115 protein-coding genes and 2 pseudogenes are annotated in these 112359 nt (G+C 68.9%); 44 read left to right on the top strand and 73 right to left on the bottom strand.

What is annotated here, in order from left to right; genetic code table 11:
* Nucleotides 1–150 precede the first annotated feature (150 nt).
* Nucleotides 151–1050 (bottom strand): dCTP deaminase domain-containing protein, encoded by a 900-nt coding sequence (locus tag HB662_RS27705; RefSeq protein WP_168055101.1) that lies wholly within the window; start codon nt 1048–1050, stop codon nt 151–153.
* 131 nt (nt 1051–1181) lie between these two features.
* Here HB662_RS27705 and HB662_RS27700 point away from each other — a divergent pair, with 131 nt between their 5' ends.
* From HB662_RS27700 to HB662_RS27675, 6 genes are read left to right on the top strand one after another with little or no spacing between them, the layout of a single operon-like run.
* On the top strand, nt 1182–1484 hold the full coding sequence (locus HB662_RS27700) for a hypothetical protein (RefSeq protein ID WP_168055099.1): 303 nt from the start codon (nt 1182–1184) through the stop codon (nt 1482–1484).
* Between the two features lies 1 nt (nt 1485).
* A complete protein-coding gene (locus tag HB662_RS27695; protein WP_168055097.1) occupies nt 1486–1836 on the top strand; it encodes a helix-turn-helix domain-containing protein in 351 nt (116 codons plus the stop codon).
* A 4-nt stretch (nt 1837–1840) separates the two neighbouring features.
* The gene (locus tag HB662_RS27690) at nt 1841–2692 is read left to right on the top strand and encodes an ImmA/IrrE family metallo-endopeptidase (protein ID WP_168055095.1); all 852 of its coding nucleotides are present in this window, start codon (nt 1841–1843) and stop codon (nt 2690–2692) included.
* Complete coding sequence (locus HB662_RS27685; protein ID WP_168055093.1) at nt 2679–3488, top strand: thymidylate synthase family protein; 810 nt, start codon at nt 2679–2681, stop codon at nt 3486–3488. Before HB662_RS27690 ends, HB662_RS27685 begins: the two co-directional genes overlap by 14 nt.
* A 59-nt stretch (nt 3489–3547) precedes the next feature.
* Entirely contained in the window at nt 3548–4531 is a 984-nt protein-coding gene (locus HB662_RS27680) for a nucleotide kinase domain-containing protein (RefSeq protein WP_209443501.1), read from the top strand.
* Entirely contained in the window at nt 4528–5448 is a 921-nt protein-coding gene (locus tag HB662_RS27675) for a nucleoside triphosphate pyrophosphohydrolase family protein (RefSeq protein ID WP_168055091.1), read from the top strand. Before HB662_RS27680 ends, HB662_RS27675 begins: the two co-directional genes overlap by 4 nt.
* Here HB662_RS27675 and HB662_RS27670 read toward each other — a convergent pair.
* The 8 genes from HB662_RS27670 to HB662_RS27635 form a co-directional block, all read right to left on the bottom strand.
* Nucleotides 5391–5780, bottom strand: coding sequence for a holo-ACP synthase (locus HB662_RS27670; protein ID WP_168055089.1), 390 nt, complete (start codon nt 5778–5780; stop codon nt 5391–5393). The genes HB662_RS27675 and HB662_RS27670 overlap by 58 nt on opposite strands.
* A gap of 18 nt (nt 5781–5798) precedes the next feature.
* Complete coding sequence (locus HB662_RS27665; protein ID WP_168055087.1) at nt 5799–5996, bottom strand: hypothetical protein; 198 nt, start codon at nt 5994–5996, stop codon at nt 5799–5801.
* Nucleotides 5986–7587 (bottom strand): patatin-like phospholipase family protein, encoded by a 1602-nt coding sequence (locus tag HB662_RS27660; RefSeq protein ID WP_168055085.1) that lies wholly within the window; start codon nt 7585–7587, stop codon nt 5986–5988. The genes HB662_RS27665 and HB662_RS27660 overlap by 11 nt, the downstream gene beginning before the upstream one ends.
* Nucleotides 7588–7891: 304 nt before the next feature.
* Nucleotides 7892–8692 carry a segregation and condensation protein A gene (locus HB662_RS27655; protein ID WP_168055083.1) on the bottom strand — a complete coding sequence of 267 codons (801 nt, stop codon included), beginning with the start codon at nt 8690–8692 and terminating at the stop codon, nt 7892–7894.
* Complete coding sequence (locus tag HB662_RS27650; RefSeq protein ID WP_168055081.1) at nt 8682–9257, bottom strand: hypothetical protein; 576 nt, start codon at nt 9255–9257, stop codon at nt 8682–8684. Before HB662_RS27650 ends, HB662_RS27655 begins: the two co-directional genes overlap by 11 nt.
* A 53-nt stretch (nt 9258–9310) precedes the next feature.
* Entirely contained in the window at nt 9311–10306 is a 996-nt protein-coding gene (locus HB662_RS27645) for a tyrosine-type recombinase/integrase (protein WP_245185961.1), read from the bottom strand.
* Complete coding sequence (locus tag HB662_RS27640; RefSeq protein WP_168055079.1) at nt 10303–10695, bottom strand: PIN domain-containing protein; 393 nt, start codon at nt 10693–10695, stop codon at nt 10303–10305. The genes HB662_RS27645 and HB662_RS27640 overlap by 4 nt, the downstream gene beginning before the upstream one ends.
* Nucleotides 10692–10934, bottom strand: coding sequence for a type II toxin-antitoxin system Phd/YefM family antitoxin (locus HB662_RS27635; RefSeq protein WP_168055077.1), 243 nt, complete (start codon nt 10932–10934; stop codon nt 10692–10694). Before HB662_RS27635 ends, HB662_RS27640 begins: the two co-directional genes overlap by 4 nt.
* 594 nt (nt 10935–11528) lie before the next feature.
* On the opposite strand from HB662_RS27635, the gene HB662_RS27630 reads away from it, so the two are divergent.
* Nucleotides 11529–12485, top strand: a complete 957-nt coding sequence (locus HB662_RS27630) for a replication protein RepA (RefSeq protein ID WP_168055075.1) — start codon at nt 11529–11531, stop codon at nt 12483–12485.
* Nucleotides 12486–12667: 182 nt separating this feature from the next.
* Here HB662_RS27630 and HB662_RS27625 read toward each other — a convergent pair whose 3' ends face one another.
* The 21 genes from HB662_RS27625 to HB662_RS27525 form a co-directional block, all read right to left on the bottom strand.
* A complete protein-coding gene (locus tag HB662_RS27625; protein WP_168055073.1) occupies nt 12668–13414 on the bottom strand; it encodes a hypothetical protein in 747 nt (248 codons plus the stop codon).
* Nucleotides 13411–14103 (bottom strand): ParA family protein, encoded by a 693-nt coding sequence (locus tag HB662_RS27620; RefSeq protein WP_168055071.1) that lies wholly within the window; start codon nt 14101–14103, stop codon nt 13411–13413. The genes HB662_RS27625 and HB662_RS27620 overlap by 4 nt, the downstream gene beginning before the upstream one ends.
* Before the next feature lie 947 nt (nt 14104–15050).
* Nucleotides 15051–15803: an ATP-binding protein gene (locus HB662_RS27615; RefSeq protein WP_168055069.1), complete on the bottom strand. Its 753-nt coding sequence runs from the start codon at nt 15801–15803 to the stop codon at nt 15051–15053.
* Between the two features lie 865 nt (nt 15804–16668).
* Nucleotides 16669–16875: a hypothetical protein gene (locus tag HB662_RS27610; RefSeq protein ID WP_168055067.1), complete on the bottom strand. Its 207-nt coding sequence runs from the start codon at nt 16873–16875 to the stop codon at nt 16669–16671.
* A gap of 2 nt (nt 16876–16877) precedes the next feature.
* The gene (mobF, locus tag HB662_RS27605) at nt 16878–21059 is read right to left on the bottom strand and encodes a MobF family relaxase (RefSeq protein ID WP_168055065.1); all 4182 of its coding nucleotides are present in this window, start codon (nt 21057–21059) and stop codon (nt 16878–16880) included.
* Nucleotides 21060–21078: 19 nt separating this feature from the next.
* Nucleotides 21079–21444, bottom strand: a complete 366-nt coding sequence (locus HB662_RS27600; protein ID WP_168055063.1) for a hypothetical protein — start codon at nt 21442–21444, stop codon at nt 21079–21081.
* A complete protein-coding gene (locus HB662_RS27595; protein WP_168055061.1) occupies nt 21441–23210 on the bottom strand; it encodes a type IV secretory system conjugative DNA transfer family protein in 1770 nt (589 codons plus the stop codon). Before HB662_RS27595 ends, HB662_RS27600 begins: the two co-directional genes overlap by 4 nt.
* 5 nt (nt 23211–23215) lie before the next feature.
* Nucleotides 23216–24268, bottom strand: a complete 1053-nt coding sequence (locus tag HB662_RS27590; protein WP_168055059.1) for an ATPase, T2SS/T4P/T4SS family — start codon at nt 24266–24268, stop codon at nt 23216–23218.
* A complete protein-coding gene (locus HB662_RS27585) occupies nt 24265–25347 on the bottom strand; it encodes a TrbI/VirB10 family protein (RefSeq protein ID WP_168055057.1) in 1083 nt (360 codons plus the stop codon). The genes HB662_RS27590 and HB662_RS27585 overlap by 4 nt, the downstream gene beginning before the upstream one ends.
* Nucleotides 25344–26309, bottom strand: a complete 966-nt coding sequence (locus tag HB662_RS27580) for a TrbG/VirB9 family P-type conjugative transfer protein (protein WP_168055055.1) — start codon at nt 26307–26309, stop codon at nt 25344–25346. The genes HB662_RS27585 and HB662_RS27580 overlap by 4 nt, the downstream gene beginning before the upstream one ends.
* On the bottom strand, nt 26306–27055 hold the full coding sequence (locus HB662_RS27575; RefSeq protein ID WP_168055053.1) for a VirB8/TrbF family protein: 750 nt from the start codon (nt 27053–27055) through the stop codon (nt 26306–26308). The genes HB662_RS27580 and HB662_RS27575 overlap by 4 nt, the downstream gene beginning before the upstream one ends.
* 187 nt (nt 27056–27242) lie before the next feature.
* Complete coding sequence (locus HB662_RS27570) at nt 27243–28148, bottom strand: type IV secretion system protein (RefSeq protein WP_168055051.1); 906 nt, start codon at nt 28146–28148, stop codon at nt 27243–27245.
* A 6-nt stretch (nt 28149–28154) separates the two neighbouring features.
* Nucleotides 28155–28511, bottom strand: a complete 357-nt coding sequence (locus HB662_RS27565) for a hypothetical protein (RefSeq protein WP_168055049.1) — start codon at nt 28509–28511, stop codon at nt 28155–28157.
* On the bottom strand, nt 28508–29203 hold the full coding sequence (locus HB662_RS27560) for a type IV secretion system protein (RefSeq protein ID WP_168055047.1): 696 nt from the start codon (nt 29201–29203) through the stop codon (nt 28508–28510). Before HB662_RS27560 ends, HB662_RS27565 begins: the two co-directional genes overlap by 4 nt.
* A gap of 13 nt (nt 29204–29216) precedes the next feature.
* Nucleotides 29217–31655, bottom strand: a complete 2439-nt coding sequence (locus HB662_RS27555; protein ID WP_168055045.1) for a VirB4 family type IV secretion/conjugal transfer ATPase — start codon at nt 31653–31655, stop codon at nt 29217–29219.
* The gene (locus tag HB662_RS27550) at nt 31652–32023 is read right to left on the bottom strand and encodes a VirB3 family type IV secretion system protein (RefSeq protein WP_168055043.1); all 372 of its coding nucleotides are present in this window, start codon (nt 32021–32023) and stop codon (nt 31652–31654) included. Before HB662_RS27550 ends, HB662_RS27555 begins: the two co-directional genes overlap by 4 nt.
* A gap of 2 nt (nt 32024–32025) precedes the next feature.
* On the bottom strand, nt 32026–32310 hold the full coding sequence (locus HB662_RS27545) for a TrbC/VirB2 family protein (protein WP_168055041.1): 285 nt from the start codon (nt 32308–32310) through the stop codon (nt 32026–32028).
* Entirely contained in the window at nt 32307–32927 is a 621-nt protein-coding gene (locus tag HB662_RS27540; RefSeq protein WP_168055039.1) for a transglycosylase SLT domain-containing protein, read from the bottom strand. Before HB662_RS27540 ends, HB662_RS27545 begins: the two co-directional genes overlap by 4 nt.
* Nucleotides 32928–32957: 30 nt before the next feature.
* Nucleotides 32958–33344 carry a hypothetical protein gene (locus HB662_RS27535; RefSeq protein WP_168055037.1) on the bottom strand — a complete coding sequence of 129 codons (387 nt, stop codon included), beginning with the start codon at nt 33342–33344 and terminating at the stop codon, nt 32958–32960.
* 287 nt (nt 33345–33631) lie between these two features.
* Nucleotides 33632–34240 carry a hypothetical protein gene (locus HB662_RS27530; RefSeq protein WP_168055035.1) on the bottom strand — a complete coding sequence of 203 codons (609 nt, stop codon included), beginning with the start codon at nt 34238–34240 and terminating at the stop codon, nt 33632–33634.
* Nucleotides 34241–34737: 497 nt separating this feature from the next.
* Nucleotides 34738–35127, bottom strand: a complete 390-nt coding sequence (locus HB662_RS27525; RefSeq protein WP_168055033.1) for a hypothetical protein — start codon at nt 35125–35127, stop codon at nt 34738–34740.
* Nucleotides 35128–35857: 730 nt separating this feature from the next.
* Between HB662_RS27525 and HB662_RS27520 the strand changes: the two genes are divergently transcribed.
* From HB662_RS27520 to HB662_RS27500, 5 genes are all read left to right on the top strand, one after another.
* Nucleotides 35858–36826, top strand: coding sequence for an ArdC family protein (locus tag HB662_RS27520; protein WP_168055031.1), 969 nt, complete (start codon nt 35858–35860; stop codon nt 36824–36826).
* A 177-nt stretch (nt 36827–37003) separates the two neighbouring features.
* Entirely contained in the window at nt 37004–37918 is a 915-nt protein-coding gene (locus HB662_RS27515; RefSeq protein ID WP_168055029.1) for a cation diffusion facilitator family transporter, read from the top strand.
* 28 nt (nt 37919–37946) lie between these two features.
* Nucleotides 37947–38693 carry a ZIP family metal transporter gene (locus HB662_RS27510; RefSeq protein WP_168055027.1) on the top strand — a complete coding sequence of 249 codons (747 nt, stop codon included), beginning with the start codon at nt 37947–37949 and terminating at the stop codon, nt 38691–38693.
* 181 nt (nt 38694–38874) lie between these two features.
* Complete coding sequence (locus HB662_RS27505) at nt 38875–39327, top strand: disulfide bond formation protein B (RefSeq protein ID WP_168055025.1); 453 nt, start codon at nt 38875–38877, stop codon at nt 39325–39327.
* On the top strand, nt 39324–39962 hold the full coding sequence (locus HB662_RS27500; protein ID WP_168055023.1) for a DsbA family protein: 639 nt from the start codon (nt 39324–39326) through the stop codon (nt 39960–39962). The genes HB662_RS27505 and HB662_RS27500 overlap by 4 nt, the downstream gene beginning before the upstream one ends.
* A gap of 94 nt (nt 39963–40056) precedes the next feature.
* Here HB662_RS27500 and HB662_RS27495 read toward each other — a convergent pair whose 3' ends face one another.
* The 12 genes from HB662_RS27495 to HB662_RS27440 form a co-directional block, all read right to left on the bottom strand.
* Nucleotides 40057–40677, bottom strand: a complete 621-nt coding sequence (locus HB662_RS27495) for an SCO family protein (RefSeq protein WP_168055021.1) — start codon at nt 40675–40677, stop codon at nt 40057–40059.
* 2 nt (nt 40678–40679) lie between these two features.
* Nucleotides 40680–41171, bottom strand: coding sequence for a copper chaperone PCu(A)C (locus HB662_RS27490; protein ID WP_168055019.1), 492 nt, complete (start codon nt 41169–41171; stop codon nt 40680–40682).
* A gap of 531 nt (nt 41172–41702) precedes the next feature.
* Nucleotides 41703–42194 (bottom strand): M23 family metallopeptidase, encoded by a 492-nt coding sequence (locus tag HB662_RS27485; RefSeq protein ID WP_168055017.1) that lies wholly within the window; start codon nt 42192–42194, stop codon nt 41703–41705.
* A 47-nt stretch (nt 42195–42241) separates the two neighbouring features.
* Nucleotides 42242–42937: a thioredoxin domain-containing protein gene (locus HB662_RS27480; RefSeq protein ID WP_168055015.1), complete on the bottom strand. Its 696-nt coding sequence runs from the start codon at nt 42935–42937 to the stop codon at nt 42242–42244.
* Complete coding sequence (gene lspA, locus HB662_RS27475; protein WP_168055013.1) at nt 42934–43440, bottom strand: signal peptidase II; 507 nt, start codon at nt 43438–43440, stop codon at nt 42934–42936. Before lspA (HB662_RS27475) ends, HB662_RS27480 begins: the two co-directional genes overlap by 4 nt.
* Nucleotides 43440–44162, bottom strand: coding sequence for a cytochrome c biogenesis CcdA family protein (locus HB662_RS27470; RefSeq protein ID WP_168055011.1), 723 nt, complete (start codon nt 44160–44162; stop codon nt 43440–43442). The genes lspA (HB662_RS27475) and HB662_RS27470 overlap by 1 nt, the downstream gene beginning before the upstream one ends.
* Nucleotides 44152–45705, bottom strand: coding sequence for an apolipoprotein N-acyltransferase (gene lnt, locus HB662_RS27465; protein WP_342449601.1), 1554 nt, complete (start codon nt 45703–45705; stop codon nt 44152–44154). The genes HB662_RS27470 and lnt overlap by 11 nt, the downstream gene beginning before the upstream one ends.
* A gap of 205 nt (nt 45706–45910) precedes the next feature.
* Complete coding sequence (locus HB662_RS27460) at nt 45911–46378, bottom strand: copper chaperone PCu(A)C (RefSeq protein ID WP_168055007.1); 468 nt, start codon at nt 46376–46378, stop codon at nt 45911–45913.
* A gap of 88 nt (nt 46379–46466) precedes the next feature.
* Complete coding sequence (locus HB662_RS27455; RefSeq protein ID WP_245185959.1) at nt 46467–48677, bottom strand: heavy metal translocating P-type ATPase; 2211 nt, start codon at nt 48675–48677, stop codon at nt 46467–46469.
* Between the two features lie 53 nt (nt 48678–48730).
* Nucleotides 48731–49549 (bottom strand): sterol desaturase family protein, encoded by an 819-nt coding sequence (locus tag HB662_RS27450; RefSeq protein WP_168055003.1) that lies wholly within the window; start codon nt 49547–49549, stop codon nt 48731–48733.
* Nucleotides 49550–49569: 20 nt separating this feature from the next.
* Nucleotides 49570–50034, bottom strand: a complete 465-nt coding sequence (locus HB662_RS27445; protein WP_245185958.1) for a DUF411 domain-containing protein — start codon at nt 50032–50034, stop codon at nt 49570–49572.
* A gap of 248 nt (nt 50035–50282) precedes the next feature.
* Entirely contained in the window at nt 50283–51119 is an 837-nt protein-coding gene (locus HB662_RS27440) for a divalent metal cation transporter (RefSeq protein WP_342449600.1), read from the bottom strand.
* 84 nt (nt 51120–51203) lie between these two features.
* On the opposite strand from HB662_RS27440, the gene HB662_RS27435 reads away from it, so the two are divergent.
* The 8 genes from HB662_RS27435 to HB662_RS27400 all read left to right on the top strand — a co-directional run bounded on the left by HB662_RS27435 (nt 51204) and on the right by HB662_RS27400 (nt 57074).
* Nucleotides 51204–52381, top strand: a protein-coding gene (locus HB662_RS27435) for an IS3 family transposase (RefSeq protein ID WP_245185957.1) whose coding sequence is annotated in 2 segments (ribosomal slippage) — nt 51204–51468 and nt 51468–52381 — 1179 coding nt in all. Because the reading frame shifts where the segments join, the coding sequence is not laid out codon by codon here.
* Nucleotides 52382–52711: 330 nt separating this feature from the next.
* A complete protein-coding gene (locus HB662_RS27430) occupies nt 52712–53224 on the top strand; it encodes a hypothetical protein (protein ID WP_168055001.1) in 513 nt (170 codons plus the stop codon).
* 101 nt (nt 53225–53325) lie between these two features.
* Nucleotides 53326–54798, top strand: coding sequence for a multicopper oxidase family protein (locus HB662_RS27425; RefSeq protein ID WP_168054999.1), 1473 nt, complete (start codon nt 53326–53328; stop codon nt 54796–54798).
* A 27-nt stretch (nt 54799–54825) separates the two neighbouring features.
* On the top strand, nt 54826–55311 hold the full coding sequence (locus tag HB662_RS27420; protein WP_245185956.1) for a DUF411 domain-containing protein: 486 nt from the start codon (nt 54826–54828) through the stop codon (nt 55309–55311).
* A 45-nt stretch (nt 55312–55356) separates the two neighbouring features.
* Entirely contained in the window at nt 55357–55500 is a 144-nt protein-coding gene (locus HB662_RS27415; protein ID WP_168054914.1) for a hypothetical protein, read from the top strand.
* The gene (locus HB662_RS27410) at nt 55497–55964 is read left to right on the top strand and encodes a c-type cytochrome (protein ID WP_168054996.1); all 468 of its coding nucleotides are present in this window, start codon (nt 55497–55499) and stop codon (nt 55962–55964) included. Before HB662_RS27415 ends, HB662_RS27410 begins: the two co-directional genes overlap by 4 nt.
* A 43-nt stretch (nt 55965–56007) precedes the next feature.
* Nucleotides 56008–56346, top strand: coding sequence for a hypothetical protein (locus HB662_RS27405; RefSeq protein WP_168054912.1), 339 nt, complete (start codon nt 56008–56010; stop codon nt 56344–56346).
* Between the two features lie 92 nt (nt 56347–56438).
* A complete protein-coding gene (locus HB662_RS27400) occupies nt 56439–57074 on the top strand; it encodes an SCO family protein (RefSeq protein WP_168054994.1) in 636 nt (211 codons plus the stop codon).
* A gap of 77 nt (nt 57075–57151) precedes the next feature.
* Here HB662_RS27400 and HB662_RS27395 read toward each other — a convergent pair whose 3' ends face one another.
* Entirely contained in the window at nt 57152–57451 is a 300-nt protein-coding gene (locus HB662_RS27395) for a heavy-metal-associated domain-containing protein (protein WP_168054992.1), read from the bottom strand.
* 131 nt (nt 57452–57582) lie between these two features.
* On the opposite strand from HB662_RS27395, the gene HB662_RS27390 reads away from it, so the two are divergent.
* The 5 genes from HB662_RS27390 (at nt 57583) to HB662_RS27370 (ending at nt 62967) form a co-directional block, all read left to right on the top strand.
* Nucleotides 57583–58317 (top strand): cytochrome c biogenesis CcdA family protein, encoded by a 735-nt coding sequence (locus HB662_RS27390; protein ID WP_171970294.1) that lies wholly within the window; start codon nt 57583–57585, stop codon nt 58315–58317.
* A 24-nt stretch (nt 58318–58341) separates the two neighbouring features.
* On the top strand, nt 58342–58998 hold the full coding sequence (locus HB662_RS27385) for a DsbE family thiol:disulfide interchange protein (RefSeq protein ID WP_245185955.1): 657 nt from the start codon (nt 58342–58344) through the stop codon (nt 58996–58998).
* Nucleotides 58995–59660 carry a TlpA family protein disulfide reductase gene (locus HB662_RS27380; protein WP_342449599.1) on the top strand — a complete coding sequence of 222 codons (666 nt, stop codon included), beginning with the start codon at nt 58995–58997 and terminating at the stop codon, nt 59658–59660. Before HB662_RS27385 ends, HB662_RS27380 begins: the two co-directional genes overlap by 4 nt.
* A gap of 213 nt (nt 59661–59873) precedes the next feature.
* Nucleotides 59874–62453, top strand: a complete 2580-nt coding sequence (locus HB662_RS27375) for a heavy metal translocating P-type ATPase (protein WP_168054990.1) — start codon at nt 59874–59876, stop codon at nt 62451–62453.
* A gap of 25 nt (nt 62454–62478) precedes the next feature.
* The gene (locus tag HB662_RS27370) at nt 62479–62967 is read left to right on the top strand and encodes a MerR family DNA-binding protein (protein ID WP_168054988.1); all 489 of its coding nucleotides are present in this window, start codon (nt 62479–62481) and stop codon (nt 62965–62967) included.
* A gap of 453 nt (nt 62968–63420) precedes the next feature.
* Here HB662_RS27370 and HB662_RS27360 read toward each other — a convergent pair whose 3' ends face one another.
* The 10 genes from HB662_RS27360 to HB662_RS27315 all read right to left on the bottom strand — a co-directional run bounded on the left by HB662_RS27360 (nt 63421) and on the right by HB662_RS27315 (nt 73522).
* Nucleotides 63421–64326, bottom strand: coding sequence for an MBL fold metallo-hydrolase (locus HB662_RS27360; protein ID WP_408871685.1), 906 nt, complete (start codon nt 64324–64326; stop codon nt 63421–63423).
* 356 nt (nt 64327–64682) lie between these two features.
* The gene (locus HB662_RS27355) at nt 64683–65471 is read right to left on the bottom strand and encodes a Bax inhibitor-1/YccA family protein (RefSeq protein ID WP_168054986.1); all 789 of its coding nucleotides are present in this window, start codon (nt 65469–65471) and stop codon (nt 64683–64685) included.
* A gap of 301 nt (nt 65472–65772) precedes the next feature.
* A complete protein-coding gene (locus tag HB662_RS30100; RefSeq protein ID WP_168054984.1) occupies nt 65773–65928 on the bottom strand; it encodes a hypothetical protein in 156 nt (51 codons plus the stop codon).
* A 63-nt stretch (nt 65929–65991) separates the two neighbouring features.
* Complete coding sequence (locus tag HB662_RS27345; RefSeq protein ID WP_168054983.1) at nt 65992–67791, bottom strand: glycoside hydrolase family 15 protein; 1800 nt, start codon at nt 67789–67791, stop codon at nt 65992–65994.
* Between the two features lie 17 nt (nt 67792–67808).
* A complete protein-coding gene (locus HB662_RS27340; protein ID WP_168054981.1) occupies nt 67809–68624 on the bottom strand; it encodes a glucose 1-dehydrogenase in 816 nt (271 codons plus the stop codon).
* A gap of 20 nt (nt 68625–68644) precedes the next feature.
* Nucleotides 68645–71386 carry an NAD-dependent epimerase/dehydratase family protein gene (locus tag HB662_RS27335; protein ID WP_209443500.1) on the bottom strand — a complete coding sequence of 914 codons (2742 nt, stop codon included), beginning with the start codon at nt 71384–71386 and terminating at the stop codon, nt 68645–68647.
* A complete protein-coding gene (locus HB662_RS27330) occupies nt 71383–72288 on the bottom strand; it encodes an NAD(P)/FAD-dependent oxidoreductase (RefSeq protein WP_168054978.1) in 906 nt (301 codons plus the stop codon). Before HB662_RS27330 ends, HB662_RS27335 begins: the two co-directional genes overlap by 4 nt.
* 86 nt (nt 72289–72374) lie before the next feature.
* A complete protein-coding gene (locus tag HB662_RS27325; RefSeq protein WP_168054976.1) occupies nt 72375–72740 on the bottom strand; it encodes a four-helix bundle copper-binding protein in 366 nt (121 codons plus the stop codon).
* 93 nt (nt 72741–72833) lie between these two features.
* Nucleotides 72834–73148, bottom strand: a complete 315-nt coding sequence (locus HB662_RS27320; RefSeq protein ID WP_168054974.1) for a hypothetical protein — start codon at nt 73146–73148, stop codon at nt 72834–72836.
* A 56-nt stretch (nt 73149–73204) separates the two neighbouring features.
* Complete coding sequence (locus tag HB662_RS27315) at nt 73205–73522, bottom strand: hypothetical protein (RefSeq protein ID WP_209443499.1); 318 nt, start codon at nt 73520–73522, stop codon at nt 73205–73207.
* A 739-nt stretch (nt 73523–74261) separates the two neighbouring features.
* Between HB662_RS27315 and HB662_RS27310 the strand changes: the two genes are divergently transcribed.
* The 5 genes from HB662_RS27310 to HB662_RS27290 all read left to right on the top strand — a co-directional run bounded on the left by HB662_RS27310 (nt 74262) and on the right by HB662_RS27290 (nt 80611).
* Complete coding sequence (locus HB662_RS27310; protein WP_168054972.1) at nt 74262–74816, top strand: hypothetical protein; 555 nt, start codon at nt 74262–74264, stop codon at nt 74814–74816.
* A gap of 183 nt (nt 74817–74999) precedes the next feature.
* Complete coding sequence (locus tag HB662_RS27305) at nt 75000–75395, top strand: FixH family protein (RefSeq protein WP_168054970.1); 396 nt, start codon at nt 75000–75002, stop codon at nt 75393–75395.
* Nucleotides 75396–75407: 12 nt separating this feature from the next.
* Complete coding sequence (locus HB662_RS27300) at nt 75408–76850, top strand: efflux RND transporter periplasmic adaptor subunit (RefSeq protein WP_168054968.1); 1443 nt, start codon at nt 75408–75410, stop codon at nt 76848–76850.
* A complete protein-coding gene (locus HB662_RS27295; protein ID WP_168054966.1) occupies nt 76847–80053 on the top strand; it encodes a CusA/CzcA family heavy metal efflux RND transporter in 3207 nt (1068 codons plus the stop codon). Before HB662_RS27300 ends, HB662_RS27295 begins: the two co-directional genes overlap by 4 nt.
* Before the next feature lie 234 nt (nt 80054–80287).
* Nucleotides 80288–80611: a copper-binding protein gene (locus HB662_RS27290; protein ID WP_209443498.1), complete on the top strand. Its 324-nt coding sequence runs from the start codon at nt 80288–80290 to the stop codon at nt 80609–80611.
* A 74-nt stretch (nt 80612–80685) separates the two neighbouring features.
* On the opposite strand, the gene HB662_RS27285 is transcribed toward HB662_RS27290, so the two are convergent.
* Complete coding sequence (locus tag HB662_RS27285; protein ID WP_168054964.1) at nt 80686–81108, bottom strand: hypothetical protein; 423 nt, start codon at nt 81106–81108, stop codon at nt 80686–80688.
* A gap of 409 nt (nt 81109–81517) precedes the next feature.
* Between HB662_RS27285 and HB662_RS27280 the strand changes: the two genes are divergently transcribed.
* The 5 genes from HB662_RS27280 (at nt 81518) to HB662_RS27260 (ending at nt 85769) form a co-directional block, all read left to right on the top strand.
* A complete protein-coding gene (locus HB662_RS27280) occupies nt 81518–82147 on the top strand; it encodes a TlpA family protein disulfide reductase (RefSeq protein ID WP_168054962.1) in 630 nt (209 codons plus the stop codon).
* Nucleotides 82148–82181: 34 nt separating this feature from the next.
* Nucleotides 82182–83048, top strand: a complete 867-nt coding sequence (gene lgt / locus HB662_RS27275) for a prolipoprotein diacylglyceryl transferase (protein ID WP_168054960.1) — start codon at nt 82182–82184, stop codon at nt 83046–83048.
* A gap of 306 nt (nt 83049–83354) precedes the next feature.
* Complete coding sequence (locus HB662_RS27270) at nt 83355–83981, top strand: peroxiredoxin (protein ID WP_168054958.1); 627 nt, start codon at nt 83355–83357, stop codon at nt 83979–83981.
* A 599-nt stretch (nt 83982–84580) separates the two neighbouring features.
* A complete protein-coding gene (locus HB662_RS27265; protein WP_168054956.1) occupies nt 84581–85207 on the top strand; it encodes a class I SAM-dependent methyltransferase in 627 nt (208 codons plus the stop codon).
* Between the two features lie 157 nt (nt 85208–85364).
* Complete coding sequence (locus HB662_RS27260) at nt 85365–85769, top strand: hypothetical protein (RefSeq protein WP_168054954.1); 405 nt, start codon at nt 85365–85367, stop codon at nt 85767–85769.
* Nucleotides 85770–85793: 24 nt separating this feature from the next.
* Here HB662_RS27260 and HB662_RS27255 read toward each other — a convergent pair whose 3' ends face one another.
* On the bottom strand, nt 85794–88280 hold the full coding sequence (locus HB662_RS27255) for a heavy metal translocating P-type ATPase (protein ID WP_168054952.1): 2487 nt from the start codon (nt 88278–88280) through the stop codon (nt 85794–85796).
* A gap of 287 nt (nt 88281–88567) precedes the next feature.
* On the opposite strand from HB662_RS27255, the gene trhA reads away from it, so the two are divergent.
* Nucleotides 88568–89230, top strand: a complete 663-nt coding sequence (gene trhA, locus HB662_RS27250) for a PAQR family membrane homeostasis protein TrhA (RefSeq protein WP_168054951.1) — start codon at nt 88568–88570, stop codon at nt 89228–89230.
* Between the two features lie 286 nt (nt 89231–89516).
* Here trhA and HB662_RS27245 read toward each other — a convergent pair whose 3' ends face one another.
* Nucleotides 89517–90863 carry a dihydrolipoyl dehydrogenase family protein gene (locus HB662_RS27245; protein ID WP_168054950.1) on the bottom strand — a complete coding sequence of 449 codons (1347 nt, stop codon included), beginning with the start codon at nt 90861–90863 and terminating at the stop codon, nt 89517–89519.
* A 108-nt stretch (nt 90864–90971) separates the two neighbouring features.
* On the bottom strand, nt 90972–91400 hold the full coding sequence (locus HB662_RS27240) for a MerR family transcriptional regulator (protein WP_168054949.1): 429 nt from the start codon (nt 91398–91400) through the stop codon (nt 90972–90974).
* Nucleotides 91401–91467: 67 nt separating this feature from the next.
* Here HB662_RS27240 and HB662_RS27235 point away from each other — a divergent pair, with 67 nt between their 5' ends.
* From HB662_RS27235 to merA, 6 genes are read left to right on the top strand one after another with little or no spacing between them, the layout of a single operon-like run.
* Complete coding sequence (locus HB662_RS27235) at nt 91468–91908, top strand: mercuric transporter MerT family protein (protein WP_245185964.1); 441 nt, start codon at nt 91468–91470, stop codon at nt 91906–91908.
* A 23-nt stretch (nt 91909–91931) separates the two neighbouring features.
* On the top strand, nt 91932–92225 hold the full coding sequence (locus HB662_RS27230) for a cation transporter (protein ID WP_168054948.1): 294 nt from the start codon (nt 91932–91934) through the stop codon (nt 92223–92225).
* Between the two features lie 28 nt (nt 92226–92253).
* Nucleotides 92254–93036, top strand: coding sequence for an alkylmercury lyase family protein (locus tag HB662_RS27225; protein WP_168054946.1), 783 nt, complete (start codon nt 92254–92256; stop codon nt 93034–93036).
* Nucleotides 93033–93218: a hypothetical protein gene (locus tag HB662_RS27220; RefSeq protein ID WP_168054944.1), complete on the top strand. Its 186-nt coding sequence runs from the start codon at nt 93033–93035 to the stop codon at nt 93216–93218. The genes HB662_RS27225 and HB662_RS27220 overlap by 4 nt, the downstream gene beginning before the upstream one ends.
* A 1-nt stretch (nt 93219) precedes the next feature.
* Entirely contained in the window at nt 93220–93426 is a 207-nt protein-coding gene (gene merF, locus HB662_RS27215; protein ID WP_168054942.1) for a mercury resistance system transport protein MerF, read from the top strand.
* A 34-nt stretch (nt 93427–93460) separates the two neighbouring features.
* Nucleotides 93461–94933 carry a mercury(II) reductase gene (gene merA / locus HB662_RS27210; protein ID WP_342449597.1) on the top strand — a complete coding sequence of 491 codons (1473 nt, stop codon included), beginning with the start codon at nt 93461–93463 and terminating at the stop codon, nt 94931–94933.
* A gap of 60 nt (nt 94934–94993) precedes the next feature.
* On the opposite strand, the gene HB662_RS27205 is transcribed toward merA, so the two are convergent.
* Nucleotides 94994–95524: a hypothetical protein gene (locus HB662_RS27205; protein WP_168054938.1), complete on the bottom strand. Its 531-nt coding sequence runs from the start codon at nt 95522–95524 to the stop codon at nt 94994–94996.
* A 689-nt stretch (nt 95525–96213) separates the two neighbouring features.
* Between HB662_RS27205 and HB662_RS27200 the strand changes: the two genes are divergently transcribed.
* Nucleotides 96214–97182 carry an ArdC family protein gene (locus HB662_RS27200; protein WP_168054936.1) on the top strand — a complete coding sequence of 323 codons (969 nt, stop codon included), beginning with the start codon at nt 96214–96216 and terminating at the stop codon, nt 97180–97182.
* Nucleotides 97183–97318: 136 nt separating this feature from the next.
* Here the strand turns inward: HB662_RS27200 and nhaA are convergent, their stop codons facing one another.
* From nhaA to HB662_RS27135, 15 genes and pseudogenes are all read right to left on the bottom strand, one after another.
* Nucleotides 97319–98290, bottom strand: coding sequence for a Na+/H+ antiporter NhaA (gene nhaA / locus HB662_RS27195; RefSeq protein ID WP_456305492.1), 972 nt, complete (start codon nt 98288–98290; stop codon nt 97319–97321).
* Between the two features lie 212 nt (nt 98291–98502).
* Complete coding sequence (locus HB662_RS27190) at nt 98503–99804, bottom strand: DUF2254 domain-containing protein (RefSeq protein WP_245185954.1); 1302 nt, start codon at nt 99802–99804, stop codon at nt 98503–98505.
* The gene (locus tag HB662_RS27185; RefSeq protein WP_168054931.1) at nt 99795–100646 is read right to left on the bottom strand and encodes a mechanosensitive ion channel domain-containing protein; all 852 of its coding nucleotides are present in this window, start codon (nt 100644–100646) and stop codon (nt 99795–99797) included. Before HB662_RS27185 ends, HB662_RS27190 begins: the two co-directional genes overlap by 10 nt.
* Before the next feature lie 223 nt (nt 100647–100869).
* Nucleotides 100870–101232, bottom strand: a complete 363-nt coding sequence (locus tag HB662_RS27180) for a DUF421 domain-containing protein (RefSeq protein WP_342449596.1) — start codon at nt 101230–101232, stop codon at nt 100870–100872.
* A gap of 17 nt (nt 101233–101249) precedes the next feature.
* Nucleotides 101250–101471, bottom strand: coding sequence for a DUF421 domain-containing protein (locus tag HB662_RS29510; RefSeq protein WP_245185951.1), 222 nt, complete (start codon nt 101469–101471; stop codon nt 101250–101252).
* 102 nt (nt 101472–101573) lie between these two features.
* Nucleotides 101574–101807 (bottom strand): hypothetical protein, encoded by a 234-nt coding sequence (locus HB662_RS29505; RefSeq protein WP_245185972.1) that lies wholly within the window; start codon nt 101805–101807, stop codon nt 101574–101576.
* Nucleotides 101808–101829: 22 nt separating this feature from the next.
* Nucleotides 101830–102132 (bottom strand): annotated as a pseudogene (locus HB662_RS29500) (signal peptidase II); the annotation flags it as partial.
* 17 nt (nt 102133–102149) lie between these two features.
* A complete protein-coding gene (locus HB662_RS27170) occupies nt 102150–102872 on the bottom strand; it encodes a cytochrome c biogenesis CcdA family protein (RefSeq protein WP_168054929.1) in 723 nt (240 codons plus the stop codon).
* Between the two features lie 213 nt (nt 102873–103085).
* Nucleotides 103086–104339 carry a cytochrome P450 gene (locus HB662_RS27165; protein ID WP_168054927.1) on the bottom strand — a complete coding sequence of 418 codons (1254 nt, stop codon included), beginning with the start codon at nt 104337–104339 and terminating at the stop codon, nt 103086–103088.
* A 265-nt stretch (nt 104340–104604) separates the two neighbouring features.
* Entirely contained in the window at nt 104605–105510 is a 906-nt protein-coding gene (locus tag HB662_RS27160) for an MBL fold metallo-hydrolase (protein WP_168054925.1), read from the bottom strand.
* A gap of 20 nt (nt 105511–105530) precedes the next feature.
* A complete protein-coding gene (locus HB662_RS27155) occupies nt 105531–106346 on the bottom strand; it encodes an undecaprenyl-diphosphate phosphatase (protein WP_168054923.1) in 816 nt (271 codons plus the stop codon).
* 9 nt (nt 106347–106355) lie between these two features.
* Nucleotides 106356–109910 carry a heavy metal translocating P-type ATPase gene (locus tag HB662_RS27150; protein ID WP_209443497.1) on the bottom strand — a complete coding sequence of 1185 codons (3555 nt, stop codon included), beginning with the start codon at nt 109908–109910 and terminating at the stop codon, nt 106356–106358.
* Entirely contained in the window at nt 109900–110256 is a 357-nt protein-coding gene (locus HB662_RS27145; RefSeq protein WP_168054921.1) for an ArsR/SmtB family transcription factor, read from the bottom strand. Before HB662_RS27145 ends, HB662_RS27150 begins: the two co-directional genes overlap by 11 nt.
* 54 nt (nt 110257–110310) lie before the next feature.
* A complete protein-coding gene (lspA, locus tag HB662_RS27140; protein ID WP_168054919.1) occupies nt 110311–110829 on the bottom strand; it encodes a signal peptidase II in 519 nt (172 codons plus the stop codon).
* A 122-nt stretch (nt 110830–110951) separates the two neighbouring features.
* A pseudogene (locus HB662_RS27135) lies at nt 110952–111343 on the bottom strand (transposase); the annotation flags it as partial.
* 293 nt (nt 111344–111636) lie between these two features.
* Here HB662_RS27135 and HB662_RS27130 point away from each other — a divergent pair.
* Complete coding sequence (locus tag HB662_RS27130; RefSeq protein WP_168054917.1) at nt 111637–112260, top strand: cation transporter; 624 nt, start codon at nt 111637–111639, stop codon at nt 112258–112260.
* Nucleotides 112261–112359 lie beyond the last annotated feature (99 nt).

The raw sequence follows: 112359 nt of genomic DNA, 5'->3' as shown, positions 1-112359 counted from the left end.
ACCATGCGCCTTCGCATCGCCCGCGAACTCGCCCGCAGTATGCCGCGATGTCCTTGCTGCCACCGCCTCACCCAGCGCCACTATTATATGACACAGTAGTAATAGTCCGCTCCACGAAACCATGCCCGCCGATCAATCCTGGCCAGACAATTAGTTGTCAGTTTTATCTCGCGAGTCGGCGGCGTTCCGTTCGGGTGGCCGCGGCACCACCGGTGCCACGCCATTTCTTGCCGCCGGGGTTGCCTGCTCATCGTCCGTCCTCCCAGTCGCAGGAGGCGGTGCGGTGATGGCGACAGGTGCAGCAGGAAACAGACGGTCACCGAGCATCTTGACGCCGGCTCCGACAATGGCGCCGGCCACGACCGCCGCAATGCCGAAGCCCAGCAGGATCTTGTTCTGTCGCTCCTTGAGCTCTACGACCTCGTCCCGAAAGTCATCCTGCTTGTTCGCGATCTTCTTGATCTCAGCGTCCTGCTTCACAGAAACGTCGGCGATGTTCTTCTCGACACGCTTTTCGAGTGCATAGATAGAGTCGACCACGCCCGTGATGGTACTAATAATCGCAGGAGGAATGCCCTCGTGACCTGGGGCGCGCTTACGCTTCTCCGAGGGCGCATCAAGGTCGGCGATCCACAACAGGAAGACAGGGAGCCTCCGCTCCAAGTGTATCGTGCTCGGGCCCGCGTTGAAGACCGTGAAGATCAGCCGACCGCTCCAGCCCGGATCAACGTGGAAGCCCGATACGTTGACGAGGCCCTTCAGCTTGTAAGTCGCCTTGACGGAGATGAACCCCATCACCTCCGGCGGAATCGTGATCTTCTCTTCGGTCAGGAGAAAAGCGAACTGTCCTGGCGGGATCGTCATCCCTTGACCGATGTCGAGCGGCTGCTTGGTGTGCGTTCGCGGCGACGGATGCTCCAGGCCAGGGGTCACATAATATTCGGGCCCGACCCGTAGCGTCAGCGCGTTGCAGTCGACCATCCCGGGGTCCGGGTTATCAGTCAACCGCGCAAGGTGCGCTTCCAGCTTTTGACTGCTCCAGAACGCCATTCCGCTCTCCTCGCAGACCATTCCTGTAGCGTCCGCCGGGCGCGCAATCCAGCCGCCCCCACTTTTCCGCAGCTCCCCCTTGAACTCCGTGATCCGTAAGAATATCTTACCGACCGTAAGGAGAGGGTGGCATGACGCTCGATGACGCCAGGAAAGCCCTGATCGAGGTTCTTAAAGACATCCAGGCCCGTAGCGGACTCGGCTGCCCGCAGCTCGACGGCTCGGTCGTGCCGCCGAAGGCGCTCGAAAAGTTCGACAGCACCGTCTGGCCGGCGGCCACAACTTTGGTTGCCCGCAAGCTCGGCGTGAAGATACCGCCCGACGTCCACATCTTCGGCGGCGAAAAGGGAGGACCGCTTTTGACGATCGACCAATCGGCCAAGCTCATCTGCGACAAGTCGCGGGCCAAAAACGCCGTTAAGGCGGCCGCCTGAGATGGACGATGTCGAACGCCGCCGCGCCATCGCTGCTCGGCTCCGCGAGGCGCGCCGCCTGTCTGGTCTCAGCCAAGGCCAGGCGGCTCAGCGTATGAACATGCACCGACCCACGGTCAGCGAGATCGAGGCCGGGAACCGGCGCGTCAGCGCCGAAGAGCTCAGCCGCTTCGCCACCCTCTACGAGGTTTCGACGAGCTATCTCACGGGCGAGTCGCCCAAGGCGATGGCCCTTGACGATCCCCGCCTTCAGCTTGCCGCCCGCGAGCTCCAGAAGCTGCCGAAGGAGTCGCTGGATAAGCTGCTCCAGGCACTCGCCGCAATGCGGTCGGACGACGAGGAAGGGGGCTGACGGCATGGACCGGAAGGACCTTCTCCGACAAGGGATGCAGGCTGCGACCGACCTGCGCGACCGGCTCGACCTTGATCAGTTCGGGCCGGCAGACCCCTATGCGGCGGCCGAGCGTCTCGGCGTGACGGTCCGCTTCCTCGATACCAGCATGGAAGGCTTCTACTTCAAGCAGGGTCCTGGCCGCATCCTCCTGTCGTCGCTCCGACCGGTTCCCCGGCGCGCCTTCACCTGCGCGCACGAACTCGGCCACCACTGCTTCGGTCACGGCTCGACCATCGACCAGCTGCAAGAGGACGAGAGGCCGGACTCAGGCAAACCGGAAGAGGTTCTGGCCAACGCCTTCGCCGCATTTTTCCTGATGCCCTCGGTGGGACTGCGCGGCGCGTTCGCCCGGCGCGGCTGGAGCCCTGCGACAGCCTCGCCGCTTCAGATCTTCATCGTGGCCTGCCAGTTCGGCGTCGGCTACGTCACTTTAATCAACCATCTGAGCTACACGCTGCAGGGAATCAGCGCCGCTCGCCGGACGGAGCTTGGGCGCTGGACCCCGCAACGCATCCGCCGTGAAATTCTCGACCACGACTACGACTCCTTCATGGTGGTCGATGATCAGAACGAAGCGGCCACCGTCGATGTCGAAAAGGGTGCGGCTGTTCTGCTTCCCTTAGGAGTCGACGCCGAAGGTACCGCGATCGAACATGTGCGCTCGTTAGACGAGTTCGACCTCTACCGCGCCGTGAGGCGCGGCATCGCCACTGTGACAGGCTCGAGCGAGCCGTTCGAGGTTCGTGTCATGCCCAAAGATTATGTCGGCCCCGCCGCCAACCGCTTCCTGGAGGATCCCGATGAGCAAGACTGACGGAAAATCCGTAAGGATCGTCGCCGACAATCTCTCGCTCGGTTGGGCGGAGGTGATGCTGGAACTGACCCGGCCCGGCATCACGCGCATCACGCCTTTGACGCTAGTGATCCGCGGCTTCGACGCGGCCGGCGTTGCCGCCGAAGTCCCGCAGATCCGCACCGCGGTCGACGCGTTCCTTAAGGCGCAGGAAAAGCGGGACACCGAGAACGTCGCCTGGACGATCTTTCCTCAACGCTACTGGGATATCTCAGGCGGCGACCGCGAAGCGTTTTTCGAACTCTTCATCGAAAGCTTCGAGCGCGTGCAAGAGTTTAACCCGCGCAACAACAGGCGGGGGTCCTACTTCCAGCGGCTCGTCGATCTGAACGGCAACGGCAAGGGCCCGAACCAATTGAAGTGGATGCTTGACGACTACGAGGCGCACCCCAGGGCGCGCCGTACGTCGAAATTTCAAGCGACCACCTTCGACCCCGCGCGGGACCACAGCTCTGCAAGCCTATTGGAGTTCCCCTGTCTCCAGCAGGTGAGCTTCACCTTCGACGGCAGTGCGCTCCACCTGAACGCCTTCTACGCGACCCAACAGATCGCCCGGAAGGCGTACGGCAACTACCTTGGCCTTGCGCGCCTGGGCGCCTTCATGGCGAACCAGATGAAGCTTCGCTTCGAGCAGCTGAACGTCTTCGTCGGCATGGCGCAGATGGACGTGACGAAATCGCATCCGGACGTGCTGGAACTGATGACGGTGGTGAAGCAGCACGTCGATGGAGCTCGAACGGTGCCGGTCGACGCGTGAGGACCAGACGTCTATTTCTTTCCGGGCCGTCCCGCATCCGCGGCCTTCAGCGGACGCCCGTGTTCGATCTCTACTGGCGCTTTGCTTGCGAACGCCAGGCGATCTATTTTCGCCGTCTTGAAGGCAAAGGACCGCCCTGGACTGAGGACCCGATCCTCCAGAGCTTCAAGTTTACCAATGCTTATCGCGCCGCCGACCGGGTCAGCCAATATCTGATCCGGCGCGTCATCTACGATGAGCGCTACCCCGATGCACCGGCGGAGGTCGTTTTCCGCACGCTCCTATTCAAGTTCTTCAACAAGATCTCGACATGGGAGCTGCTCGAGCACCGCTTTGGGCTCCTGACCTGGCAGTCCTTCGATCCCTACGCTTATGATCAGGTGCTGGCCGAGGCGTTGACGTCCGGCCGGCGGCTCTACTCGGCCGCCTACATCATTCCGCCCGTGTCACTCGATCAAACCCGCACGAAACATCGGGGGCACCTGAAACTGCTCGGCCTCATGCTCGAAAGCAGCTTTGTGCCGCGTCTGCAGCAGAGCCGCGACCTCCAAGAAGTCTTTGAACTCCTAAAGAGCTTTCCCTCGCTCGGAGACTTCCTCGCCTTTCAGCTCGCGATCGACCTCAACTACACGAGCGTGATCGACCATGACGAGGCCAGCTTCGTTGTTGCGGGTCCCGGCGCGCGCGACGGGCTCGCCAAGACGTTCTTAAATGCGGAGGCCGTTCCCGCCGACGCGCTGATCGCGCACATGATGGAGGAGCAAGGGAGCGAACTCGCCCGGCTTGGGCTCTCGTTCCGCTCACTCTGGGGTCGGCCTTTGCAGCTGATCGATTGCCAGAACCTGTTCTGCGAGATCAGCAAATACACGCGCGTCTCGCATCCCGAAATTGCGGGTCTTTCGGGCCGGACGCGGATCAAGCAAATGTTCCGGCCGCAGGGCGCGCCGACGCAACCCTGGTTTCCGCCCAAATGGGGCCTGAACGGCAAGATTCCGACCTACGCCTCGACTCCTTCCTCCGACCTTTTTGGCGATGCGCTATGAAGCTTTCCGATTTTCAGAAGCAGGCTCTGCTTACTGATCGCACGCCCGCCTCAACCAACATGTCGGCCGATGCCGCCCGGCTGATCCCGCTTCTCGGGCTCGCCGGGGAAGCTGGACAGCTGCTCGCCGAGTACAAGAAGCGCCTGCGTGACGGACCCGGCCATGTCCTGTTTGTCGATCGCGTCAGCGAGGAACTCGGCGATATCCTTTGGTATGTTGCCAATCTCGCTAGCAAGTACGACCTCGATCTCGAAGACATTGCCCGGCAGAATCTCCTCAAGGTCGCCTCGCTCTATCTTGACCACGACGCCCCCCACCGCTTCGATGCCGATTACAGCGAGAGCGAACGTTTTCCACGCCGCTTCATTGCGACCTTCCGCGAGATCCGTGAAGGCGCGCGCGTGGAGGTGTGGACAGAAATCGACGGCCGCCTCGTCGGGTCGGCGCTCACCGATAACGCCTATGAAGACGACGGCTATCGTTTCCACGACATCTTCCACATGGCCTATGCCGCGATTCTCGGCTGGTCACCGGTTCTTCGCAGCCTGATGCGGCTCAAGCGCCGCAGCCGGCCGTTGATCGATGAAGTCGAGGATGGGGGACGCGCAGCGGTGATCGAAGAAGGCATCGCCGCCGTGGCGTTCGACTATGCGCGCAAGCACCAGTTCCTGGATGGCGTTCCCGATGTCGACGAGGCGCTCCTCACTACGCTTCGTGGCATGGGCGCCCATCTGGAAGTCGCCTCGCAGCCTCCTTCCGCCTGGCGGCAAGCCGTGCTCGACGGCTTCGCCACGTGGCGCGCGTTGATGAAGAATGGTGGGGGCAAGGTCGAAGCCGATCTCGACCGCCGCACGATCCGTTACCTCGGGCCGCCCGACAGCGCGATCACGACGGCTGCGGCCGACGTCGCCGAGTGAGTCAGGCTCACGAGGAAGCTGGTGACGCCACGTGCGTGAGCAAGTTCTTTGGCCGATCCATGGAGAACAACGACCGGCACCCCGTCCTCACCCGCGACCGTCTCGATCTCCGGAAGCCCCACGCCCTCGCCCCCGCCGAGCGCCTTAAACGTTGCTTCCTTAACGGCGAAACGCGCCGCTAGGCGGGCCAACCGATCGGCGCCTGTACCAGCAGTTTCAATCTCACGTTCAGTGAAACAGCGCGCTAGGAGCTCGGGATCCTCATCCCCATAGTGGACGCGGAAATGCGTAAGATCGATAAGGTCAAGGCCGAGCCCGATCAGAACGCTCATCCCTAGCCCTGGCAAGACTTAGCGGGCGGCGCTTTCGCGCAATTGCAGGTCGCTGATCTGGCTTAGCTTGCGCTTCCGGTCATCAGAGAACGATTTGGCGTCCGCCACAACCTTCTCGACCGACTTACCATGCCGCGCAAGCAACGCCTTTTTCTTGGCGTCAGCCTTGACGCTGCTGCCGGCCTGGATGGCGAACGTGCTGCTTTTAAGGGCCATGATCGTCTTCCAGCTCCTTCAGCTCATGTAATACCAAATCGAAGAAGTCCTTGACAGCCTCTTCTACGGCCTCAAGCGCGCTCGCCGTCTCAGCGCTCTGGGGCAGCGCGATGTTCCCATCGAGCTGAACCAGCAGGCGCGGCTCACTCGACGCCTCGTCCAAGATGGGGATGCACATCACCCATTTCACGTCCGCCCAGCGCGCCTTCCGGCGCAGGCGGTTCGCGTCGCCCGGAAGGTCGCGCTCGGGCGCGAGCGGATAGGTCTCTACTCGGCTTTCTCGCTCCCCCCAGGCCGCGCCTGCTACCGATCCCTCCAGCGGTACGAGCATGGACTCGTCAGGGTCATCCTCGAACCCGACGCTGTGCGAAAGTCTGAGCGAGTGCATATAGCCGCGCTCAAGGCGGCCTACTGCGACCCGGACGCGAGGCCCGCCCGGACGGCCGCCTGCTGGAAGGCCGAGCCCGTCGACAGCGAGCGCCTGCGCCACTTGGCACGCGTTCCGATAGATTTCGGGAAGTCGAAATAGACGCTTGTCGAGCCGCACGCCCGCTGCCTCCGCGACCTGGCGAACTTCGGCCGCGGCTTGGATGCCCGACTTGTCGAAGTCGAGCAAATCGAAGCTTGTCGGCAGCGCTAGCTGCTCGGCGGGCCCCGCAACCCGCAGGTTAAGCTCTCCCGACCCAAACAACGCCGTTCGGACCGCGGCCGGCAGCCAGCTGTAACGGCCGAGCGTCCGACCCGGCGTGCGATCTTCGATCTCCACGGCGATCGTCAGCGCTTCGGGGTCCAGCTCCCGTTCCTCATCGAAGGGCCAAGCCGGAAGGTTCGAGACGATCCCGCCATCGACATGGAGTTCGCCATCGATCGTCCAGGGCCGGAAGATCACCGGCAGGCAGATTGAAGCGGCAACCGCATCAGCGACCGGGGTGTCCGGCGTTCGATCGGCCGAGAATAAGTGCAGAGCGCGCAAAGAGAGATTTGCACTGACGATCTTCAGCTCCGGTCGGCCGTCTCGCCCGAAGTCGCCCATGCGAACCACGCGGTCCGGTTCGTGCGGGAAGAGTTGACGCCTCAGCAATTCGGCCAACGCATCACGAAAACGGCGCACGTCCGCCAGCCCGCCCATCACCTGTCGATAGGAAAGCCATAGGGCAGCGCCGGTGGCCGCCCACGCACCAATGGCCCACCAGAGCGTATGCCCCGGGGCCAGCCAGACGATGAGAAGCGCTAACAGCAGGGGGATCGCCCAGAAAGCCCCTGCCAACATGGGAAACGGCAGGCGCTGCCGGAGCAGCCATCGAAAGACCCGCACCCTGAGCCAGCCGGCTTTGCCGAAAAGGTCCGTCGCGCGGCTCACCTTGGGATCGATCGCGGACAGGCGCTCCAGGATTGTACGTCCAATTGCGCCATCTATCAGGTCGTCTGCGCGAAACCCTGACGCCACGAGCGCGGCCACAATGGCGCCCGCGGACGTTCCCGCAACGCCCTTCAGCGCGACATCGCGCGCCTCGAGCGCCTTCAAGGCGCCGACATGCACCACGCCCTTCGCTCCACCCCCCGCGAAAGCAACGAATGCGCGATGCGCCATGATAACAGCCAGCTCCAATCGATCCGAGTTCATGCCGACCCGGTAAGAAGGCACAATATCGAATAGGTTGGTAGCGCGTTACGCCGAACCAGGACCCCGCCCAGATTGGTTTTGTCGCTTCGGATACGCAACCAAAAAGGCGCGAGAGGGTCTCAATCGGCGCCGCTCGAGATCCCATCTACTTGCCTGTTTTCTATCTAAAATCAGATGTCTACGGCCATTCTGGGCGGGGTCCCGTTTCAGCGCTTATGCATAGCTGGTAGCCCGCCACCGCCCCACGCTCTGGCCCGGGCGCTTCAGAGAGCTATCGGCTGCGAGTATGCAAGCTGATCTCGCCAAAGGCGCTGTCCTGCTCGAGCGTGACCGCCCCGTGACGCCCGAGTTCAAGTGCCGCCACCAGTGTGCTGGCCAGCGCCGCCCGCCGCTGCAGGAGTGTCCGCGTCCTGTAACCGCCACGCGGAACGAAGTGGGCGAGCGGCGCGCGCTGCCCGGGCAGCGCGGCCAGCATGTCGCGGATCCTCGCCAGCGCGTCCGGTACGCGCCAGAGCGGCGGCGGGTTCGGCCGGTAGACGCGCTGGCGCATCGGCAGGGCGATCAGCCGCAGGCAGGCGCGCAGCATCTCGGTGATGTCGGCCAGCGGCATCGGCTGCGGCTCTACCACCGGCGCCCCCTGCCCGAAGACCTCTCGGCCCAGCTGCGGCCGCCGCTCGAGCCAGTCCGCCATCGCCCGCACCGCCGCGCGGTCGGCCAGCCGCCGCCGCAGCGCGGCCGCCTCCGCCTGCGCCGCCCGGTCCGCCTCGGAGCCCGGCGGCAGCAGCAGCCGCGAGCGCAGCAGCAGCAGCCAGGCGGCCATGACCAGCCAGTCCGCCATCTGCGACAGCGGCACGCGCCGGCCGGCGATGGCGCGCTCCACCGCCGCGCCGAAGGCCTCCGCCAGCGCCACGACCGAGATCGCGGCGAGGTCGACCCGCTGCGCCCGGGCGAGCTCCAGCAGCAGGTCGAGCGGTCCCTCATAGCTGCCGAGCCGCAGCGCCGGCGCGCCGGAGTTGCCCAGCTCGGCGCGCCGGGGCGTGTCGAGGAGGGAGGCATCGCCGTCAGGGGCCATCGTAGAGTGGCCGCAGGTCGAGGCGCAGCCCGGGCCAACGGGTGCGCAGCGCCAACAGCGCCGGCCAAGGGGTCCAGTCCGCCGACCAGAACCCCGCCCAGAACAGACCCGGGTCGCGCCGCCGCGCCCCGCCGCGTCCGCCGATCGGCAGCTCCACCACGCCGCGCAGCGCCTCCGCCGTGCCCCAGTGCGACCAGAGCCAGGCGCGGCTGTCCCGGTGGTCCGGCCCAAGCCGCAGCAGGCGGTCGGGCACCGGCAGCAGCCGGTGCAAGTCGAGCGGGCAGTCCCGGCTCTGCGGCGCCCGCTCGGCCACCAGCTGGCTCCGCGCCTCCACCGCATCGCGGAGCTGGCCTGCGAGAATCCGCGCGCCCTCCAGGCTGATGGTGCGACGGGCCGGCGGCGGCGGGGCGAGCAGCAGGTGAAACCAGCCCTCGGCTGCGGCACCGTGGTCATGGGTCCAGGGGATCACGCCCGCGCCGGCGGCGGCAGCCCGGAACAGCGCCACCGTCTCCGGCGCGCCCGTAACCCTCAGGTGGTGGTAGAGCCAGTCGGTGTCAGCCGGCACAAGGGGCGCGGCCGCCCCCTCCCCTGCCCGCGCTTCGCCCACCGTCGCCGCGGTCACAGGTCGAGCAGCTTCGTCGCGCTCTCCGTCACCAGCTTCGCGCGTCGGACATAGCCACGCATGGTCTTGAGGTCGCGGTGGCGGGTGTGGTCCATGACCTGCTCGTCACGGGCGCCGGCCATATAGGCCTCGGTAACGAAGCCCGCCCGCAACCCGTGCGGCGACAGGCGCTCGCCGCCTTCCACCGTGATTCGGGCGGCTGAAGCGCGCTTGCGCAGGATGTCGCGCACGGCATCGCCGCCCAGCGCCCGGTGCTCGATCGTCCCCCAGCGGTCGATCTTGCGAAAGACCGGGCCGTAGCGGCAGTCCGAGATCTCGAGCCAGGCCTCAAGGGCGCGCACCGGGCAGGTCTCGGGGCGCTTGCCACGGGTGATGCCGAGCTCGACCCCCCTGCCCTCCCCGTCGGTCTTGGAGGTGGGGATCAGCAGCCGCAGCCCGGCCTCGGTGAAGCGCAGGTGTTCGCGCTCCACCGCCACCAGTTCGGAGCGGCGCAGCGCCCCGGCGAAGCCCAGCAGCAGCAGTGCCCGGTCGCGCAGGCCGGCGAGGTCGCCACCACAGGCGGCGACAAGCTTCTTCAGCTCGGCCGAGGTCAGGGCGGCTGCCTGGCGCCTGCGACTGCCATGGGTCCGAAAGATGCCGCGCAGCGTGGTGCGGAGGACGGGATGGCCGGCGGACCAGTCAAACCCGCGCAGGCGATGGGCATGGCCGATCGCGGCCAGCCGGCGCTCGAGGGCGGAGCGGCCGTAGAGCGGCGCCTGCGCGGCAAGATAGGCGGCCACCGCCGCCGGCTCGGCCGGCAGCGGGGCGCAGCCGGCGGCCTGGCACCAGGCTGTGAAGTGGGCCCAGTCGGTCGCGTAAGCGCGCAGCGTCTCGGGCGCCAGCGCGTCGCGGGCATAGGCGCGGGCGGCGGCCAGGGCCTCCGTCGCAACGGCGGTCGGCATCGTGGCGGTGGCCGGTTCCCGGGCCATCAAGGGCGCCAGCGCCTCACTCATCGCGCCGGCTCCGCCCCGAACAGGCGGACGTCATAGGCGGACAGGGCGGCGTCGATGCTGACCAGGGTGAGGTCCTCCACCCGCGCCTGCGCCACGAGCATGCGGTCGAAGGGATCGCCGTGGTGGCGCGGCAGGGCGCCGGCGGCGACGCCATGGGCGGCCCGGATCGGCAGGTGCTCCATCCCGGCCCGCTCGAGGATCGCGTCGATCCGTTCGAGCGGGAAACGCAGCCGCCCGAGCGCGGCCTTGATGGAGATTTCCCAGACGGAGGCCGCACTGACCAAGACCTCGTTGCCGGGTGCCGCGACGGCAGCCACGACGGCCGCGGGCAGGCGCGCGGTGTCAGTGACGGCCCAGATGAGGATCTGAGTGTCGAGGAGGAGCCTCACGGATCCTTGCCATCGAAGGCGCGCGCCAGATCGTGGGGGAGCGGCGCGTCGAAGTCGGGCCCGACCCAGACCTCGTTGCCGAGGAAGCCGAGCTCGCGCGGCCGGGTCCGCACCGCCAGCGGCACCAGGCGGGCCAGCGGGCGGCCGCCCTTGGCGATGACGATCTCCTCGCCGGCGGCGGCGCGGTCGACCAGGCGGGAGAGTTGGGTTTTGGCCTCGTACAGATTGACCTGGGACATACGCGGCCTCCTGACCAAGGTTGGTCTTTCTCTTCCAGTACCGCGCTTGGTCAAGCTTGGTCAATGAGCGAGGCCCCCGCCCCTGTCGGCTGGACTCTGGCGGAGAACCGCCATTGCGGCAAGCCTCTCCTCACACGCGGTAAGCGGGACTTATCGCGGGTGATGGTGAGCGCCTTGTGTTGGGCTGGAGATCTGGGCACTGCAAGGAGTGCGTATTGTGCTTCGGTGGGCTGCCAAGTCGCCGTCTTACCAAAGCGATCACATTGAACTCAGCCCGGGCGGTAGGGGCAAGAAACTGGACTCTTGCGGGAGCGTCGTGCGAGTCGCTTAAGGCGCTCGTCTTCCTACCCGACGAATTGGCAGTGATTGCCGAAACACTGAAGCTGATCTTTTCCGGGGAAAAGCTGGACTTTGCCGGGCAGTGCGTCAGATGACGTTCTGAAGCAAAATGAACGTCTTACGAGGTTATCCCCTGGACTTTGTCCGCCCTCTACAAGAATATCTACAAATAGTTCTGGCAAGACCCGATAGAGTCCAGCATGACGAATCTTAGCAGTGTTGGCACATTGGCAGCCATTCCGATGAGTGACCGCCATGGGTGAAGTCCACAGGCTATTGAAGGAAGCAGGCCGTGAGGCCGCGCTGCGGTCAGATTTTGACCGTCGGGTCATCGAGGCAGCGGCTGCTTACCTTGCCAGCGAAGACGTCGAGATCGGCTTTCTCTACTCAGGCTGGTCGCAGGCCGCCCTCCCCCATAAGCGCCTTCCAGACGATGCTCCCTGGCAGGTTACCACGGAACGGGTCACTCTCATCGTTCAGCCTGGCCTCCGCGCCGTACCAGGCGGGGAGCCGGTTAGCGTCGGCGTCCCCTACGGCAGCCGTGCACGCCTCATTTTGCTCTATTTACAGTCCGAGGCGCTACGTACGAATAGCCGCGAGATCGAGCTCGGGAAGAGCCTACACGCTTGGCTCCGCCGCCTGGGGATACCGATCGGCGGCAAGTCCATGAAGGACGTGCGCGACCAAGCAGAGCGGCTCAGCCGCTGCCGGATGACCTTCACTATTAAGCAAGGTAACCGCACCGGCTTGGTAAATCAGAACATCTTGGACACCTCGATGTTCGTAGAGGAAGACAACGCTCAGGGAAGCCTCTTCATCGAGACGGCGACGCTGTCGGACATGTTCTTTCAGCAGCTGAAGAAGCACCCTGTGCCAATCGAAGAATCAGCAGTCCGCCAGATCGCCAACAACAGCATGGCGCTCGACGTCTACTGCTGGCTTGCCTACCGTCTCCACGCACTGTCAGAACCCACGCCGATCGGCTGGCGAGCATTGCATCAGCAGTTCGGCCGTGGCGTGAAGCGGCTCGACCACTTCAAGGACCAGTTCAAAGACACGCTTAACCTGGCGACTGCCGTCTACCCCGACGCTGCTGTCGATGTGCACGAGCGCGGCATTACACTGCGTCCGTCTCGCCCGCCGGTGGCACCAAGCACGCCTCGGGTTGTGGCTTTAAGCGGTCGCGGACCACGGCGCTTAGCCGGCGGCTGATTCCGGTAGAGTCCAAATCCGGAACGAAGCCCCGGGAAAGTCCAGGCGAGGGTTATCCAGCGTAGTCCGTAGCTACACGAATCATCAGGGATCCTCGCGAGTCCCGCAGCGGCGCTTCCCGCCAGAGTCCAGGGTCGTTCAGGGCGAAGCGCGGCCTCTCCCGTACCCTTTCCTTAGCCCCCCTACGCAATAGCCTCGGCCTCGCCGTCGATGACTGGCGACATGAGCTCGTCGATCTGAGCTATCCGACGATCCACCACAGCCATTTCCTCGACCAAGCGAGCCCGCCTCTCACCAAGCCTGGCGCGCTCCTCCCGCAGCCGAGCTCGGTCAAGGCGCCCAGGCGGCAGCGGCTCAAGCCCATCGGCCGGCACCTCCCGCCGGAGCTGCATGATTTCGCGTCGCATCACGTCCGAACGGATCAGTCCCCTCTCGCGGGCAACACGGAGCTGAGGTTCCGAGAGCAGCGTGATCTGGTAGGCGGTGCCATAGCTCCCCGGGCACGCCTCGGCCGGTATGCGGCCACCATCGACTGCGCGGGCAATCTGCCGGAATTGGGTCGCTGTCGCGTCGGAGAAAGGAAACAGACGCTCTGTACCCTGGCGCAGGCGGGCGAACTCGGCCTTCGTCAGTTCGCCTTCGAGCGCGAGCAGTGCGCGGCCGATGGCCAAGAACGAATCACGAGCGTCGCCCCACTCCTTCTGGATCTCGCTCCGAGCGCGGAGAATACGCCGGACCTTCTCCTGATCCTCCGGCAGGCTAGTGCCGGCGAATATTTCGCCGATCGCCTGTAGCGCGGCAGGGTCCTCGACGCTGAGCGAGCGGAGTTCCTTGGCACGGGGATCGCGGACTTCGCCGAGGGGATCGTCCTCAGCCGCGAGGAAGGCCTTCAGCGCTGCCTTCGAGCGTTTGCCGGACGCAGCACTCACAGCCCGATCTCCCTGCGAACGTAGGCCCAGATCTCCTCGAAGGGTTCGATTCCCCGCGACTTGGAGTAGTCGAGCAGCGTGAGCCCCTTCGTGGAAGGCACGTGGATATCCTCCAGCTGCGGCAGCTCAGTCGGGCAGACGGAACCGGCCTTCACTAGGACGCCCCGCATTCGGGCGTAGCTCGTTGTGCGCCTGTTGGCGCGGTTGAGGACGACCGATGTGGTGAACCCCTTTGCGGCGAGCGCCTTCACCCAGGGAGCGACCGATTCAACGTCATCTTGCGTGCACACGGCCGGCACCAGAATCAGGTCAGCAACCTCGCCAAGACCGTCTATCGCTGGCAGGTGGTCCTCGACGCTGGGCGGAGTGTCTAGGATAGCAAGGCTATAGCCCTCGGTCCGGCGGAGCGCTCCGCGCCAGTCGCTCAGTGACACCGACTCTACGACCGCCTCGGCGAAATCTGGGAACGCCTCGCGCGTGCGTGCGCGCCGCGCGGCCCACTTCGACAAGGTCTGCTGGCGGTCGAAGTCGAGCCCAATTGCCTTGATGCCCGCTTGAGCAGCGCTCACGAGAATATGCCGGCTGAGTACGGACTTGCCCGATCCGCCCTTAGGGCTGCTAATCAGCAAGATGCGGCACCGAACATCCTTCGCCTCAACGGCGCGCTGGCGCGCGGCGGCCTGCGGCATCTCCTGGTTCCCTTAATCCCCAAAGGGCCATACCTTTCTATTCCGCGTCGTGTCTACAACGACGCAAGGGGGCAGGGGAAGAAAGCCCAAATTAGACATGTCTAATAGGCTTGACCGTCAAGGGCGGTGGGGGATGACCGATCTCAGCCAGAGTTAGGCAGCGGCGGCAAGCGCAAACATGGCGCCCTGCCTCCGCGCCGCACGTGTTCCTTCGGTGGTAAGCGCCAGGCGCCAAGGGCGGCTAAGTCGTGGCACTGCCCATAGCCAAATGCTCAGGCGCGCCACGGTGCAGCCAGCACATTTACCGTAAAAGACATGTGCCAATGAGGCGCCACATTGGCTTCGCCTTTCTGTTCAAGGCCTCTGTTGCGTAGCTACCAGACCACCCGGCTCGAGGTAGAGGGTGATTGTCCCTGCCCGCCAGCCGGTCCGCTCATCGCGGAAGGCTTGGCTGCGGGCAAGCGCGGGCCGAGGGTCCGGGTTCGCCTGCAGAATTGGTACCCAGGCTGCTGCAGCCGCCAATGATGCCCGAATCTGATGCTCGGCGATGGCTACCTCGCCAGGCAGGCTGATGCGACTGGCCCACCAGCCCGCAACCCCGCCCAGCATTGCAGCAGCAAAGAGTGCCGCGCCGGCTAGAATTGCCGTCCGCCGCGCTAGCATAGGCCCAGCAGTGACCGCTCCCCGCCTGGCAGCTTCCTCGACCCGCCGCAGAAGCTCGGCCTCCGCCTTGGGCGACAGCGGTTGGCGCACGGTCTCCGAAGCCGCCTCTACGCGCCGGACGGCAGCTGGGAACACGACTAGGCTGGACGATAGGGCGGCCAGCACGAATCGCAGCGGGTCACGGCGAAGGCCCCCTGCGTCGATTGCCTCTGACAACTCAGACCTTGCGGCTTCGACGGCCTCTTCGAGCCCTGGCGGTGCAGCCGAGGTGGCGCCCTGGCCGCTCATGGCAGCCAGGGATCGACGGACGCGAACGCGCGCTCCATGCGATCCATCCATGCGCGCACCCCTGCACGGTCGAGTGGCCCAAGTCCGCCTTCGCCGTCGCGGGCGGCCCCAAACCCAAGGCGCCTGCGTTCGATTTCTAGCGCCAGTTCCGACGGATCGAGGCGCGGCATCTCCACTATGAGTGCACCACGCGAGACGGCGGCCCGGAATGCGGAATGACGACGAACGGCGGCGAAAGCCTCGGCGGGGTCGAGGCCGGCGTCCACTCGGGCCAGGTTCAGGACCAGGACCGTCGCGCGCGGCCGAAAGCCGGACGCTTCGAAGGTCGCCAGCGAACTGAGGTCGTCCACTCGTGGCCCAAGGAAGTAGGCAGCAACCGGCGAAATTCCGGCTTCCTCCATGGTTTGCGCCAACGCCGGGAGATCGCCGATCAGACGGGCGAGCGAGGTGTCCCCGCCGCCCATATCAGCAATCGCCGGGAGGCGCTCACGCATCAGGTGTTCGACGAGGGCGCGCAACCATCCGGGCGTTAGGCTGGGGTCCGCTGAAGCAGGCTGTTCGACACCTTCGAAGAAGTCAGTGAGCGTTCGGTTCAGCGGATCGAGAGCCGCAAGGAGGGCCGAGCGCTTTGCTTCGAGCGTCCGTTCGGCTGCCCAGCGCGCGAAGGTGGTCTTGCCGCTGTAGTTTGGGCCGATCAAAAGCCATACGGGCGGGTTCCCGCCCAGATCCGCGACCCGTGGGCGAGCCATAGGTGCGTCCGTCGCAGCCAAAGTGCGCATCGGGGGCAGGCCGACCCGGACCTCAACCTCATCCGTGCTTTCTCGACCCCTCCGAAACAACGATCGAACACCTACTTTCTCGGGGTGCGAAATGATCTCCGGAACCTCTCCGCTTACAGGCATCTCACGCATGGACGGCTTGCCCATTAACTTCACTCCTCAAAATCATCGCTAGCTGGTGTCCACGTTTTCGGACGGATACCGGTGCCGAACCGATGCGCTGAACGCTGCCCGGGCATCGGGCTGGGATCTGCCGGGAGCGGGCTCGGACCCGCTGCGGGAGGCACTGCGCGCGAGACGGAAGCGACGTCGCCGCCTGACCCTCTGGCATCAGGCGTGCGCCGGCTCGTGGCAGCCTTGTCCTTCCGGACGCGCCACCAGGTCTGCCGCACAGTCTCGGACCCTGGCACTTCGCCCCAGCCGTCGAGAACGGACGTGTCGCCAGACTGAGCCAAGGCCGCCACGGCATCGGCAACTGACCGCCAATTCGGCCGCCGAGGTGGGCTCAACTCCGCCGATAAGGCGTCGAATCGCGCCCAGAGCCACTCGTAGAGAGGACTGTGGCCGCCGCCGCCCCGTGCCCCGGACTGCCGCCGGGCGGCCGCGAGGACATCGTTCAGCCCGGTATCGGCGTCCATCTCATTCCGCCGCTTACGCCTACGATCCGTCGGGGGTTCGTCGGGCTTATGTCGAGACACCGTCTGGACTTTGTCGGGGGCACGCTGCGGGAATAGGTTTTTACAGACCAAGTCACCCCTCAGCGGGGTGCCTGCGCCTTCCGTCGCGGGTTCTCGCGTGCCGCTGGGCCGCACTGCCGGGCCATCATCGGGCGCCATCAGCCGGTTAGCGCCTGGCGCTGCCGCGCCGCTCGCTTGCGCTCCTCGCTCTCGTCGCCGCCCTTGCCAGCGGAGGCGTGCTCAGCTTCCGCCTCACCGCGCCCCTGGCGGGCGGCCTTGCCCGCCTCCGCCACGCGGCCCCAGTAGGCGCCCTCACGCTCGCGGACCTTCACCCGCGCCTGCTTCACTTCGCGTTCCTCGGCCATCCTCAAGCTCCTATCCGCGGGCCTTGCCGTGCGCCGGCCCGTTCCCGAATTCGCGCCGGCACGGGCGGCGCCTCCGCCGACCGAGGCGCTTCGGCCTGGCCGTCCGTGTCTCGCCGCAGCGCCGCGCGCAGCGCATCGCGCGCCGCTGCCAGGCCGTGCCGAGCGGCGAAGTCGTTCCAATCTGTGCCGCGGTCGGCCGGCGCAAAGGCGGGTGCCGCCAAGCGCCCGCCGACGGCGGCAGCGGCGGCCCGTGCGCGCTCGAGGCCGACGTTTGGCAGCGGGTCCGTCCGGCGGGGCAGGTGGTGGTCGTTGTCGGCCGCGATGAGCAGCTGTCGCGCCGGATCGCGCGCTCTGACCGCTGTGGCGACCGCTGTGAGGTTCGACGCGTCCAACGCCACAACGGCCTGAAGGCCCGTGACGGCATGCACCGTCGCCGCCGTGGCGAAGCCCTCGGCAATCCAGAGCGGACGCTGCGGCCCAGCGTCCTGGCCAATGGTGAAGAAGGTCCCGACCTTCCGAGCCCCGGGGAGGAGCAGCTTCTCGCCGCGCGCGCCTATGGTCTGCAGGTTCCAAAGATATCCTTCGCCGTCCCGGAGCGGCATGACGAGCCGGCCGTTCAGGTCCTGGACCAGGCCGTGCGAGGCGACCGCCTTCCGCGCCAGATAGGGGTGCGACGGGTCTGCCGGTCGGCAGCCCTCGAGCAGCCAGGCCGCGACTGCGGCGCCGGCCTCCTCCCGTCTTACCCGTTCCGCGGCATGGCCTGCGCGGCGCGCCTCGGCCGCCGCAGCGAGGCGAGCCGCATCCTCCGCGCCCAACGTGACCATCTCGCCGGAGGCGATCCACTTCGCTTTGGCGCCCGTCTTGTAGTTCCAGAGCAGGGCGTTCGGGACGCCCTCGTCGTAGAAAGCCATGTAGGCGCCCGACATGCGTCGCCCTTGGTTACCGTCGACCGGCACGTAGTGCCGCTGGCCGTCCATTGCCGGCGGGCCGCTCGGGCGGAGACCTGTGCGGCGCATCGCCTCCATGAGCTGCGCCTGGGCCTCTGCCTCCGAGATCTTCACTCGCCGGAATGCCGGCCGAGGCGAAGCGGCCGGGGAGGGGGCAGCGGCCCCTATGCTCCGGCGCGCAACCGTCTCGATGCGGGCTGCGACGGCGACGAGGCTGCGGGCGGCCCCGCCCATTGCCGCAGCCAGCCGCGGCAGCGCCCGGTTTGCCTGGGCTCGCTCCAGCGCGCGGCGGAGGGTCGTCGCCGGCGTGCCGGCCGCCTCGCGGGCCTCGGTCCCGCGCAGCGCGCCCTGGAACGCCCGCGCCCCCTCTTTCGCCTCCGCGACCGTGGCCCGGAGCAGGCCGAGCGCGGTCTCTCGCACCGGCTGCCGCGCCAGGTTCCGCGCCACGTTCTCCCACGCCTCGGCTGCCGCGTCGGCCGGGGGCGGTGCGTTCATCGGCCGTCTTTCCGCGGCGTCGCGCAGTTCCGCGCCGGCGGATCCGACGAGCCAGGACGTCACGCGGTGCCGGCTCTCGGCCACGTAGGCCTTGAAGCCTGTGACGGCGCGCGAGCCGCCGGGGAGGGCGTTGACGTGCTCGTCCGAGGTGAGGCCCTGGCTGCTGTCGATGGTGAGGCAGTCGCCGTAGGCGAGCCGCACCCTGCCGGAGCCCTCGTCGCGCAGCTTCTCCCAGGCGACGAAGCCTTCTTTCCCGGCGGCGGTGCGCAGCATGAGCCCGTGCGCGGGCCGGACCTCCGCCACCTCCAGCACCGAGCCGTTGTCTCCAATCGCCGCCGACTTCCCGCGCCCGCCAGGACCGGCGAAGACGCCGCGGGTCCGGGCAAAGAGCCGTACCCGGTCGCCGGCCGCCAGTTGCAGCGTGTAGGCGTTGCCGGCGCCATCGGTCGCGCGCACCGCCAACCGGTCCGGCCCGACTTCGCCACGGGCCTGCCGGCGCGAACGGATGGCCCGCCCGATCGCCAGCGCATCGGCATTGGTCGGCGCCGAGATGGTCACCGTGTAGCCGGCGCCGCCGGCGTCGCGGCGGGCAAGGACGAGGTCGGCCGCGCGCTCGACGGCCTCGCGATAGCCACCCGGCACCAGCTCCGCTGTGCCGTCCTCGCGCTTCATGCCAAGCGCCCGGGTGACGTTCGCCGCGTGCGCCTCGGCGCTCTCGTTGCCCGTGCCGCGAAACAGGCCCGCGATTTCGCGCTCCCGCTCGCCGCGCTGCCGAACGGCCGTCAGAACTTCTGGGACCGCCTTCGGCCCGAGCGCCTCGCGCAGCAGGTCGATCACGGGCCCGGCCTCGATGCTCTGGCACTGGCGCTCGTCGCCGACCGCGACGACCTTAAAGCCGTCCCGCGCCTGGAAGCGCAGCAGGTCGAGCAACTGCCGGGTGCCAACCTGGCCGAGTTCGTCCACTACCACCACTGCGTTGCGGTCAGGGGTAACCGAGCCATCCGCGAGCCCGTCGAGAAGGGGCTGGAGCGCACGGAGGCGCCCGCGCCCGATACCCGCTTCCTCCAGCGCGCCGGCCTGCCGCCATGCGAGCGCCGCGCCCCAGACCTCGCGCCCTTCCGACGTCCAGGCTTCGACCAAAGGCCGCAGGAGGGTCGTCTTGCCGACACCGGCGGCACCGACGGTGACGGCGAGCCTCCCGCCTTCGCCGAGGGCGCGCGCTGCGGCCTTCTGCTCATCGGAGAGGGCGATGCCGCTGCGCTGTGCCGCCTCGGCCAGCTTCCCCGACGACAGCGCGCCGCGGCGATCGACGCCAGCGGCGCGCGCGAGGCGCACCAGCTCCTCCTCCTGGTCGCGGTGCAGCGCCGTGGTGACGCGGGCGCGCCCATCCTCAGGCCCGCCTCCTCGCCAGATGAGCGACGTCCTCCTGCCGTCCTGCTGGACGCCGTCGCGCGCTATTGCCCGCGTCACTGCCAGTACGTCGCCGGCCGAGGCGGCCCCGGTAGAGATCAGTCCTCGCGCCGCCGCGGCTCGGACGTCGCCGGAGACCAGGACCGCCCGCTTTGCCAGGTCCCGGCCGAGAAGCTCGCCGGCCACCTCGCGCGCCGCGGCGACCCGTTCGGCATCCGGCAGGGCAGGGGAGGGCGGTCCCGCCCGGACGGCGGACCGGTGCGACCAACCCAGCGCCTCGGCCTGGGCGCGCCACGCGTCCGCGTCGGCCAGGTCGTCGCCCTTGCCTTGACGGCTCGCCTTTGCGCCGCCCTTGAGGAAGGCGACGCGCGCCTCCTCCGGCATGGCATCCCAGTCCCGTCCGCCGCGCGCCGCGTGCTCGCGCGCCGCAGACTGCGCGTCGCGCGTGCGCTGGCTGAACTCCTCGCAGACCGCCTCGGGAATGCAGGGAAGGCGGGCGGCGAGGGTGCGCTTGTCGAGCTCGACCTCGACGCCGATGGCCCGCAGCCGGCGTGCGAGCATCGCCTGGTAGACCGCGCCGAACTCGTGAATCCGGTCCCGCATGAGATCCCGGTTGACCGACAAAACGCGCCCCGAGGTGGTCACCAATAGGTTCGGCACGACGCAGTGCGAGTGCAGCTGCGGGTCTCCAGCGCGGGGCAGGGTGTAGAGCTCCGTGGCGACGACGCCGGTCGCCGGGTCCGGCCGCGTCACCTCTACCGTCGGCCGCGCAGTGAAGTGGTCCACGGTGATCCAGGCGAGCTTGCCGCGCTCACCGTCGCGGGCCACGCCGATCTCCCGCTCGATATAGGCCAGCGCCTCATCGCGGGCATCGCGGTGCGCTTGGAGGATGCTGTTCCGCTCGGCGTCAGTTTCGGCAAAAGCCCAGGCCACGCTGACCGACTTCGGTGCAGAGAAGCAGAGGTCGACGCCGGCGATCCGGTGCCGCTCGGCACCGCCATCCTCGGCCTCGTAGCGGCGGATGCCGCGTTGATGACCCTCCATCTCCTCCCCGAGCGCCGAGCGCCCGCCCAGAAGGTTCGCTAGACGTTCCTTCGAGAGCGTCTCGCCGGGAGTTATCCCCAGGACTCTGGCGGAGACCGGATCGATGTCCTCCCGCGCGATCGGGATCGAGCCGAGCCCTTCGGCGAGGGCCTCATCCGGGCTGCCGGCGCGGGCGTAGTAGGCGGCCATGCGCTGCTCGGCCTCGTCCACGGTCCGCTCCAGCAGGTGGAGCGCGTAGGCATTGGCGGCGGAGGGCGCCCCCGCAACGAAGGTGCGGTAGGTCAGCACGGAAAGGGCTCGCAGACGTTCACCGCGCGGGCTCCCGCGACATGGCCTGACGAGCGCCGCGCGCCGCCGCCTCCTCGACTGCCTCCGGCAGGCCGGAGAGCGCCTGCGTGGTGCGCGCCTGGGCATCCGTCATGGCGGTTAGCGCGGCTTCGACTTGGCGCAGCGCCTCGGCCAGTTCGGAGCCGCCCGCGTCCTCCGCGGCGGCAGCCTCAAGGATTCGCTGTAGCATCTCGCGGTGCGTGCCGAGGATCGGGACGAGCCCAGCGACGGTGGCGACCACGCTACGCAGCGCGTCCTCGATTCCGTCCAGCCGCGTCGCGGCCTCAGCTTGGCCGGTGAGCAGCGCATCCAGCTTGCGGGACAGCAGATCCGTCGCTTCGTTCATGGCGCGCCCCCCGCGATGGCCGGCGCGAAGCGGTTCTCGGCGACAAGCGCTTGCAGCGCGGGGCGGCGGAAGTAGACCGCCGCCCCGCAACGCAGGGGCCGCCCGGCGGGGACAAGGACGATGCGTTCGTCGCGCGCGATCTCCTGCAGCACCTCGAAGGGCTTCGCCAATTCCCGGCCGATCTCGTGCTCGTTGAGGTTTGACCCGCGCGAGCGGGAGCCCAGTTCCAGGCCGCGCGCGCTCGTGCCGCTGTTGGAGCCGCGGCTGACGGCGACCGCGCCGAAGGTGCCGAGCGCGGCCGACAGGTCCTTCGCCGTGGCGAGCGACTGCACGCCGCCGTAGGCGCGCCAGGACACGCCGTCGAACCAGGATTCCCGGCCCGGCCGGCCCCAGACCTCCTCCACCTGGCCCTCGGACTGGTAGAAGAGCTGCAGCGTGATCCGGTACTTGCGGCCCTGGTCCCGCGCGACCTGGAGCGCGGCAAGCGGCCCGAGCAGCACGGCCTCGTCGATCGCGAAGAGCACGCGCCCGTCGACCACGCCGTCGGCGGCCATCACGGCGTCGAGCAGCGAGCCGACCACGACGCGCGCCACCGCGGGCGTCTCCTTCAGCGCGTCGAGCGGCACCTGGAGGAAGACCGAGAGGTCGCCGCGCGCCAGGTCGCGCGCGTCGAAGGCGTCGCCGCTGACCATCTCGGCGTAAGCGTCGGCCGACAGCCAAGCTGTGTCGCCGGTTGCGTTGAAGTAGGCGCCGGAGAAGGTCTCCGGCACCAGGTTCATCAGTGTGCCAGCCACGTCGCGTGCCATCGGGCTGTTGCTGGTGGCGTGGATGCCGGCGAGCACGTCGCGCAGCTCGGGCTCCGGCAGGGCGACGCCGCGACGCAGGCGCCGCAGCGTCTTCTCCTCCGGCGGCACGGCGTCGTCCCACATCATGTGGGCCAGCAACGCGGTGACGATGTCCCGGCCCGCCGCCTTCCAGCGCTGCGCGTTGTCGTCGGCGCGAGAGGGGAGGGGCCCGACGACCCGCTGCGCGACCGCGCGGACCTTCATCTCGGCCAGCGGCTCGCCTGTGTCGATCGCCGCCAGCACGTTGAAGCCAGACCCATCCCCGACCCGCAGCTGCACGACCTGCTGCCCCATGTCGGACAGCGCGCCTTCCAGCATCGGCCCAAGCTCTGCCGACGGGTCCATCACGACGCGCGACTTCCGCCAGGTCAGCAGCGTGGCGACGAGAGACGTCGTCTTGAATGCGCCGGAGCCGGCAAGGACGATCGAATGCGTCGGTCCCTCGCGGCAGGGATCCACCAGCAGGGCTGCCGCCCCCGGTGCCTCGCCGAGGTCGAGCCGCGCGGCCTCGCCCACCACGACGCCACCGACGTCGGCGTCCGGCCCCGGGAAGCGCTCGCGGGCCTCCGCCATGTCCATCCAGCGCGCCGCGCCATGGTTCGCGGTCGCGCCGCGGCGCGGCTTCCGCGCCAGGCCAAACGCTTGGCGCAGCCGCGTCCGGCCAAGCCATCCGGCCCGCGCTAGGATCGCGGGGGCGAGAAGGCCGGCTGCGGCGCCACTCCAAAGCCTGCTGCCGAGCGCCTGCCGGAGATGGTCGTCCAGCGCATAGGACCACCAGGCCCAGGTCCAGCCCAGGCCGGTGGCGAAGTGCGGGTGCTCCCAGAGGCCAGCCAGGACGAGCGTGGTGGCGCTGGCGATCGCAGTCCATCCGGCTGCGGCGATGGCGAGGGCGGACGTGCCGGCGAGGAGGAGCCCCTTCATGGCGGTCAGTCCTGCGCCAGGAGGTCGGCGGCGGTGTCGCCGCGGCGGGCCGCGTCGTCCTTGAACCAGACCTCGCCGATGCGGAATGCGCCTGCTTCGGTTCGCAGTGGGATGATCACGTCCACGGCGTCGGCGATCATCCGGGCGAGGCGAGCATCATCCATGGCGCCGCCGCCGGGCGTACCCTTGCAGAGCGCGAACATCCGGCGGAACGCCTCCGCCGGGTTGCGACCGTGGATCGTGGTTGGGCTGCCGGGATGCCCGGTCATGATGCCGTTGAGGTAGACCCAGGCCGCTTCGCCGGTCCGGACCTCCTGCAGGGGGATCCGGTCGGGGCGCATCCGGAGCGCCGCGACCATCAGGTCCTCGGCTGTCGCCGAGCCCGCGCCGCCGTGGCTGTAGAGCAGGCGGACGTTGTTCGGCTGCGGCACGACCAATTCGGCGGCGTCCTCGACAGTAACGATCCGCTCGCCTTCCGGAACCTCGCGCATCAGGGACTTGAAGAGCGTTGTCTTGCCGCCGCCGGTGGCGGCGCACATCCAGACGTTCAGCCGCGCCCGCATCGCCTCGGCGAGGAAGCCGGCCGCGTCGCCCGCATCGAAGGCGGCAAGCACCCGGCCCGACGCAGCGGCCCGCCGGTCATGCCGACGATCCCAGAGATTCCAACCCTCCGTCCGATAGCGCTTGGAGAGATCCTCCAGCGGCGCCGCGCCGTCGCCCGGCCGCCGCCAGGTCAGACTGACGGTGCCGGTGGGCACGGCGGGCGGCAGGCAGGCCTGGAGCCGTAGCAACGCGCCGCCCGGGCCAGGAGCCTCCGTCGCCAGCAGTGGTGCGAACCAGCCGACGTCCTGCCCGCGCAGCGCCGCCGAGAGAATCGCGACGCCTTCGAGCGTCGGGAAATCGAGTTCGGGAAGGGCATGCCGCTCCCAGGTGCCGTGCCGGCGGACCCAGGCTTCGCCCGGTCCGTTCACCGCCACGTCCTCCGTCTCCGGGTCCTCGAAGAAGGGCGCCAAGGGAGCCGCGGCGTGCGCCAGCAGAGGGAGGGCGGGGCTCGTCATTGGCCTGTGGCCCGCAGGCGGTAGACGTCGCTGAAGTCGAGGTCACGGGCGACGAAGACCGCCTCGGCCTCACCCTGCGGCGCGGTGCCCCAAGGCGGGATGTTCACGGTAGCCTCGAGCGCCTGTGCAGCCGCTCCGCGTCCGCCCGCCTGAAGTTGGAAGAAGTTCAGGCGCTGCCCGCTGCCGTCGCTGCCGGCGGCCGCGTTCGAGGCCGCGATGGCCCCGGCCTGGAGCCCGGCATCGATGAACGACAGCATCACCGCGCCGCCGAAGCGGGCCCAGAAATTCGTGTGCGCATCCACCGCAATGCCGTTCTGGCCAAGGGCATCGGTGCCCGGGCTCGCCAGATCTACGATGACGTGGTCCGGCGTTTCCGCCCGGGTCCACAGGACGAACGCACGGTTGGTGCCGTGCTCAAGGGATCGTTGGATCTGGCCGACCATGCGCGTCCCGGCGCCGAGCAGGACGACGCGACCGGAGGTGCCGTAGACGTCGACAGGCACCGTGCAGGCGACGAAGCCCGGAAGCTGTGTGTTCACTGGCGTGTTCCGAGTGCAGGGCACGACCGCCCCCATGGTGATGGTGAGGTCCGGATCGCGAAGGCGCCGGGCGCGCGTTGGCGGCGTTCGGGTGGCCTGAAGCCGGGTGGCCAGCGCGTCCTCGGCGACCTCCGCGCGCAGGGGATCGCCGCCCCCCGCAGCGCCGCGCCCGTCCGCGACGTCCCGTGCCGCTTCCCACGCCATGATCGGCGCTGCGCGGGCGGGCTGCGTGGCGGCGCGCGACGGGTAGGGGCGGGGTGGCTGCTGCGGCGCGGGCAGGGACGCCGGCATCGAGGCAGGCATCACAGGGAGGGACGGCGGGTCCGGCGGCGGGAGGACCACGCTGCGAAGCGCCCCTGCCGGCCCGGCCGAGCCGCCGATGTCCTCCCGCTGGGCACGAGGCGCGTCGCCGCCGCCCATCCAGTAGAGCACCACGAGCAGGCCGGCGACGCCGGCGACCAGCCCGAGCTTGCTTCCAGCCGAAAGGGGCGCCCGTGCGCCCCCGACGGGGGCGGGCGGCGGGGCGGCGGAGCCGCTCATGATCGGCGTTCCAGCGGCTGGACGGCCTCACGCACAACGCCTGGCGTGACGGTGCCGGTCCGGTCGTCACGCCCGGGCATCCCGAGGCCGAGGTTCAGGATGCAGAGCGCCCGGCCGGCGTCGCGCAGCGTGAGCCGCGGCGCTCGGGCATGGACCGTGACCCAACCGCCCGGCCCAGGCGTCACGCCGACCGCGCCGTCGCGGCCGTCTGGCAGCGACGCCTCGACGGCTGGGATGCGCTGACCTGGTGCGAAGCGGAGATGCGTCTGCCGGCCGTCGTCGCAGGCCTCCTGCGGCGCCAAAGCGGCGTCGCCGCGGCCGGCGAAGCGATGATGCACCCCGGCTGCGGCGCTGCACGGTGCCGCGCTGGCCTGCGCGAGGCGCTCGCGCGCGGCGCGCTCCTGGCGCGCCGCCGCCGTTGTCTCCCACCGTGCCCGGCGGTCGCCTTCCTCGGCGGCGACGTTGCGCAGCCTGACGCTGTAGAAGCCGGCACCGGTGCCGACCGTCTCCAGCTGGAAGCGGTAGCGGGTCGGGCGACCGCCATCGCGCTCGGTGAGCACGAAGAAGGGCTGGGGTACTAGGTCCGCATGCGGCTTCAGGACGACGGTGCTGCCGCGCACCGCGACCGAGAGATTTCCGTCCACTGTCGGTCGGTCCTCGGCTGGCCCGGGACCCTCGGCCACCACACGAACCGAGCCGGCGCGGCCGCCGCGCATCAGCATGTCGTCACTGACCGGCACACCGACGACGCGCTCGCCGTCCGGCAATTCGATGAGCAGGGCGGCGCCGCGCTCGGCGCGCAGCAGCACCACCTTGTCCGTGGTCGCGTTGGCGCAGCGGACGCGCGGGTCGGCCCCAGCGCGGGCGGAACACGGCGCCGGTTCCTCCAGCGCCAGGGCGGGCGCGACGGTGCCGGTGCAAAGGGCTGCGGCAAGAGCGGCGACGCGGGAGCGCGGGATCATCGCATGCTCCCTTCGTCGGTCCAGGAGTACTCCACCACCTGGAGCCCGAGCGGGTTGTAGGTCACGCGCTGCCATGCCGGGATCTCGGGGACCAGTTGGAAGCGGATGCTGGCCTGCCTTTGGGTGACGACCTCGCGCTGGCCCTCGGTCTTCTCGATGCGCCGGAAGCGAACCACGTAGGCGTCCGGGTCGCGGCCAAGGCAGGCCCCGCCCGATGCGCAGCCGAGACCCTCGGAAATGCGCTCGATGCGCACCGTCGTGCGGGAGCCAAAGCGCCGCCACGGGCTTTCGGGGCTCCGGGCGTCCGTACGGGCTTGGAAAGTGTCGCCCGTCGCTCGGTCCGACAGCATGAAGACGATCTGCTGGTCGTCCGCGTGGGTCGCGGTGTTGAAGCGCTCCACGGCGGACACGTAGAGCCAGAGCGTCGAGGCCATCGTCGCCTCGCGCAGGGACTGCGGCACGTCGGACTGGTTGACCGTGGTAGTGTAGGTGCCGTCCGAGTTTATGTGCACGAAGACGGGTACGACCCGCTTCAGGGGCATCGCGGCGACGAGGGCGCCGGCAAGCGCCAGCGTCGCGAGGCCGAAGGTGGAGGCCAGCACCAGGTGGCCGCGCTGGCGGCGCCGGTCGCGGGCCAACTCGGCCTCGTGCGCCGCCAGCACGCGGGCATAGTCCTCCGCAAGCTGGCCGGACGGCACGAGCGCCGCACGACTGGACTCTGGCGGGAAACCCGTGGCGGCGCTCACTCAGGCAGTTCCCCGGGTGCCGGCGTCCAAAGCCCCGGATTGAGGGCGAAGGCCGTCCCGGAACAGGACGCGGCCACACGGTCTGACGAACATGCCGATGTGAAGCAAAGGGCAAATATGAACGCGGCCAGGGCTTTACGCATGGCGGCGGCTCCAGATCCTTCAGGGGGGAGGGGAGGGTGCATCATCAAGAGCGGCCCTGTTTGGAGGCGCGCGAAACGGCCGAGGCGGCCCGGCCAATCCGGCCCATGGCGGCACTGGCGACCGAAGCGAGGTTGGACGCGCCCGCATGGACGCCGCTGGAGGCACCCGATCCGACGGAGGCGAAGTAGGGCAGGGCCAGCATCACGGCGAAGTCGATCAGGATCCAGACGCAGAGCTTCCAGAGCGCATCGACCCGCTCGGACAGGCCGGCCGCGTAGGCGGCGGTGCGCTGGACCCACATCAGGGTGCCGGCGAGCATCATCTCGGCCAGCGCCGTGGAGCACAGCGACCAGACGGCCAGGGAGACCAGCTTACCCACCCAGCCGATCACCCAGCCGCGCGTTGCGTCGAAGATCGCTGCGATCAGCAGGAACGGCCCGACCGAGATCAGCAGGGCCGTTGCGACGCGCGCGACAAGCCAGAGCGCGAAGCACAGGCCGATTGTGATGAGCATGAGGCCGTGTGCGAGCGCGATACCGAACTGCGCCCGGATGTTCCATAGGCCGCCTGCTTGCGCGTCGGCTGCGGCCACCACATGGGACGCGGCGTCGGAGATCACGTCGAACCGGCGCGCCGCCGTGACCGTGACGCCACCGCCGGCGAAGGCCGTGGCGACCAGGTTCGGCACCGTCGTCCAGAAGAAATCACGGACGTATTGGTTGTAGGCGCCGGTCTGCAACAGGGCGATAATGATCAGCGCAATTGCCACCCGCCGCACCACCCACCAGAGGTCCAGCCGTCCCGTCCACACCAGCACGGCGGCGACGGCGACCATCAGCATCAGCGCACCACGCATCCAGCCGAGCGCCGTCTGGATGCCAGCCTGGATCGTTCTGTCCAGGAAGGCCGTCGTCATCTGGTCGGAGAAGGCGGCGAACTGCTCGTACACGCCGTATCAGCTCCCCCGCGGGCAGTAGCGGCCGAGAAGCCCGCGCTCGGCAGGCGGCTTGGCGCAGGCAGCGCGTGCGGCATCGAGCAGCATCGGCGTCTCGAATGCCGGCGGAAGCTGCCCGGAGCGGACGCCCGACTGCGCGCCGAGGCGCCTTGCATGGACGCGGTTCTCGGCGATCTCGGCATTGCCGCAGCGCGCGTCGCGGGCGATCCGCGTGTCGTCACGGCACGCCCGCAGCCACTGGGCGCGGGCCGAGGGATTGGCCTCGAACCAAGGGATGTCGAACTCAGCCGCACTGGCCGGCACGCCGGCCAGAAAGGAGAGAGCCAGGGCGAGCAAAACGGCGCGCATGCCGGTCACCAGCCGTTCAGCGCGGGACGGGTCCGCGTCATCCAGTCGTCCACGTCCCGGCGCCAGGCCTGCTCGCCGCGCTGCGTCGTCACCCGGTCGTCGGCCGCGAGCATGAGGCGGATCTGCTCCAGCTGGAGGCGCGATGCGTCGAGCCGCTGCCGGGCCAGGGAGAGCCCGTTTCCGACGGCGACGCCTGCCGTGCCGTCTGGCGCCGCCTCCACCTCGCCCTGCATCACGTCGAGCGAGGAAATCTCCGCTTCGGCGTCCTCGATGGCGGCCTGGGCCATCGCCTTTGCATTCGCGGTGACCCGCTCACGCCGTTCCATCTCGCGCGCCCACTCATCGCGCTCCGCGGGTGCGTAGAGGCGGTCGGCATTCAGCATGGTGCTGGCTTGGCCCCATTCGCCGCTGCGGCCGGCCATCATGTCCGGCACCTGCGTGGCAGGCGGCATGATCGTGCGCGACAAACCGCGGACCGCGCCGGCGACGCCGCCGATCGAGGTCGGATGGGCGATGGCGTCGTAGGTGCGGACGAGCTGGCCGTATTGCTGCCGCAGCTGCTCGATCTGCTGGAGCGCGCGGGCTGCGGTCACCGTCGTCTGTGCCAGGTTCGCGCCATCTATGACGGCAAGCTGGGCGGAGGCCGGCGCGGCGGCGGCCACTGCCAGCGCGAGGGTAAGGGCCATCCTGGTGAGGCTCATGGGCGCGTCCTCCTCATGCTGCGTGGGCGGTGAGCTGCCGGCGGAAGGCCGGTAGCCAGCGGGCGGGATCGGTGCCGTGCTCGCCGACCGCCTCGGCCATGGCGCGCAGCGTGCTGGCGCGGCCGGAGAGGACGGCGACGTGGCCGGGCAGGGGGGTGAGATCGAGCCGCAGGAGGACCGACGTCTCCTCGCGCATCAGCACGAAGGAATGTGGCCCGGCGAGCATGTCGCGGCTGACCGCCTGGAATACGCGCTCGGTGCAGCCGAGTCCGTCAAGGTAGGGGCCGCGTCGCGCATCCGGGTTCCGGTAGAGCGCCCGCGTCTTGCACTGAGCCACCAGTGATGGCCCAACGGGGTGGTCGAGGATGTGTTCCGGCTGCTGCGTGGCGATGTCGAGCGACAGCTCCTGCTTGCGGCCTGTCAGCGCGAAATCCTCGAATCCCTTGTCGAACCGCGCCTGCCGCTGGCCGCCCACCAGGCGGAGGTCGGGCAGGTACGCGCGGAACTCGTCCGCGTGGAGGACAGTCGGTCGGCCGTCCACAACCAGCCCGGCGCGATGCAGCAGGTATGCCGCCATAGCCGGCATGACGGCACCGTCCGGAAGGAGCGCGGTCGGGTCGACGCTGGCGATGGCCCCGCCAAAGTCCAGTAGGTCTGTCTCGCCGTCGAAGGCCCATCCAAGCGGCCCCCCGCGGCACCACTTCTCCAGCCTTGCGCCTGCCCCCGTGGGGTCCGTGTGGCCGAGGAACTCCCTGACGCCGGCAATGGACCGCAGGCCAAGCGGCATTCGCATGACGAAGGCGACGCCGAGCGCGAGGCGGCGGGTGTCCTCCGGCGTCGGCGCGCCGCGGCCATCGTCCATGATCAGGCCGGTCAGGAACTCGTGCAGCCAAGCGCGCGAGGCCTCGCTATCAGGCAAAGCACGGAGCGGCGCCGCACCGGAGGCCTCGCCGCGGCGTAGCCGTGCAACGGCTCCGCCCATGGCACGGACGAGGATCTCATTGCCGCCATCCTTGTCGAAGACGATCTGCCGGCCGCCGCGCGCGCGCACGAGCGGGTCGAGCATCACCGTCTCGAAAGCCATGTGCAGCGTCTTGCCGGAGCCGGTCGGGCCAATCCGAAGCCGATGGCCGACGTCGCGGAGGTGCCAGGGCGCGTCGTAGGCCGTGCCGGCCGTGGTGCGCGCGCGGTAGAGGGGCCGGCCCCAGTGGTGCCGGGCATCGCCACGCGGTGGCGCGTGGAGGGAGGACATGGCAGCGAAGGCCACGGAGGGCAGGGCGCCCGCGCGGGCCCGCAGCCAGGCGGGCGCGCCCGGCAGCTGCGCCCAATAGGCCGCCTCCATGCCGACATCCTCGGCCGCCAGCACGGCGCCGGCGTCGGTCACGGCCGACCGCGCTGCTGCGGCATTGGCTTCCAGCCCGGCCACGCCATCTGCATGCACGGCGAGCGACCAGTGATGCGAGCCCATGACATGCTCGCCGCGGTCGATCGCGTCGATGGCGTCGTCGAGCTCGTCCCGCAGGGAGGCGGCGCGGTCGCCGACATTCTCCATGCGCTGCGCGCGGACGGCGAGCTTGTCGCCCGCCTTGGTCCGCCCGTGGAAGTCGTAGCTGTTGGTCAGCACGAAGCGGAAGGGCAGGGCGAGCAGCGCGTCGAACATCCCGACCCGCCAGCGGTTGGGATAGACGCGGAAGCCCAGCATCAGCCCGTGCGGCTTTTCCACGTCCGGCACGCCGGCGGCTTCGACGCGGAAGCAGGCGGAGGAGCAGACGACGCGGTCGGTGTAGATCGAGGCGCCAAGCGAGCCCGGCGCCACCATCGGCACCCGTGCCCGCCGCGCGTAAAGCGCAAGCCGATGTGCCTCGGCCAGTTCGGAGAAGGCGACTTCGCCCTCGATCCGCACGCCGAGCCGGCGCGGGGCGAGCGGTGCCAGCGCCTCCATGCAAGCGCGGACGCGGTCCTCCAGGCGGGTGACACGCCGGTCCAGCCCGGGACCAGGCCGTGCGGCTTCCTCGCGCGGCTCGAGGCCGAGCATGGCGCGCCAGCCGCGGGCGGCGAAGGTCGGCCGGACCAGCACCGTCAGCAGCCAGGTCGTGGTCATCAATTCGCGTAGGCAGGCGCCGGCGTAATCGCGCGAGAGCTCGGCGCCGTAGGGCGTGGCGTGCTCGGCGGGCGCCGGGCCGGTGAAGCGGGGTGCGTCGTCGTGCCGCACCAAGTGCTCGACGAGCCCGACGTCCTCGTCGGCGATGTTGCGCAGCAGCGCGGCGCGGACTGCGTGCCGGGCGTTCACCGCCTCATCGCCCGCCATCTCGTGCGGGAAGCCGCCGACCTCGATGACGGCGAACACCGAGCCGTCCCGCATCAGCCCGACGCCGTCGGAGATGTGGCCGAGGTGCCGGGCGTAGGTCGTGCCGGCGCGCTCATGCGCCGCGAGCTTGCGGAACTCCATCATCCCGCCATCCCCCGCGGCTCGCGCCGGCGATGGCGCGGATGGAGCGGGAAATGCGAGACGCTGGCGCCGCCCCAGCGGGCGGAATCCAGCGCGGGGCCAGAGGTGCGGCCCCAGGCCATCAGGACCTCGATGGCGTACCAGTCGAAGCTGACCCAGGCCCTCAGCGGCAGGCCGATGGCGACCAGCAGCATTGCCGCATAGCCGACGCCCTTCAGCCCGCCGACCGCCATCTGGACCTCCGCCGCGGCGAAGAGCAGCGGGATCGCCGCCGAGAAGGGCAGCCCGACGAACGGCACCATCGGCGGCCGGGTCGCCCCGAGCGGGATGGGGCCGGTGCGCGGGCCGCGCGGTTCCTCGGCAGCGTCCACGGTCAGAACCCCATCCAGCCGACGATGGTCTGCGCGTTGGCCAGGATCAGGCCGCCTCCGAGCACGAAGCCGGCAAGCCGCAGCGAGCCCATCAGGAACCAGACCAGCACCGCCGCGGCGGCGACGGACAGCATGGCCACGCCGCGCGCGGGGCCGGAGACGAACCACTGGACGCCGGTCGAGAAGGGATCGGCACCGCCGCCGGCCTGCGCCCAGGCCAGCGAGGGCAGGAGGAGAAGCGCGGCCGCCGTCACTGCGGATGCGGTCGCAAAGGATCGGGTCTTCATCGGGTATCTGCTCCCATGGCGAGGCTGCCCCTGAGACGGACGGGTTCGGCGGACGGGGGTGCCTGCTCGTCGGCATCCGCCGGATCGGGGTTCCGCGGTGCTGGCGCGGCGGCGGGGCAGCGCGCCCAGACGTCCCAGGACGGGGCGCAGGCCGCCGGCGCCGGGCCGGGGAGCGGGGCAGGGGAGGGGCGTGCCGGTGCCGCCGCCATGGCCGCCCGTGCCGACACCACCCGGGCGACGTAGCCATTGGCCAGGCCGCGGCTCGGGCTTCCGGTGTTGTAGGCGCTGAAGGCGGTCAGCACGCGCGCGCCGGCGGCGATCGAGCGGCAGGGGTCGAAGGCGTCCTCGACCGCGAGCCCGAGCCAGCCGAGGTTGCGGCTGTTGATCTGCATGAGGCCGAGATCGACGGACTTGCCCGCCTCGATCAGCGCGGTTGCCCGCGTCGCGGCTTCGGCCGGCGTCGCGGAGCGGACCGGCGCGGCGCCTCGCTCATTGATGCCGATGATCAGCGGGTCGAGCCCGCTCTCGACGCGGGCGATCGCGGCGAGGGTTTCGGGCGCGACGCCGGGGGCGCAGGCCGCGGCAAGCTCGAGGAAAGCGGCGAGTTCGAGGATCACGCGGCCACCGCCCGGCCGCGCCGCGCCGCGTCAGTCTGGTGGCGGCGACCCGGTGTCGTCCTCGTCGGGTTGAGGCGTGTTGGTAGCGCGGACGCGAGAGTCCGTGGCGCCGGCGGGCAGCAGCGACTTGAAGCGTGCGAGCTTCGGGCAGCCGTCGTCGTAGAGGGGAATGGGCAGAGCGAAGCCCAGGTCGTCGCGAAGGAAGCGGCGCAAGCGGTCCAGGTCGCGCCAGGCGCGCACGCCAGGGCCGCGGAACAGGGCAATGGCGACGTAGCCGCGGCGCCAGGATGGAAGGATGTAGGGGACGTGCTCGACCCCGCCTCCCGCGTCGCAGTAGGCGACGACGACGACGTTCTCGATTGTGCCGCCGCGGGCAATGCCCCCGCGTAGATCTGCCTCGCCGAGCGTGTCGCCCACCGTTCGCCCGCGCCTCGTCCCGAATCGGCCGGGAGGCTAGACCGCACCGGCGTCGACGCGAACTGGTTCATTCGGCTGGCGCGGGTGGCGGGCTCGCTGCAAATGACCAAATTTTGCACTTCGGTACGCCATCAGTGGAGTTGCGATAGGCAATGCTACCACTGGTGGCAAAAGTCTCTCAAGAGACAATCATCTGTCGTTGCGTGCGCAAAGCATTGAAATGCGGTCACTCCGGCGTGTGGAACAAAACCGGATTAGCAAAGACGGTCAGAAACGTGAGACCAGACTCAGGAGAAGCGCCGCGAGGAAGCAGTGGCAAGTGGGGGAGCCAAGTTAGCTGCCGTATTGCGACGCGCCGACGACAAGTCGTCGTTACCGAGCGGAACCGGCCAAAAGCACTCGACTGCACCCTCTTCGCCCCGCAGCGCCAGGAAGACCACGCGCCGCACTTCCCCGCCTTCGCCCGTTTCGACAGCGAGCCGGAACATCAGGCCGTCCGCCCCGCCGGCGTCTCCTAGGACCAGTGCCAGCTGCTGTGCCTCGCTCTCCTGTTGGCGCAGCGTGCGCTTGCTCGGCTCCTCTGCGTCACCGCGGAAGAAGCGCACCGGCACGCCGTCGATGAGAAAGACGAAGTGGTGCGTGGCATCGAGCACGGCGAGCCAACGATAGCGGCCGCCCTCGGCCGCCTGGCGCAGGCGGTTGCGTGAGAAAGAGTAGGCGCGGCAGCCGATGGACCAGGCGTCGTCGCCGGCCCAGGGATCGGCCATTGCCACCGCGTCGGCACGCCCGCGAGCGAGGAGGCGTGCGCAGGCCGAGAGCCGCTCCTCTGTCAACGCAGAGTGCAGATCCCACGGAAGGCGCGCGTCCCGGCGCCGTGGCTCGGCCTGGTCGTTCATCGGGGTCAGGATAGCCGAGAATTGACGTCCCCGTCGCGCTCTCTGCGCCGTCTGTGGATCAAGCCGAGGCCTCCAGCGGTGGCGGGAACGATACGGCAGTGCGGTCGCGGGACCGCACCTCACCGGTCGTGACAACTCAATCAAGGGATGCCGGGTCGACCAAACCGGGCAATCGCGTCCGCCAGCTCTGGCGTCGCGCATCCTCGGGTCCTACCTCGTGCTACGGCTCCACCAGCCTTCTGCCGCGTTGCTGATCTGCTGCCGGCTGATCAATCACCCAGCCGGTGAGCGGCGGCTCATGGCGGTCGCTGCGCCAGATTTCCCCGTGTAGGCCGATCAGGTGCAGTCGGCGTCACGCCCGACGAGCGCCACCAGGTCGCGCCGACTGAAGGTGCGGACACGGTAGGCGCAAGGCAGGCAAAGCGCTTAGTCGCGCGAGATCCCTCGACGTTGAAGCCGTAGGCGGGGTCGCTGGGCATTGTGCCGCCGCTGGTTGTCTACGGCGTCCGATGCGGGGCGGTGGGTGCCCGGCGCATCAGTACGAAGCCGCTGGCCAGCAGACGTTGGACCAGCTGCTCGGCAGCGATCTTGGAGGCGTATTCGACGCCGGTGCGCCGCGCCTTGCCGCGCGCGTCGAAGCGCATGGCAAACGCCAGGCTGTCGGCCACCTCCGCGGGATCGGCCGGACGCAGCCCCTGGCCATCCCGGTCGAGAGGTGCCGGTGGCGCGTGGGCGCCGAGCTCGATCAGCAGCGCTGTCACGGCCTCGTCCAGCGCCGCGATGGGCTGCCTCGGGCAAAGGCCGCGCGCAAGGCCGCGGGCTTCGGCGGCCGCCTCGCGGAGGCTGGCGGAGCGGGTAGCGATGCTGGCGGCAAGGATCTCGCGCATCCGTCGGAGTACCTCGGGATCGAGCGCAGAAACAAAGCTCATGCCGGCGAGCCTGTGCCAGTCGCTTCCTCAGGACTTGGTGGCGCCGGCCCGAAACCGACGTGAAACGATGCATGCCGCTCGCTTGATGCGGAATCGTGGAAAGCCGGCGTGGCGAGGCGGCGGAGCAGGGCCGCAGGCGGGGCTGGCGAGCGCTGGGAAGGAGCCGCCTCCTCGGCGAGGGAGCGGTTGAGCCGGCGCGCCGCCACCTCGCGGGCCAGCGTCAGTGGCCAAGCCGGATGCAGCGCGCGCACCGTCGCCATCGCCTCCGCCTCGTCCAGACCTCCCTCGCTGGCCCCCCGACTTAACCAACCTGCTGGAGCCGTCGCGCCGGCGGTCTCCAGGGTGGACGGTCGAGACAGTGCGGGGAGGTGGCGCGGCAGCATGCGGTCACTATGCAGGCATCCGAACATATAGGGAACAGGATTTCGGGGCCGGCGCCGTGTCTATGCCAGGATGCCCTGCCAATTCACCGGCAGCCTGATTTCGGCCGCGGACGCGGCCTTGTCTGGAGGCCTGCGGCCTCCCGGGCGTCCAGGCGACCCTGCGGGCAGCCGGGCCAGTGTCCCCGACATTCAGAAGCAGAATGCCGGGAGATACCCCTCCGGCCCCGCTGACCTGGACCCCCTCCCTCCGCTCTCCGGCGCGGGCCTCGCCCCCGAAAAGCTGTCGCTTTTCGAGGAGAGACCAGATGAGGAAGATCAGCACCGAGCCGACCACGGGCAACACCAAGACCAGCAACACGGGGTGTGAGGAAACCGGGCGCACCGACCTTTATCAGACAGTTACAAACGCCATCCTCACCGAGCTGGAACTCGGCCTGAAGCCCTGGCGCCGCCCCTGGCGCACCGCCGCTGCCTGCCTCCCCCTACGCCACACTGGCCAGCCCTACCGCGGCATCAACACCCTGGTGCTATGGATGGCCATATGCGCCCGCTGCTACACCTCCCCCTACTTCATGACCTACCGACAGGCGCAGGAACTCGGCGGACAGGTCCGACGCGGCGAGAAGGCGACCACCGTCAGCTACAGCGACACGCTGCGCCGGGTGGAGGAGACGCCGGAGGGCGAGGAGGAGGAGCGGCGCATCTGGTTCCTCAAGAGCTACGCCGTGTTCAACGCGGACCAGATCGACGGGCTGCCGGAGCGCTTCCACCCGGCCAGCAACCCGGCCGAAGCCGCACCGGTGCAGCGGATCGAGGCGGCGGAGAGGTTCTTCGCCAGCACAGGCGCCGACATCCGGCCGGGCGGGCAACGGGCCATCTACACGCCCAACCTCGACTACATCCGCATGCCGGCGATCGCCGACTTCATCTACCCGGAGGCCTACTATGCGACGCTAGCGCATGAGATGGGCCACTGGACCGGCCACTCTTCGCGGCTGGACCGGGAGACGATCACGCGCCGGCACAGCGAGGAGGCGCGGGCGGTGGAGGAGATCCTGGCGGAGCTCACGGCCGCCTTCACCTGCGCCTCCCTCGGCATCGACCACGACCTGCGCGAGGACAGTGCCGCCTATATCGGCTCCTGGCTGCGCGTGCTGGCCAGCGACAAGCGCTTCATCTTCGTGGCTGCGGCACATGCCCAGCGCGCCTGCGACTTTCTATGGATTTTCCAAGCCCGCAACGAGCAAAACGGAGGCGCTGCCGCAGCCGAGTAGCCGGCGCTCAGTCACCCGGCGGCGCCAGGCGCGCCGCCGGACAGTATTCAACGGCTAATAGTCTTTCCGTCTCTCTTTGAGACGAGCTCCACGTAAAACTACGGACATTCGCGACGAAACATCGTCGCAACCTCAATACCTTCAACAACGTTCGAGGCGCAGGGAGGGCCGCAGGCCATGCATGCGCACGGGCACGCCGAGCAAAGCAAAAATCCAGGCGGCAAAGGCAAGCGCCTGCTAGGGGCGTTGGCGCTCAATGTGGGCATCACCGTTGCACAGGTAGTGGGCGGGCTGGTGTCAGGCAGCCTGTCGCTGCTCGCCGATGCCGCGCACAATGCGAGTGACGCCGCTTCCCTCGGCATTTCCTACGCTGCCTGGCGTATCTCGAAACGCAAGCCTGACCGCCGCCGCACCTTCGGCTATGCCCGCGCGGAGACGGTTGGTGCCCTGATCAACCTGACCACGCTCTTCGTCATCGCGATCTACCTCGCCTACGAAGCGGTCTCACGCCTGCTCGATCCGCCGCAGGTCGGCGGCTGGACGATGGTGATCGTCGGCGCCATCGCCTTCGTCGAAGACGCGATCTCGGCCTGGCTGCTGTGGAAGGACCGCGGCAGCCTGAACATCAAGTCGGCCTTCCTCCACATGTTCGCCGACACGCTCGCGACAGTCGGGGTGATCGTTGGCGGCGTGCTGATCCTCCTCTACGACATCGCCTGGGTGGATCCGCTGATCACCGCGGCAATCTCGGTCTATATCTTCATCCACGCCTGGCACGAGATCCGCAAAGCCATCGCCGTACTGATGGAGAGCGCGCCGAAGGATTTCGACTACGAACGGCTCGAGGCCGAGCTGCGCGGGATGGAGGGCGTCAAGGACGTGCACCACCTTCATGTCTGGCAGCCGGACGAGGAGCGCATCGCCCTTGAGGCGCATGTCGCCGTGACGGAGAGCGACCTTGCTGCGGCTGATGCCCTGCGCCGGCGCATCCAGCAACGCCTTCGAGAGAACTTCGGCGTGGAGCACGCCACCCTGCAGCTGGAGCCCGCCGATGCGATCCGGCACGACCGGTCGCTCGTCGGGCAGGGTTGATGGCCTTTGTTTAGGACGGAGGGTCGAGATGGACGGTATCTGGTACGTCCTCTTGCTGTCCCTCCTGCCCGGTGCCGGCAACTTCGCCGGAGGGATGGCAGCCGAATTCCTGACGACGTCCCCGCGCCTGCTGAACCTCGCCCTGCACGCAGCCGCCGGCATCGTCATCGCCATCGTGTCGGTTGAGCTCATCCCCGAAGCGTTGGGCGTGCTCCCCGCCTGGTGGCTTGCCGCTGCCTTCGCTGCGGGCGGCGGGGCCTACCTGCTGACCGAGACGCTGGTCGAGCGTCTGCAAGGAGGCGGGGGAGAGGGCGGCCGGACGGGCATGTGGATGATCTACGTCGCGGTTGCCGTGGACCTGACAAGCGACGGGCTTATGCTGGGGACCGGCGTGGCGGTGTCCTCAGGCCTCGGCCTGGTGCTTGCAGCCGGGCAAGTTCTGGCTGACCTGCCCGAGGGCTACGCGACCGTTGCAAACTTTCGGAACAAGGGGGTACCGCGTCGCCGGCGAATCCTGCTCTCGGCCTCGTTCTTCCTGTTCGCGACCAGCGCGGCGCTGCTCTCCTACCTGCTGCTCAAAGGCGCGTCGGACGAAGTCAGGATGGCAGCGCTCGCCTTTGTCGCCGGACTGCTTACCGTGGCGGCCGTGGAGGACATGCTGGAGGAGGCGCACGAGGCTCGCGAAGACAATCGCCTTTCCGTAGTGGCCTTCGTCGGCGGCTTCGCCCTGTTCACCCTTGTCTCGGCGGGTCTCAAATCGGTCGCCGGAGGCTAGACGTACAGCTTGCAGGCGTTGCGGTGTCGCGAGAAGGCGGAGGCTGTGGCCGACGGCGGCGAGGGTGACGTTGATGACCTAGCCTGCGACGCCAACTATGAAGCGCGGCGGCGATGGCCATCACTCTCCAGATGGTTCAAAGATCAAGGCAACAAGCAGTCCAATGGCAGTGAGGCGTGTGATGGCGGTGACCTTGCCCAGCAAGGCATCCAATCGCGAAGGGAAAGCCTGGATTTTCCTCTTCGCGGCTTGGACGGTTGCCCTGGTATCCACCTTGGGCGCCCTCTTCATCGGTGAAGTCCTGGGGCAGGTGCCTTGTACGCTGTGCTGGCACCAGCGCATCTTCATGTTCCCGCTGGCAGTGTTGCTGGCGATCGCCTGCTATCGCTCGGATGCCGCAGTGTGGCCCTACGTGTCTGGTCTCGCCGCAATCGGCTGGTTGCTCGCCGCCTGGCATAGTCTTCTTTACTTCGGCGTGGTGTCCGAGGCCATTCAGCCCTGCGGTGCCGGACCATCCTGCTCAGGAAGCAACATGATGCTGCTGGGTACGGTGCCCATTCCCCTTCTCTCGTTGCTGGCCTTCACGGCCATCCTTGTCCTGATGTTGGCCCTGATTCGGGAGGAACGGTCATGAACCGGCGTGTGCTCGTACTGGGGACGACCGTCGCGGCGATAGCCGCATTCGGCGGCGCCGCCATTTTTTATTCCCGAGGCGAAGCCGGAGGTCCGGCCGCGACTGGACCGAGCGATGCGTTCGTCCGTCCGCATTCACCTGTCATCGGCGAATCGGACGCCCGCGTCACGGTCGTCGAGTTTTTCGACCCCTCCTGCGAGGCGTGCCGCGCGTTCCACCCCATCCTCAAGCAAATCCTTGCCAGGCACCCCAACGACGTCAAACTGGTGCTGCGCTACGCAGCCTTCCACCAGGGTTCGGACGAGGCCGTGCGCATTCTTGAGGCAGCCCGGCGACAGGATCGGTTCGAGGTCGTTCTTCAAGCCTTGTATGAGCGCCAGCCCGAATGGGCCATTCATGGCGCCCCCAACCTCGAAAATGCCTGGAGAATAGCGGGGGCTGCGGGCCTTGACGTGGATCAGGCGCGGCGGGACGCGCGCCTGCCGGGTGTCGCCCAGGTGCTCGCGGTCGACATGGCCGACGTCCAGGCGCTGCAAGTGACCAGGACTCCAACCTTCTTCGTCAACGGGCGGCCGCTGGTCTCGTTCGGGCCGCAGCAGCTCTATGATCTGATTCTCAGCGAACTTCGCCCATAACCGGGCCTCGCATGATTCGGGTTGCTGCCTTGCCCACGGCGGTCTGGGCAAGGCGGCCTGCTCAGCGCCACCGACGCAAGTCTCGCGATCTGCCTCAGCGAGACGCAGCAAGCATCCGCAGCTTCTCAACCGCCACGTCCTCGCTTTCCTTGTAGTCGAGGGTTCCGGCAAATCGCCCCGCGGCATCGAGCAGGAACACGCTCGCCGAGTGATCCATCGTATAGCTGCCGCCTTCGAGCGGGACCTTCCGGTAGTAGACCCGGAAGGCGCGCGCCACGTCGCTAATCTGCGCCTCGGACCCGCTCAGTCCGACAATCCGCGGATCGAAAGCCGTCAGATAGTCGGCCATCGCCTGTGGCGTGTCGCGCTCCGCATCGACGCTGACGAAGATCCACTGCACCCGGTCCGCATCGGCGCCGAGTGCTGCGATGAAGTTCGTCATGTCGCCCAGGGTGGTGGGACAGACGTCGGGGCAGTGGGTGAACCCGAAGAAGACCGCCATCGGCTTGCCGCGGAAATCCTGCTCCGTGACCGCTCGCCCACGATGATCGGTCAAGCTGAAGGGCCCGCCGATCGACAGGCTCGCCGGCCCGGTCGCGACGCGTTCGGGCCCCAGCGGCCCGTCGGTCACGAGCCAGCCGCCGGTGGTCGCCAGCAGCAGCAGGCCCAGGACAGCAACGCCGCCCCAGGCCGCCCAGCGGATCGCGCGGAGCATGCTCAGTCTCCGTGATGTTCGCCGGCAGGCGCCCGGGCGCCCGCGGTGGCCACTTCCAGTTCCACCGTCACGGCGCCGGCGCGCTCAAAGCGCAGCGTCAGGGGCACGCGCTCGCCTGGCACAAAGGCCCTGGTCGGCCCGACCAGCATGAGATGCATGCCCCCGGGGCGCAGCCATACCGTGCCGCCGGGCGGAAGCTGAATGCCCTCCGGCATCGGGCGCATGCGCATCACGCCATCCGTCATGCTCATCTCGTGGGCCTCGACGCTCCCCGCCATCGGCGTCTCGGCCGAAATGAGGCGGTCTGGCGCGGAACCGCGATTCACGATCGACATGTACCCGGCGGCGGTCTGCGCCCGCGCTCCGACGGCACGGGACCAGGGATGGTTGATGACGAGGTCTCCGGCACGGAAGTCGTGCGCAAAGCTTGGGAAAGCAGGCAAGGCCGTGGCAACGCAGGCCAGGAGACCGGCACGGAGGAGTGGGCGACGCATGTGATGATCCTTCCAATACGCAAACAGGCATGCACCGGCAGCGGCGCCGGCATGACGACCGTTCAGGCGAGCGTCGGAAGGATGGGGGGTGCCCGCGCGGGCGGAGGTCCGCAGGCCGGCGGCGTCAGGGTCCACGCCTCCCGCAGGGGCATGGCGGCGGGCACCGCCAGGAAGCGCGGCTCCGGTGGCCGGACGAAGGGAGGCGGGAGGCCAAGTGCGTCAGGAAGCCGACACAGCGCGCAGTGATTGCCCCGGGCGGACCGGGGTCCGTCCTTCGTGTCGTCGGGCGCAGGCAGTCCCGAATTCAGGCAGAGCTGTCCCTGCCACGCGAGGTCGAAGGCAGCCCTCTGCGTGGCCGCGAAAGCCCCGAGCGGCATCAGCAGGCGCGCAACGAGGCCCAGCAGGACCAGGACCGATATCGCGCCGCGCAACTCGCCCCAGAGTGTCCTCATGCGCTGCGCAGCCAGCCCCAGAAGGCGTAGCAGCCGGCAATCTCTGCCATGGCCGCGGCGATGAAAATCGCTGCCTGCCTCACCGCACCGGTGCTGCCTCTGCAATCTCGGTCAGGCTCGTGCAGGCGGTACGCGTCAGCCAGGGCCAGGGATCGACCGGACGGCCGCCCCGCCGCAACTCGACATGGAGGTTCGCCCCCGTGGTGCGACCCGTCCTGCCGACGGCGCCGATGGCCTGGCCCACATCGAGCCGCGTTCCAACGGCGAGGCCGGGCCCGAAGCGCGAGAGATGCGCATATCGCGACCGCGTCCCGTCCTCGTGACGGAGCTCCACCATGAGCCCGTAGTCGAAGTAGCGCCCTGCGAAGATCACGGTGCCGGGCAAGACCGCACGAACCGGCGTGCCGACCGGCGCCCGCAGATCGACCCCCGAATGCATCCGGCCGTGGCGCGGCCCGAAGCCTGAGGAAAACTCTCCTGCAACTGGCATGGCGACTGGACAGGGGGCTGCCAGGGCCTCCGCGGGTAGGGCGAAGGCCAGGGCCAGGAATGCTGAACGCGGTTTCATCATCGGCTTGGCTGTGGCGCAGGATAGCCAGGCGCGCAACCTCAGCCGGCTCACAGGCGCGGAAGCACCCTGGGCGCCGGCGTAGGGGTTGAGCCTGGCGGCAGAAGCGGCTGCACCAGTTGGGCGAAGCGCTCGAAAGTCAGGACGCCAGGATGCACCCTGCCGCCGATGACGAAGGTGGGCGTCGCCTGGACGTTGAACTCACGTGTCGCTTCCAGCCGTGACCGGATAATCGGATCGGTGAAACCGCGGTCCGTCCAGCAGGCTTCCAGGCGGCTGGCGGAAACCCCCGCCAGCCCGGCCGTACGGCGCAGCCAGCCGCGGGCATCCGGGCTGTGCGCCCAGGCCTCCTTGTTGGTGTAGAGCACGGAGAGCATGGCTTCGAACCGCTCCGGCCCGGCACAATGGACGAGCGCGGCGGCATCGACCGCAACCCGGTCGAGCGGATAGTCGCGCAGCACGAAGCGCACCAGGCCAGGATCCACATAGGCGACCTTGATCCGGGGGAAATGCTGGGTGTGGAAGTTGGCGCAGTTGCCACAGGTCAGCGAGTGGAACTCGATCACCGTCACCGGGGCGTCCTCTCGGCCGATCGCGCGCTCACCAGGCAGCGGGCGCGGCGTCTCCGGACCAGGCTCGGTGACCGCGAAGGGCGGGGCACCCGCCTGCTGCCCCAGGGCTGGAGCGGACAAGGCGAGCACGGCCAAGCCAGCCAGGGTGCCGCGGCGTGACAGATCTTCGTTCATCGGATTTCGCTCCCGGAGTCTTGTAGGGCAGTGCGGTTCGCGGCCGGTGCGGGACGCAGGCCAGTGAGGATGAGCAGGGCGACACCGCAGACAATCGCGACATCGGCCATGTTGAAGGTCGGCCAGTGCCAGCCCGCGTAATGCGCGTCGAGGAAGTCGACGACCGCCCCGATGCGCAGCCGGTCGGCGGCATTGCCGAGGGCGCCGCCGATGACGAGGCCAAGCGCCAGGGCCTCAACCTTCGATGTCGTGCGCCAGAGCCAGTGCAGCAGGAACGCGGTGATGGCGAGGGTGACCAGCACCAGGACCCAGGCGGCGCCGGCTGCGCTGTCGGCGAACATGCCGAAGGTCACGCCAGTGTTGAAGCCGAGCCGCAGGTTCAGCACGGGCAGCACCGTGATGCCCCCGCTGTAGGGCGGCCAGAGAGCGGAAAGCGCCCAAAGCTTGGTGGCCTGGTCCACGGCGCCCGCGGCCAGGGCCGCCATGATTCCAATCGAGCGCATCAGCCTAGCCTCAGCAGGAAGGGAAAGGTCTGGACAAACCAGCCCGCAATTCTGGTCATCTCGCCCAGCATCATCAGGACGCCCATGGCGGCCATGACGAGACCGGAGGCGACCTGCGCCCCGCGGCCGAAGCCACGCCATCGCCGCAACGTCGCCGCGGCCGCCGGCAGGTAGAAGGCGACCAGCAGGAAGGGCACGCCCAGCCCCAGCGAGTAGGCAAGCAGCAGAGGCGCCCCCGCGCCATCACCCTGGATGGCCGCGACCGCCAGCACGGCACCCAGGACAGGGCCGATGCAGGGCGTCCAGGCGAATCCGAAGGAGACGCCAAGCAGCGCCGCGCCGCCGGGCGTGCCGCCCGCGGCGAAGGCCGGCAGCCGCACGTCACGCAGCAGCCAGGAGGGGCGCAGCGCGCCGATCTGCACCAGGCCGAAGGCCAGGACCAGCGCCCCGCCCGCGATCTGGAACTCCAGGCTCCAGCGTCGCAGCCATTGCGACAGCGCCGATGCACCGAGCCCGAGCAGCACGAAGACCAGCGAGAAGCCCAGGACGAAGCTGGCACCCAGAAGCATGGCCCGGGCGCGCGGCGGCGCATCGCGTACGCCGGTGCCGCAGGCATAGGCCACCCAGCCCGGAACCAGCGGCAGCACGCAGGGCGACAGGAAGGAGACCAGTCCGCCGCCGAACGCCAGGAGCAGGCCGAGGGCCGAAAATTCAAGCGTCATGCGGCTCGCTTTCCCTGCGGTTCGCGGCCAGGCCGGTCAGTCCTGCGAACAGGACGGCCAGCAGCGGCCAATCTCCGAGGCGCGCATAGAGCGTCTTGCCCGGCAATGCCGCGGGCAGTGCCGCGTCCAGCACGCCGCGCGTACCGAGTGCCAGGCTCCGCCGTACACGCCCATAGGCATCGGCGACGAAGGAAATTCCACCATTCGCGACGCGCACCATGGGCAATCCCAGTTCCACCGCACGGATCCTGGCCGCCAGCGCATGCTGATGCGGTCCCCAGGAGCGGCCGAACCAGGCGTCATTGGTGAGCGTCAGGATCCATCCTGCGTCGCGGGCCGTTCCTCCGCCTCCTCTGGGAAAGATCGCCTCGTAGCAGATCAGCGTCATGGCGGCGGGCAGGCCGGGAACCGGCAATGGCGCCGGGTCCGTGCCCGGCGAGAAGTCCACCGCACCGTCCGTCAGCTTCGGCACCCCCGGCAGCCACGCGCGGAAGGGCACGTATTCGCCGAAGGGCACGAGCCGTATCTTGTCGTACGCCGAAAGGATCCGGGCCGCGCCATCAAGGACGAGCACGCTGTTCCGCATTGAGGGCTGGCCGGTCGCATCCAGGCTGCGCCGCACCCCGCCGGTAACGAGGGCACCGTCCGGCGGCACCACATCCGAGAGTGCCGCGCGGACCGCAGCCTCCTCCGCGATCAGATACGGTACCGCTGTCTCGGGCCAAAGCAGGTGCGTCGGCTCTGCGCCCGATGCTCCCGGCACGCGGCTGAGAGCGAGGAGATCGGCGAGGATGCGCGCCCTTTCGGAGGATTCCCATTTGAGGGATTGCGCCACGTCGGGCTGCACCAGGCGCAGCCGAACATCCGGCAGGTCAGGTGGCAGCGGGACCACGAGCCTCGCCGCGCCGCCGGCCCACAGCAGCGCCAGGCAGGCGGCCGCGATGCCCATTGGCCAGACCCGCCGAACGGAAAGCGCGAAGGACGGCAGCGCCGCGAGGAGGATGGTCGCCAGACCGAGGCCATGGATCCCGATGAAGGCGGCAAGCTGTAAGGGCGCATCGGCGAAGCCCCAGACATGCCCCGCGAGATTCCACGGAAAGCCGGTGAGGATCGTCCCGCGCAGCCATTCCCCCGCCGTCCAGCAGATCGCGAGAGCGACGAGGAGACGCATACCGCGCCTGGGACCCGCGACCCAGCGCGCAGCCGCCAGCGACAAGGCGGGAAACAGGGCAAGACCTGCCGACAACGCCGCGAGGGACGGCAGGGCGAGTGCACCGAAGGATTCGGCATCCACGGCAAATGCCTTGGTGATCCATCCGAGCCCGACAGCGAAGTTGCCGAGGCCGAACAGCCAACCAAGCAGGAAGGCGCCGCGGACCGAACGTGTCCGCTCCAGCAACAGGAACAATCCGCCGAAGCCGAGAAGGAAGGCCGGCAGAAGGTACAGCGGCGCGAAGGCGAGCGGCGTTACGGCCCCAAGGACCAGGCCCGCGGCATTCGGCAGCACCACAAGCTGGAGTGACGACAACCTCGCCTTCTCCACCGAGGCGGCGCAGGCAGACGCGTCCCGAACGCCTGCCCTCATCTCTGCTCCGTCGCGCGTGTCCTCCGCGCCTCCCCCTGCTCGTCCATCCGCGCGATGGTGATGGCGTAGAACACGGCTACGAGGGTGAGGAGCACCGCAAGGATTGCGCGAGAACGGCGCTTCTGGGCGGCCTTGCGCAGATCATCAGGAGGCGCCTTGCCGTTCAATGATCGTGACCGCGAAGCTCAACGGCGATTTCGCCGGCTCGTTCGAAGCGGAGGAACACGCGGATCGCGTCCCCTGGCCCAAGGGGCTGACGCAAGCCGTCCAGAGCAAGGTGTGGTCCACCGGGTTCCATCGTGAGGGTGCCGTCGGGCGGAATGGAAAAACCCTCGGGCGGCGATCGGAATGCCGTGGCAGAGACCGGATCGCGCTCCAGCATCCGTACAGCTTCGACGTCGGGCGACCAGGCGGAGACCAGACGGGCTGTCATCGAGCCGGTATTCCGAACAACAAGGAATCCTCGGCTTTCGCGAGCTTCCGGCGGCACGGCCTGCGCCCAGCCGCCGCTGACGACGACCGACCCGCCCTGTCCATCCTGCGCGGCAGCCGGGCGGGAGGAGACTGCCTGCCAGGCGATGGCGATTGCCAGCGCCAGCCAGCGGCGTCGAGGTTCACGCTGGTCCTTCAATCGAACATCTCCCACAATCAGGATTTCCGGCGGTTATGATCGCCCCGCTCCTCATGCCCCGCTGGAGCCCGCCTTCCGGCCGCCGCCATCAAGCTCGGGGCCGCCACCCCAGCAGGCGCAAGGCATTCAGCGTGACCAGCACGGTGGCCCCGGTATCGGCCAGGATCGCCGGCCAGAGGCCGGTCAGGCCGATCAGCGTCGTCACCAGGAACACGCCCTTCAGCCCGACCGCCACCGCCACGTTCTGCTTCACGTTGGCCATGGTCGCCCGCGACAAGGAGACCAGCTCCGCCACGCCCGTTACGCGGTCCTTCAGCACCGCGGCATCCGCCGTCTCCAGCGCCACGTCGGTGCCGCCGCCCATCGCCACGCCGACGGAGGCTGCCGCCAACGCCGGCGCATCGTTGATGCCGTCGCCGACCATGACGACCGGGCCGCCCTCCATCAGGCGGCCGATCTCCCGCAGCTTGTCGTCCGGCAGCAGTTCCGCCTTCACGTCCAGGCCGAGCGAGACGGCGATGGCCTCGCCGGTGCGGCGGTTGTCGCCCGTCAGCATCACCGGCCGCACGCCAAGCGCCGAGAGAGCCGCGATACCTTCGCGCGCATCCGCGCGCGGCTCGTCGCGCAGCGCGATCAACCCAAGCATGGTGCTGTCAGCGAGCAGGACGGCGACGGTCTTGCCCTCGGTCTCCAGTCGCGCCAGCTCCTTGTCGAGGTCGCCAAGCTGGGCGCCGGCCTCGCGGGCATGGCGCGGGCTGCCGACGCCGATGAGGCGTCCGCCGATCGCGGCCGTGACCGCCTTGCCGGGAATGGCGGCGAGGTCGGTTGCAACCGGAAGGGCGAGGCCCCGCGCCTCGGCTTCGGCCAGAATGGCCTTGGCCAGCGGATGCGCCGAGCCCTGCTCGACGGCCGCCGCGAGTTCGAGAACCTGCTGCTCCGTCTGGCCGGGCGCCGGCAGGATGTCCGTCACGCGCGGGCGGCCCTCGGTCAGGGTGCCAGTCTTGTCGAAGGCGACGGTGCGGGCGGCGCCGATGGCTTCCAGCGCCGCGCCTCCCTTGACAAGGAGCCCGCGCCTGGCGCCGGCCGAGAGGCCGGAGGCCATGGCGGCCGGCACCGAGATCACCAGAGCGCAGGGGCAGGCGATCAGCAGCACCGCCAGGCCGCGATAGAGGCTGGTGCCCCAGTCCCAGCCCAGCAGGAAGGGCGGCACCAGGATCACCAGGGCCGAGACGATCATCGCCCCGGGAGTCCACCACTCCGAGAAGCGCTCGATGAAACGCTGGGTCGGCGCACGTGAGGCGGTCGCGTCCTCCACCATGCGGATGATGCGGGCGATGGTGTTGTCGGAGGCGGCGCGCGTCACGCAGACCCGCAGCGCGCCATCGGCGTTGATCGACCCGGCAACCACCACCTCGCCCGGTCCGCGCGAAACCGGGATGCTTTCGCCGGTCACCGCACTTTCATCCAAGGCCGAGGTGCCGTCCTCGATGGTGCCGTCGCAGGGTACCCGGTCGCCCGGCCGGACCAGCACGAGGTCGCCGACCGCCAGCCTGTCGGCGGGCAACTGTTCGGTGCTGCCATCCGCGCGCAGGCGCAGCGCCACGCGCGGCATGAGGTCGGCCAGGGCGCGGATGCCGGCGCGGGCGCGGCCGGCGGCGACATTCTCCAGCAATTCGCCCACGGCGAAGAGCAGCACGACGACCGCGGCCTCCTCCGCCGCGCCGATGACCGTGGCGCCGGCGGCGGCCGTTACCATCAGGGTTTCGATGGAGAAGGGCGTTCCGGCCCGGGCGAGTGCCCAGGCGCGGCGCCCGAAGGGTACCAGGGCGATCAGCGTCGCGGCCAGGAACAGCGGGTAGGTCAGGCGCTCCGGCAGGGCGAGAGACAGCGCATAGGCGCCGAGGACGAGGCCGCCGAGCAGCCATACCAGCTTCGCTTTGGACGTGGCCCACCACGCCCTCTCGGCATCCGCGGGATCGTCATGGTCATGGCCGTGACCATGCGGGGCCGGTGCCGCATCGTGGTCGTGCCCGGCATGGTGCTGTCCAGACACCTGCCGATCCGAGGCCGCCGCAGGCGCCAAGGTCGTCGCCGTGTAACCGAGCGCCGCCACCTGCTTCACGACAGCCTCAGGCGTGGTGGCGCCAGGGGCCAGCGAGAGCGACAGCCGCTCCGCCATCAGGTTCACCTCGACGTCGCCCACGCCGGGCAGTCGTTCGACAGCCCGCGTCACCTTGGTGACGCAGCTGGCGCAATCCATGCCCTCGACCCGCCAGGCCAGCCGTGTTGTCGCGTTCATCCGCGTCATCCCATCCCGCTGGGAACGGTATGGGACTTCTAGTGGCTAGAGGTTCAAGTCCCTTTCTGAGGAAAACCGGCAGGGGGCGTGCCGGCCAGGGGCTGCAGCAGGAGGCGGTCCAACCTTTGCTCCCTGGCGGTGCGCCAGCCTGGCACCCCGATCACCGCGCCATTGAGCCCCGCCGCCGGGGCGGCCCTGTAGCTGCCGAATAGGTGATCCCACCAGGGCAGGCAGAAGCCGAAGCAGCTATCAGTCTCGGCCTGGACCTCCGAATGATGGGTCCGGTGCATGTCCGGCGTCACCACCAAGCGCCGCAGCCAGCGCTCCATGCGAGCCGGGATGCGGATGTCGGCATGGTTGAACAGGCTGGTGGCGTTCAGCAGCACCTCGAAGGCCAAAACCGCCACGGGCGGCGCCCCGAGCGCCACGACAACCGCCACCTTGATGCCAAGCGAAAGCAGGATCTCGACAGGATGGAACCGCAGCCCCGTCGTGGCATCCAGCTCCGGGTCCGCATGGTGCATCCGGTGCAGCCGCCACAGCGCCGGCACGAAATGGAACACCCGATGCTGCCAGTAGATCGACAGGTCCAGCACCAGGACAGCCACCGGCAGGGCAAGCCAGAAGGGGGCGCCAAGGGCCGGTAGCAGGCCAAGGCCCCGCGCCTCTGCCCAGACCGCCACGCCTACCGCTCCGGCCGGCGCTACCAGCCGCAGAACGACGGAGCCGATCACCGGCAGCGCCAGGTTGGCTGGCCATCGCCGCCAGCCGAGCGGCCGCACCAGGCCGCGCGCCCAAGTCCGCTCGGCAAGGACCATGGCCGCCAACACGCCGATGAACGCGGCGAGCCGGATCGTCGCCTCGGCGGCCATGGCGGTGGACGTGCCCTCCCCTAGGCCGGCTGAGTGCCGTGGAACCGCATGTAGGGGCGGTGCGGCGCCTCACCGAAGGCGATGACGTCGTAGCTGTCGGCGGGCTGCCCCGGCACTTCCATGCCCGGCGAGCCCACCGGCATCTCCGGAACGGCCAGGCCGCGGACCCCGGCCGGGCGTTCGGCCAGGAGACGGCGGATGGCTGTCGCGGGAACGTGGCCCTCAAACGCAAAACCTTCCGCCGCGCCGGCATGGCAGGACAGCAGGTCGGCAGGCGTGCCGAGCCGCCGACGCACGGCGCCCAGCGCCTGCGTCACCTGGTCGTCCACGATGAACCCTTCGGCGCGCAGATGTGCCACCCAGCCGGTGCAGCAGCCGCAGGACGGATCGCGCCAAACGGTGACCCGGACGGGCTCCGCCGCCCACGCAGCACCAGGAAGCGTGGCTGCGGCGGCAAGCAACAGATGGCGACGGTGCATGGACATGGCTATTTCCTTGGTCCTGTCGGTTCCCGAGCGATTGGCAGCATATGGGACGTGCTCCGCAACGCGCCATTGGCACCCGGCAATGGCGGCCGGTGCATCCACCGGCGCAGGCAGTGCAGGATCTTATGCTTCCGGAGCCGTGGCATTGGATGCCACCCGCCGATGGCCGACGCGCTGCACGCGCCAGCCCGCTGAACCTCACTCCCCGAAGGCTGCGTCGTACAGCAGCTTCATGTTCAGCCCGAGGATCACCGCGGCCGTTGCCCAGCCCAGCCCAGCACCAGCTGCCAGGTCGGCGCGACGAAGACCCCGAGCCTCCGCTTGTCCTGCGCGAAGAGCATCAGCGGGATCACCGCGAAGGGCAGCTGGATGGAGAGGATGACCTGGCTCAGGATCAGCAGCTGCGCCGTTCCGCTGGTGCCGTAGAACCAGGTGACCAGGATCGCCGGCACGATCGCCACCAGCCGGGTGACGAGCCGGCGCAGCACCGGGTGCAGCCGGAAGCGCAGGAAGCCCTCCATCACCACCTGGCCGGCCAGCGTCGCAGTCACCGTGGCGTTCAGCCCGCAGAACAGCAGCGCCAGGGCGAACAGGGTTGCGGCCAAGCCGCTGCCGAGCAGCGGCGCGATCAGGTGGTAGGCGTCGCCGATCTCTGCGACCTCGGTATTGCCCGTGGTGTTGAAGGTGGCGGCCGCGGTGATCAGGATGGCGGAGTTGATGAACAGCGCCAGCGTCAGAGCGATGGAGCTGTCGATGGTCGCGAACTTGATCGCCTCGCGCTTGCCCGCTTCATCGGTCTTCCAGGCGCGCGACTGCACCACGGCAGTATGGAGATACAGGTTGTGCGGCATCACCGTCGCACCCAGGATTCCCATCGCAATGTAGAGCTGCGTCTGGTTCGTCACGATCGAGGCGGCCGGGATGTAGCCGTTCAGGACCGCCGCCCATTCCGGCTGCGAAAGCGCGATCTGCACCGCGAAGCAGCCAAAGATCAGCGCGATCAACCCAAAGACCAATGCCTCAAGCCAGCGTACGCCCTTGTTCTGCAACCATAGGATCAGGAAGGCGTCGAGCGCCGTCAGCATCACCCCGTAGAGCAGGGGTGACCTTCCCCCCTGCCTGGGATCCAGCTGTGATGAGAGAGTTGGCTTCCTTGGAAGGAGGCAGTGATGCCGAGGAAGCGTCGTACGGCGGAGCAGATCATCGCGCTGCTGCGGCAGGCTGAGGTGGAGTTGGCGCAGGGCCAGACGGTGGGGGAGATCTGCCGCCGGCTCGCGGTCTCGGAGGCGAGCTTCTATCGGTGGCGATCAGAGTACGGCGGGCTGAAGGTGGACCAGGCGCGTCGGCTGAAGGAGCTCGAGCGCGAGAATGCGCGGCTGAAGCGGGCGGTGGCGGAGCTGACGCTCGACAAGCAGATTCTGAAAGAAGCCGCGGAGGGAAACTTCTAGGCCCCGAGCGCCGCCGGGTCGGGGTGCGGCATGTGCAGTCGGTGCTCGGGGTTTCCGAGCGCCGCGCCTGCCGCACGCTGGGCCAGCCGCGATCGACGCAGCGCAAGGTGCGGGCGGTGTCGGCCGATGAGACTGCACTGACCGATGCGGTGGTGTCGCTTGCGGCGAAGTACGGCCGCTACGGCTATCGCCGGATCACGGCGCTGCTGCGGGCCGAGGGCTGGCGTGTAAACGCCAAGCGCGTGGAGCGCATCTGGCGGCGCGAGGGGCTGAAGGTGCCGCGGCGGCAGCCGAAGCGGGGCCGACTGTGGCTGAACGACGGCTCCTGCGTTCGGCTGCGGCCGTGCTGGCCGGGGCATGTCTGGGCGTATGACTTCGTGCAGGACCGGACGCATGACGGGCGGCGCTTTCGCATGCTGACGGTGATCGACGAATACACGCGGGAGTGCCTGGCGATCGTGGTGGCGCGGCGGCTGACGTCGGACGACGTGCTGCAGGTGCTGACGGATCTGTTTGTCGAACGTGGGCCGCCTGGGCACATCCGCTCCGACAACGGGCCGGAGTTCGTGGCGAAGGTGGTGTGCAGCTGGCTCGGCCGGGTCGGGGTGACGACGCTGTTCATCGAGCCCGGCAGCCCCTGGGAGAACGGCTACAACGAGAGCTTCAACGGCAAGCTGCGGGACGAGCTGCTGGACCGAGAGATCTTCTATTCGCTGCGGGAAGCTGAGGTGCTGATCGAGCGCTGGCGGCGCCACTACAACACGGTCAGGCCGCACAGCGCGCTGGGCTATCGGCCGCCGGCGCCGGAAGCGGTGTTGCCCTGGCCGGCTGGCCCCGACTACGCTCCGCTCCGGCAGGGCCAGCCGGCCAGGCCAGAACACGGGCCAAGTCTCTCATAGCTCGTGGATCCCCGGTCAGGGGCAGGTCAGCCGCGCCCTGCCGTATGCCACCCCTCCTTCCCCGGTTCTTTAATCGCGGCTCATCACGCAAGGAAATTCTACTGCCGCTCCGACGCATCTCTGCCCTGATGCAAGTTAGCGAGGCCGGGCAACAGCCTGGGCCAATTTAGCAACTGGCCACCGTCGGAGGCGGTGCGCCAACAGTTCACCGGCACAAGCTGCCCTACGTTGCTCCCAGCGGCTTGAGCAGCGCCGGGTCATCGTCGTCCACGCCGGAGACGTTCTTCCGCTTGACACCGGCCATTCCCGCAGTGCGTCGGCGGGCGCCGGGTGCAGCGCCTCCGAAGCGAACTCGACACGCCGCCCGACGATCTCGCGGTCCTGCAGCAGATGCTGCGAAAGGTGGTCACTGTGGCGGCGCATCGTGGGATCATCGCCCACAATCGCGTGGAATTCGCACTCGGGGTCGACGCGGCGCCAACGCCGCACTATCTAAAGTCGATGCATGGTTTTCTGCGCACAATATTGCTTGCTCTGATTCTGGCTTTCGCGGCCGGGACGGTGCTGCACGTTGCCAGCGCGACGGCCATGGATCTTGCCATGGCGGCGGCTCCATCCACTGATACGCAGATGCCTGGCTGCGACGGCTGCGACGACGGCTCCGGCTCCGCCATAGCTTCCTGCGCGGCACTTTGTGCCGTGCCTCCGGTGGCGCCGCCCGCCGGCCCGCATTTGGTGTTCCTCGTTCCACCTCTGGCCGAGCCCATCCCAGCTGTGCTCGCCCTGGCCGGGCTGACTGGTTCGCCCGACCTTCATCCTCCCAGAGTCATCGTCCTGAGCTAAGGAACCGCGCCGCGTGTCGGCGCCGGACCTCCACTGCCGCCTGTCCGCCCGCTCGTGCGTGCGGCTGGCTATCCGCACTCGCGGAAGGACGTCATATCACCATGCCTATTTCCCGCCTGCCGATACTCGGCCGCAGGTTCCTCATGCTAGGTGGCGCGGCCGCTTTCTCGGCGACTGGCCTCCGCCCGGTGCCCGCCGTCGCCCGGGCCGCTGATAGCGCCGTCTCAGGCGGCAGCACCATCCGGCTCATCGCGCGCCCCGGGCGCGCGGCCCTTGCTGGCCCGCCTCACTTCGGGCCCGAAACCGCAGTCTGGGGTTACGACGGCCGGGTCCCGGGCCCTGAAATCCGGGTCCGCCAGGGCGAGCGGCTGCGTGTGGTGCTGGAGAACCGTCTGTCGGAAGAGACTACGATCCACTGGCACGGGCTCCGGGTGCCGAACGCGATGGACGGCGTGCCGCACCTGACCCAGCCCCCGATCGCACCGGGAGAGAGCTTCGCCTACGAGTTCGATGCCACGGACGCCGGTACCTACTGGTACCATCCCCACGTCCGGAGCTTCGAGCAGGTGGCGCGGGGCCTCTACGGCCCGCTTGTCGTCGAAGAGCCCGAGCCGCCACCCACGATCGACCGCGACGCCACCTGGGTGCTCGACGACTGGCGTCTGCTGGAGGACGCACAGATTGCGGGCGGCTTCGGCAACGCCATGGAGGCCGGGATGACCGGCCGCATCGGCAACACCGTCACGGTGAACGGCCGCGTCCCGCATGGGGGCTTCGCGGTGCGGTCCGGCGAGCGACTGCGGCTGCGGCTGATCAACGCCGCCAATGCGCGCATCTTCGGCCTGGTCTTTGAAGGGCACGAGCCTGTGGTCGTTGCTCTCGACGGCCAGCCGGTCGCGCCGCACGTGCCCGAGGACGGGCGCGTCGTGGTCGGGCCAGGGATGCGCGTGGACCTGGTGCTCGACATGACCGGCCAGCCGGGCGCGCGTGCCCGCGTGCTCGACACCTACTACGCCAAGCTTGAGTACAGGCTGCTCGAAATCGCCTACGGTGCGGAGCCGCTGCGCCATCGTCCGCCCACGGCGCCGATCCCCGGCCTGCCCGCCAACCCGGTCCCCGAGCCGGACCTCGCGCGGGCCGAGCGACATGCGGTGGTGCTCGGCGGCGGGATGATGAATCCCCTCGAGGGCGCGCTCGTGGACGGGCACTGGCTGGACGTGCGCGAGATGATGCGCCGGGGCCTGACCTGGACGGTCAACGGGACTGCGGCGGCGCCCGGTGTCCATGTGCACGAGCCGCTGGCGGTGCTGCGCCGCGACGCCTCCTACGTGCTGGCGATCCGCAACGAGACGGCCTGGCCGCACCCGATGCACCTGCACGGGCACTCTTTCCGGGTGATCGCCCGCAACGGCGTCCCGACCCGCCACCGCGAGTGGCAGGACACCGTCCTGATCCCGCGGCGCGAAAGCGCAGAGATCGCCTTCGTCGCCGATAATCCCGGCGACTGGATGTTCCACTGCCACGTCCTCGAGCACCAAGCCGCGGGGATGATGGGCCTGGTCCGTGTGGCCTGACCGAAACCCAGAGAGGAGAACCAGCGAATGATGCCCACCACCCGCCGCGCCACCTTCCGCGCCGTCCTGGCCGCCACCGCCGCCGTCGTCCCGCTGACCCGGCCCGTCCGCGCTGCCGCCGCTCAGCCCCCGGCCGCGTCGCGCGAGGCCACGCTTTACAAGAACCCGCAGTGCGACTGCTGCGAGGGCTACGCAGCCTACCTGCGCGAGAACGGCTACGTGGTACGGGTCGTGCCCAGCCACGACCTCGCGCTGATCAGCCGACAGCAGCAGGTACCGCCGGCGCTCGAAGGCTGCCACATCACGATGGTGGATGGGTACACCGTCGTGGGCCATGTGCCCATCGGCCCCGTGAACCGCCTGCTCGCCGAGCGCCCGGACATCCGCGGCATCTCGCTACCCGGCATGCCGATGGGCTCCCCGGGCATGGGCGGCCCGAAGGCCGCGCCCTTCACGATCTACACGATCCAACGGGATTCGGCGGCGGAGCCCGCGGTCTATGCGGTCGAGTAGGGCTGCCGAGGGCCGGGCGCGGCCGTTCCACAGCGGGAGACATCGATGATGTGCGGCATGATGGGCAGCGGAACGATGGGAACGGCGATGATGTGGGGCATGGGGCTGGTTGGGCTCCTGCTCCTCGCCCTGCTCGTCCTCGCGGTCGCCGCTCTGGCCAAGTATGTGTTCGGGCGGCGGGGTGGATGACCAAGGGCCGCGCGCTCGCGTTCGGCGCCGCCGGCGCTCTCGGAGCGGCGGCGCTCGGGTTCGGCTGGCTTGGACCGTCGGCACCGGCCATTGCCGACGCGGGCGACCCTGCACAGGTAGCGCTTGGCCGGCGCGTTTACGCCGAGAGCTGCGCGTCCTGCCACGGCGCGAACCTCGAGGGGCAGCCGAACTGGCAGGCGCGCCGGCCCAACGGGCGCCTGCCCGCCCCGCCCCACGACGCCACCGGGCACACCTGGCACCACCCGGACGCGCAGCTGATGGAGCTTACGCGGAAGAGCCTGACCGGGATCCTGCCCGGCTACGAGAGCGACATGCCCGCCTTCGAGGGCGTGCTGACGGAGGCCGAGATCGCAGCCGTCATCGCCTTCATCAAGAGCACCTGGCCGCCCGACATACGTCGCCGGCGCGAGGAGCGCCTCGGCACGGCTGCCGGTCGCTCCTGACACCACCCGACGTCCACCCCTGCCCCTACCAAGGAGATCGACCATGCAGACAACAGCGACCAACACTCCTTCCCCTTCCTCGTCCGCGGGCTGCTGCGGCGCCGCTTCGTCCTCCAGGCGGTGGTTCGCCAACCGCAAGATCCTGCTCGCCGCCGTGGCGGTCGTGGCCCTGGGCGGCGCGGCGGCATTCGGCGGCTGGGGCTGGCTGGTAGCTGCCGGCCTTGCCCCGCTTCTGCTGAGCGTGCTGCCCTGCCTCGTGATGTGCGGCCTCGGCCTCTGCATGATGCGTAAGGGGGCGGGCGGCGGGACCGCCAACGCGACCGCGGACGCGGCGGCTACCGCGGCGGCGCCTATCCACCGCCGGGAACGGGGCGTGGCGTGAGGCGGCGGCGCGCGGTCCTCCTCGCCTTGGGCGCGGCGCTTCCGGCCGCCGCCGTCCTGGCCCTGCCGCCGCGGCCGGCCGGGGCCCACTCGATGAAGGAGGTCGAAGGCCGGCTGCACGACCGCGAGCAGTTCTTCCAGCCCTTCGAGGCGCGCCCCGCGCCGGACTTCGCGCTGCAGGACGCCGAAGGGCGGCCGGTCGGCCTCGCCGACCTGCGCGGCAAGGTGGTGGTGCTCCACTTCATCTACGCAAGCTGCCCGGACGCCTGCCCGCTGCACGCGGACCTGATCGCGCGCATCCAAGAGATGGTGAACCTCACCCCCATGCGCGAGCAGGTGCGCTTCGTCACCATCACCACCGACCCGGAGCACGACACGCCTGAGGTGATGCGAGGCTTCGGCGAGACGCACGGCCTCAAACCCGCCAACTGGACCTTCCTGACGAGCGGGCCGGAACGACCGCAGGAAACCGTCAGGCTGGCCCAGGCCTTCGGCCTCGTCTTCGTGCCGACGGGGGGCGGCCAGCAGATGCACGCCGTCGTCACGCAGGTGATCGACCGCGAGGGCCGGCTCAGGGCGAAATTCCACGGGCTCGACTTCAACCCGACGAACCTCGTCCTGTACCTGAACGCGCTGACCCACGACGAGGACGGCGACGCCCAAGCCCCACCATTGCCTCGGCCGGTTCCGCCGCAGGGCCTCTGGGAGCGGCTGCGGAGCCTGCTATGACCGCCACCGGATGGCCGCGGCGATGCGCATTGGCCACAGCGGCGCACCCGATCGCCCAGGGCGCCGCCGGAAGCAATTCAACCGCAGCAGCCGCCGCGGCGGCGCTCGTTCGCCGGCAGGTCGGGCCATTCGGCCTCGCCCTCCGGCAGGATCCGGGCGGTGTAGCCGGCGGCCTCGACGGCCGCGGCGAGTTCCTCGGGGTGCGCGGAGCCCTCAATCACGGCGTAGCTGCGCGCGAGATCCACGACGGCCCGCTCGACGCCGGGGGCGCCGGCGAGCGCGCGCTCGACGGTGCGCACGCAGCTGCCGCAGGTCATGCCCTCGACCGAAAGGAAAGTCCGGCGGGTCCGGGTGTCATCGCTTGTGCTGGTGCTCATCGGTACCTCGCGTCTGGTGTCGCTGTCTACGGCCCAGGTGAAGCCGCGGCGCACGCCCTTCAAGGCGACGGCCGCAATGGAGGCCGTCGGCGGAGTCACGCACCCGCGATCACTGAAGGCCGGCGCTGCGCATGCTGAACATCGACCTCTCCCCGCTTGGCCTGACGCTGGCCTTTGGGGCGGGGCTCGTCTCCTTCCTTTCGCCGTGCGTGCTGCCGTTGGTACCGGGCTACCTGGCTTGGGTCGCTGGCACCGACCTCGCCGGAGCGCAGGCGCGGCGCGGCCGGACCTTCCGCCTCGGCCTGTTCTTCGTGCTCGGCTTCGGGGCGGTCTTCGTGGCGCTTGGCGCCGGTGCCACCGGCCTCTCCGGCCTGCTGCGACGTTGGAGTACCGAGGCCGCGGTCGTCGGCGGAATCCTGGTGGCAATCCTTGGCCTGATGCAAATGGGCCTTCTGCGCCTTCCCGTGCCGCTGCTGCGCGACCTCCGCTTCCGCCCTGCGCTCGAAGGCGGTACGCCCGCCCAGGCGGTGCTGGTGGGGGTCGCCTTCGGCTTTGGCTGGACGCCCTGCATCGGTCCGGTGCTGGCGGCGGTGCTTGCGGCCGCGGCGGCGGCCCGCGGCGCGGCGGACGGCGTGGCCCTGCTCGCGGCCTACGCCGCCGGGCTCGGCGTGCCCTTCCTGCTCGCCGCGCTATACCTGCCCGCGCTGCTCGCCCGCGTCAGGCGCACCGCACGCTTTGGCCTCTGGCTGCAACGGATAGCTGGCGCGGGGATGGTGGCGATGGGCATGGCGATGATCACTGGCGACTTGACCCGGTTCGGGGCCTGGATGCTGCGCACCTTCCCCGCCCTGGCATTGATTGGTTGAACGGCAGGAGAGGAGCACTCCAGCATGACAGCCTCCCGCAATACGAGCTCTGACATTGGCATCATGCCGAACGATGCGCCGGTCGGCGCCACGCACCGTGCGCCCGCCGATGCTGGGCGACGGCCGGGCTACTGGCATCGGCGCGCCATCCTGTTCGCGCCCCTTGCGGTGTTTGGCGGGCTCGCCGCAAGCTTCGCAGTAAGTCTTGGACGCGATGTGAGGTTGGTTCCCTCGCCCCTCATCGGCAAGACTGTACCCAGATTTGACCTGCCGCCTGTCCAGGGACGGCGCCTTGGCTTGTCGGACACCGATCTGCGCGGAAAAGTGTCACTGGTCAACGTCTTCGGCTCCTGGTGTGTCGCTTGCCGCGAGGAGCATCCGCACTTGATGGGGCTCGCGCGGCGGGGCGTCGTGCCAGTGCATGGGCCGAATTACAAGAATGCGCCCGACGACGCGGCTGGCTGGCTGGACGCGATGGGCGACCCGTACACCCGCACGGGCGCGGACCGGAACGGTCGGGTTGCACTTGATTGGGGCGTGTACGGCGTGCCCGAAACCTACGTCGTTGGCGCCGATAGCCTGATCGCCTTCAAGCACATCGGTGCGGTGACGCCACAGGTGTTGGAGGACACGATTCTGTCCTTGGTCGAGCGCCTCCGTCGAGAGGGCATGGAGTCGTGATCCACACACGCAGCGGCAGCACCAGCGCGCGCCGGCTCGCGCTTGGGATAGCTGTGGCGGGGACCGTCACGGCCGTGCTGGTACTGGCCTTCGTCATGATCCCTACGACGACGCGACTGCCGGAACAGTCCGCGGTCCCAACCTCCGGTACCCTGGCGAACCGCCTCACGCTCGTGCCGCTCGACTCGCCGCGACCGGTGCCGGACCTGCGTTTCGTCACCGCCGAGGGACGAACTTTGACCCTTGAGGACTTCCGCGGCCGCGCAGTCGTGCTGAACATCTGGGCGACCTGGTGCGTCCCGTGCCGGGTGGAAATGCCCGCGCTGGACCGGCTACAGGCCGCGCTCGGCGGTGATGGATTCGAGGTGGTGGCGCTATCCATCGATCGCGGCGGCCCACCAGCCGTCGAGGCATTCTACAAGGAAATCGGCCTCCGCTCCCTGAACATCTATGTGGATCCAACTGGCGCGGCGTCGCGTGCGCTCAATGCGGTTGGTATTCCGACGACGCTGCTCATTGATCGAGACGGGCGGGAGGTTGCCCGGAAGATCGGCCCCGCCGAGTGGGACAGCCCGGAACTGGTCGGCGCCATCCGGCGGCATCTTGACCTGCCGGAGGGTACTGATGTGGCACCCGTCGTCGCCCCCACGCCGCGGCGGTGAGGCGAGCAGGGCAACGGCGGTGAAGAGGGCAGGGTGAGCGCAGCGCTGGAAGAGCGGCAGGCAGGTCAGGGACCGGCACCGCGAAACCTCGTGGTGCCGCCCGACGCTTCCACCTCCGGCACCCGAATCCGGGCCGGCAGGCCGGCCGCCTTGACCTTACCATGGTGGGAATCACCACCTCAGGTCCGACGATCCAAACCGCGGAGAAAGCTCATGGCCCCTGAAGCAAACCTCGCGATCCGCAACGGCCTACCGCCCGCCGCGCTTTCCTTGCCGGTCGAGGGTATGACATGCGCCTCCTGCGTGCGCCGCGTCGAGAAGGCGCTCGCTGCGGTGCCCGGTGTGGCGCAGGCTGCTGTCAACTTGGCTACCGGGCGGGCCGAGCTGCGCCTCGAGGGCGCGCCGGACCTGCCGGCGCTGGCGGCCGCGGTCGAGCGACTGGGCTACGCGGTGCCGGAGGAGACGACCGACCTCTCTGTCGAGGGCATGACCTGCGCATCCTGTGTTGGACGCATCGAACGCGCGTTGCGCGCGGTGCCTGGGGTGCGGGAAGCCTCGGTTAACCTTGCCACCGGGCGCGCCGTGGTCCGCCACGTCGGCGGCCTGGATCCCGCCACGCTTGAGACGGCGGTCGACCTTGTCGGCTACGCGGCCCGCCGTGCTGCACTTGAGGCCGCCGCATCTCGCGAGGAGCGTGAGCGCGAGGGACGGGAGCGCGAGCAGCGCTCCCTCGGGCGCGCCACGCTATCTGCCGCCCTGCTGACATTGCCTGTCCTGGCAATCGAGATGGGTGGGGAGCTGGTGCCGGCGGTGCACAACCTGGTGGAGGCCACCATCGGGATGCAGGCCTCCTGGTATCTGCAGTTTGTCCTCGCCACGCTCGTGGTGTTCGGCCCCGGGTTGCGCTTTCACCGCAAGGGCTGGCCGAACCTGCTGCGCGGTACGCCGGACATGAATTCGCTGGTCGCGCTCGGTACCGGCGCGGCGTGGGCCTATTCGGCGGTGGCCACCTTCGCGCCCGCGCTGCTGCCCGCGGACGCCCGCCACGTCTACTACGAAGCCGCGGCGGTGATCGCCACGCTAATCCTGCTCGGGCGTTATCTCGAGGCGCGCAGCAAGGGCCACACCTCAGAGGCGATCAGGCGCCTGATGGGCCTGCAGGCCAAGACCGCGCGCGTCGAGCGCGGGGGTGAGGCGCTGGAGGTCCCAGTGGGTGAGGTCCGGGCCGACGATGTCGTGCTGGTGCGCCCCGGCGAGCGGGTGCCGGTGGACGGCGAGGTGCTCGACGGCGCCTCTTTCGTGGACGAAAGCATGGTCACCGGCGAGCCGGTGCCGGTGCGCAAGGAGGCGGGCGCGCGGGTGGTCGGCGGCACGGTGAACAAGGCCGGAGCCTTCCGCTTCCGCGCAACTGCCGTCGGCGCCGATACGGTGCTAGCGCAGATTGTCCGCATGGTGGAGGCGGCGCAGGGTGCGAAGCTGCCGATCCAGGCGCTGGTGGACCGGGTGACGATGTGGTTCGTGCCTGCTGTCATGGCGGCCGCGGCCGCGACCTTCGGGATCTGGCTGGCTTTCGGACCAGACCCAGCGCTGACCTTCGCCCTGGTGAATGCAGTCGCGGTGCTGATCATCGCCTGCCCCTGCGCCATGGGCTTGGCGACGCCGACCTCGATCATGGTCGGCACCGGCCGCGCCGCCGAGATCGGCGTGCTGTTCCGCAGGGGCGAGGCGTTGCAGAGCCTCCGTGACGCCGCGGTGGTTGCGGTGGACAAGACCGGAACGCTGACGAAGGGCCGGCCCGAGCTGACCGACCTAAATCCCGCTCCGGGTTTTGAGGCGGACGAGGTGCTGGCGCTGGTCGCCGCCGTTGAAGCGCGCTCCGAACACCCGGTGGCCGAGGCGATCGCCGAGGCGGCGCGGCACCGTGGGCTGTCCCTGGGCGAGGCCGAGAACTTCGAGGCGGTGCCGGGCTACGGCGTCGCCGCGATCGTGGCAGGGCGGCGGGTGGAGGTCGGGGCGGACCGCTACATGGCCCGGCTCGGCCACGACGTGGCCGCCTTCGCCGAAGCCGCGGTGCGCCTCGGGGACGAGGGCAAGACGCCGCTCTACGCCGCGGTGGACGGACAGCTCGCCGCCGCGATCGCGGTCGCCGACCCGGTCAAGGAGACAACGCCCGCGGCGGTGGAGGCGCTGCACCGCCTTGGTTTGAAGGTCGCTATGGTCACCGGCGACAACCGCCGCACAGCGGATGCGATCGCGCGGCGCCTCGGCATCGACGAGGTAGTGGCGGAAGTGCTGCCGGACGGCAAGGTGGCGGTGGTCGAGCGCCTGAAGGACGGCGGGCGCCGGAAGGTCGCCTTCGTCGGCGACGGCATCAACGACGCCCCGGCGCTCGCGGCAGCGGACGTCGGACTGGCCGTCGGCACCGGGACGGACATTGCGATCGAGAGCGCCGACGTGGTGCTGATGTCGGGCGACCTGCGGGGCGTGCCGAATGCGATCGCCCTGTCACAGGCAACGATGCGCAACATCCGGCAGAACCTCTTCTGGGCCTTTGCCTACAACGTGGCCCTGATCCCGGTGGCGGCGGGGCTGCTGTACCCGACCTTTGGCCTGCTGCTCTCCCCGGTGCTGGCCGCCGCAGCCATGGGTCTGTCCAGCATCTTCGTGCTGAGCAACGCGCTGCGCCTGCGCACCTTCCGCCCACCTATGGCGGCGAGCGCAGCCGCCTCCGAGGCGATGCCGCTCGTCGGCGCGGGTGAAGCCCACCGCGCACCGAGCGGCGTTCCGGCGTGACCGCACAGGCAAAGGGGAGCGGGCCGTGAACATTGGCGAGGCCTCTGCTGCATCTGGCGTGTCAGCCAAGATGATCCGCCACTACGAAAGCATCGGCCTCGTCCCGACGGCGGACCGCACCGAGGCAGGTTATCGCATCTACGACAAGGCCGACGTTTGCACGCTGCGCTTCGTGCACCATGCCCGTGACCTCGGCCTCCCGTTGGACAAGATCGGGGAAATTCTCGGGCTGTGGCGCAACCCAAATCGCACGGGCAGCGAGGTGAAGAGGTTGGCGCTCGAGCACGTGGCAGCACTGGAGGCGAAGGCGGCGGCCCTCCGGGCCGTGGCCGCCGCGCTGCACAACTTGGCTGAGGCGTGTGACTGCGGCCGCCGACCTGGTTATCCCGACTGCTCGTCGTCCGACGAAGGGGCGGCCGCGCCGCAGCGCCGCGGTGAGGGAGGCGGACGACCGACCGCGGCTTGCGGCGACCGCCGCCGCCGGGAACGGGCTGGCCACCCGGGATTGACTTGAGGACGGTTGGGATGTTGCGGGCTGCAGGCCATGAAAACCTCACGGGGCACCGTCAACTTGTCAGCCTTTGGCCGAAGTTGATGGTAGCGCGGACTGCGACAAGGGCATGATGTTCAAGCTGCGGTAGCAAACCCGCTAAACGTCGGCCCACGTCTTGAACGCAAAGCGCCCTTGCGGCCCGGGTACTCTCAGGCGGTGACGTGGTCGTGGCAGAGATTGAAGAGGTTGTTGACCTTGTCGTGAGCGGAGAGGAAGCGCTGTGCCAGTCGAGGCGATTTGAAACGCTTCATCTGGCGCTCTCTTCGTCCCCGCGTAGAGCGACTTGGTGGCGGGTGAGTTCATCCCGGCCCGCTACTGGAGCAGCACGCCACCCGCAAGCAGCCATCAACTTGACAGTGTCGTCCGCGGCGTCAGGGCAGACTGTCATGGATACCGGCGCCCAATCCCGCCCGTTCAATCCGCATCAAGGCGCGGCTCCGCGGTCGTCGGGCCAAAGCGGTTCAGCGGCAGCTTGAGGTAGGAGGTGCCGTTCGCCTCGGGTTCCGGCAGGCGGCCGCCGCGGAGGTTGACCTGCAGCGCGGCGAGCATCAGCCCGGGCAGAGGCAGCGTCCGGTCGCGCTCCTCGCGCAGCCGCACGAACTCCTCCTCGCCGACGCCGTCGCGGAGGTGAACATTGTGTGCCCGCTGCTCGGCCACGGTCGACTCCCAGCGCGCCGCGCGCCCGCCTGGGCGGTAGTCGTGTCCAGTGAAGAGGCGCGTCTCCGGCGGCAGCGCGAGAATTCGTTGGATGCTGCGGTACAGCGCCCGCGCGTCACCACCGGGAAAATCGGCCCGCGCCGTGCCGGCGTCTGGCATGAACAGGGTGTCGTGGATGAAGGCGGCGTCCCTGACGAGATAGGTGACGGAGGCCGCCGTGTGGCCCGAGGAGAAGATCACCTCGACCTCCAGCCCGCCGATTTGGAAGCGGTCATCTTCGGCGAACAGGCGGTCCCAGTGGCGGCGGCCCCGTGTTTGAAGCTCCGGCAGATGGTAGATGTCGGCCCAGATCTCCTGCACCGCGGCGACGCGCTCGCCGATGCCGGTCGGTGCGCCCAGGCGGTCACCCAGGTAGGCCACGGCGGACAGGTGGTCGGCGTGCGGGTGAGTATCGAGCACCCACTCCACGGTCAGGCCATGCGCCCGGACGTGGTCGGCAATCTCGTCCGCAAAGCGGGTGTCGGTGGCGCCGGAAGCGCTGTCGAACCCGAGCACGGGATCGATGATAGCGCACCGCGCCGTCCCGGGGTCCGCGACGATGTAGGCAACGCTCCCGGTGCCCTCGTCGTGAAAGCCGTGCACGATCGGTCCGCGTGACATCATCGCCTCTCCTCCGTCGCTTGCTAGAACGGCGCGGCAATTATTAGGACAGCGAGCATCGCCGCGCCGAGCGTGACGCGGTACCAGGTAAAGAGCGCGAAGCCGTGACGCTCGACGTAGGCGGCGAGCATCGGACAACCACGAGCGCCGTGGCGAACGTCGCGGCGAATCCAACTGCGCTCAACGTGCTGCCCTTAACATTGAGGGCTACGCGGTTCCTGTAGAGGTCGAAGGCTGCGGCCCCAAGCAGGGTAGGGCAAACGACCAAGCCACTTCTCATATTAGTCGCCCATCCCGCATCTCCTCCCGTCCCCTACGGCGAACAGGAGCGCGCGCCGCCGTCGAAACTACGCCGCCCACTACTCCTGCTGGCGGACGCCCATGAACTGCAGCAGCAGCATGAAGAGGTTGATGAAGTTCAGGTACAGCCCCAGCGCGTCCATCACGCTACGCTTCGCCGCCAGGTCGGCCCCCTCGGCGTAGGCGTGCTCGACGTAATCAGCCTTGATCCGCTGGGTGTCCCAAGCCGTTAGGCCAAGGAACACGATCACGCCAATGACGCTGATCGCGAACTGCAGCACCGTGGAGCCGATGAACATGTTCACCAAGCTCGCAATGATGATGCCGATCAGGCCCATCATCATAAAGCTGCCCATTCGCGTTAGATCGGCCTTGGTTGTGTAGCCGTAGAGGCTCATGCCGCCGAACATTGCCGCGGCGACGAAGAAGGCGCGCGCGACCGAGGCGCCGGTGTAGATTAGGAGGATGTGTGAGATGCTGGCGCCCATTACCGCCGCGAAGGCCCAGAACAGCAGCTGCGCGGCTGTTTTGGACAGCCGATTGATGCCGAAGCTCAATACCAGAACAAAAGCCAGGGGCGAGAACATGGCGATGTAGGCCAGGATCGTCGGCTGGACCGCGACGCCGCCTGGCGTCATCACACGCTGATAGAACAGCGCCTGCAGCTCAGGGGTATTCGCGATCAGGTACGCGACGGCGCCGGTCAGCAGTAGCCCCGAAGCCATCCAGTTGTAGACGCGAAGCATGTGCGCCTGGAGCCCGGCATCGACGGCGGCCGCGTCGAGGACCGCCGTGCGACCTGAGCTTGGCGCACCCGTCGTGGGTTGATAATCGGGATGAAGGGCCATTGTCGTGAACTCCTTGTTCGAGGCATCGGCATTCGGATTCAAAGGTGGAGACATTGTCGTCTGGCACAAGCGGGATTCGGGGGACGCGTAGCCGGATGCGACGCCCCAACCCGCACTTGTCCAGGAGCGTCGGCGCGGGCCTCCCCTTGGCTTGCGCATGTGCGCCCGACTGTTTGAAAAAGGCATCGCCGCAGTAAAGCATGATGTTCAGCACGAAGACGGTCATGCTTCCTAGCGTCCCACTCGTGAACATGTCGAACATGCCCAGGATCCCGCCCCGCGTTGGACGAGGATCTCGCCCTCACCGCGGCGTCCAGACTGGAACGGGCAGGTAGGTGTCGAAGCGGTAGACGATCAGCGCATTCAGCGTGAACCGGACGCGCTTCTTGAGCAGCGTAGCTTTGGCCAGCACACCGAGGCTGAGACTGGTCGCAGACTGTTCGACGGCGGACGCCATCCGCTATCCTCCACCCGGCTGCGGCGCCGGAGGATCGCGCGCCGTAGCTGTTCGTTCCCACGCTTAGGCCCCCTCCGCGCGCTGCCGCGCCGGCTGCGCCGCGGCCGAAAGATTACGCGCGGTGTTTGCTAGGGCGAGGTGGCTGAAGGCTTGCGGGAAATTGCCGAGCTGGCGTCCCGCGCGCGGGTCGTACTCCTCGGCCAGCAGCCCGACATCGTTGCGCAGCGCAAGCAGGCGCTCGAACAGCGCCCGCGCCTCTGCGCGGCGGCCGAGCAGGGCCAGCGCGTCGACGTACCAGAAGCTGCAGGCGAGGAAGGCGCCCTCACCAGGCGGCAGCCCGTCCCCGGCTTCGGCCGTGTCGTAGCGCAGCACCAGGCCGTCGACCATCAGGCGCCGCCCGACCGCCTCCACCGTGCCGCGCACGCGCGGGTCGCCAGGCGGCAAGAAGCCCACCTGTGGGATCAGCAGCAGGCTCGCGTCGAGCGTCTTGGAACCGTAGGATTGGACGAAGCTGTTTAGCTCCGGGTCAAAGCCCCGCCGGCAAACATCCTCGTGGATAGTTCGCCGCAGCGCGCGCCAACGTTCCACCGGGCCCTCCAGTCCGAACTCCTCCACGCCCCGCACGGCACGGTCCAGCGCCACCCAGGCCATGACCTTCGAGTGGACGAAGTGCCGGCGGTCGCCGCGCACCTCCCAAATGCCCTCGTCCGGGCGGTCCCACACGGCCACGACCTGCTCGGTCAGCGCCCGCTCCAGCGCCCAGCCGGCGGCGCTCGGGGCGAGCCCCGCGCGCCGCCCCTGGTGCAGCGCATCGGCCACCTCGCCGTAGACGTCGAGCTGGAACTGGGCGTGGGCGGCGTTGCCGACGCGCACGGGGCGGGAGCCCTCGTAGCCCGGCAGCCAGCCCAGCTCTCGCTCGCCCAGGTATCGTTCGCCGGCCAAGCCGTACATAATTTGTGTCTGCGAAGGGCTCCCGGCCGCCGCGCGCAGTAGCCATTCGCGCCAGGCCCGCGCCTCCTCGAGGTAGCCCGCGTCGATCAGGGAGATCAGCGCGAGGGTGGCGTCGCGCAGCCAGCAGAAGCGGTAGTCCCAGTTGCGCGGGCCGCCGATCCACTCGGGCAGAGAGGTGGTCGGTGCGGCGACGATGCCCCCCGTAGGCGCGTAGGTCAGCGCCTTGAGGGTGATATGCGAGCGCAGCACTGCCTCGTGCCAGTCGCCGGTGTGCCCGCAGCGCGCGGACCATTCGGTCCAAAACGCCTCGGTGTCCGCGAGGGCGACGTCGGGATCCGCGGGCGGGGGCGCGGGCAGGTGCGAGGGGCCGTAGGTGAGGACAAAAGGCACGACCTGCCCCGCCTCCACCGCGAATTCGCCCCGGGTGACTAGGTCCTCGCCCTGCAGCGGCACCGGCGTGTGCAGCTCGACCATGTCCGGCCCGGCGATCGCGCGCAGGCCGCCCCCCTCCGGCAACCGCGTTACCCAGGGCACGTCCGCACCGTAGCCGAAGCGGAGCAGCAGCTCGGTGCGCATCGCCACCCGCCCGCGGTGGCCGACGACAAGCCGGATCAGGTCCGAGGCGTGCCCGCGCAGCGGCATGAAGTCGACAAGCGTGGCGGCGCCCTCGGCGGTCTCGAATTCTGTCTCGAGGATCAGCGTGCCGGGACGGTAGCGGCGCGTTACGCGCGGGGCCGGGTCGGACGGGGCGACCAGCCAGCGCCCGTGCTCCGGCCCACCAAGCAGCGCCGCGAAGCAGGCGGGGCTGTCGAAGCGGGGCCAGCACAGCCAGTCGATCGAGCCGTCTCGCGCCACCAGCGCCGCTGTCTCGCAATCTCCGATCAGGGCGTAGTCCTCGATGCGTGCCGCCAAACCTCATTCCTCCGCCGTTAGCCGTTGCCGCGGAAGGCGGGGTAGAGGGTCATGCCGCCGTCCACGTAGAGCGTCGTGCCGACGACGTAGTCTGATGCGTCGGAGGCGAGCCAGATGGCGGCCTCCGCCACGTCCTCTGGCTCGCCAATGCGGCCATAGGGGATCAGCGCCAGCAGCCTCGCCTCAGCCTCCGCCGTCTCCCATGCCTCGCGGTTGATGGGTGTGCGGATGGCCCCGGGGGAGATCGCGTTCACGCGGATCCGCTTCTCTGCGAGTTCCTGCGCCAGGGTCTTCACGAGCATCGCCACGCCGCCCTTGGAGGCGGCGTAGTTGGCGTGACCTGCCCAGGGGATCACGTCGTGCACTGAGCTCATGCAGACGATCTTGCCCGCCGCGCGCGAGGGGCCGTCGGACGCGGCCCCCTGCGCCAGGAAGGTACGCACCGCTTCCCGTGCGCAGAGGAACTGGCCGGTGAGGTTGACGTCAATCACGCGGCGCCACTGCGCGGCCGTCATCTCCGCGAAGGGTGCATCCTGCTGGATGCCGGAGTTCGCGACGAGGATGTCGAGCCGGCCGAAGGCGCCGAGGAAGGCGCCGAACATCGCCTGCACCTGCGCCTCGTCCGAGACGTCGGCGCCGAGCGCAATTGCCTCACCACCCTCGCGGAAGATCTCCTCCACGAGCGCTTCCGCCGCGTCTCGGCCAGAGCGGTAGTTGATCCCCACCGCAGCGCCGGCCCGCGCGAAGGCGCGGGCGATACCGGCGCCGATGCCGGAGCTGGCGCCGGTGACGATGGCCTTCTGGCCGGACAAGGGCCGATGCGCCTCAGTCATCTCTATCTCTCCCTCGGGCCCTAGACCACGTACCGGTCCCAGCCGGCGTAGTGCTCGTCGGTGCGCGGCCCGCGCGGCAGACTGAGCCCGATCAGCAGCACGCCTGCCGCGACGCTCGCCCAGGCGGCGACGGGCGAGGCCACGCCCTCCAGGAGCCAGGGCGCGAGCGTCAGCCAGGCGCCGAACAAGGCGTTCACAAACCGCAGCGGCCGCGCAACCTCCGCCGTGGCGATGATTGCCACCGTGAGGGCGAGCGCCCCCACCACGTGGTCGCTGTTGGCCATCGGCCCCGACGTGCCGAAGACCAACCGGGTAAGCATGAGGAACACGCCGATCGCGATCGAGACCCCGAGTGTCCAAGGCAGCGTTATGCCGCGCGTCGTGTCCGCCCAAAAGACAGGCCAGCTAACGAGAGCGTCCGAGCTGTCCTCCTGTCCGCCATCGACCGCTTCGCCCTTGAAGAAGGTGCGGAGCAGCGGCTTGCCCCGGCAGTGCGACCAATAGAGGAACTGGCCCATTGCGATCACCTCGTCCAGCGCGAAGGGAATCATAACCAGCATTGCGAGCGCAGCGATGAGCGCCGGCGTGCTCCAGGTCCCGATCATGATTGGCTGGATGATAATGAAGTAGACGCTCACCACCCCGAGCGGGATCACCAGAATGCCGAAGAAGGTCACCATCCAGGGCATCGTGCGCCAGCGGGCACGGGTGCCCATCACCGCCATGAGGATCTCGAGCATGTAGCTGACCGCTCCAAGCCCGGCGTCCGGGATCGGCCAGGCCTTCGAGACAGAGGAGGTGATGATCTCCGCTGTGCCGTTCCTGGGGTCGACCGGGTCGCCCGCAAAGAAGGGCTCCCAGACGAAGTCCACGTGGCCGAGCTGGTAGGCCGTGAGCATGCGCGAGATGAGGAGGCCGACGAGGCCGAGCGCCGCGATCGGCAGCCGCTGCGCCCCAGTCGAGGGGCAGTAGGTCCAGCCCGGCGGGATGACCTTGGGGTCCATCATGCCGGCCATGCTCATGCCCGGCATCATCGGCACTAGCACGGCAAAGGTGATCACCAGCGCGCCGACCAGCAAATCGTTGTTGTACTGGGCGGCGCTCGGGCTCCAGAAGAAAAGAGGTGCGAACAGGAGCCAGATCCCGATGCTGGCGTTCGCCCATTGCGCGAACCAGGATGTGCGCTTCGAAAGCGATAGGGCGCCGAACAGGGCTATCAGCAGCCCGCTCACGACATCGCTGGCCATGAGCGCGCTGGCCCGCCACTCGACCGAGGGCAGCCCGCGCTCCTGCGTGATCTCGCGCACCGCGGCGCTGACGGATTCGGTCGTCACGGCGTCGTAGACCAGCGGGCTGGCGGCAAGCCAGAGGCCCAGGCCAATATTGGCGAAGTGGGCCCAGCGGGTGCGCCGCGCATCCGCCTCCATCGCCGCCATGTGGTCATGCCCGCCCATGCCCGCCATCGCGCCGTGCCCGACATCCGCCTTGCCCTTCCCGGCGTGGCCCATGGCAGCATGATCCACGGCTCCGTCTCGTGCTGCGGCGGGCGAGCCCTCGGCCTTGGTCGTCTCTGAGGCGTCCGGCGACGGCCGCTTGCCGTACCAGGCGACGAGCGAAGGGTTGAGCTTGTTCGCCTTGTACCAGCCGACCGGGTTGCGCTTCAGCGCCTCGACCATCCTGGGCAGCGCCTCGCGCAGTGAGTGCTTCGGCTCCCAATTGAGGAGGCTGCGGGCTTGCGAGATGTCGAGGATGTAGTGGTCACTCGACTGCTCGACCATCCAGGGCTTGACGAACTCGTCCCCGCCCAGCACCTCGTTCTGGAGCCACACGCCTGCCATCGCCAGGGTCTTTGGCACCCGGACAGTGGTCCATTCCTCTCCGTGCAGCGCCTCGCCGATGATGTTCTGGACCTCCGCATAGCCAAGCGCCTCTGGCTCGCCGACGAGGAGCGGCAGCTCGGGGGGGAGTTCACGGCGGCGCTCGATGAGGCGCGCGATGGCGTCGGTCAGGTCGTCAAGGTGGAGGAAGGATTGCCCAGCGCAGAGCATCCCGGGGTAGACGTGAGCGGCAAGCCGGTGCTCGTAGATGCGCGCCACCTGCTCGGCGATGAACGGCGAGTGGCCGAAGTCGTCGTAGACTCCGGCGATCCGCAGGAACACCACGGGCACTTTGCCGTGTCGCTCCCGCAGAAGCGCCTCGGTGCGTACCTTCGACTCCGGGTAGGCCCAGGACGGTTCAATGGGCGAGGATTCGTTGATCCTCTCGTCCGGCCGGTCGGTCGGCTTGTGGACGAGCATCGTGCTGGCATAGATGAACTGGTCGACCTCGAAGGCCTGGAGGGCATCGATGAGCCGGCGCGTGCCCTCGACGGTGATCTTGTCGTAGAGCGGGTTGGCCTCGCCCGAGACGTCGTAGTAGGCGGCGAGGTGCACGACCGAGGCAATGCGGTTGCCGAAGCGGCGCCTCACCTCCTCGAGCGCCGCCTTGACCCCGTCGTCCGAGCTCAGGTCGAAGTCGATGGCGTGGGCCGGCGCAGGCGGGTCGGGTGGCCCGGCGCGGTCCAGGCCTACAAGAGGCAAGCCCGAGGCGGCGAGCCTGCCAATCAGTGCCGACCCAATGAAGCCGCTGCTGCCGGTGATGAGAACGGGCCCGTCTGGGGGCGAAGAACCGAGCATGCGAGAATTCTCCGTGGGGCGCCTGCCAATGCTACCGACAATCCGACGCCATGCGGGCTCCGCCTCTCCTCGATCGATGGTCGTCATCGAAGATCCTCCTTGAGCAGCTCTGTGTTGATTGCAAAGGCCGCCATCGCGCCCTCGGCCGCCGCGACCACGGTGAGCTGCACGCGGCGGGACGCATCGCCCGCAACGTACAGACCCGGAACGTCGGTGGTTTCATACCTGCCGGTCTGGACGTCGCCCCGTCGCGTCAGCGTGCAGCCGAGCCTCTGGGCGAGGTCGCTGGACTGGCGGTCGTCGCTGGCGAAGAACAGGGCGCGGCGCGAGAGCGCCTCGCCAGTCTCAAAGCGGATGCACTCCAGCTCGCCGTCACGGGCCTCGAAGCGGGCGATGCGCTCCTCGCGCAGGCCGATCCCGTTGCGGGTCAGCTGGTCAAGGTCGTCCGGCGGTAGCCCGGCCGGCCCGTCGGTGCACAGCACGAGGTCGCGGCTCCAGACCGTCAGCTCTAGGGCGAGGGCCTTGCCGGCCTCGCTATGACCATGGATGGCAAGCGGCTGGTTGCGGTGCTCCCAGCCGTCGCAGTAGGGGCAGTGGAACGCGCTCCGGCCGTAGATCTCCGCGAAGCCCTCGACCTCCGGCAGCGCATCCACGACACCGGTCGCCAGCAGTAGCTTGCGCGACGCCTCGACGCGGCTGCCGCCGCTGTCCAGGGTGATCTCGAAATCGCCGTCGGGGCGGCGCCTAGCGTCGGTCGCCTCGGCGTTCCGGATCTCCACGCCGTCGTAGGCGCCAAGCTGCTCGCGCGCCAGCCGGCGCATCTCGGCGGGGGGCGTGCCGTCCCGGGTGAGGAAGCCGTTGAGGTGCCGGGAGGCCGCATTGCGCGGCCGCCTGGCGTCGCACAGAAGCACGCGCCGGCGGCAGCGCCCCAGGATCAGGGCCGCGCTCAGGCCGGCCGGCCCTCCACCCACAATGATGACGTCGTACATGGTCGCTCCCGTGCTCACCTGCGTCTGGCCTTGGGCCGGAGCCCGCCGCGGGCAATGGCGTTGCCCGCGGCAATCCGGCTGCCGCCTTAGGCGGTCCCGACCATAGCCCGGCAGCTCTCGGCGCAGCGGCGGCACGCCTCGGCGCAGCGCCGCATCTCCTCATGCTGACCAAGGCGGTCGCAGTCGTCGGCGCATTGCGCGCAGATCTCGGCGCACTCGCGGCAGAGGTGCGCATGGTGCGAGGAGCGCCGGGCCATGAAGTCGGCGGTGACAACGCAGATCTGGGCGCAGTCCGTCAGCAGCCGGATGTGGTCCTCCCGCGCGTGCTCGCCGCCGGTGCCGAGGCAGAATGCGATGGTCTGGAGGCAGATCTGGTGGCAGTCCAGGCACTCGGCGATGCAGCGTTGCATCGCGGCGTCCGGTGCCTGGGAGGTGGTGGTCTGGCCGCTCATATCTGGTGTCCTTCCTGGGGAGTGCCGTGTCACGCCTGGGCTCTCGCCTGCCACCCGCCGCCGTGGGACGGCGGCGGGTGGCGCGGCGGCCGATCAGCCGCGCTGCTGGTTCGGCGCGGGCGTGGCGGGATCGGAGCCGCCCTGGCCTCGGTTCATCCCCTCCATCATCTTGTTGCAGTTCTCCATCATCCGGTTCATCTGCGCTGGGTCCATCTGGCCCATCATGTTCATCATCCCCATCATGCCGCCCATCCCGGATCCCTGGCCGGGCTGCATGCCCGTCATGCCCTGGCCCTGCCCGGGCTGAGCCGGGGCGGGCTGGGCCTGCTGGGCGAGGGCGCCCTGGGTGGCCAGGAAGCCGCTGACGAGGGCGGCGGCGGCAAAGAGCGCAGTGTGCTTGCGGGTCATGCTGTGTTCCTTTGTTGATCGCGTGGTTGTGGGAGTGGTGCCGGACGGCGGCGCCGTCAGGCGTTCTGGCGCGACGCGCGCGCTTCCGGCCCGGGGGCGTTGGCCTGCGAGTGGCAGGACTTGCCGTCCTTGCCGCCCATCATGCACAGGCCGAGCGCGCACATCGCCGCGCAGGGCAGCAGCGAGAGCAAGAGGGGGGCGAGCCCGAAGGCCACGAGCCATGGCCAGCCGAACGCAAGACCCGCGATGACTAGCGTGACAACCCCGAGCATCACCGCCCGGCGGCCACGCAGCCATGAAGGCAGGCGGTCGGCAAGGCGCCACCGGTCCGGTGGGGTCTCGCCGGGTGAAGTGGGCAAAGTGAGAGCGTTCATGTCTTTTCTTCCCATCCGTCAGACCCGGCAGTGGTCAGACCACCGCCCTGGCGGGCGGAGGCTGGTGTGCCCTAGTCCTCGTGCGCTTCTTTCGCGTAGCGGCGGCAATTGCGGGCCACCGACGGCGGCACCGCGCTCGCTAGACCACGGCGCGAAGATTGGGAGAACACCGCCCAAAAGGCGGGTACGCCCGCGTGTCAGACGGAGTGGATGGGAGGGAAGAGGCTGGGTTCAACCGTCCGGCCGAAGAGGACGGAGGGCGGCACCGGAGCCCAAATCTTAGACAGCGGTGGCACAGACGGTGGCTGAGCTACTGGACTGGGTAGCGCTACAGCGGTGCACCCAATCATGGCGGCGGAGCAGGCAGGCAGTCCACCCTTCGGCGTAGGTGCATCGCTGGGAGCACTGCTCATAGCAGTTTCACTCATCAAGGCACCGCAGTTCAGCATTTCCGTCGGTGCGAAGCGGGCAGCCATCGCCATCGCCGGACCTAGAAGCGCGACGATCGTCAGGATAACCGTAATCCGTCTGATGATTGCTACCCGCATGGTTTTGTGAACGGCCCGACTACGGCGGAGTTTCAAGCGCAAGCGCATCTATTGTCAAACCTGCAAACAAGCGGTCGGAACAAATGGCGAGCCGGCGCGGTAGAAGGCTTCGGCAAGAACCAGTTTGTGCGGTCCTTGCCCTAGTCAAGTGCTGAGGGGCCTATGGGGCCAGCGGGCTTGGCACGCGACGCATGCGTGCCGGCGGAGGCGCCCGAACGTCCTGGCAGGTTTCTCCGCTGCTGGATTCGGCGGCAGATTCCCTGTTGGCGCCCAGGCCGGCACTCTGCAAGGTTCCGCCGCCGCCGGCCGGCGAAGGTCAGAATCAGATCGGTCTGTCCGCCGAAAAACAGGTGGGTCACTCGCCCCTTGATCCCACCGTGGACCGCCGCCTATTCTGCTCTATGGGTTTCTCGCTCTTCCGACGCTTGATCGTGGTCCTCTCCGTGCTGGCGATTTTGCTGGCAGGGTTGGCCACGACCTCCGTCGCAGCAGATGCACCATGCGGTATGGAGATGGCTGCGGCAGCAGCCGACGGTGACTCTTGCGACGGCGGTAGCATGCCGGATAATCCCGAAACGGTGCCCGACGCGTCGGTATGTTCGGCGAAGTGCCCCGTCCTGCTGCTCGACTGGGCTGTTGCACCGCCCGCCGTGGCATACCTCGAGTTTACCGTGCAGGTGCCTCGCCGCCATTCCGTGCAGGCTGGCATTGGCATCGTTCCCCCGTTCGAACCCCCTCGCGCCTGATCTCTCCCGGCCTCTGAAGACCAAGGCCGGTCTCGGCCGAGCCGCACAGGCGTGACCCTGGACGGCTCTGCCGCGTAGCGCCGCATGTGCAAGGCGCGCAGCTGGCTGTGCCAGCTTGCGCACCGTTTGTCGGCGGCTTGCTGAGCTCAAGACGCGAGGACCAACTCAGTGAGTATTTGGAAAATGTCCGCCCGCTCGGCCATGCTGGCCGTGGCGATGGCGCTGACGCCCCCTGCTGACGTTCTCGCCGCAGGCGCGCAGGACTATGAATTCCAGCTGGTGACGTCCGAGGTGAGGCAGGGCGTGGGCGCGGTCATAGTGATCCGGCTCGTCCACAAGTCGTCCAGCCGCGCCGTCTCGGGCGCTGTGATCTACGCCACGCGCCTCGACATGTCGCCCGAGAGTATGCCGACGATGACCATGCCGGTCACGCCGGTGCTGGGCGGCGATGAGCCTGGCGTCTACCGCTTCCGCGCCGACCTGGTGATGGCCGGCGGCTGGGCACTGACGCTTGCGGCAAAGGTGCAAGGCGAGCAGGGCACGGTGCAGAACCGTCTTGTCCTTTACGCGGTCCAGTAGAGGGCGGCCACCATGCGACGTATGATTCTGACTGCGTTGGCCGTGCCCGTAGCGGTCGGCCTGGCGGTCGGCGGCTACCAAGTTGGACGGTTGGACCTGGTTCCAGGGCTTGGACCAGCCGCCGCCTCGGAGAAGCGGCAGGCAAGCGAGCCGGCGAGGCCCGCCTCCGAACGCGTCCTCTACTTCCGCCACCCCGACCAGCCGGAATACGCGGCGGAGCCGCGCCGGACCGGCGATGGGCGGGACTTCCGCGCGGTCTATGCCGGCCAGGACGTGGAGCCGGAAGACCCGGCCGCGCCGGCGAACGCGACGGTCGCAGCCCAACCGACCGCGGGTAGCCCGCGGAGGATTCTCTACTACCGCAACCCGATGGGTTTGCCGGACACCTCGCCGGTGCCCAAAAAAGATTCGATGGGGATGGACTACATCCCGGTTTACGAGGGCGAGGACCAAGACGGGTCCACGGTGCGGGTCGCGCTGGGCCGGATCCAGACCACCGGCGTGCGCTCCGAGCCCGTCGCCCGGCGCGAGCTGGTGCGCCCGGTGCGCGCCCCCAGCATGATCCAGCTGGACGAGCGACGGGTCTCAGTGGTCGCACTACGGGCGGAGGCCTTCATCGACCAGGTCGAGGACGTCACCACCGGCGACCGCGTGCGGCGCGGCCAGCCGCTGCTGCGCCTCTACTCGCCGGAGGTGGTCGCCGCCGGCGCCCAATATGTCTCGGCACTCGGAATCCCCGCCGGGATCAGCGGGGCCACCGCCGACGGCGCCCGCCGACGGCTGGAGAACCTCGGCGTGCCGCCGCAGCTCCTGGCCGAGATTGAGCGGACGCGGCGCATCCCGCAATCCTTCGTCTGGCCGGCCCCGCGCGACGGTGTGGTGCTGGTGCGGAACGTATCCGACGGCATGCGCATGCCAGCAGGCGAGATCCTGTTCCGCCTGGCCGACCTCTCTGTGGTCTGGGCGGTGGCCGACCTGCCCGAGCGCGAGCTGGGGAGCCTTGCACTCGGCCAGAGGGTTGAGGTGCGCCCGCGTGGCCTGCCCGGCCGCAGCTTCGCCGGTCGCATCGACCTGATCTACCCCCAGCTCAACACGGAGACCCGCACGGCCCGAGTTCGAGTTGAGTTGCCCAACCCTGGGGGCGTGCTGCTCCCGGGCATGTACGCCGAGGCAGAGATCGCCTCAGGCGGCGGAGGGCCGGTGGTCGCTGTCCCCAACTCCGCTGTGATCGACAGTGGCACCCGACAAGTGGTGATCGTCGACCTCGGCGAGGGGCGCTTTGAGCCGAAAGAGGTGAGGCTTGGCCGCCGCGGTGGCGGCTTCGTCGAGATCCGGGATGGCGTGGTTGAAGGCGACCGCGTTGTGGTCGCCGCCAACTTCCTGATTGACGCGGAAAGCAACCTGCGTGCTGCCCTGCGCGGCCTGGCTACGGCTGCCGGGGAGGAAAGCAAGTGATTGCCCGCCTCATTGCCTGGTCGGCGCGCAATGTCTTCCTGGTGCTGGTTGCCACCGCCTTCGTGGTGGCGGCTGGGATCTGGGCGGTGCGCAACACCCCGCTCGACGCGCTGCCTGACCTCTCCGACGTCCAGGTCATCGTCTACACCGACTACGCGGGCCAAGCCCCTCAGGTGGTCGAGGACCAGGTCACCTATCCGCTCGCCTCGGCCATGCTCACGGTGCCCCGCTCCAAGGTCGTGCGCGGCTTTTCATTCTTTGGTGCCTCCTACGTCTACATCATCTTCGAGGACGGCACGGACCTCTACTGGGCGCGCAGCCGCGTGCTCGAGTACCTCAATGCCGCTTCGGGGCGCCTGCCGCCTGGAGCGAGGCCGGCGCTCGGGCCAGATGCCACCGGCGTCGGCTGGGTCTACCAGTACGCCCTGCTCGCCAAGGACCTCACCCTGGCAGAACTCCGCTCCCTACAGGACTGGCGCGTCCGCTACGCCCTTGCGCGCGCCGAGGGCGTGGCCGAGGTCGCCAGCGTCGGCGGCTTTGTCAAACAGTACAACGTGGTGGTCGACCCGCTGCGGTTGCGCGCGCTCGGCATTTCCATGAGCCAGGTGCGTGAGGCAATCCGGACGAGCAACCAGGATGTCGGCGGCCGCACCGTCGAAATGTCCGAATTCGAGTACATGGTGCGCGGCCGCGGCTATTTGCGCGGCGTCGAGGACATCGAGCGGGTCGTGCTGCGGGCCGCAGGAGGTACGCCGGTGCTGCTCAGTGACGTCGCGCGCGTCGAGATCGGGCCGGACGAGCGGCGCGGTATCGCCGAACTAAATGGCGACGGCGAGGTAGCGAGCGGCATCGTTCTGCAGCGCTTCGGTGCTAACGCGCTCGATGTGATCCGCAATGCCAAGGCGCGTCTGGCCGAAATCTTGCCGAGTTTGCCCGCGGGCACCGAGATCGTGCCGGTCTACGACCGCTCCCACCTGATCGAGGCCGCGATCAAGACGCTCAAGGTCACGCTGATCGAGGAAAGCGTTATCGTCGCCCTGGTGACGGTGGTGTTCCTGCTGCATGTCAGAAGCGCACTCGTCGCCATCCTGATGCTTCCGGTCGGCGTGCTGATGGCCTTCATCGCCATGAAGGTGATGGGCATCGGCTCGACCATCATGAGCCTCGGCGGCATCGCCATCGCAGTCGGCGCCATGGTGGACGCAGCGATCGTCATGATCGAGGCCGCTCACAAACACCTGGAGCGCGCGCCGCCAGATAAGCCGCGTCTCGAAGTGCTGATAGTGGCTGCGACCGAGGTTGGGCCGGCGCTGTTCTTCAGCTTGCTTGTTATCACCGTATCCTTCCTGCCGATCTTCGCCCTGGAAGCGCAGGAGGGACGGCTGTTTGGGCCCCTCGCCTACACCAAGACTTTTGCCATGGCGGCGGCGGCGCTGCTCTCCATCACGCTCGTCCCCGCGTTGATGGTGGTCTTCGTGCGCGGCCGGATCGTGCCCGAGCACCGCAACCCGGTAAACCGACTGCTGATCTGGCTCTACCGCCCGTTCATTCGCGTCGTACTGCGGGCGCGCGTCCTGACCATCCTAGTCGCCGTCGCGGCGCTGGGTGCCGCCGCTTGGCCGGCGATGCGGCTCGGGGGCGAGTTCATGCCCACCATGAACGAGGGCACGCTGCTCTACATGCCGACCACGCTGCCCGGCCTTTCGGTGACGCGGGCAGCGGAGCTGCTGCAGACGCAGGACCGGATCATCCGCTCCTTTCCGGAGGTCGCCTCGGTCTACGGCAAGGCGGGGCGGGCCGCGACGGCGACCGACCCAGCGCCGACCGAGATGTTCGAGACGGTGATCCAGCTGAAGCCAAGTTCCGAGTGGAGGCCGGACGTCACGGTCGACGGCCTGATCGCCGAGATGGACCGGGCCTTGCAGTTCCCAGGCGTCAGCAACGCCTGGACCATGCCGATCAGGGCCCGCATCGACATGCTTTCTACCGGCATCCGCACCCCCGTCGGCGTGAAAGTGTTTGGACCCGATCTCGCCGAGATCGAGCGCCTTGCGCGCCAGGTTGAGGCGGTGGTGCGTGCCGTCCCCGGAACCTCGAGCGCCTATGCCGAGCGGATCATTGGCGGCTACTACCTCGACATCATGCCCGACCGTGACGGGATTGCCCGTTACGGGCTCTCGATTGACGACGTGCAGGCTGTGGTGGCCACCGCGCTTGGTGGCGAGACGGTGACCACCACCGTCGAGGGGCGCGAACGCTACTCGGTCAACGTACGCTACCCGCGCGAGCTGCGCGATGACCCACAGTCGATTGCGACGGAGGTGCAGGTGCCGCTACCGGCCGGCGGCTCGGTCCCGCTCGGGGAGGTGGCGACCATTGGCCTCAGCCGCGGCGCGACCTCCATCCGAACCGAGAACGGCCAGCCCGTGGGTTACGTCTTCGTTGACATCCGCGACCGCGATTTGCGGGGCTATGTCGAGGAGGCGCGGCGCGCCGTTGCCGCCGAGGTTGCCTTCCCGCCGGGCTACCACGCGACTTGGAGCGGCCAGTTCGAGTACCTCGAGCGGGCCGAGGCTCGACTACGCATCGTCGTCCCGGTCACGATTCTTATCATCTTCCTGCTGCTCTACCTGAACTTCCGCGCGTTGGCGGAGACGCTAATCGTCATGCTCTCGGTGCCCTTCGCGCTGGTGGGCGGCATCTGGCTCGTGTGGTGGATGGGGTTCAACCTGTCGGTCGCGGTCGCCGTCGGCTTTATCGCGCTGGCCGGCGTCGCGGCCGAGACCGGCGTGGTGATGTTAATCTACCTCGAAGCCGCGCTAGTGGCGATCCGCGCCCGCTGCGCGGCGGAGGGGCGGACACTGACCCGCTCCGACCTGCGCGACGCCATCATGGAAGGCGCAGTGGAGCGCGTGCGTCCGAAAATGATGACTGTCGTCGCCATCATGGCCGGACTGCTGCCGATCCTCTGGAGCGAGGGCACGGGCTCGGAGGTGATGCGGCGGATCGCGGTACCAATGGTAGGCGGCATGGTCTCGTCAACCGTGCTCACGCTCTTGGTGATCCCGGCCATTTACAGCTTGGTGAAGGGCTGGGGCCTGCCGCGGGAGACGGAGGCCGCCGCCCTGACCAATCGCGCCGACACTCGCCCGGTCCACGGCGCGCGCCCCGCACCGGCGCGCCGCGAGCCGGTTGGGAAATGAAGCGGCACCGGGATGACGAGGACAATGCGGCAGCGGGCCAGCAGCCAAGCCCAACCGCGGTCGGTCGGCCGGCGGCCGGAGGAGCCGGGGGCAGGCACTCGAAACCAGCGGCCGCTGGGCGGCCAGTTCGGACGGGTGGTGCCGGCCTCGGATATGTGCGGCAGGCGGCGTCCGCCTGCCGCCGGAAGCGTGCCCGCGAAGGGCATATGTGCAGTGCAACCAAGGAGCAAAGACATGACCACGAGAAGGCCGCTGACCATGGCCGCCGCTGCGGCGGCGCTGCTGACCCTGACCGGCGCCGCGGGCCATGCCCAGCAAGGCTCGGCGGCCATCGCGACTGGCACCGTCCAGAAGGTGGACGCCGCCGGCCGGATGTTGAGCCTCGCTCATGGCCCCATCCCGGCAATCCGTTGGCCGGCGATGACGATGGATTTTCCCGTGACGCCTGGCGTGGACCTGTCAGCGCTCACGCCCGGACGGCAGGTGGAGTTCACTCTCGCGCCGAGGCCTGGGGCGGGCGGGGGCTACGTCGTCACCCGCGTGGTCCCGAAGGGTTGAGCGTGGTCGCTGCGGCGGCGGGCGCCGTCGCTGGCCGAAGGCGTGGCCGTGCCCTTCTGTCGGGCACAACCTTTTCAACCTCCGGCGGAGGAGCCGTTCGTTTCAATGTTCTTGACACCTAGCGGACGGCGCGCTTCCGCCGAGGAGCGGCGCCACATTCGGAACTGTTTGGAGTGCCGCCGCGCCTGCCTCCGCGCGGCGATGGCAGCCTTCGAGCGCCGCGGCCCGGAGGCGTCTATGCCTCTGATCCGCACAATGCTCGACTGCGCGCAGGCCTGCTTGATCGCCGCGGACTTTATCACGCGCATGCCGTCGCTCCGTGCCAAGTTGTGCGCGGCCTGCGCGGCGGCGTGCGAAACCTGCGCCGAAAACTGCCGGCGCATGGCAGCCGGACTGCCCGAAATGCAGGAGTGCGCGGAGAACTGCTGGCGCCGCGCAGATACCTGCCGCGGGATAGTGCCCGTCGGCTCAATCGGCGCCGTCGTCAGCTGAAACATCCCATGCCAAAGCCGGTGGAGATGGGCGTTGCTGCCCGACGCTCCAGGTGAAGAAGGAGCACAGGCGAATGAATGGGCAAGTGAGAACTATTCCTGGTGCTCGTGCTCTCCGACAGCATCCCATGACCTTCCAGAGTGGCGGTGGTCGTCGGCTCGGTCCTGAACCTCATCACGAAGGAGGACGGCTTGGTCGAACTGAACGTCTCGAAGGCACCGTGCACTTCCGTCCCCAATTGCGGCCACTCTTTTCCCGCCCATTCCCAAGCACGGCGTTCGGGAGGGCAAGCATCGACCTTTCCACCTGGCCTCTCAGCACCGGTGTCGGCCACGCCCGAGCCCGCGGGGGCGCGGTGCCGACCCCGCGGCGAGCGGGAAGAAGGGTCCTGTCCACGACCGAGAGATCGCGCCGATGACCAGCCACCGTTTCCCTCCCGAACGGCGCGGCCTCCTAGTCCTGTCCCTGAGCTTGCTATCCCTGGCCGGGCTCGCTGCGGGCCTTGCCTTGTGGGCGGTCCCGCTCGGCAAGCCGGCGCCGCCAGCTAGCGTTGTGCCGGGCGCTGCGCCGCAACCGTCGCGCGGCATGGTGATGCGTGAGAGACCCGTGCCGGTTCCCGACCTTGCGTTCACAGACGCGGAGGGCAGACTGCTCAGCCCAGCGGACTTCCGGGGCAGGACCGTCCTGCTGAACATCTGGGCGACGTGGTGCGTGCCCTGTCGCGAGGAGATGCCCGCCCTGGACCGGCTGCAGGCTGAGCTGGGCGGCCCCGATTTCGAAATCGTGGCGCTCTCGATCGACCGCGGCGGTGTCAACCCAGTACGCGCCTTCTACGACCAAATCGGGATCGCGAACCTCGCCGTTTACCTTGATCGCCCAAACACATCCAGCCGCGCGCTGGGCGTCGTCGGCATTCCAACGACGCTGCTCATCGACCGCAATGGCCGCGAGATCGGCCGGGCTATCGGCCCGCTGGAGTGGGACAGCTCGGAGATGATCGAGCTGATCCGGCGCGCGATGACGGCGGCGCCGTCACGTCCATGAACGTACCTGCCTCCTCCACCGCGTAGGAAACCACATGCTCGCCCTCCCATTCCCGATAATTGACCCGGTACTGGTCCAGGTTGGGCCCATCGCTATCCGCTGGTACGCCCTGGCCTACATTACGGGCATCCTGCTCGGCTGGTGGCTCGCGCGCCGGCTGGTCGCGCGGCGCCCGACGGTCGCGACGACCGAGCAGGTGGAGGACTTTGTCACCTGGGCAACGCTCGGCATCATCCTCGGCGGGCGGTTCGGCTACGTGCTCTTTTACCGGCCCGGATACTATCTGACCGCGCCCTGGGAAGCGCTCTACCTCTGGCAAGGGGGTATGAGCTTCCACGGCGGGGCACTGGGCGTGATCCTCGCGTTGTTCCTCTTCGCGCACAGCCGCAAGCTCGACGTCCTTTTCTTCGCAGACCGCATCGTCTGCGTCGTCCCAATCGGCCTCTTCTTTGGCCGCCTCGCCAACTTTGTGAACGGGGAGCTCTGGGGCCGTGTCAGCGACGTGCCCTGGGCGATGGTCTTCCCGGGCGCCGGCCCCGAGCCGCGGCACCCGAGCCAGCTCTACCAAGCCGGCCTGGAGGGGCTGGCGCTATTTGGGGTGCTGATGTGGCTCGTCTCTCGCCCCTGGATGCGAGCGCGACCGGGTCTGCTCTCCGGTGCCTTTCTTGCGGGCTATGGGGTGGCGCGCATCATTGGCGAGTTCTTCCGCCAGCCAGATGCGTATCTTGGCTTCCTCTTCGCGGGGGCGACCATGGGGCAGCTTCTTTCGCTGCCCATGGTCGCCATCGGCATTTGGCTAATGCTGCGGGCGAGGCGTCAAGGTGCCCCCGGCGCGCAGCCTCTTGGGATACAGCAAGAATCTGTAGCGCTGAGCTTGGGCAAGAAGCTCGCCGGGAAGTAGCGATGAGCGGCGACTCGCTGCGGCGATTCTTGGAGAGGACCACGGCGAGAAGTGGCGCTTGGTCATTGGGTGCTCGGCGGGCTGGTATACCTGCTGCCCGGACTGCTGCTGGCGGAGCGCTTGCTGCGGGAAGGCGAGCCACAAACGCGCCGGCGTGCTCTCCGGTGAGCAGCCCTCCTGCTCCTCAGGCGTTATGCTCCTGGGACATTTGTCGTGGCGTCGCCCGGGTTGCGGGGCGGGTGGCCGGCGCCCATATCGCGGTCGCGCGGCCGGGGTAAACAACATATTTACGAAGGAGGAGCGCGCATGATTCAGCTTGGCCAGGTGGCCCCGGACTTCGAGGCGGACACGACTAAAGGCCGCATCCGCTTTCACGAGTCGCTCGGAAACTCCTGGGGCGTTCTGTTTAGCCACCCCAAGGACTACACTCCGGTCTGCACGACGGAGCTGGGCGAGACGGCGCGGCTGAAACCCGAGTTCGACAAGCGCGACGTGAAGGTGATCGGCCTGTCGGTGGATCTCGTCTCCTCTCATGAGGGTTGGGAGAAGGATATCGCCGAAACCCAAGGGCACGCGGTCAACTTCCCCATGATCGCCGACCCGGAGCAGAAGATTTCCAAGCTTTACGGGATGGTCCATCCGGAGGCCGATCCGACCATTACCGTGCGCACCGTCTTCGTCATCGACCCGAATAAGAAGGTGCGGCTGATGATGGTCTACCCGCCCTCCACTGGGCGGAACTTCGACGAGATCCTGCGCGTGATCGACAGCCTGCAGGCCACCGACACCAAGAAAGTGGCGACCCCGGTGAACTGGCGGCCCGGCGACCGGGCGATCATCCCGCCTTCCATCTCGGACGAGCAGGCCAAGACCCTCTTCCCCCAGGGCTGGAAGGCGGATCGCCCCTATCTGCGCTGGGTCGAAGTGAAGTAGGAGGCCGCTGAACCATCGGCGCGGAGCGCTCTTGCACCGCGCGCATGCCACGGCAGGCGCGAGGCGGCCAAAGATGGCCGTCGAGCACGCTGACGCGGATCGCGGCTGCCGCCTCCAGCTTGAATGCGTCCAGGAAGCTCCGGCGCCGTTTTACGCTCTCCACCATGAACACCTCCAGGCCCTTCAGCCTATCAGGGGTGTCCATCCAAGCGGTTCTTCTGCAGGAGAAATTCGCCGCAGCCGACCGCTCTGGTTCAGGCCGAGATCACGAACCTGCGGCGCATGGAGGCTGCGCTCTAGGACGTGCTTGCGGACTGCGCCGACGGGCCGCACTGGAGTGCCCACTGATCGAGACATTGTTCAGCGACAGCGAGCACACCGGAATGACCGCCTTGTCGTAGGTCCTTCGGCACGTCTGGCGGGGGAGCTTGCCCTCGATGTTCCCTCCGCCACTCTGGGGCGGGCTATGCAGCGGAGGCGAACTCTATAGTTCATCCGCAACGGCGTAGGCCCCACAGGCGTTGAAAATTTCGTTCCGGGCTCACCGGCATTCGGTCGATCAATAGGCCCAGCGGGTAGCGGGAGCGGAGTGAGTCATCATGGGCATCTACGGGCGGTGGATCCTACCACGCCTGATCGACTGGACGATACGCGCCGAGGACCTGGCCGGCCTTCGATGCCGCTTGGTGCGTCGCGCGCAAGGGCGCGTGCTCGAGGTCGGATTTGGCTCGGGACTGAACCTGCCGCTCTACGGCCCCGGGGCCGAGATGGTGATCGGCCTCGACCCTTCGGCGGAACTGTTGCGTCGCGCCACGCCCCTGGTCGCCCACGTCGCCTTCCCCGTGCACCTCGTTCGGGCGACGGCTGAGGCGATCCCACTCGTGGAGGCCAGTGTGGACACGACCGTCATGGCGTGGACGCTATGCAGCCTGGAAGATGCCCGCGCCGGCCTTGGCGAGATGCGCCGCGTGCTCCGGCCCAACGGAGAGCTCCTCTTCGTTGAGCACGGCCTGGCGCCGGATCCGGAGACAGCCGCTTGGCAGCGCCGCCTCAATCCCCTATGGACTCGGATCAGTTGCTATCTCAACAACCCGGTGGATCGGATGCTGCGCGAAACTGGGTTCGACGTTGTCGAGCTCCGCTCCGGGTATCTCGGCAAAGGCCCGCGGCCGATGACCTTCATGTACGAGGGCCGGGCGCGACCGACAGCGGCGGCCGGGCGGTGAGCAGGATGCCGGATGCCAAATCCTCCCCTCCCGATCCGGCCTGCCAGGTCCCGGGCGCCACTCTGTGACACCCACGCGTCCTTCCCCCGGCCGGTCTGAGGGTCCTGCCCGGCCACTTGCCCTTCTTCGCCGCGTCCTCGATGCCCCCACAGTAAACGTGGCGGTGTTCGCCTTCCTACTCAATTATCCCTGGGAGTTCCTGCAGGTGCCGCTGTTCCGCGGCATGGCCACGGCCTCGCACTGGGAAGCCATCAGGATCTGCACAAGCGCCACCCTCGGCGACGCTGTTATTGCGGTTATAGCCTTTTGGGGCGTCGCCGCGGCGACGCGGACGCGGCGTTGGATTCTCGCTCCGAGCGTCGGCCAGCTAGCAGGATTTGTCGCCATCGGCGTGGCGATCACGCTGGTGCTGGAGTGGCTCGCCACGGGTCCGCTCGAGCGGTGGGAGTACGCCGAAGCCATGCCTCTCGTCCCGCTACTCGGGGTTGGGCTCTCGCCAGTACTGCAGTGGATCCTGCTGCCGCCGCTCGTGGCGTGGTTCGTCCGTCGGCAGCTGACGTGACTCGAACGGGGCCGGGCGGTCGCCTCATCCAATCCGCACCGCGCGTAGCCTGAGCGCGTTGGCGACGACGCTGACCGAAGAGAGCGCCATCGCCGCCGCGGCGATCACCGGCGAGAGCAGAATGCCAAAGAACGGGTAGAGTAACCCCGCTGCCACCGGAATGCTCACGCCGTTGTAGACGAAGGCGAGAAAGAGGTTTTGGCGGATGTTACGCATCGTGGCGCGCGAGAGCCGCCGCGCCCGGACAATGCCGGTCAGGTCACCGCGGAGCAGCGTCACACCGGCGCTCTCGATTGCGACATCGGTGCCCGTGCCCATCGCAATGCCGACGTCGGCCGCGGCGAGTGCCGGGGCGTCGTTCACTCCATCGCCGGCCATGGCCACAATGCGGCCCTCGCGCTGCAGTCGCTCGACAGCCGCGGCCTTGTCCTCCGGCAGCACCTCGGCCACGACCTCGTCGATGCCGAGGGAGCGCGCCACCGCCTCAGCGGTGGTGCGATTGTCGCCTGTCAGCATCACCACCCGAACCCCCTCGCCCCGGAGCGTGTGGATGGCTTCCAGGGTTGTTGCTTTGATCGGGTCAGCGATGCCGAGGACGCCGGCCGGCCTGCCATCCACGGCCGCGAAGAAAGCGGTTGCTCCCTCGCGCCGCAGTGCCTCTGCGGCTTCGGCTAGTGGTCCGGGATCCACGCCAAGATCGGCCATGAGGCGGGCATTGCCGAGGGCTATGCGCCGCCCCTCCACTTCCCCGGTGACGCCGCGCCCGGTCGGAGCGTCGAAGCCGTGCACCTCGGGTAGGGGCGCCAAGCCGCGTTCCTCCGCGGCTCGGACCACCGCCTCGGCGAGTGGATGCTGGCTCGGGCGCTCCAGCGCAGCGGCGAAGCGGAGCAGCTCTTCTTCGGCGAAGCCAGGAGCAGGACGGATTGCGGTCACGCTCGGCCGCCCCTCAGTCAGGGTGCCAGTCTTGTCCACCACCAGCGTGTCGATCTTCTCCAGCCGCTCCAGCGCCTTGGCATCCTTGACCAGTACGCCGGCTTGGGCGCCGCGGCCCACGCCCACCATGATCGACATCGGCGTGGCGAGGCCAAGGGCGCAGGGGCAGGCAATGATCAGCACCGTCACGGCCGCCACCATGGCGTAGGCCATTCGCGGGTCCGGGCCCCAGACGGACCATGCAATGAAGGCGAGGACGGCGACGCCGATTGCGGCCGGGACGAACCAGGCCGCGACGAGATCGACCAGCCGCTGGATTGGCGCGCGCGACCGCTGCGCGCGGGCCACCATCTCGACAATGCGCGAGAGCATGGTGTCGCGCCCGACCGCATCTGCACGCAGGATGAAGGACCCCTGGCCGTTAAGGGTGCCGCCGATCACCCGCGTACCAGGCTCCTTCGTCACCGGCATCGGCTCGCCCGTGACCATGCTCTCGTCCACGTTGCTGCGGCCCTCGAGGACCTCGCCATCGAGCGGCACCTTGTCGCCGGGGCGCACGCGCAGGCGGTCGCTGACCCGCACCTCCGCCAGGGGCACCTCTTCGTCGGAGCCGTCCTCGCGGAGCCGCCGCGCCGTCGCAGGGGCGAGGTTGAGCAGGGCTCGGATCGCCCCCGAGGTGCGCTCGCGCGCGCGCAACTCGAGCACCTGGCCGAGCAACACGAGGACGACGATCACCGCCGCCGCCTCGAAGTAGACCGCGACCGATCCGTCCGAGCCGCGAAAGGCTGCCGGGAAGACGCTGGGCGCCAACGTCGCGATAAGGCTGAAGAGGAAGGCCGCGCCTACCCCCATCGCGATCAAGGTAAACATGTTGAGGTTGCGGTTGACGACGGACCGCCAGCCACGAACGAAGAAGGGCCACCCCGCCCAGAGGACCACCGGTGTCGCGAAGGCGAACTGGAGCCAGTTAGAAGTGCGGCGCTCGATCAGATGGTCAAGCCCAAGGAGGTGCCCGCCCATTTCTAGGGCTAGCACCGGTAGGGTCAGCGCCAAGCCAACCCAGAAGCGACGGGTGAAGTCGCGCAGCTCGGGGTTTTCGGCCTCCTCTGCCGTGACCACTTCGGGCTCGAGGGCCATGCCGCAGATCGGGCAGGCGCCAGGGCCGACCTGGCGCACTTCGGGGTGCATGGGGCAGGTGTAGATCGACCCTTCGGGCACCGGCGGCGCCTCGCGCTCCTTGGGTGAGAGGAAGCGCACCGGCTCCGCGACGAACTTCTCCCTGCAGCGCGCGGTGCAGAAGTAGAAGGTCCGCCCCTTGTGCTCGGTGCGATGCGGCGTCTCGTGCGGGTTCACCCGCATGTGGCAGACTGGATCTTCAACCAGCACTGCGGCGTCGGGCGCGAGTGGGTCGGCGTGGTGCGCGGCCCCGGGACCGTGCTGGTGGGCGCGCGGGTCAGTCTGGCCATGCGCGCCGATCGCGCGGGCCTGCGTCTCCGCTTGGCCATGCGCCGGGGTGATGCCTTGAGGGACATGGTAGGAGTGGTCGTGGGATGCCTGGGTATTGTGCGGACGCTTCATTGATTACTGGCCTCCCTTGAGCCCGAAATGGACGGCCCTCTTGACGCATTCTTCACCAACAACGCAGACCAGGCGCAGGAGATGCGCGCTGCCGGCCCGCAGGCCTCCAGCGTCCAAGCTCGGGCGGCGGAGGCCACTCTTCGACGATTAGCCGCACCTGATGCGTACACGCACCGTCATCCCTGAGGCATGACGAGGCAAGTCGTGTTCAAAAGCGGTTGGCTTTGTCGACACCGCGCCCACGAAATGTTTTTTACTGGCCAAGCCGCTGACATGGAAGGTGAGCCGTGCCGACAGCCGAGGATGTTGCAGCCGCGGCCGTTCACGCCGCCGGGCTGCTCATAGCCGCCGGATTAGGCACGCGCCTCGTCCGCGCCGGCGCCAGCGCTGGGAGCGGCGTCAGGTGGGCGGAGCGCTGGGCGGTTGTGATTTTTGTTGCAGCGTGGCTGACGCTTTATCTCGCCTCAATCCTATTTCACTTAACACCGCAGGGGGGCCTCCGGCGGATTTTTGCCGCCCTCGATCATGGTGCGATTTTCTTGATCATTGCGGCGGGATGGTCACCGCTCGCGCCCTTCAAGCTGCCGCCGCGGCAAGCAGGGTGGATGCTGGCGTTGGTGTGGGGGGCTGCAGCCTTGGGTATCGGCGGCGAGGTCGCGGCGGCCGCGGGAGGCAGACGGGAGTGGTTCTATAGCATCACTTACGCGCTTTACATGGTGCAAGGATGGGCGCCAGTGCTGCTCTACGGCCGCACGATCTTTCATCTGCTCTCGCCGGCCTCGCTGGTATTTCTGTTTGGTAGTGCCGTGGCCTACACTGCGGGGATCCTTTTCTATCGTCGCCCCGAACTCCCGTGGAACCACGTCATCTGGCATGTGGCTGTTGTCGTCGGCTGCCTACTGAATTTCGGCGGGGTATGGATTCTGCTGAAGGAACGTCGCATTGCTTGAGCGGGTGGGGCCGGATTACCCGGTTCTGAGCATCCCGATTACCATCGATAATTGCAGCGGCAGCGATGGCTGCTTCTTCAGTTAGCGTGGCGAGCAATGGGCTTAGACTGTGGTGTACGCAGATCTATCCCACCCCAGGCAGCACCAGGACAGCACTACAAACTCGCGTCGCGCTACGGCCCGGGTTATGGCGCTGCGGATCTGCCTTTGTTGATGGTCGCGAAAGGGCGGGGAGCGGACGGTTCGCACGTTGCCTCGGCCTGCGATCACCGGTGTCGGGACGCGCTTAAATCATGTAGCCGATGTCCGAGGCGCCGGTTGGATAGGCGAACATTGTCTCTTTCAAATCCGCGGCCGTCAGGCCGTGCCGGATCGCCAGCCCGAAGAGGTTGATCACCTCGTCCGCGTGGGGGCCCACGAGGTGGGCGCCCAGGATGTGCCCAGTGTCCTCCTCCACGAGCGTTTTAAAGCCGTAGATGCGCTCGGCAAGCCGTCGGGCCGTGAACCATTGCGGCACCTTTTCCGACTTGACTCGAAACTTCAGTCCGCGCTCCCGCGCCTCCGCCTCGCCCAGCCCCACAGTCGTGATCGGCGGGACGGTAAAGGCCACGCTAGGAACGCCGCGATAATCGGGCTTGGCGTGGTTTCCCTTGATCAGGTTCGCCGCGGCCACCTTGGCGTCATGGCTCGACACGGGTGTGAGCGGTGGCCCGCTGCCCGCCGCGTCGCCGGCCGCGTAGACTCGGGGGTTCGACACGCTCTGGAGGAATTCGTTGAGCTTCAGTCGCCCGCCCTCCAGCACGATCCCGCCCGCGACCAGGTCGAGCGCTTCGAGGTCAGGGACACGGCCCGCTGAATGCACGATCAGGTTGGCCGCCACGGTCTGCTCCCGGCCACCGGCGACGGCGTGCACCAAGTATCCTCGATCTGTCGCCTCGACCCGCTGCACCGTGGTGCTCGTGCGCACATCGATGCCGAGATCGTCGAACCTCTCCATCAACCAGCCAACGAGATCCGGGTCGAAGCCCGGCAGCATCCGGGCGCCGCGCTGGAGGACGGTTGCCTTGGCCCCGGCGCGCGCGGCGAGGTGGGAGAACTCGGCGGCGATGTAGCCGCCCCCAATGAAGACGACGCGCGCAGGTAAGGCTTCAAGCTCAAGGAAATCGTCGCTGGTGGCGACGTGCTCCTCGCCGGTGATGCTGAGCGTCACGGGGCGAGCGCCGGTCGCGATGAGGACGTGGCGCGCCTTGAGCTCCCGCCCGTCCACGGTGACCGTGTCGGGGCCGGTGAACCGGGCGAGGCCGTGGAAGGCATCGATGCCTTGCTCGCGGTAGCGCTGCTCCTGCTTTCCCGGCACCGGGCCGGTGAAACTGCGCTTGAAGGCCATGAGGTCGGGCCAGGCGATCCGCACGTCGCCCTCGACGCCGTGGCCGCGCATCCGCCGGACGGCGTCCACGGCCTCCTCCCCGCTGACCAGCATCTTCTTGGGGTCGCAGCCGCGCAGCGCGCAGGTGCCGCCGAACGGCCGGTGATCGACCACGGCGACCGTCCAGTCCGCGGCCCGCGCGCGGCTGCTCGCGACCTGGGCGGCAGTCCCGGAGCCGAGGACAACGAGGTCGTAGGTGTCAAGCATGGGCCTCTCCTCCCGCGTGAGGGTGCGGCGCACGCGAACACCCAGGCAAACCGTGGGACGTGTAGCAACTTCAGCTTCAAAGCACTTTCCCGAGATCAACAGGAGCGGTCATGCCTCGGCGCCGTGTGCGGGCGCGTACAGTGCCTCGATGATGGGGCAGTCCGGGACCGACCCGCCCTGGCAGCGTGACGCGACCTCGCTGAGGGTCCGCTCCAGCCGCTGCAGGTCGGCGATCTTCTTCCGCACTTCATGCAAGTGGTCGAGGGTCACGGCCTGCACGTCCGAGCACGAGCTGTGGCCGCCGTAGACGAGCTTCAGGAGGCTGCGGACCTCGTCGAGGCTGAAGCCCACCTCGCGGCTCCTGCGCACAAAAGTGAGCCGCGCGACGTGTGCAGACCCGTACACCCGGTGCCGCCCCTCAGTCCGCCCCGGGACGGGCAGCAGGCCGATCTTCTCGTAGTACCGGATGGTTTCAATGTTGACCTCTGTCCGCATGGAGAGGTCGCCGATCGAAATGCCCTGCTGGCTACGGTCCATCGTCATCTCCAGAGGGCGTAAATTCCCCCTTGAACCTATAGTTACTACAGATCTCATCTTGGCCCAGATGACGGCGAAGGGCCAAGTGGCGATGAGCGACCAAGCGGAACGAAGTGTCCTTGCTCCGGGAGAAGCGGTCGAGCGGGCGGCGGATGGAGGTGGCTCGTCCAAGGCGTTGCTGGCCACTGCGGGGCTGCTCGCCGCCCTCGGCGCATCGAGTTGCTGCCTCCTGCCCCTCGGCCTGTTCCTCGTGGGCGTCAGCGGTGCCTGGATCAGCAATCTAACGGTCCTGGCGCCCTACCAGCCGGTCTTCGTTGCCGTCACCCTGGCCTGCCTCGCGGGCGGGTTCTACGCGGTCTACCGCAAGCCCAAGGCCGCGGCCTGCGCCGAGGGATCGTACTGCGCGCGACCGGCCTCCGACCGGATCGCAAAGGTCGCCCTCTGGAGCGCGGCCGCCCTCGTCGCGGCGGCCCTCGCTTTCCCCTACGCCGCGTCGATCCTCCTGTAGCCGTACCCGAAAGAAAGCCCGACATGAAGCCGATCGCCCGCCTCTCCGCCGCTTTGGGTCTCGTCCTGGCCACCGGCACCACAGCCCTCGCCGCCGAACAGACGGCTACCCTCGAGGTGCAGAATGTCTCCTGCATCACCTGCGCGCCCATGGTGAGGCGCACCCTCGCCCGCGTGCCCGGCGTCAGCCGGGTGGCGCTCTCCGAGGGCAACGGAACGGTCACCGCGACTGTGACCTTCGATGCTGCCCGAACGGACATCGCGGCCCTGGTACGGGCGACGACAGGCGCCGGGTTTCCGTCGCGGGCGGTGCAATAGGGCAGCCCACAGCGCCGACCGAGGTTCCATGGATACAATCAAACGGACGTTCGGCGCCGTCGGCGAGTCCTTCGCGTTGCGCCCTGGTGTGCCGATGCCGGACTGGTCGCCCGTCACCGACCCGACGGCGCGCGAGGCGCTCGCCGCCAGCATGGTCGTGGCGCGGCGGGCAGAGAAGTGGTCGGGCCTTAATGCGACCGAGGATCGGATCTGGCAGGCGGTCCTGCGCGGCTTCGCCCGCTCTGGCGCGGCGTCAGACGCGGCGCGGCTGGCCGCCGGGACCGGCCTGGATGAACCCGCAGTCGTCGAAGTGCTGCGCGAGCTGCAGCGGCGGGACCTCGTGGTCCTCGACGAGCGCGGCACAGCCGTGACGGCAGCTTACCCCTTCAGCGCGCGGGAGACCGGCCATCGCGTCCGACTGGATGGGCTGGCTGCGGTGCATGCCCTTTGCGCCATTGATGCCCTCGGCATGGGGGCCATGCTCGGCTGCAATAAGGCCATCGAGTCCTCCTGCCCTGAGTGCGGTATGCCCATCGGGATCACGACGCGCGACAAGGGCCGCGCGCTTGCCTCGGCGACGCCTGCCACTGCCGTTGCGTGGACGGGGATCCGGTACGCCGACGGGTGCGGCGCGACCTCGGGCTGCACCGTGAAGGTGTTCCTCTGCTCGGACGAGCACCTCACGGCGTGGCGCCAGCGGGTTGACCCGGGTGGCGCCGGGTTCCGGCTCTCGTTGGAAGCGGCGCTGCAAGTCGGCAAGGGCCTGTTCGTGCCGATGCTCGCTTCTCGGCCCGAGGAGGACAGGGCATGAGGCTCGCCCTCTCCCTGGCCGCCGTCTCCGCGGGCCTGTTCGCCCTCGGCGCTGTCGCCGTAATCCTGGGCGGCCTCTGCTGCCCTCCGGCGGGCTTCGTCGCCCATTTGGCGCCTACTGCCGCCGCGGCTGCGGTGCTCGACCCCGGCAGTTCCGCTGGGCGCGCAGGCGAGGACCGCTGACATGGAAAACCGCAGGCTCATGGCCACCGGCATCGTCGGCTTCGTGGTGACCGCGCTGTGCTGCTTCACGCCGGTCCTGGCCGTCCTGCCCGGCGCTGTCGGCCTCTCTGCCGTGCTTGGCTACCTCGACTACGTCCTGATCCCGGCAATGATCCTGTTCCTCGGGATCGTCGCCTATGCGGCCTATCGACGTCGGCGCTCCGCCTAGGCTTCCGGCGCAAGCAACAAACAAAGGAATCACCGTGAACTTCATCGCACCGCAGCCCGCCAAACTTGATTGCTGCAGCGCCAAGTCGAGCCGTGGCGAGCGCAAGCCGGATCTCGTCGTGATCGGCACCGGGTCGGCAGGCTTCTCCGCGGCGATCCGCGCCTCGGAGCTTGGCGCGAAGGTCGCGCTGGTTGGCGATGGAACCATTGGCGGCACCTGCGTCAACATTGGCTGCGTGCCGTCGAAGGCGCTCATCCGGGCGGCGGAGACGCTGCACCAGGCGCGTGCGGCCTCGCGCTTCGCCGGGATCACCGCATCGGCGCGGCTAGAGGACTGGAAGGCCCTCGTCGCGCAGAAGGACGAGTTGGTTGGCAGCCTCCGGCAGGCGAAGTACGCCGATCTCCTGCCACAGTACCCTGATGTCACTTACGTCCCGGGACGTGCACGTCTCGCTCCGGACGGCGCCGTCATGGTCGGGGAGACGGCCTACCGGTCTGCCAGGGTCATCATCGCGACCGGGACGTCGCCCACCGCACCGGCGCTCCCCGGGCTGGACACGGTCCCCTGGCTCACCAGCACGACGGCAATGGAGATCGAGGCGCTCCCCGCCTCCCTCCTGGTGATCGGCGGCGGCGTCATCGGCGTCGAGCTCGGCCAAATGTTCGCCCGCTTCGGCGTGCGCGTGACCATCGTGTGCCGGTCCCGGCTGCTGCCCGGCGCGGAGCCGGAGGTGAGCGCGGCGCTGACCGAGTATCTCCGCGCCGAAGGCGTCGATGTCCGCTGTGGGATGTCCTACGAGGCCATCCGGCAGGCCGGGGACGGCGAGGTCGAACTCGTCGCCCGGGACGCCGAGGGTACCGCCGTGACGCTCTCGGCCGAGCGCGTGCTCGTGGCCACGGGCCGGACCCCGAACACATCTGGGATGGGTCTGGAGGATGCTGGCATTGCGCTGGACGGCCGCGGCGCCGTCCAGGTCGACGACCGGATGCGCACGACGCGCCTGGGGGTCTACGCCGCGGGCGATGTCACCGGCCGGGACCTGTACGTCTACATGGCCGCCCACGGCGGCAAGGTCGCCGCAGAGAACGCGCTCGGCAACGAAGGCGCGCCGCGCTACGACGCCACGGCCATGCCGGAGGTGGTCTTCAGCGATCCGCAGATGGCGAGCGTCGGCCTGACCGAGGTGGCGGCCCGGCGTGCAGGGCTGGAGGTCGAGATTAGAATCGTGTCGCTCGACCAAGTGCCCCGGGCGCTGGCCGCCCGCGACACGCGGGGGCTAGTCAAGCTCGTGGCGGAGCGGGGCAGCGGGCGCCTCCTGGGCGCGCACATCCTGGCGCCGGAAGCCGGGGACAGCATCCAGACCGCCGTCCTAGCGGTGAAGCACGGGCTGACTGTGGCCGACCTGTCCAACACGATCTTCCCGTACCTGACGACGGTTGAGGCCCTGAAGCTGGCCGCGTTGAGCTTCTCAAAAGAGGTCGCGAAGCTGTCTTGCTGCGCGGGATGATCAGCGCAAAACAGCGAGGTGCGGGAAATTCCAAGACGAAGAGCTCAGTCCAATGTTCAGTCAGGGACGACTGCGGGGTAGCCGTCCGCTACAGTGTTCCCGGTCCACCCAGCTCAAAATTGGAAAGAACCGCCCATGCCTGACGTGGCGCTCCCGAAGAATTCGGGCTTCGCGTTGTCTATTGAACAACCGACGCGCTGGCCTCAAGCCGCTGGCTAGCAGGCGCTGGACCGACTGCTCAGCGGCAATCTTGGAGGTGTACTCGACGCCAGTCCGGCGCGCCTTGCCGCGCTCGTCGAAGCGCAGGGCGAAGGCTAGGCTATCGGCCACCTCCGCGGGATCGGCCGGACGCAGCCCCTGTCCGTCCAGGTCGGGAGGTGCCGGCGGCGCATGAGCGCCGAGCTCGATCAGCAGCGTCGTCACTGCCTCGTTCAGTGCCGCAGTCGACAGCCTGGGGCAGAGGCCGCGCGCGAGATCGCGAGCTTCGGCTGCGGCCTCGCGCAGGCTGGCGGAGCGGGTGGCGATGCTGGTGACGATGATCTCGCGCATCCGCCGGAGCACCTCGGGATCGAGCGCGGGAACGAAGCTCATGCCGGCGAGCCTGTGCCAGTCGCTTGCTCAGGACTTGGTGGCGCCGGTCCGACGCCGGCGTGAACCGATGCATGCCGCGCGCTTGGTGCGGAATCGTGGAGAGCCGGCGCGGCGAGGGGGCGGAGCAGGGCCGCGGGTGGGGTTTGCCAGCGCTGGGGAAGAGCCGCCTCCTTGGCGAGGGAGCGGTTGAGCCGGCGCGCCGCCACCTCACGGGCCAGATTCAGCGGCCAGGCCGAATGCATTGCGCGCACCGCCGCCATCGCCTCCGCCCCGTCCAGACCTCCCTCGCTGGCCCCCCGACTTAACCAACCTGCTGGAGCCGTCGCGCCGGCGGTCTCCAGGTTGAATGGTCGAGGCGGTGCGGGGAGGTGGCGCGGCGGCATCCAGCGATCACGCAGGGACTCGAACGTATAGGGAACATGCTTTCGCTGCTGCCGCCGTGCCTGATCCGTATGTCCTGCCGGCCCGTCGGCAGTGCCGGCCTTTGGCCGCGGACGCGACCGTGTCTTGGAGGCCTGCGGCCTCCCGGGCGTCCAGGCGACCCTGCGGGCAGCCGGGCCGGTGTCCCCGACATTCAGAGCAGAATGCCGGGAGATACCCCTCCGGCCCCGCTGACCTGGACCCCCTCCCTCCGCTCACTGGCGCGGGCCTCGCCCCCGAAAAGCTGTCGCTTTTCGAGGAGAGACCAGATGAGGAAGACCAGCACCAAGCCGACCACGGCCAGCACCAAGACCAGCAACACGGGGTGTGGGGACACCGGGCGCACCGACCTTTATCAGACCGTCACCGACGCCATCCTCGCCGAGCTAGAACTTGGCCTGAAGCCCTGGCGCCGCCCCTGGCGCACCGCCGCTGCCTGCCTCCCCCTCCGCCACACCGGCCAGCCCTACCGCGGCATCAACACCCTGGTGCTCTGGATGGCCATGTGCGCCCACGGCTACACCTCCCCCTACTTCATGACCTACCGACAGGCGCAGGAACTCGGCGGACAGGTCCGACGCGGCGAGAAGGCGACCACCGTCACCTACAGCGACACGCTGCGCCGGGTGGAGGAGACGCCGGACGGCGAGGAGGAGGAGCGCCGCATCTGGTTCCTCAAGAGCTATGCCGTGTTCAACGCCTGCCAGATCGACGGCCTGCCGGAGCGCTTCCACCCGGCCAGCAACCCGGCCGAGGCCGCACCGGTGCAGCGGATCGAGGCGGCGGAGCGGTTCTTCGCCAGCACCGGCGCCGACATCCGGCCGGGCGGGCAACGGGCCTTCTACACCCCCAACCTCGACTACATCCGCATGCCGGCGATCGGCGACTTCATCTATCCGGAGGCCTACTACGCGACGCTGGCGCATGAGATGGGCCACTGGACCGGCCACCCGTCGCGGCTGAACCGGGAGACCATCACCCGCCGGCACAGCGAGGAGGCGCGGGCGGTGGAGGAGATTCTGGCGGAGCTCACGGCGGCCTTCACCTGCGCCTCGCTCGGCATCGACCACGACCTGCGCGAGGACAGCACCGCCTACATCGGCTCCTGGCTCCGCGTGCTGGCCAGCGACAAGCGCTTCATCTTTGTGGCTGCGGCACATGCCCAGCGCGCCTGCGACTTCCTCTGGAGCCTCCAGCCGGAGGACGGACAGAACTGCGGCGCGGCCACAGCCGAGTAGTTACCGCTCAGGTCCGGCGGCGCCAAGCGCGCCGCCGGACAGTATTCAACGGCTACTCGTTTTCCGTCTCTCTTTAAGATGAGGTCTACGTGAAGCTACGTACATCCGCGACCAAGTCGTCGCAACCTCAATACCTTCAACAACGTTCGACGCGCAGGGAGGGCCGCAGGCCATGCATGCGCACGGGCACGCCGAGCGGCACCGGGTCGAGCAGGGCGGAGGGCGCGAGACCCGCGAACGACACCCCGGCGTTGGCGAGCCCAAACACGGGGATGACCGCGTAGGCCACCGCCGGGTGCAGCGCATGCTCCAGGCGGGTGAGCGGCGAGGTGTCGCGCTCGTCCTTGGCATCCTCGTCGTGCAGCGGGATCGCGAGGGCGAGCGCCACGCCGGCGAGGGTCGCATGCACGCCGGATTTCAAAGTAAACAGCCAAAGGAGGGCGCCCACGAGAAGGTAGGGCCACAGCCGGACGACGCCTGAGCGGTTCAGGATGACCAAGGCGACGAGCGCAGCCCCTGCCAGGCCGCGGATGGGAAGCGACAGATCGGCGGTGTAGAACAGCGCGATGATGACGATGGCGCCGAGGTCATCGATGGTGGCCAGCGCCGCGAGGAAAACCTTGAGGCTGACCGGCACGCGGCTGCCGAGCAGAGACAACGCGGCGAGCGCGAAGGCGATGTCGGTGGCGGCGGGTATGGCCCAGCCGCGCAGCGCCTCCGGGTCGCCACCGGCGATCAGGACGTAGATGAGGGCCGGGGCGACCATTCCGCCCAGGGCGGCGACGGCGGGCAGGGCCGCGAGCCGCGGCGACGACAGCGCGCCCACGGCCAGCTCGCGCTTGATCTCCAGCCCGACCAGCAGGAAGAACACCGCCATCAGCCAGTCGTTCACCCAGTGCAGCAGGTTCAGCGACAGCGAGAACGAGCCAGCCCCGATGGTCGCATACGTGCCCAGCATGGCGAAGTAAAACGAGGCATAAGGCGAGTTCGCCCACAGAAGCGCGAGCAGCGAGGCGGCGATTAGCAGGAAGCCGCCGCCCGTCTCGGAGCGGAGGAAAGCGAGCAACCGTGTCAAGGAATGCCGGATCAGGTTGAGGCTTTGCTGCACAATGGACCTTCCGGTTAAGGCGCGCGACCAACAGGCGCGGTTGGGCACCGCGGCACAACAGGGGAGGCACGCGCAAGTTCTGAGCTGAATTGCGCCAATCGAGAGCTGCACGGCGGATCGATCAAACCCAGCTCTAGCTGCGGTCGCAGTCGGAGTTCTTGGTCGCGTAGCACGCCATCTTGTGCTCGACCCGGTGGGGCGCTCCTCACGCGTCATGGGCTACCCGTCGATGCCATCGCGCGCAGGAACGAATCGTGCCGCGCATTGAGGTCCGCGACGCCAGCCGGGTCCTGCAGGCCCGCCCGTCCCGTTGCGAGCGCCAAGTCGGCATGTCGCCGCAACGCCGCACGCCGGCCTGACGATGCCTCGACCGCCAGCACGTCCGTCAGCACCTCCAGCAGGCGGATGAGCACGGCCGCGGACCCGTCCGCGTTCTGCCGGATCATGTGGAACATCGCGTCGCACAGGCCGTCGTAGCCGATCGCCCGGCGGTGCAGGACGGCACGCCCGCTCCGCAGCACGATGGGGCCTGCCAGGTGCCGGAGCGCCAGCTCGCACAGCGTGGCGCCCAGGCGCTCCAGCACGGCCATGGCGGTGAACGGGTCGTTGATGCCGGGGGAGAGCGCCCGCACGGCCACCTCGACGAGCTGCCGCACCGTGAACTCCAGGTCCTGGCCCGCCGCCTGGCGAACCCCGAGCGACAGGGTGGCGCGGACCGGCGCCGCCGCATCGCCGGCAGATGCGGCGGGGCTGACCTCGGCGACCGGCGCGCCGGGGAACACGTAGTCGCCCGGCCGGACCAGCAGGACCACGACCGCGCCCCGCTGCTCGGCCCAGTCGGCCAGCGCCGCCTCATCGAGGGCGCGGAGGTAGCCGCCCTCGCGGGCGGTCACAGGATGGCCGCGCGGCGGCTCGCGTGGCGCCGCCGGGTCGGGGCGGTCGAACGTGAGCCGGGCCAGGGCCTCGCGCAGATCCTCGTGCACGAGGTTGATCACGGTCTCGACGTTGATGCCGGTGGCAACGTGGTGGACGAACCAGATCAGCGTACCGACGCAGAGAAGCGCCCCTAGCAGCGCGCCGGTGACCCCGAGATGCGGGACAAAGGGCGTCTCGTCCACCGAGCGGAGGGTGCGCAGCACGACCAGCGCGTAGGCGAAGGTGCCGAGGAAGATGCCGAGGGCGAGTTGGTTGCCGGCGTCACGGGTGAAGTTGCGCAGCAGCCTCGGCCCCATCTGGCCGGAGGCCAGCGAGAGGGCGGCCACCGTGATCGAGAAGGTGGTGCCGGCGACGCCGATGGTGGAGGAGGCGATGGCGCCGAGCAACGAGCGGGCGCCGGACTCGCCGCCGGCATACACCCAGCTTGCCGGCAGCAAGGGCACGTCCAGGCCCGCCCGCTCGGCCCAGACCGCCAGCTCGCCGAGCACGATGCCGGCGGCCACGACGAGCGCCGGGCGCAGCCAGAACGCGTCGCCCAGCGCCTCCAGCCGGCTCCGCAGGGACGAGGTCAGGTCCAATCCTCCCGCGCCGGCGCGGGCTCGCCGCCACGGGCGGCCGCCTCGCTCCGCCCGGCCTGCCAGCGGGACCGAGGCGGCTGGCGGCCGGCGGCGGGCCAGCCCTCGCGCTGACGGGCCCGGTCGCCGTCCGTCTCCTCGGTCTGGTCGTGGAACAGCATCTGCGAGGTCGGGTAGGGCAGGTCCACGCCCGCCTCGGCCAGGGCGTCCTTGACCGCCTCGATCGCGCCGTCCAACGCGTCCACCGCTTGCCGCCGGCGCGGCGGGTCGATCCAGAAGCGGGCCTGCATCTCCACGCCGCTGTCCCCAAGCCCGGTGATCAGGACCTCCGGCGGCGGCTCGGACAGCACGCCAGGCGCGGAGCGGAGTGCCGCGACGACGACCCGACGCGCCAGCCTCACGTCGTCGCCGTTGCCAATCGTGAACGGGAAGGCCAGCCGGCGCTTGTCGTAGGCGGTGATCACCTCGATCTGGCTGGTGAACAGCGCCGCGTTGGGGATTAGGATGCGGCAGTTGTCGTAGGTCCGCAGCACCGTCGCCCGCACCCAGACGTCCTCCACGGTGCCTTCCTGGCCGCCCTGCTGGATCTGGTCACCGATGCGGAACGGGCGCGTGAGCAGGATCAGGATGCCGGCCAGCAGGTTCTGCAGCACGTCACGGAAGGCGAAGCCGATCGCCACGCCGCCGATGCCCAGCAGATTGAACAGGTCGCCCGCCGACACCGAGGGAAAAGCGATCGAGGCAGCGACGAGGAACACCAGGATCGTGGCAATGCCGCCGGCGATGCGCCCCAGCACGGCGGCCGAGCCGCCGGAAGCCTCGCGCAGCGACGCGGCGCGGGTCACCCCGGCGCGCACCCCCCCGTACCACAAGCAGGCCGAGGCCGAACACGGCAAGGCCCAGCAGCAGGCTGGGCAGTATGGTGACGGCAGAGTTCCCCAAGGTCTGGAGACGGCCCAGCGCTTCGTCGAACATCGCGTGCCCCTCGTTTCGAAGACGCTCAACGCGGTTGAACTTCGAAAAGGTGCGGGACGCCGTTGGCATGGGGTCCGGAAGGTTGTTCCGCGGCTACCACGCTTCGTCCCCGGTGGCCGCCAGACCTTCCAGGGTGCCCACGTTCCCGGCGCCACCCGCGTCCCGTACGACGCTGAGGCTCCCGTCGGTTTCCAGCACCACGGCGGCGACCGACCCGGCATCAGCGGCGCCCGATCCGCGCAGGGCGGCGAGGACCTCCGCACGGGTCACGCGCTGGATGCGCATCGCGCCGTCGAGGAAGCGCTCGCGGTGCAGCAGCAGGGTCGGCTCGGACTTCACGAGGCCATCGAAGCGCGGCGAGCGGACCGAGAGCCAAGCGACCCCGAACTGCAGCCCCGCCAGCAGGGCGAAGGCGACCAAGCCTTCCAGCAGGGCCACCGACTTGCTGAGCAGCACGGTCGCCAGGGTCGAGCTTAGAGCGCCACGGTGACGACGAGGTCGAAGGCGTTGAGCTTGGCCAGCGTGCGTTTGCCAGAGGCGCGCAGCAAAACCACCAGGGCGGCGTAGGCGAGGGTGCCGACCACCAGCACCCGCAGCAAACCGAACCAACTGTCGAAGAACATCGGCGTCGTGCCTCCGGGGTCGTCGGCGACGTGGGCTCGCTGCGCCGGACGCGACGCGAGCCCCTCGGCCACCTCACGCGAACGCCCCGTGCCCGCAAACGTACGCTGTTCCCGTCAACCACGCCCGGAGGCAACCACGCCCGGGGGCACCCGCGGGCGGACGTGCCGGGCCGCTCAGCGGGACCCGCCACCCGTCCCCGGCGGCCAGCGTGCGAGCCACAGCGCGAGGATGCCCGCCAGCAGGGCGCCGGCCGTGTCCATGACGATGTCGATGATGGTGTCGTGCTTGCCCTTGATGACGTCGCCGGGCGCGATCTGGTCGAAGCCCCACTCGGCCACCTCCCACAGGGCGCCGAGGGCGATCCCGACGCCAGTGCCAGCCCGCGTAATGCGCGTCGAGGAAGTCAACGACTGCTCCGATGCGTAGCCGGTCGACGGCATTGCCGAGGGCGCCGCCGATGATCAGGCCAAGCGCCAGGGCCTCCACTCTTGATGTCGTGCGCCAGAGCCAGTGCAGCAGGAACGCGGTGATGGCGAGGGTGACCAGCACCAGGACCCAGGCGGCGCCGGCTGCGCTGTCGGCGAACATGCCGAAGGTCACGCCGGTGTTGAAGCCGAGCCGCAGGTTCAGCACGGGCAGCACCGTGATGCCCCCGCTGTAGGGCGGCCAGAGAGCGGAAAGCGCCCATACCTTGGTGGCCTGGTCGACAGCGCCCGCAGCCAGGGCCGCCATGATCCCGATCAAGCGCATCAGCCTAGCCTCAGCAGGAAGGGAAAGGTCTGGACGAACCAGCCCGCAATTCTGGTCATCTCGCCCAGCATCATCAGGACGCCCATCGCGGCCATGACGAGACCGGAGGCAACCTGCGCCCCGCGGCCGAAGCCACGCCATCGCCGCAACGTCGCCGCGGCCGCCGGCAGGTAGAAGGCGACCAGCAGGAAGGGCACGCCCAGCCCCAGCGAGTAGGCGAGCAGCAGCGGCCCCCCGGCGCCATCACCCTGGATGGCCGCGACAGCCAGTACGGCACCCAGGATAGGGCCGATGCAGGGGGTCCAGGCGAACCCGAAGGAGACGCCAAGCAGCACCGCGCCGCCGGGCGTGCCGCCCGCAGCGAAGGCCGGCAGCCGCACGTCACGCAGCAGCCACGAGGGGCGCAGCGCGCCGATCTGCACCAGGCCGAAGGCCAGGACCAACGCCCCGCCGGCGATCTGGAACTCCAGGCTCCAGCGCCGCAGCCATTGCGACAGCGCCGATGCGCCGAGCCCGAGCAGCACGAAGACCAGCGAGAAGCCTAGGACGAAGCTGGCACCCAGAAGCATGGCCCGGGCGCGCGGCGGCGCATCGCGTACGCCTGTGCCGCAGGCATAGGCCACCCAGCCCGGAACCAGCGGCAGCACGCAGGGCGACAGGAAGGAGACCAGTCCGCCGCCGAACGCCAGGAGCAGGCCGAGGGCCGAGAATTCAAGCGTCATGCGGCTCGCTTTCCCTGCGGGTGGCGGCCAGGCCGGTCAGTCCTGCGAACAGGACTGCCAGCAGCGGCCAATCTTCGAGGCGCGCATAAGGCGTTCGGCCCGGCAACGCTGCGGGTTGTGCCGCTTCCAACACTCCACGTCTCGCGCCTGCCGCCGCCTGATCCAATCGCAGTGCAGCTCGTCCACCAGCGGAGTCGCTGAATTCCCAGGAAGTCATCGATCCTCCAACCGGACATGGCTGATGAAGAAGCGACTCCGTGGCAGCGCCGGCAGCCGCGAACGGTCAATCTGCAAATCCTGCTCCGGCACGTCGTACCGGAGGCGACAGGCAAGGAACTCCACCGCCACCTTCATCAACTCCAGAGTGATCCACTCGCCGGGACAGCGATGATTCAGATGGTGATCCCCCGGACCTTGCGGGATGAAGTTGAAGGGGCTGCCGTCCCACGCCTGGAACCGCTCCGGGCGGAATTCCTCCGGGGCGTCCCAGCTCCGCGCGTCATGGTTGGTGCCGTACAAATCCAGCATCACCCGCCGGCCGCGCGGGAAGCGGTAGCCATTCCAGTCGAAGTCGCTGCGCACCCGCGCCGCAACGGCGGGGAAAAATGGGTAGAAGCGGCGTACCTCCTGCAGGAACCGCCCCGCATAGCCGTCCTCGCAGGCACGCAGCCGCTCTCGGCACTCCGGGTGCTGGTGCAGCGCATGGGCAACGTGTACTATGTACACCGAGACCGCGACGGTCGGCCGCAGCAGGTTCAGCAGCTCCACAGCCGCCACGCGCGGACGCAGCAGCTCGCCATTTAGCTCACGATGCCAGGCGATCGCGTGCGCCGGGCTCTCCTCGGCAGGGGTGAGCCGGCCGGCACGAATCTGCCGGATGATGTCGCCAATCCATCGCTCGGCCCGGCGGCGGGCCAGGCGTGACCACCAGTGCCTCGGCCCGATCGCCCCGGCAGCATCGAACAGAGCCGTCAGCTCCCGCGTGCGGTGCGGCACCTCCGCCTCCTCCAGTGGAATACCGACCCACTCGCAGACGGCTCGGGTCAGCAACTCCTGCACCTCCCTGTAGAGCGTCACCTGGCTGGACGCCGCCCATTTCTGGCTGGAGGCCCGCCAGGCGTCCGCGCTGAGGGCGCCCAATTGGCCGATGCGCTCAGGTGTCATCAGCGCCATGAACATCGCCTTGCGATGCCGGTGCGCTGCAGCGTCGAGCCCTTGCACGCCGCCTTGGCCCAGCAGCGTCTTTTGAATCCGCAACGGCATCGCGCCGCGCCGCTCGAAGCGGTCTATGTCACACAGTAGCTCTGCGGCCTCCGGCCCTTTCATGCAAATGGTCCGGCGCAGCAGAAGCCGGGCCTCGAACAGGTCAGATCGGTAGCGCGCACACCGGAGCGAGATGAAATCGTACGGCGCCGACAGTAGCGCCAAGGTACTGTCGAAGCGGGTGTCGCGCGGGATGGGCGGCATGAGGACGATTTCCAGTCGGACGTTTGCGAAGCTTCACGAATTAAGCTGCTGCCGCATCAATATTAAATGATGCGCCTGTGATGATTGCTATGACGCAGGTGCCCTGACGACCGTCGCCCGCGCCGCCCGGTATCACCTGATACGCGTCCGCCAGGGAAAGGCCCCCGCCGCTCCCGACCGGTCACCACCGCTACGGTACCTGCGTCTTCAAGCCGTCTGCCGGCTGCTCCTGCCACCGTGGCGACCAGCGCCCGAGCCCGCCGGCTCACTCCGCATCAAGGCGCGGCTCCGGGGCTGCCGGACCAAAGCGGTTCAGCGGCAGCTTGAGGTAGGAGGTGCCGTTCGCCTCGGGCTCCGGCAGGCGGCCGCCGCGGAGGTTGACCTGCAGCGCGGCGAGCATCAGCCCGGGCAGGGGCAGTGTCCGGTCGCGCTCCTTGCGCAGGCGCACGAACTCCTCCTCGCCGACGCCGTCGCGGAGGTGGACGTTGCGTGCCCGCTGCTCGGCCACGGTCGCCTCCCAGCGTGCCGCGCGCCCGCCCGGGCGGTAGTCGTGGCCGGTGAAGAGGCGCGTCTGCGGCTCCAGCGCGAGAATTCGTTGGATGCTGCGGTACAGCGCCCGCGCGTCACCACCGGGAAAATCGGCCCGCGCCGTGCCGGCGTCCGGCATGAACAGGGTATCGTGGATGAAGGCGGCGTCCCCGACGAGGTAGGTGACGGAGGCCGCCGTGTGGCCTGGGGAGAAGATCACCTCGACCTCCAGCCCGCCAACCCGGAAGCGGTCACTCTCGGCGAACAGACGGTCCCAGTAGCGGCGGCCCTCTGCTTGCAGCTCCGGCAGGTGGTAGATGTCCGCCCAGATCCCCTGCACCGCGGCGACGCGCTCGCCGATGCCGGTCGGTGCGCCCAGGCGGTCGCCCAGATAGGCCACACCGGACAGGTGGTCGGCGTGCGGGTGGGTATCGAGCACCCACTCCACGGTCAGGCCCCGCGCCCGGACGTGGTCGGCAATCTCGTCCGCAAAGCGGGTATCGGTGGCGCCGGAATCGCGGTCGAACCCGAGCACCGGATCGATGATGGCACACCGCGCCGTCTCGGGGTCCGCCACAATATAGGCAACGCTCCCGGTGCCCTCGTCGTAAAAGCCATCCACGACCGGTCTGCGTGACGTCATCGCCTCTCCTCCGTCGCTTGCTAGGCCGGCGCGGCGATTGAGAGGACGGCAAGCATCGCCGCGCCGAGCGCGATGCGGTACCAGGCGAAGGGCGCGAAGCCGTGCCGCCCGACGAAGGCGACGAGCCACCGCACGACCACGAGCGCCGTGGCGAACGCTGCGGCGAAGCCGACGGCGATCAGCGCGCTCCCTTCGCCATCCAGCGCCGCGCGGTTCTTGTAGAGGTCGAAGGCCGTGGCCCCGAGCATGGTCGGGATCGCCAGGAAAAAGGAGAACTCGGCGGCCGCCGGGCGATCCACCCGCAGCAGCAGCGCACCAAGGATCGTAGCGCCGGAGCGCGACACGCCGGGGACCATCGCCAGCACCTGGAACGCGCCGATCGCCAGGGCCGTCCGGAGCCCGACCGCCTCCGCCTCGTACACCCGAGGCTGCGGCCGCACCCGCTCCACCACCAGGATGGCGACGCCACCCACGATGAGCGCCGCGGCGACAATCCAAGGCGAGAAAAGCACGCCCTTGATGGTCCCGTGCGCCAAGGCGCCGACCACGGCGGCCGGTAGGAAGGCCAGCGCCACCGCGGCCGCGAACCGCTGCGCCGCCGGGTCGCGCGGCAGAGCGGCAGCGGTGCCGAGCAGGCGTGCCCGGTAGACCCAGCACACTGCGAGGATGGCACCGAGTTGGATGGCGATCTCGAAGACCCGGCCGGGTGGCCCGCGGAAGCCCAACAGGTCCACCAGCAAGATCAGGTGGCCCGTCGAGGAGACCGGCAGGAACTCGGTTACCCCCTCGACGGCTCCCAGCAGCGCGGCAAGCGCCCAGTCAGTCCCAACCGCCACGGCGCCCGGTCAGCCCTGGGCCGCGAGCGCCGGCCGACCGGTGCCTGCCGGCGCCGGTGGCGCCGCCGACGGAGGCGCGGCCGTCGTCTCGCCCCCGCCCAGCAGGCGGAGCCCGTTCAACACGACGAGCAGCGACGCCCCGACATCGGCCGCGATCGCCCCCCAGAGGGAGGCGAGGCCCGCCACCGTCAGCCCGGTAAAGAGCAGCTTGACTGCGACGGAGAAGCCGATGTTCTGCCGGATGACGCGCAGCGTCGCGCGCGAGTGCCGCACCAGCCAGGGCAGCTTGGCGATGTCGTCCGACATCAGCGCGACGTCCGCCGTCTCGATCGCCGCGTCGCTGCCGATCGCGCCCATGGCGATGCCAAGATTGGCCCGTGCCATGGCCGGCGCGTCGTTCACGCCGTCGCCCACCATCGCCACCGCGCCGTACCGCGCCACCAGATCCTCGACCGCCGCCACCTTGTCGGCCGGCAGCAGCTCGGCGCGCACTTCGTCCACGCCCGTCTCGCGCGCGATCGCCTCCGCCGTGGCGCGGTTGTCGCCGGTCAGCATGACCACCCGCTCGATGCCGGCGGCGTGCAGCGCGGCGATCGTCTGCCGCGCGCCCGGGCGCAGGGTGTCCGCCACCGCGACCAGGCCCCAGACGCCCGCCTCGTCGCCGACGGCGACAACGGTGCGCCCGGCGCTCGCCAGTTCCTCGGCGCGGCGGAGCGCCTCGGGCGTGGCCAGCCCGCGCTCCTCCAGGAAGCGCCGCGAGCCAAGCCAGGCGGACCGGCCCCCGACGCGGCCCGTCAGACCCTTGCCGGGCACTGCCTGCACCGCCTCTGCCGGGGCGACGGCAACGCCTGCTTCCGCGGCGCGATCCAGGATCGCCTTGGCCAGCGGGTGCTCGCTGCGCGCCTCGAGCGCCGCGGCGAGCCCGAGCAACGCCGCCTCGTCGCGGCCGCCGAGCGGGGCGAGGGCCACTACCCGTGGCCGGCCCTCGGTGAGCGTCCCGGTCTTGTCCATGGCCATCGCGCGGATCTTGGCGGGCGTCTCCAGGTGCAGCCCGCCCTTCACCAGCACGCCCTGCTTCGCAGCGCCGGCCAGCGCCGCGACGATGGTCACCGGGGTCGAGATGACGAGCGCGCAGGGGCAGGCGATCACCAGCAGCACCAGCGCGCGGTAGAACCAGATGTCCCACGCCCCCCCAAGGAGCAGCGGCGGGACGAGGAATACCGCGAGCGCGAGCACCATGACCGCCGGCGTGTAGACGCGGGCGAAGCGCTCGACCCACTGCTCGCTCGGCGCCCGGCGGCCCTGTGCCGAGCCGACCATGCGAATGATCTGCGCCAGCGTGGTGTCGCGCGCCGCCTTGGTGGTCTCGACTTCGAGCGCCCCGTCGCCGTTGATGGTGCCGGCGAACACCTCGGCGCCCGGTGCCTTGTGGACGGGCACGCTCTCCCCGGTGATGGGCGCCTGGTTAACCTCGCTCTCGCCCGCGGCAACGCGGCCGTCGAGCGGGATCTTGTCGCCGGGCCGAATCAGGACGCGCGCGCCGACGGCCACCTCGGCGGCCGGCACCTCGCGCTCGGTACCGCCCGGCATCAGGACCCGGGCCGTGGCCGGGGCGAGCTCCATCAGGGCGGCGACGGCTCGCCGAGCCCGGCCGAGACTCCATGCCTCAAGGGCCAGGGCGAGGGCGAAGAAGAAGGAGACGATCGCGGCCTCGAACCATTCGCCGATGCCGACGGCACCGGCCACCGCGACGACCATCAGCAGGTTCATGTCGGGCCGCAGGCGGCGGGCGGAAAGCCAGGCCTTCGGCGCCACATAGCGCACGGCGCAGGCGATGGCGGCCGCGTAGGCGAGGATCGCCGGCAAGGGCGTGCCGCCGCCACCCTCCTCGGCACCGAGCGCCGCAGCGAGGCCGCCGCCCAGCCAGGCGTGCAGCGCGACGCCGGCCACGGCCAGTACGCCGCTTGCGATGGTGAGCCAGGTCTGGACGCGCCGGCGCCGATCCTCCGCGGCACCTGCGGCGGTCTGCTCCCCCTCCTGCCAGGGCTCGGCGCGCATGCCGGTGCGGGCGACGGCCTTCTCGATTCGGTCGGCGAGCTCCGGCGACACCGCACCGGTGATCGCCATGCGCCCGTTGAGCAGGTCGAAGGAGAGGCGGTCCTCGGCGCCGACAACCGGCCCGACCTCACGCTTCAGCGCTGCCACCTCGTCACCGCAGTCCAGCCCGTGCACCTTGAAGACCACGGCGTCCGGCGCATGCGTCGGCAGTGGCGGGGCGAGAGCCGCGGCAACATCACCCCCACACCCCAAGCCGCAGGCGTCCGGGGCCGCCGGCTCAGCCGCCTCGGACCACGGCTCGGCACGCATGCCGGTGCGCGCCACCGCGTCCCGGATTGCCTCGACCGACAGGGCGCGGCCGGGAGCAGGTGCGATAATCATCGCACCGCGGCCCGTGTCGAAGGCCAGCGCCTCGGCGCCGCCGACCACGGGGCCGACCGCCTGCGTCAGGGCCGCCGCCTCATTTTTGCAATCGAGGCCCGCCACCCGGAAGAGCTGCGGGGAGGGTCCCTCAGGACCGGCATGCCAGGCCGTGGCGCGCATGCCGGTGCGCGCGACCGCCGTCTCGATCTCCGGCCCCGTGGCCGAGCCCGCCGCCGTCACGGCCATCAGCCCCTTTGCGGGGTCGAAGAGCAGCCGCTCGGGACCGCCCACCATAGGGCCGACCTCGCGCCGCAGTGCCGCGACCTCGTTCTGGCAGTCGAGGCCCTCGACGCGGAAGAGCCGGAGTGCGGCCGTGGCCGGGTCTGCGGACGGCGCCGTCATCTCCCACGGCTCGGCGTCCATGCCGGCTTCGCGGATCGCCGCCAGGAGGTCGTGCTCATCGCCATTACGCGGCCCGCCGACGACGGTCACCGCGCCACGCCCGGTGTCGAAGGCGAGCGCATGCGTGCCGCCCACCAGCGGCCCGAGCGCGCGCTCCAGCAGCGCCACCTCGTTCTTGCAGTCGAGCCCCCGCACCCGCAGGAGCAGCGCCGGTGACCCGGGAGCGCCGACCCGCGCCATGGCGCTCATCCCCGTCCTCGCCACCGCTTCGACGACGGCGGCCGCCGGGACGGGATGCACCGGCGCAACAGTCATGATGCCCTTGGCGGTGTCGAACCAAAGCCGGTCGTCGCCGCCAACCAGCGGTCCCACCGCCTGCCGCAGCGCCCGGACCTCGTTCTGGCAGTCGAGGCCCCTGACCTGGAAGACCAGCGGCTCCGGCTCTGGCGTGGCGGGGCGGGCCTTGGAGGCGGGCGCAACGTCGTCCAGCAGCAGCTCAGCCCGCATGCCGGTGCCGGCGACCGCGCGCGCGATCGCCTCGGCCGACGTGCTACCCGGCGCGGTCACGCTCATGAGGCCGGCCCGTGTGTCAAAGGCCAGGCCGTCCTCGCCGCCGACGAGCGGCCCGACGGCGCCCTTCAGAGCCCTGACCTCGTTCTGGCAGTCGAGGCCCTCGATCCGGAAGCGCAGGGGCGCACCCGCCCGGCCGGCACCGGCGGCGCCGCGTCGATCACCGTCCATCACTTCCCTCCTCCTCGACCTCGGCCGCACTCATGGGCTCCCCGCCGCCAGGCTCGGCGACGTGGCCCACCATGTCGCGGATCACGCAGCGGACCCGGTCGTCGGACGCCACGTAGAAGACCTGCTTGCCGCGCTTGCGGGCGGTCAGAAACCGCGCCGCCTTCAGCACGCGCAGGTGATGGCTGACGAGGGCGTGCGAGAGCCCCACCCGCTCGGACACGTCGCCGACGCACCGCGGATTGCCGAGGCAGGCCAAGGCGATGCGCAGCCGGTTCGGGTCGCCCAGCATGCGAAACACCTCGGCGAGCTCCTGCGCCTGCTCGTCGGTGAGTGACGGCTCGTCCATCAAACCCTCAAATATTCAAAGCATTGTTTGTATATAGCGACGCCGGAAAACGCGTCAAGGCTGCCTTCCGTCCGCAATCCCTGCCGTTTCCTTTCGCCGCTCCCCGAGAAACCCGTCCAGAAGCAGCAGGGCGACGCCGACGCAGATGGCCGCATCGGCGAGGTTGAAGCTCGGCCAGTGCCAGCCGGCGTAATAGAAATCGAGAAAGTCGGTCACGCCCCCGTGCCGCAGCCGGTCTACGACGTTGCTGATCGCGCCGCCGGCAACGAGGCCAAGAGCGACTCCGACCCAGGCCCGCTCCGCGCGGGCCATCCACACGCACAGCATGGCTACAACCGCGAGGGCGACGGCCACGAGCGCCCACCGGCCGGCCTCGCCGAAACCGGCGAAGAGGCCGAAGCTCACGCCCGTGTTGCGGTGGAAGGTCAGGTTGAAAAACGGGACTATCGGTATCGTCCGGGGCGGCTGCATCACCACCTCGGCGATCCACCACTTGGTGCCCTGGTCGAGCGCGAAGGCAGAGGCAAGGGCCAGGAGGCCCACACGAAAGGGGTGGTGAGGACTGCGGAACACGCGGCACTCCGGTCGTTGGCTAAACAAGCAAACGTTCAAACACCCGTTTTGATCTTTTTGCAAGGAGGGGCTTGGTATGCCACCACCACGTTGCACTTTGGCGCCGTCGCGGCGGGGAGTGTCACCGGCCAGCCCTTCGTGCGCAGCAGCACATGCAGATGCCGGTAGCCGTAGCGCACCCGTGCCGCCGCCAGGTCACGCAGCCGCAGGCGCAGCTCGGCCTGCGGGTCCCGCCGCAAGCGGTATCGATGCAATGACCTCCGGAAGCCCGTCGCTGAACACGCCCGCCGCTCGCCTATGCCGTAGGCGCCCAGCAGATGGCGCACCACGTCGCGGCGCACGATGGGCCTCACCACTTTCGGCGTAGAACATCCTGCAGCATCGTCTTATCGAGCGTCAGGTCGGCGACCAGCCGCTTGAGCTTCGCGTTCTCCTCCTCGAGGTGCTTCAGCCGTCGGATCTCGACCACACCCATCCCGGCGAACTGCTTCTTCCACCGGTGGAACGTCGGCTGGATCATGGCACCCTCCTCCAGGGATTAAAGTGCCCAAAACAATTGCGCCCCGGGCGGACCAGTTCTCCGGGTCAGGACCAGTGGCCCGTTCAAGCGCTTGGCCAGTTCAAGCTAAACTTGGTGTCCACCAAATCGGCAGAAGGCCAAGAAGGCGGGCCAACAGCAGGTGGCTAATCCGCGCTCTGACGCCGGATTCGATTCTTTTCAACCCGCGGAGACTTGATAACCCCGTTCATCAACTCAATGTCCTCCGTTGGCTCCCTCGCACTGCTGACGCTCAAAGAGATTGTAGGATGACCGCCGCTACCGATCGTCAAGCGCCGGACGGGCGACGCACGCTCTGGATTGTGCTGCTGCTGAATGTCGCCATCGCGGCGGGCTTCTTCGGCACCGGACTGTTCGCGGACTCCAGCGCCCTAATTGCCAACGGCGTGGATAATCTGTCGGACACGGCGGTATACGCGCTGAGCCTTATCGCGCTGACCCACGGGCAGACCTGGAAGACCCGAGCCGCCACTGCGTCCGGGGTCATGCTGCTGATCTTCGCCGGTGGCATTCTGATCGACGTCGGCCGCCGTTACATCCAGGGCAGTGCGCCAATTGGGCCGACGATGATGGTGATGTCGGCAATCGCCGGCGTCGTAAACTACATTTGTCTCCGGCTGCTCCAGCGGCTGAAGCAGAAGGACGTGAACCTTCGCGCCGCCACCACCTTCAGCTTCAACGACTTCATCTCCAATGGCGGCATCCTGGTCGCCGGCGTGCTGGTGCTGTGGCTGGGCAGCAACTGGCCCGACCTACTGGTCGGGCTCGCGACCGCCATCATCGCGATCAAGGGCGGTATCGAGATACTGCGCGACGCGCGCGCTGAAACCAAGAGCGACGAAGGCAAGACATCAACCGGCTCTGGTGCCTAATACTACTGTGTCATAAAATGCTTGCGTGACGCGGAGCTGTCTTCGTACGTGTGGCGATTCATGCACGTGGAGGCGGGTCCGTGGTTGTCTCATCCGCGC

The sequence above is a fragment of the Falsiroseomonas frigidaquae genome, from assembly GCF_012163145.1.
In the GTDB taxonomy this organism is placed as follows: Bacteria; Pseudomonadota; Alphaproteobacteria; order Acetobacterales; family Acetobacteraceae; genus Falsiroseomonas; species Falsiroseomonas frigidaquae.
This window is presented reverse-complemented; position numbering and strand designations above follow the sequence as displayed.

What these genes read in the sequence shown, in the direction of transcription:
- HB662_RS27705 (WP_168055101.1), bottom strand. Translation starts at nt 1,050, where the DNA reads ATGGCGTTCTGGAGCAGTCAAAAGCTGGAAGCGCACCTTGCGCGGTTG.
- HB662_RS27700 (WP_168055099.1), top strand. Translation starts at nt 1,182, where the DNA reads ATGACGCTCGATGACGCCAGGAAAGCCCTGATCGAGGTTCTTAAAGAC.
- HB662_RS27695 (WP_168055097.1), top strand. Translation starts at nt 1,486, where the DNA reads ATGGACGATGTCGAACGCCGCCGCGCCATCGCTGCTCGGCTCCGCGAG.
- HB662_RS27690 (WP_168055095.1), top strand. Translation starts at nt 1,841, where the DNA reads ATGGACCGGAAGGACCTTCTCCGACAAGGGATGCAGGCTGCGACCGAC.
- HB662_RS27685 (WP_168055093.1), top strand. Translation starts at nt 2,679, where the DNA reads ATGAGCAAGACTGACGGAAAATCCGTAAGGATCGTCGCCGACAATCTC.
- HB662_RS27675 (WP_168055091.1), top strand. Translation starts at nt 4,528, where the DNA reads ATGAAGCTTTCCGATTTTCAGAAGCAGGCTCTGCTTACTGATCGCACG.
- HB662_RS27670 (WP_168055089.1), bottom strand. Translation starts at nt 5,780, where the DNA reads ATGAGCGTTCTGATCGGGCTCGGCCTTGACCTTATCGATCTTACGCAT.
- HB662_RS27665 (WP_168055087.1), bottom strand. Translation starts at nt 5,996, where the DNA reads ATGGCCCTTAAAAGCAGCACGTTCGCCATCCAGGCCGGCAGCAGCGTC.
- HB662_RS27660 (WP_168055085.1), bottom strand. Translation starts at nt 7,587, where the DNA reads ATGGCGCATCGCGCATTCGTTGCTTTCGCGGGGGGTGGAGCGAAGGGC.
- HB662_RS27655 (WP_168055083.1), bottom strand. Translation starts at nt 8,692, where the DNA reads ATGGCCCCTGACGGCGATGCCTCCCTCCTCGACACGCCCCGGCGCGCC.
- HB662_RS27645 (WP_245185961.1), bottom strand. Translation starts at nt 10,306, where the DNA reads ATGAGTGAGGCGCTGGCGCCCTTGATGGCCCGGGAACCGGCCACCGCC.
- HB662_RS27635 (WP_168055077.1), bottom strand. Translation starts at nt 10,934, where the DNA reads ATGTCCCAGGTCAATCTGTACGAGGCCAAAACCCAACTCTCCCGCCTG.
- HB662_RS27630 (WP_168055075.1), top strand. Translation starts at nt 11,529, where the DNA reads ATGGGTGAAGTCCACAGGCTATTGAAGGAAGCAGGCCGTGAGGCCGCG.
- HB662_RS27620 (WP_168055071.1), bottom strand. Translation starts at nt 14,103, where the DNA reads ATGCCGCAGGCCGCCGCGCGCCAGCGCGCCGTTGAGGCGAAGGATGTT.
- HB662_RS27615 (WP_168055069.1), bottom strand. Translation starts at nt 15,803, where the DNA reads ATGGCTCGCCCACGGGTCGCGGATCTGGGCGGGAACCCGCCCGTATGG.
- HB662_RS27610 (WP_168055067.1), bottom strand. Translation starts at nt 16,875, where the DNA reads ATGGCCGAGGAACGCGAAGTGAAGCAGGCGCGGGTGAAGGTCCGCGAG.
- HB662_RS27600 (WP_168055063.1), bottom strand. Translation starts at nt 21,444, where the DNA reads ATGAACGAAGCGACGGATCTGCTGTCCCGCAAGCTGGATGCGCTGCTC.
- HB662_RS27595 (WP_168055061.1), bottom strand. Translation starts at nt 23,210, where the DNA reads ATGAAGGGGCTCCTCCTCGCCGGCACGTCCGCCCTCGCCATCGCCGCA.
- HB662_RS27590 (WP_168055059.1), bottom strand. Translation starts at nt 24,268, where the DNA reads ATGACGAGCCCCGCCCTCCCTCTGCTGGCGCACGCCGCGGCTCCCTTG.
- HB662_RS27585 (WP_168055057.1), bottom strand. Translation starts at nt 25,347, where the DNA reads ATGAGCGGCTCCGCCGCCCCGCCGCCCGCCCCCGTCGGGGGCGCACGG.
- HB662_RS27580 (WP_168055055.1), bottom strand. Translation starts at nt 26,309, where the DNA reads ATGATCCCGCGCTCCCGCGTCGCCGCTCTTGCCGCAGCCCTTTGCACC.
- HB662_RS27560 (WP_168055047.1), bottom strand. Translation starts at nt 29,203, where the DNA reads ATGAGCCTCACCAGGATGGCCCTTACCCTCGCGCTGGCAGTGGCCGCC.
- HB662_RS27555 (WP_168055045.1), bottom strand. Translation starts at nt 31,655, where the DNA reads ATGATGGAGTTCCGCAAGCTCGCGGCGCATGAGCGCGCCGGCACGACC.
- HB662_RS27545 (WP_168055041.1), bottom strand. Translation starts at nt 32,310, where the DNA reads ATGAAGACCCGATCCTTTGCGACCGCATCCGCAGTGACGGCGGCCGCG.
- HB662_RS27530 (WP_168055035.1), bottom strand. Translation starts at nt 34,240, where the DNA reads ATGAACGACCAGGCCGAGCCACGGCGCCGGGACGCGCGCCTTCCGTGG.
- HB662_RS27525 (WP_168055033.1), bottom strand. Translation starts at nt 35,127, where the DNA reads ATGCGCGAGATCCTTGCCGCCAGCATCGCTACCCGCTCCGCCAGCCTC.
- HB662_RS27520 (WP_168055031.1), top strand. Translation starts at nt 35,858, where the DNA reads ATGAGGAAGATCAGCACCGAGCCGACCACGGGCAACACCAAGACCAGC.
- HB662_RS27515 (WP_168055029.1), top strand. Translation starts at nt 37,004, where the DNA reads ATGCATGCGCACGGGCACGCCGAGCAAAGCAAAAATCCAGGCGGCAAA.
- HB662_RS27510 (WP_168055027.1), top strand. Translation starts at nt 37,947, where the DNA reads ATGGACGGTATCTGGTACGTCCTCTTGCTGTCCCTCCTGCCCGGTGCC.
- HB662_RS27505 (WP_168055025.1), top strand. Translation starts at nt 38,875, where the DNA reads ATGGCGGTGACCTTGCCCAGCAAGGCATCCAATCGCGAAGGGAAAGCC.
- HB662_RS27500 (WP_168055023.1), top strand. Translation starts at nt 39,324, where the DNA reads ATGAACCGGCGTGTGCTCGTACTGGGGACGACCGTCGCGGCGATAGCC.
- HB662_RS27495 (WP_168055021.1), bottom strand. Translation starts at nt 40,677, where the DNA reads ATGCTCCGCGCGATCCGCTGGGCGGCCTGGGGCGGCGTTGCTGTCCTG.
- HB662_RS27490 (WP_168055019.1), bottom strand. Translation starts at nt 41,171, where the DNA reads ATGCGTCGCCCACTCCTCCGTGCCGGTCTCCTGGCCTGCGTTGCCACG.
- HB662_RS27485 (WP_168055017.1), bottom strand. Translation starts at nt 42,194, where the DNA reads ATGATGAAACCGCGTTCAGCATTCCTGGCCCTGGCCTTCGCCCTACCC.
- HB662_RS27480 (WP_168055015.1), bottom strand. Translation starts at nt 42,937, where the DNA reads ATGAACGAAGATCTGTCACGCCGCGGCACCCTGGCTGGCTTGGCCGTG.
- lspA (WP_168055013.1), bottom strand. Translation starts at nt 43,440, where the DNA reads ATGCGCTCGATTGGAATCATGGCGGCCCTGGCCGCGGGCGCCGTGGAC.
- HB662_RS27470 (WP_168055011.1), bottom strand. Translation starts at nt 44,162, where the DNA reads ATGACGCTTGAATTTTCGGCCCTCGGCCTGCTCCTGGCGTTCGGCGGC.
- HB662_RS27455 (WP_245185959.1), bottom strand. Translation starts at nt 48,677, where the DNA reads ATGAACGCGACAACACGGCTGGCCTGGCGGGTCGAGGGCATGGATTGC.
- HB662_RS27450 (WP_168055003.1), bottom strand. Translation starts at nt 49,549, where the DNA reads ATGGCCGCCGAGGCGACGATCCGGCTCGCCGCGTTCATCGGCGTGTTG.
- HB662_RS27445 (WP_245185958.1), bottom strand. Translation starts at nt 50,034, where the DNA reads ATGTCCATGCACCGTCGCCATCTGTTGCTTGCCGCCGCAGCCACGCTT.
- HB662_RS27440 (WP_342449600.1), bottom strand. Translation starts at nt 51,119, where the DNA reads ATGCTGACGGCGCTCGACGCCTTCCTGATCCTATGGTTGCAGAACAAG.
- HB662_RS27425 (WP_168054999.1), top strand. Translation starts at nt 53,326, where the DNA reads ATGCCTATTTCCCGCCTGCCGATACTCGGCCGCAGGTTCCTCATGCTA.
- HB662_RS27420 (WP_245185956.1), top strand. Translation starts at nt 54,826, where the DNA reads ATGATGCCCACCACCCGCCGCGCCACCTTCCGCGCCGTCCTGGCCGCC.
- HB662_RS27415 (WP_168054914.1), top strand. Translation starts at nt 55,357, where the DNA reads ATGATGTGCGGCATGATGGGCAGCGGAACGATGGGAACGGCGATGATG.
- HB662_RS27410 (WP_168054996.1), top strand. Translation starts at nt 55,497, where the DNA reads ATGACCAAGGGCCGCGCGCTCGCGTTCGGCGCCGCCGGCGCTCTCGGA.
- HB662_RS27405 (WP_168054912.1), top strand. Translation starts at nt 56,008, where the DNA reads ATGCAGACAACAGCGACCAACACTCCTTCCCCTTCCTCGTCCGCGGGC.
- HB662_RS27400 (WP_168054994.1), top strand. Translation starts at nt 56,439, where the DNA reads ATGAAGGAGGTCGAAGGCCGGCTGCACGACCGCGAGCAGTTCTTCCAG.
- HB662_RS27395 (WP_168054992.1), bottom strand. Translation starts at nt 57,451, where the DNA reads ATGAGCACCAGCACAAGCGATGACACCCGGACCCGCCGGACTTTCCTT.
- HB662_RS27390 (WP_171970294.1), top strand. Translation starts at nt 57,583, where the DNA reads ATGCTGAACATCGACCTCTCCCCGCTTGGCCTGACGCTGGCCTTTGGG.
- HB662_RS27385 (WP_245185955.1), top strand. Translation starts at nt 58,342, where the DNA reads ATGACAGCCTCCCGCAATACGAGCTCTGACATTGGCATCATGCCGAAC.
- HB662_RS27375 (WP_168054990.1), top strand. Translation starts at nt 59,874, where the DNA reads ATGGCCCCTGAAGCAAACCTCGCGATCCGCAACGGCCTACCGCCCGCC.
- HB662_RS27360 (WP_408871685.1), bottom strand. Translation starts at nt 64,326, where the DNA reads ATGATGTCACGCGGACCGATCGTGCACGGCTTTCACGACGAGGGCACC.
- HB662_RS27355 (WP_168054986.1), bottom strand. Translation starts at nt 65,471, where the DNA reads ATGGCCCTTCATCCCGATTATCAACCCACGACGGGTGCGCCAAGCTCA.
- HB662_RS30100 (WP_168054984.1), bottom strand. Translation starts at nt 65,928, where the DNA reads ATGGCGTCCGCCGTCGAACAGTCTGCGACCAGTCTCAGCCTCGGTGTG.
- HB662_RS27340 (WP_168054981.1), bottom strand. Translation starts at nt 68,624, where the DNA reads ATGACTGAGGCGCATCGGCCCTTGTCCGGCCAGAAGGCCATCGTCACC.
- HB662_RS27335 (WP_209443500.1), bottom strand. Translation starts at nt 71,386, where the DNA reads ATGACGACCATCGATCGAGGAGAGGCGGAGCCCGCATGGCGTCGGATT.
- HB662_RS27330 (WP_168054978.1), bottom strand. Translation starts at nt 72,288, where the DNA reads ATGTACGACGTCATCATTGTGGGTGGAGGGCCGGCCGGCCTGAGCGCG.
- HB662_RS27325 (WP_168054976.1), bottom strand. Translation starts at nt 72,740, where the DNA reads ATGAGCGGCCAGACCACCACCTCCCAGGCACCGGACGCCGCGATGCAA.
- HB662_RS27320 (WP_168054974.1), bottom strand. Translation starts at nt 73,148, where the DNA reads ATGACCCGCAAGCACACTGCGCTCTTTGCCGCCGCCGCCCTCGTCAGC.
- HB662_RS27315 (WP_209443499.1), bottom strand. Translation starts at nt 73,522, where the DNA reads ATGAACGCTCTCACTTTGCCCACTTCACCCGGCGAGACCCCACCGGAC.
- HB662_RS27310 (WP_168054972.1), top strand. Translation starts at nt 74,262, where the DNA reads ATGCGTGCCGGCGGAGGCGCCCGAACGTCCTGGCAGGTTTCTCCGCTG.
- HB662_RS27305 (WP_168054970.1), top strand. Translation starts at nt 75,000, where the DNA reads ATGTCCGCCCGCTCGGCCATGCTGGCCGTGGCGATGGCGCTGACGCCC.
- HB662_RS27300 (WP_168054968.1), top strand. Translation starts at nt 75,408, where the DNA reads ATGCGACGTATGATTCTGACTGCGTTGGCCGTGCCCGTAGCGGTCGGC.
- HB662_RS27290 (WP_209443498.1), top strand. Translation starts at nt 80,288, where the DNA reads ATGACCACGAGAAGGCCGCTGACCATGGCCGCCGCTGCGGCGGCGCTG.
- HB662_RS27285 (WP_168054964.1), bottom strand. Translation starts at nt 81,108, where the DNA reads ATGTTTCAGCTGACGACGGCGCCGATTGAGCCGACGGGCACTATCCCG.
- HB662_RS27280 (WP_168054962.1), top strand. Translation starts at nt 81,518, where the DNA reads ATGACCAGCCACCGTTTCCCTCCCGAACGGCGCGGCCTCCTAGTCCTG.
- lgt (WP_168054960.1), top strand. Translation starts at nt 82,182, where the DNA reads ATGCTCGCCCTCCCATTCCCGATAATTGACCCGGTACTGGTCCAGGTT.
- HB662_RS27270 (WP_168054958.1), top strand. Translation starts at nt 83,355, where the DNA reads ATGATTCAGCTTGGCCAGGTGGCCCCGGACTTCGAGGCGGACACGACT.
- HB662_RS27265 (WP_168054956.1), top strand. Translation starts at nt 84,581, where the DNA reads ATGGGCATCTACGGGCGGTGGATCCTACCACGCCTGATCGACTGGACG.
- HB662_RS27255 (WP_168054952.1), bottom strand. Translation starts at nt 88,280, where the DNA reads ATGAAGCGTCCGCACAATACCCAGGCATCCCACGACCACTCCTACCAT.
- HB662_RS27245 (WP_168054950.1), bottom strand. Translation starts at nt 90,863, where the DNA reads ATGCTTGACACCTACGACCTCGTTGTCCTCGGCTCCGGGACTGCCGCC.
- HB662_RS27240 (WP_168054949.1), bottom strand. Translation starts at nt 91,400, where the DNA reads ATGGACCGTAGCCAGCAGGGCATTTCGATCGGCGACCTCTCCATGCGG.
- HB662_RS27235 (WP_245185964.1), top strand. Translation starts at nt 91,468, where the DNA reads ATGACGGCGAAGGGCCAAGTGGCGATGAGCGACCAAGCGGAACGAAGT.
- HB662_RS27230 (WP_168054948.1), top strand. Translation starts at nt 91,932, where the DNA reads ATGAAGCCGATCGCCCGCCTCTCCGCCGCTTTGGGTCTCGTCCTGGCC.
- HB662_RS27225 (WP_168054946.1), top strand. Translation starts at nt 92,254, where the DNA reads ATGGATACAATCAAACGGACGTTCGGCGCCGTCGGCGAGTCCTTCGCG.
- HB662_RS27220 (WP_168054944.1), top strand. Translation starts at nt 93,033, where the DNA reads ATGAGGCTCGCCCTCTCCCTGGCCGCCGTCTCCGCGGGCCTGTTCGCC.
- merF (WP_168054942.1), top strand. Translation starts at nt 93,220, where the DNA reads ATGGAAAACCGCAGGCTCATGGCCACCGGCATCGTCGGCTTCGTGGTG.
- HB662_RS27205 (WP_168054938.1), bottom strand. Translation starts at nt 95,524, where the DNA reads ATGAGCTTCGTTCCCGCGCTCGATCCCGAGGTGCTCCGGCGGATGCGC.
- HB662_RS27200 (WP_168054936.1), top strand. Translation starts at nt 96,214, where the DNA reads ATGAGGAAGACCAGCACCAAGCCGACCACGGCCAGCACCAAGACCAGC.
- HB662_RS27170 (WP_168054929.1), bottom strand. Translation starts at nt 102,872, where the DNA reads ATGACGCTTGAATTCTCGGCCCTCGGCCTGCTCCTGGCGTTCGGCGGC.
- HB662_RS27165 (WP_168054927.1), bottom strand. Translation starts at nt 104,339, where the DNA reads ATGCCGCCCATCCCGCGCGACACCCGCTTCGACAGTACCTTGGCGCTA.
- HB662_RS27160 (WP_168054925.1), bottom strand. Translation starts at nt 105,510, where the DNA reads ATGACGTCACGCAGACCGGTCGTGGATGGCTTTTACGACGAGGGCACC.
- HB662_RS27150 (WP_209443497.1), bottom strand. Translation starts at nt 109,910, where the DNA reads ATGGACGGTGATCGACGCGGCGCCGCCGGTGCCGGCCGGGCGGGTGCG.
- HB662_RS27145 (WP_168054921.1), bottom strand. Translation starts at nt 110,256, where the DNA reads ATGGACGAGCCGTCACTCACCGACGAGCAGGCGCAGGAGCTCGCCGAG.
- HB662_RS27130 (WP_168054917.1), top strand. Translation starts at nt 111,637, where the DNA reads ATGACCGCCGCTACCGATCGTCAAGCGCCGGACGGGCGACGCACGCTC.